Annotated in this window: 111 protein-coding genes and 2 tRNA genes (2 of these 113 running past the window's edge); 69 read left to right on the forward strand and 44 right to left on the reverse strand. The window is 59.4% G+C overall.

Annotated features, from left to right (window positions below):
* A protein-coding gene (locus tag MGMAQ_RS07490) for an Mrp/NBP35 family ATP-binding protein (protein ID WP_046021045.1) crosses the window boundary here: on the reverse strand, nt 1–308 show its start. Its footprint begins 793 nt before the window's first position; the window shows 308 of its 1,101 coding nt (coding positions 1–308); it begins with the start codon at nt 306–308; its stop codon lies beyond the left edge, outside the window.
* A gap of 143 nt (nt 309–451) precedes the next feature.
* Here MGMAQ_RS07490 and hflK point away from each other — a divergent pair, with 143 nt between their 5' ends.
* The 7 genes from hflK (at nt 452) to MGMAQ_RS07525 (ending at nt 7,631) form a co-directional block, all read left to right on the forward strand.
* Complete coding sequence (gene hflK, locus MGMAQ_RS07495) at nt 452–1,603, forward strand: FtsH protease activity modulator HflK (protein ID WP_046021046.1); 1,152 nt, start codon at nt 452–454, stop codon at nt 1,601–1,603.
* Nucleotides 1,604–1,605: 2 nt separating this feature from the next.
* Nucleotides 1,606–2,469 carry a protease modulator HflC gene (gene hflC / locus MGMAQ_RS07500; protein WP_046021047.1) on the forward strand — a complete coding sequence of 288 codons (864 nt, stop codon included), beginning with the start codon at nt 1,606–1,608 and terminating at the stop codon, nt 2,467–2,469.
* A gap of 4 nt (nt 2,470–2,473) precedes the next feature.
* Nucleotides 2,474–2,662: a DUF2065 domain-containing protein gene (locus MGMAQ_RS07505; RefSeq protein WP_046021048.1), complete on the forward strand. Its 189-nt coding sequence runs from the start codon at nt 2,474–2,476 to the stop codon at nt 2,660–2,662.
* A 111-nt stretch (nt 2,663–2,773) separates the two neighbouring features.
* Nucleotides 2,774–4,303, forward strand: a complete 1,530-nt coding sequence (locus MGMAQ_RS07510) for a DegQ family serine endoprotease (RefSeq protein ID WP_046021049.1) — start codon at nt 2,774–2,776, stop codon at nt 4,301–4,303.
* A 123-nt stretch (nt 4,304–4,426) separates the two neighbouring features.
* Nucleotides 4,427–5,797 carry a TrpB-like pyridoxal phosphate-dependent enzyme gene (locus tag MGMAQ_RS07515; RefSeq protein WP_046021050.1) on the forward strand — a complete coding sequence of 457 codons (1,371 nt, stop codon included), beginning with the start codon at nt 4,427–4,429 and terminating at the stop codon, nt 5,795–5,797.
* Between the two features lie 147 nt (nt 5,798–5,944).
* Nucleotides 5,945–7,216, forward strand: coding sequence for a DUF1015 domain-containing protein (locus tag MGMAQ_RS07520; protein ID WP_252508696.1), 1,272 nt, complete (start codon nt 5,945–5,947; stop codon nt 7,214–7,216).
* Nucleotides 7,217–7,223: 7 nt separating this feature from the next.
* Nucleotides 7,224–7,631, forward strand: coding sequence for a hypothetical protein (locus MGMAQ_RS07525; RefSeq protein ID WP_148560892.1), 408 nt, complete (start codon nt 7,224–7,226; stop codon nt 7,629–7,631).
* Between the two features lie 306 nt (nt 7,632–7,937).
* Here the strand turns inward: MGMAQ_RS07525 and MGMAQ_RS07530 are convergent, their stop codons facing one another.
* Nucleotides 7,938–8,612 (reverse strand): B3/4 domain-containing protein, encoded by a 675-nt coding sequence (locus MGMAQ_RS07530; protein WP_046021052.1) that lies wholly within the window; start codon nt 8,610–8,612, stop codon nt 7,938–7,940.
* A gap of 125 nt (nt 8,613–8,737) precedes the next feature.
* On the opposite strand from MGMAQ_RS07530, the gene miaA reads away from it, so the two are divergent.
* The 3 genes from miaA (at nt 8,738) to MGMAQ_RS07545 (ending at nt 10,844) form a co-directional block, all read left to right on the forward strand.
* Complete coding sequence (gene miaA, locus MGMAQ_RS07535) at nt 8,738–9,679, forward strand: tRNA (adenosine(37)-N6)-dimethylallyltransferase MiaA (RefSeq protein WP_046021053.1); 942 nt, start codon at nt 8,738–8,740, stop codon at nt 9,677–9,679.
* Nucleotides 9,680–9,740: 61 nt separating this feature from the next.
* On the forward strand, nt 9,741–10,484 hold the full coding sequence (locus MGMAQ_RS07540; protein ID WP_046021054.1) for a DUF4197 domain-containing protein: 744 nt from the start codon (nt 9,741–9,743) through the stop codon (nt 10,482–10,484).
* A 27-nt stretch (nt 10,485–10,511) separates the two neighbouring features.
* Nucleotides 10,512–10,844 (forward strand): YbjQ family protein, encoded by a 333-nt coding sequence (locus MGMAQ_RS07545; RefSeq protein WP_046021055.1) that lies wholly within the window; start codon nt 10,512–10,514, stop codon nt 10,842–10,844.
* A gap of 67 nt (nt 10,845–10,911) precedes the next feature.
* On the opposite strand, the gene MGMAQ_RS07550 is transcribed toward MGMAQ_RS07545, so the two are convergent.
* Both MGMAQ_RS07550 and MGMAQ_RS07555 read right to left on the reverse strand, forming a co-directional pair.
* Nucleotides 10,912–11,250: a P-II family nitrogen regulator gene (locus tag MGMAQ_RS07550; RefSeq protein WP_046021056.1), complete on the reverse strand. Its 339-nt coding sequence runs from the start codon at nt 11,248–11,250 to the stop codon at nt 10,912–10,914.
* A 32-nt stretch (nt 11,251–11,282) separates the two neighbouring features.
* A complete protein-coding gene (locus MGMAQ_RS07555; protein WP_173427167.1) occupies nt 11,283–12,614 on the reverse strand; it encodes an ammonium transporter in 1,332 nt (443 codons plus the stop codon).
* A 265-nt stretch (nt 12,615–12,879) separates the two neighbouring features.
* Between MGMAQ_RS07555 and MGMAQ_RS07560 the strand changes: the two genes are divergently transcribed.
* The 5 genes from MGMAQ_RS07560 to MGMAQ_RS07580 all read left to right on the forward strand — a co-directional run bounded on the left by MGMAQ_RS07560 (nt 12,880) and on the right by MGMAQ_RS07580 (nt 18,573).
* Complete coding sequence (locus MGMAQ_RS07560) at nt 12,880–14,187, forward strand: hypothetical protein (RefSeq protein ID WP_148560893.1); 1,308 nt, start codon at nt 12,880–12,882, stop codon at nt 14,185–14,187.
* A 13-nt stretch (nt 14,188–14,200) separates the two neighbouring features.
* Complete coding sequence (locus tag MGMAQ_RS07565) at nt 14,201–15,424, forward strand: hypothetical protein (RefSeq protein ID WP_046021058.1); 1,224 nt, start codon at nt 14,201–14,203, stop codon at nt 15,422–15,424.
* A 133-nt stretch (nt 15,425–15,557) separates the two neighbouring features.
* On the forward strand, nt 15,558–16,709 hold the full coding sequence (locus tag MGMAQ_RS07570) for a Re/Si-specific NAD(P)(+) transhydrogenase subunit alpha (protein ID WP_046021059.1): 1,152 nt from the start codon (nt 15,558–15,560) through the stop codon (nt 16,707–16,709).
* Nucleotide 16,710: 1 nt separating this feature from the next.
* A complete protein-coding gene (locus MGMAQ_RS07575) occupies nt 16,711–17,157 on the forward strand; it encodes an NAD(P) transhydrogenase subunit alpha (RefSeq protein WP_046021060.1) in 447 nt (148 codons plus the stop codon).
* 24 nt (nt 17,158–17,181) lie between these two features.
* The gene (locus MGMAQ_RS07580; protein ID WP_046021061.1) at nt 17,182–18,573 is read left to right on the forward strand and encodes an NAD(P)(+) transhydrogenase (Re/Si-specific) subunit beta; all 1,392 of its coding nucleotides are present in this window, start codon (nt 17,182–17,184) and stop codon (nt 18,571–18,573) included.
* 51 nt (nt 18,574–18,624) lie between these two features.
* Here MGMAQ_RS07580 and metC read toward each other — a convergent pair whose 3' ends face one another.
* The 6 genes from metC to MGMAQ_RS07610 all read right to left on the reverse strand — a co-directional run bounded on the left by metC (nt 18,625) and on the right by MGMAQ_RS07610 (nt 23,194).
* Nucleotides 18,625–19,800 carry a cystathionine beta-lyase gene (metC, locus tag MGMAQ_RS07585; RefSeq protein WP_046021062.1) on the reverse strand — a complete coding sequence of 392 codons (1,176 nt, stop codon included), beginning with the start codon at nt 19,798–19,800 and terminating at the stop codon, nt 18,625–18,627.
* Between the two features lie 258 nt (nt 19,801–20,058).
* Nucleotides 20,059–20,322: a hypothetical protein gene (locus MGMAQ_RS07590; RefSeq protein WP_046021063.1), complete on the reverse strand. Its 264-nt coding sequence runs from the start codon at nt 20,320–20,322 to the stop codon at nt 20,059–20,061.
* 31 nt (nt 20,323–20,353) lie between these two features.
* The gene (gene sseA, locus MGMAQ_RS07595; RefSeq protein ID WP_046021064.1) at nt 20,354–21,214 is read right to left on the reverse strand and encodes a 3-mercaptopyruvate sulfurtransferase; all 861 of its coding nucleotides are present in this window, start codon (nt 21,212–21,214) and stop codon (nt 20,354–20,356) included.
* Nucleotides 21,215–21,252: 38 nt separating this feature from the next.
* Nucleotides 21,253–22,236, reverse strand: coding sequence for a cysteine synthase A (locus MGMAQ_RS07600; RefSeq protein WP_046021065.1), 984 nt, complete (start codon nt 22,234–22,236; stop codon nt 21,253–21,255).
* 107 nt (nt 22,237–22,343) lie between these two features.
* Nucleotides 22,344–23,000: an NUDIX domain-containing protein gene (locus MGMAQ_RS07605; protein WP_046021066.1), complete on the reverse strand. Its 657-nt coding sequence runs from the start codon at nt 22,998–23,000 to the stop codon at nt 22,344–22,346.
* Nucleotides 22,997–23,194 carry a hypothetical protein gene (locus MGMAQ_RS07610; RefSeq protein ID WP_046021067.1) on the reverse strand — a complete coding sequence of 66 codons (198 nt, stop codon included), beginning with the start codon at nt 23,192–23,194 and terminating at the stop codon, nt 22,997–22,999. Before MGMAQ_RS07610 ends, MGMAQ_RS07605 begins: the two co-directional genes overlap by 4 nt.
* A gap of 164 nt (nt 23,195–23,358) precedes the next feature.
* On the opposite strand from MGMAQ_RS07610, the gene MGMAQ_RS07615 reads away from it, so the two are divergent.
* The 10 genes from MGMAQ_RS07615 to MGMAQ_RS07660 all read left to right on the forward strand — a co-directional run bounded on the left by MGMAQ_RS07615 (nt 23,359) and on the right by MGMAQ_RS07660 (nt 33,838).
* Nucleotides 23,359–24,606 carry a bifunctional alpha/beta hydrolase/OsmC family protein gene (locus MGMAQ_RS07615; protein WP_046021068.1) on the forward strand — a complete coding sequence of 416 codons (1,248 nt, stop codon included), beginning with the start codon at nt 23,359–23,361 and terminating at the stop codon, nt 24,604–24,606.
* 296 nt (nt 24,607–24,902) lie between these two features.
* Nucleotides 24,903–25,643, forward strand: a complete 741-nt coding sequence (locus tag MGMAQ_RS07620) for a sulfite exporter TauE/SafE family protein (protein WP_046023092.1) — start codon at nt 24,903–24,905, stop codon at nt 25,641–25,643.
* Between the two features lie 44 nt (nt 25,644–25,687).
* Complete coding sequence (gene otsB / locus MGMAQ_RS07625; protein ID WP_158498807.1) at nt 25,688–26,491, forward strand: trehalose-phosphatase; 804 nt, start codon at nt 25,688–25,690, stop codon at nt 26,489–26,491.
* Between the two features lie 45 nt (nt 26,492–26,536).
* The gene (gene otsA / locus MGMAQ_RS07630; protein WP_046021069.1) at nt 26,537–27,916 is read left to right on the forward strand and encodes an alpha,alpha-trehalose-phosphate synthase (UDP-forming); all 1,380 of its coding nucleotides are present in this window, start codon (nt 26,537–26,539) and stop codon (nt 27,914–27,916) included.
* Nucleotides 27,917–27,985: 69 nt separating this feature from the next.
* Complete coding sequence (serS, locus tag MGMAQ_RS07635) at nt 27,986–29,263, forward strand: serine--tRNA ligase (RefSeq protein ID WP_046021070.1); 1,278 nt, start codon at nt 27,986–27,988, stop codon at nt 29,261–29,263.
* Nucleotides 29,256–30,038, forward strand: a complete 783-nt coding sequence (surE, locus tag MGMAQ_RS07640; protein WP_046021071.1) for a 5'/3'-nucleotidase SurE — start codon at nt 29,256–29,258, stop codon at nt 30,036–30,038. The genes serS and surE overlap by 8 nt, the downstream gene beginning before the upstream one ends.
* Nucleotides 30,039–30,424: 386 nt before the next feature.
* Nucleotides 30,425–31,312: a phosphoribulokinase gene (locus MGMAQ_RS07645; RefSeq protein ID WP_046021072.1), complete on the forward strand. Its 888-nt coding sequence runs from the start codon at nt 30,425–30,427 to the stop codon at nt 31,310–31,312.
* 152 nt (nt 31,313–31,464) lie between these two features.
* Nucleotides 31,465–32,100, forward strand: coding sequence for a ParA family protein (locus MGMAQ_RS07650; RefSeq protein ID WP_046021073.1), 636 nt, complete (start codon nt 31,465–31,467; stop codon nt 32,098–32,100).
* Nucleotides 32,097–32,531, forward strand: coding sequence for a hydroxyphenylacetyl-CoA thioesterase PaaI (gene paaI / locus MGMAQ_RS07655; RefSeq protein WP_046021074.1), 435 nt, complete (start codon nt 32,097–32,099; stop codon nt 32,529–32,531). Before MGMAQ_RS07650 ends, paaI begins: the two co-directional genes overlap by 4 nt.
* Before the next feature lie 275 nt (nt 32,532–32,806).
* Complete coding sequence (locus tag MGMAQ_RS07660) at nt 32,807–33,838, forward strand: IS110 family transposase (RefSeq protein ID WP_046020119.1); 1,032 nt, start codon at nt 32,807–32,809, stop codon at nt 33,836–33,838.
* A 746-nt stretch (nt 33,839–34,584) separates the two neighbouring features.
* Here MGMAQ_RS07660 and MGMAQ_RS07665 read toward each other — a convergent pair.
* Both MGMAQ_RS07665 and MGMAQ_RS07670 read right to left on the reverse strand, forming a co-directional pair.
* Nucleotides 34,585–38,139, reverse strand: a complete 3,555-nt coding sequence (locus MGMAQ_RS07665; RefSeq protein ID WP_148560894.1) for an ABC transporter transmembrane domain-containing protein — start codon at nt 38,137–38,139, stop codon at nt 34,585–34,587.
* Nucleotides 38,140–38,529: 390 nt separating this feature from the next.
* Nucleotides 38,530–39,030 carry a hypothetical protein gene (locus MGMAQ_RS07670; protein ID WP_046021075.1) on the reverse strand — a complete coding sequence of 167 codons (501 nt, stop codon included), beginning with the start codon at nt 39,028–39,030 and terminating at the stop codon, nt 38,530–38,532.
* Between the two features lie 80 nt (nt 39,031–39,110).
* Between MGMAQ_RS07670 and MGMAQ_RS07675 the strand changes: the two genes are divergently transcribed.
* Nucleotides 39,111–40,952, forward strand: coding sequence for an ABC transporter ATP-binding protein/permease (locus MGMAQ_RS07675; protein WP_193788038.1), 1,842 nt, complete (start codon nt 39,111–39,113; stop codon nt 40,950–40,952).
* 169 nt (nt 40,953–41,121) lie between these two features.
* On the opposite strand, the gene MGMAQ_RS07680 is transcribed toward MGMAQ_RS07675, so the two are convergent.
* On the reverse strand, nt 41,122–41,892 hold the full coding sequence (locus MGMAQ_RS07680) for a hypothetical protein (RefSeq protein WP_158498808.1): 771 nt from the start codon (nt 41,890–41,892) through the stop codon (nt 41,122–41,124).
* A gap of 45 nt (nt 41,893–41,937) precedes the next feature.
* A complete protein-coding gene (locus tag MGMAQ_RS07685; RefSeq protein WP_198409175.1) occupies nt 41,938–42,711 on the reverse strand; it encodes an FKBP-type peptidyl-prolyl cis-trans isomerase in 774 nt (257 codons plus the stop codon).
* 203 nt (nt 42,712–42,914) lie between these two features.
* On the opposite strand from MGMAQ_RS07685, the gene MGMAQ_RS19480 reads away from it, so the two are divergent.
* Complete coding sequence (locus MGMAQ_RS19480; RefSeq protein WP_052716227.1) at nt 42,915–44,624, forward strand: ATP-binding protein; 1,710 nt, start codon at nt 42,915–42,917, stop codon at nt 44,622–44,624.
* Nucleotides 44,625–44,770: 146 nt separating this feature from the next.
* Entirely contained in the window at nt 44,771–45,025 is a 255-nt protein-coding gene (locus MGMAQ_RS07695) for a hypothetical protein (protein WP_046021077.1), read from the forward strand.
* 324 nt (nt 45,026–45,349) lie between these two features.
* On the opposite strand, the gene MGMAQ_RS07700 is transcribed toward MGMAQ_RS07695, so the two are convergent.
* The 3 genes from MGMAQ_RS07700 to MGMAQ_RS07710 form a co-directional block, all read right to left on the reverse strand.
* Nucleotides 45,350–46,381, reverse strand: coding sequence for an IS110 family transposase (locus tag MGMAQ_RS07700; RefSeq protein WP_046020119.1), 1,032 nt, complete (start codon nt 46,379–46,381; stop codon nt 45,350–45,352).
* A gap of 268 nt (nt 46,382–46,649) precedes the next feature.
* Nucleotides 46,650–47,165 (reverse strand): adenine phosphoribosyltransferase, encoded by a 516-nt coding sequence (locus MGMAQ_RS07705; protein WP_046021078.1) that lies wholly within the window; start codon nt 47,163–47,165, stop codon nt 46,650–46,652.
* Nucleotides 47,166–47,269: 104 nt separating this feature from the next.
* Complete coding sequence (locus tag MGMAQ_RS07710) at nt 47,270–50,986, reverse strand: FecR domain-containing protein (RefSeq protein ID WP_046021079.1); 3,717 nt, start codon at nt 50,984–50,986, stop codon at nt 47,270–47,272.
* A 361-nt stretch (nt 50,987–51,347) separates the two neighbouring features.
* On the opposite strand from MGMAQ_RS07710, the gene MGMAQ_RS07715 reads away from it, so the two are divergent.
* Nucleotides 51,348–52,514: a M20 aminoacylase family protein gene (locus MGMAQ_RS07715; RefSeq protein WP_046021080.1), complete on the forward strand. Its 1,167-nt coding sequence runs from the start codon at nt 51,348–51,350 to the stop codon at nt 52,512–52,514.
* On the opposite strand, the gene MGMAQ_RS07720 is transcribed toward MGMAQ_RS07715, so the two are convergent.
* The gene (locus MGMAQ_RS07720) at nt 52,507–52,872 is read right to left on the reverse strand and encodes a hypothetical protein (protein WP_046021081.1); all 366 of its coding nucleotides are present in this window, start codon (nt 52,870–52,872) and stop codon (nt 52,507–52,509) included. The two genes, MGMAQ_RS07715 and MGMAQ_RS07720, sit on opposite strands and share 8 nt — an antisense overlap.
* A gap of 288 nt (nt 52,873–53,160) precedes the next feature.
* Here MGMAQ_RS07720 and MGMAQ_RS07725 point away from each other — a divergent pair, with 288 nt between their 5' ends.
* The 7 genes from MGMAQ_RS07725 (at nt 53,161) to MGMAQ_RS07755 (ending at nt 58,635) form a co-directional block, all read left to right on the forward strand.
* Complete coding sequence (locus MGMAQ_RS07725; RefSeq protein WP_046021082.1) at nt 53,161–53,406, forward strand: YfhL family 4Fe-4S dicluster ferredoxin; 246 nt, start codon at nt 53,161–53,163, stop codon at nt 53,404–53,406.
* A gap of 199 nt (nt 53,407–53,605) precedes the next feature.
* A complete protein-coding gene (locus MGMAQ_RS07730; RefSeq protein ID WP_046021083.1) occupies nt 53,606–54,169 on the forward strand; it encodes a UbiX family flavin prenyltransferase in 564 nt (187 codons plus the stop codon).
* Nucleotides 54,170–54,219: 50 nt separating this feature from the next.
* A complete protein-coding gene (locus tag MGMAQ_RS07735) occupies nt 54,220–54,687 on the forward strand; it encodes a hypothetical protein (RefSeq protein ID WP_046021084.1) in 468 nt (155 codons plus the stop codon).
* Complete coding sequence (locus tag MGMAQ_RS07740) at nt 54,684–55,526, forward strand: alpha/beta hydrolase (RefSeq protein ID WP_046021085.1); 843 nt, start codon at nt 54,684–54,686, stop codon at nt 55,524–55,526. Before MGMAQ_RS07735 ends, MGMAQ_RS07740 begins: the two co-directional genes overlap by 4 nt.
* A 562-nt stretch (nt 55,527–56,088) precedes the next feature.
* Entirely contained in the window at nt 56,089–56,490 is a 402-nt protein-coding gene (locus MGMAQ_RS07745) for a hypothetical protein (protein ID WP_148560896.1), read from the forward strand.
* A 60-nt stretch (nt 56,491–56,550) separates the two neighbouring features.
* Nucleotides 56,551–57,447: an HAD-IIA family hydrolase gene (locus MGMAQ_RS07750; protein ID WP_046021087.1), complete on the forward strand. Its 897-nt coding sequence runs from the start codon at nt 56,551–56,553 to the stop codon at nt 57,445–57,447.
* 219 nt (nt 57,448–57,666) lie between these two features.
* Nucleotides 57,667–58,635 (forward strand): IS30 family transposase, encoded by a 969-nt coding sequence (locus MGMAQ_RS07755; protein WP_052715992.1) that lies wholly within the window; start codon nt 57,667–57,669, stop codon nt 58,633–58,635.
* A gap of 1,276 nt (nt 58,636–59,911) precedes the next feature.
* Here MGMAQ_RS07755 and hpt read toward each other — a convergent pair.
* Nucleotides 59,912–60,448: a hypoxanthine phosphoribosyltransferase gene (hpt, locus tag MGMAQ_RS07765; protein ID WP_046021089.1), complete on the reverse strand. Its 537-nt coding sequence runs from the start codon at nt 60,446–60,448 to the stop codon at nt 59,912–59,914.
* A 99-nt stretch (nt 60,449–60,547) separates the two neighbouring features.
* Here hpt and ilvD point away from each other — a divergent pair, with 99 nt between their 5' ends.
* Both ilvD and MGMAQ_RS07775 read left to right on the forward strand, forming a co-directional pair.
* Nucleotides 60,548–62,383, forward strand: a complete 1,836-nt coding sequence (ilvD, locus tag MGMAQ_RS07770; protein WP_046021090.1) for a dihydroxy-acid dehydratase — start codon at nt 60,548–60,550, stop codon at nt 62,381–62,383.
* Between the two features lie 38 nt (nt 62,384–62,421).
* A complete protein-coding gene (locus MGMAQ_RS07775; RefSeq protein WP_046021091.1) occupies nt 62,422–62,814 on the forward strand; it encodes a flagellar basal body rod C-terminal domain-containing protein in 393 nt (130 codons plus the stop codon).
* A 54-nt stretch (nt 62,815–62,868) separates the two neighbouring features.
* Here MGMAQ_RS07775 and MGMAQ_RS07780 read toward each other — a convergent pair whose 3' ends face one another.
* Genes MGMAQ_RS07780 through MGMAQ_RS07790 form a run of 3 tightly spaced genes read right to left on the reverse strand, consistent with a single transcriptional unit; the run spans nt 62,869 to nt 65,812 of the window.
* The gene (locus MGMAQ_RS07780; RefSeq protein ID WP_052716229.1) at nt 62,869–63,219 is read right to left on the reverse strand and encodes a YdbL family protein; all 351 of its coding nucleotides are present in this window, start codon (nt 63,217–63,219) and stop codon (nt 62,869–62,871) included.
* Complete coding sequence (locus MGMAQ_RS07785) at nt 63,216–63,419, reverse strand: YnbE family lipoprotein (RefSeq protein WP_252508697.1); 204 nt, start codon at nt 63,417–63,419, stop codon at nt 63,216–63,218. Before MGMAQ_RS07785 ends, MGMAQ_RS07780 begins: the two co-directional genes overlap by 4 nt.
* A gap of 2 nt (nt 63,420–63,421) precedes the next feature.
* On the reverse strand, nt 63,422–65,812 hold the full coding sequence (locus MGMAQ_RS07790; RefSeq protein WP_148560897.1) for a YdbH domain-containing protein: 2,391 nt from the start codon (nt 65,810–65,812) through the stop codon (nt 63,422–63,424).
* A gap of 83 nt (nt 65,813–65,895) precedes the next feature.
* On the opposite strand from MGMAQ_RS07790, the gene MGMAQ_RS07795 reads away from it, so the two are divergent.
* Nucleotides 65,896–66,564, forward strand: coding sequence for a Panacea domain-containing protein (locus MGMAQ_RS07795; protein WP_052716230.1), 669 nt, complete (start codon nt 65,896–65,898; stop codon nt 66,562–66,564).
* Nucleotides 66,565–66,566: 2 nt separating this feature from the next.
* On the opposite strand, the gene MGMAQ_RS07800 is transcribed toward MGMAQ_RS07795, so the two are convergent.
* From MGMAQ_RS07800 to MGMAQ_RS07820, 5 genes are all read right to left on the reverse strand, one after another.
* Nucleotides 66,567–68,006 (reverse strand): VWA domain-containing protein, encoded by a 1,440-nt coding sequence (locus tag MGMAQ_RS07800; RefSeq protein ID WP_046021093.1) that lies wholly within the window; start codon nt 68,004–68,006, stop codon nt 66,567–66,569.
* A gap of 12 nt (nt 68,007–68,018) precedes the next feature.
* On the reverse strand, nt 68,019–68,585 hold the full coding sequence (locus MGMAQ_RS07805) for a TadE/TadG family type IV pilus assembly protein (RefSeq protein ID WP_082085329.1): 567 nt from the start codon (nt 68,583–68,585) through the stop codon (nt 68,019–68,021).
* The gene (locus MGMAQ_RS21020; RefSeq protein ID WP_158498809.1) at nt 68,560–69,015 is read right to left on the reverse strand and encodes a TadE/TadG family type IV pilus assembly protein; all 456 of its coding nucleotides are present in this window, start codon (nt 69,013–69,015) and stop codon (nt 68,560–68,562) included. Before MGMAQ_RS21020 ends, MGMAQ_RS07805 begins: the two co-directional genes overlap by 26 nt.
* Nucleotides 69,008–70,384 (reverse strand): pilus assembly protein TadG-related protein, encoded by a 1,377-nt coding sequence (locus MGMAQ_RS07815; RefSeq protein ID WP_046021096.1) that lies wholly within the window; start codon nt 70,382–70,384, stop codon nt 69,008–69,010. The genes MGMAQ_RS21020 and MGMAQ_RS07815 overlap by 8 nt, the downstream gene beginning before the upstream one ends.
* Before the next feature lie 103 nt (nt 70,385–70,487).
* Nucleotides 70,488–71,210 carry a rhomboid family intramembrane serine protease gene (locus MGMAQ_RS07820; protein ID WP_046021097.1) on the reverse strand — a complete coding sequence of 241 codons (723 nt, stop codon included), beginning with the start codon at nt 71,208–71,210 and terminating at the stop codon, nt 70,488–70,490.
* Nucleotides 71,211–71,402: 192 nt separating this feature from the next.
* Between MGMAQ_RS07820 and MGMAQ_RS07825 the strand changes: the two genes are divergently transcribed.
* From MGMAQ_RS07825 to MGMAQ_RS07865, 9 genes are all read left to right on the forward strand, one after another.
* Nucleotides 71,403–71,585 (forward strand): Flp family type IVb pilin, encoded by a 183-nt coding sequence (locus MGMAQ_RS07825; RefSeq protein ID WP_046021098.1) that lies wholly within the window; start codon nt 71,403–71,405, stop codon nt 71,583–71,585.
* Nucleotides 71,586–71,778: 193 nt separating this feature from the next.
* Nucleotides 71,779–72,291 carry a prepilin peptidase gene (locus tag MGMAQ_RS07830; RefSeq protein ID WP_046021099.1) on the forward strand — a complete coding sequence of 171 codons (513 nt, stop codon included), beginning with the start codon at nt 71,779–71,781 and terminating at the stop codon, nt 72,289–72,291.
* On the forward strand, nt 72,288–73,148 hold the full coding sequence (cpaB, locus tag MGMAQ_RS07835; RefSeq protein WP_052716232.1) for a Flp pilus assembly protein CpaB: 861 nt from the start codon (nt 72,288–72,290) through the stop codon (nt 73,146–73,148). Before MGMAQ_RS07830 ends, cpaB begins: the two co-directional genes overlap by 4 nt.
* A gap of 15 nt (nt 73,149–73,163) precedes the next feature.
* Nucleotides 73,164–74,540 (forward strand): type II and III secretion system protein family protein, encoded by a 1,377-nt coding sequence (locus MGMAQ_RS07840; RefSeq protein ID WP_052716233.1) that lies wholly within the window; start codon nt 73,164–73,166, stop codon nt 74,538–74,540.
* A 10-nt stretch (nt 74,541–74,550) separates the two neighbouring features.
* A complete protein-coding gene (locus MGMAQ_RS07845; protein ID WP_046021100.1) occupies nt 74,551–75,300 on the forward strand; it encodes a CpaD family pilus assembly lipoprotein in 750 nt (249 codons plus the stop codon).
* Between the two features lie 11 nt (nt 75,301–75,311).
* The gene (locus tag MGMAQ_RS07850; RefSeq protein WP_046021101.1) at nt 75,312–76,544 is read left to right on the forward strand and encodes an AAA family ATPase; all 1,233 of its coding nucleotides are present in this window, start codon (nt 75,312–75,314) and stop codon (nt 76,542–76,544) included.
* The gene (locus MGMAQ_RS07855; RefSeq protein WP_046021102.1) at nt 76,544–78,142 is read left to right on the forward strand and encodes a CpaF family protein; all 1,599 of its coding nucleotides are present in this window, start codon (nt 76,544–76,546) and stop codon (nt 78,140–78,142) included. The genes MGMAQ_RS07850 and MGMAQ_RS07855 overlap by 1 nt, the downstream gene beginning before the upstream one ends.
* Nucleotides 78,139–79,113, forward strand: a complete 975-nt coding sequence (locus MGMAQ_RS07860) for a type II secretion system F family protein (RefSeq protein WP_046021103.1) — start codon at nt 78,139–78,141, stop codon at nt 79,111–79,113. The genes MGMAQ_RS07855 and MGMAQ_RS07860 overlap by 4 nt, the downstream gene beginning before the upstream one ends.
* A complete protein-coding gene (locus tag MGMAQ_RS07865) occupies nt 79,110–80,099 on the forward strand; it encodes a type II secretion system F family protein (RefSeq protein ID WP_046021104.1) in 990 nt (329 codons plus the stop codon). The genes MGMAQ_RS07860 and MGMAQ_RS07865 overlap by 4 nt, the downstream gene beginning before the upstream one ends.
* 97 nt (nt 80,100–80,196) lie before the next feature.
* On the opposite strand, the gene MGMAQ_RS07870 is transcribed toward MGMAQ_RS07865, so the two are convergent.
* The gene (locus MGMAQ_RS07870) at nt 80,197–80,979 is read right to left on the reverse strand and encodes a tetratricopeptide repeat protein (RefSeq protein ID WP_046021105.1); all 783 of its coding nucleotides are present in this window, start codon (nt 80,977–80,979) and stop codon (nt 80,197–80,199) included.
* 164 nt (nt 80,980–81,143) lie between these two features.
* On the opposite strand from MGMAQ_RS07870, the gene MGMAQ_RS07875 reads away from it, so the two are divergent.
* The 3 genes from MGMAQ_RS07875 to MGMAQ_RS07885 all read left to right on the forward strand — a co-directional run bounded on the left by MGMAQ_RS07875 (nt 81,144) and on the right by MGMAQ_RS07885 (nt 82,994).
* Nucleotides 81,144–81,599: a MarR family winged helix-turn-helix transcriptional regulator gene (locus MGMAQ_RS07875; protein ID WP_046021106.1), complete on the forward strand. Its 456-nt coding sequence runs from the start codon at nt 81,144–81,146 to the stop codon at nt 81,597–81,599.
* A gap of 2 nt (nt 81,600–81,601) precedes the next feature.
* Nucleotides 81,602–82,216 carry a trans-aconitate 2-methyltransferase gene (locus MGMAQ_RS07880; RefSeq protein ID WP_052716234.1) on the forward strand — a complete coding sequence of 205 codons (615 nt, stop codon included), beginning with the start codon at nt 81,602–81,604 and terminating at the stop codon, nt 82,214–82,216.
* Between the two features lie 112 nt (nt 82,217–82,328).
* Complete coding sequence (locus tag MGMAQ_RS07885) at nt 82,329–82,994, forward strand: hemolysin III family protein (RefSeq protein ID WP_046021108.1); 666 nt, start codon at nt 82,329–82,331, stop codon at nt 82,992–82,994.
* Between the two features lie 44 nt (nt 82,995–83,038).
* Here MGMAQ_RS07885 and MGMAQ_RS07890 read toward each other — a convergent pair whose 3' ends face one another.
* From MGMAQ_RS07890 to MGMAQ_RS19485, 3 genes are all read right to left on the reverse strand, one after another.
* Nucleotides 83,039–83,947 (reverse strand): ankyrin repeat domain-containing protein, encoded by a 909-nt coding sequence (locus tag MGMAQ_RS07890; RefSeq protein WP_046021109.1) that lies wholly within the window; start codon nt 83,945–83,947, stop codon nt 83,039–83,041.
* A complete protein-coding gene (gene rpiA / locus MGMAQ_RS07895) occupies nt 83,944–84,627 on the reverse strand; it encodes a ribose-5-phosphate isomerase RpiA (protein ID WP_046021110.1) in 684 nt (227 codons plus the stop codon). Before rpiA ends, MGMAQ_RS07890 begins: the two co-directional genes overlap by 4 nt.
* 97 nt (nt 84,628–84,724) lie before the next feature.
* On the reverse strand, nt 84,725–86,206 hold the full coding sequence (locus tag MGMAQ_RS19485; protein WP_052716235.1) for a YihY family inner membrane protein: 1,482 nt from the start codon (nt 86,204–86,206) through the stop codon (nt 84,725–84,727).
* Nucleotides 86,207–86,326: 120 nt separating this feature from the next.
* On the opposite strand from MGMAQ_RS19485, the gene MGMAQ_RS07905 reads away from it, so the two are divergent.
* Together MGMAQ_RS07905 and MGMAQ_RS07910 are read left to right on the forward strand one after the other, a co-directional pair.
* A complete protein-coding gene (locus MGMAQ_RS07905; RefSeq protein WP_046021111.1) occupies nt 86,327–87,121 on the forward strand; it encodes a thymidylate synthase in 795 nt (264 codons plus the stop codon).
* Between the two features lie 114 nt (nt 87,122–87,235).
* Nucleotides 87,236–87,796, forward strand: coding sequence for a glutathione peroxidase (locus MGMAQ_RS07910; protein ID WP_052716236.1), 561 nt, complete (start codon nt 87,236–87,238; stop codon nt 87,794–87,796).
* Between the two features lie 148 nt (nt 87,797–87,944).
* Here MGMAQ_RS07910 and MGMAQ_RS20095 read toward each other — a convergent pair whose 3' ends face one another.
* The 4 genes from MGMAQ_RS20095 to MGMAQ_RS07925 are packed head-to-tail and all read right to left on the reverse strand — an operon-like array spanning nt 87,945 to nt 90,149.
* A complete protein-coding gene (locus MGMAQ_RS20095) occupies nt 87,945–88,121 on the reverse strand; it encodes a DUF4169 family protein (protein WP_065814684.1) in 177 nt (58 codons plus the stop codon).
* A 3-nt stretch (nt 88,122–88,124) separates the two neighbouring features.
* On the reverse strand, nt 88,125–88,736 hold the full coding sequence (gene thrH / locus MGMAQ_RS07915; RefSeq protein WP_046021112.1) for a bifunctional phosphoserine phosphatase/homoserine phosphotransferase ThrH: 612 nt from the start codon (nt 88,734–88,736) through the stop codon (nt 88,125–88,127).
* A 49-nt stretch (nt 88,737–88,785) separates the two neighbouring features.
* On the reverse strand, nt 88,786–89,424 hold the full coding sequence (locus MGMAQ_RS07920; protein ID WP_046021113.1) for a uracil-DNA glycosylase: 639 nt from the start codon (nt 89,422–89,424) through the stop codon (nt 88,786–88,788).
* An 11-nt stretch (nt 89,425–89,435) separates the two neighbouring features.
* The gene (locus tag MGMAQ_RS07925) at nt 89,436–90,149 is read right to left on the reverse strand and encodes an NYN domain-containing protein (protein WP_252508698.1); all 714 of its coding nucleotides are present in this window, start codon (nt 90,147–90,149) and stop codon (nt 89,436–89,438) included.
* Nucleotides 90,150–90,270: 121 nt separating this feature from the next.
* Here MGMAQ_RS07925 and folK point away from each other — a divergent pair, with 121 nt between their 5' ends.
* The 8 genes from folK to era all read left to right on the forward strand — a co-directional run bounded on the left by folK (nt 90,271) and on the right by era (nt 97,146).
* Nucleotides 90,271–90,795, forward strand: coding sequence for a 2-amino-4-hydroxy-6-hydroxymethyldihydropteridine diphosphokinase (gene folK / locus MGMAQ_RS07930; protein WP_252508699.1), 525 nt, complete (start codon nt 90,271–90,273; stop codon nt 90,793–90,795).
* 156 nt (nt 90,796–90,951) lie between these two features.
* Nucleotides 90,952–91,341, forward strand: coding sequence for a DNA-directed RNA polymerase subunit omega (gene rpoZ, locus MGMAQ_RS07935; RefSeq protein WP_046021115.1), 390 nt, complete (start codon nt 90,952–90,954; stop codon nt 91,339–91,341).
* A 39-nt stretch (nt 91,342–91,380) separates the two neighbouring features.
* A complete protein-coding gene (locus MGMAQ_RS07940) occupies nt 91,381–93,549 on the forward strand; it encodes a bifunctional (p)ppGpp synthetase/guanosine-3',5'-bis(diphosphate) 3'-pyrophosphohydrolase (RefSeq protein WP_046021116.1) in 2,169 nt (722 codons plus the stop codon).
* 27 nt (nt 93,550–93,576) lie between these two features.
* Nucleotides 93,577–94,317, forward strand: a complete 741-nt coding sequence (locus tag MGMAQ_RS07945) for a pyridoxine 5'-phosphate synthase (protein WP_046021117.1) — start codon at nt 93,577–93,579, stop codon at nt 94,315–94,317.
* Nucleotides 94,314–94,721 carry a holo-ACP synthase gene (gene acpS / locus MGMAQ_RS07950; protein WP_046021118.1) on the forward strand — a complete coding sequence of 136 codons (408 nt, stop codon included), beginning with the start codon at nt 94,314–94,316 and terminating at the stop codon, nt 94,719–94,721. Before MGMAQ_RS07945 ends, acpS begins: the two co-directional genes overlap by 4 nt.
* Nucleotides 94,722–94,790: 69 nt before the next feature.
* Nucleotides 94,791–95,576, forward strand: a complete 786-nt coding sequence (gene lepB, locus MGMAQ_RS07955) for a signal peptidase I (protein ID WP_082085332.1) — start codon at nt 94,791–94,793, stop codon at nt 95,574–95,576.
* Nucleotides 95,573–96,253, forward strand: coding sequence for a ribonuclease III (gene rnc, locus MGMAQ_RS07960; protein WP_046021119.1), 681 nt, complete (start codon nt 95,573–95,575; stop codon nt 96,251–96,253). Before lepB ends, rnc begins: the two co-directional genes overlap by 4 nt.
* Complete coding sequence (gene era, locus MGMAQ_RS07965; protein ID WP_046021120.1) at nt 96,250–97,146, forward strand: GTPase Era; 897 nt, start codon at nt 96,250–96,252, stop codon at nt 97,144–97,146. Before rnc ends, era begins: the two co-directional genes overlap by 4 nt.
* Nucleotides 97,147–97,152: 6 nt before the next feature.
* Here the strand turns inward: era and MGMAQ_RS07970 are convergent, their stop codons facing one another.
* The 4 genes from MGMAQ_RS07970 to MGMAQ_RS07985 are packed head-to-tail and all read right to left on the reverse strand — an operon-like array spanning nt 97,153 to nt 101,228.
* Nucleotides 97,153–97,941, reverse strand: a complete 789-nt coding sequence (locus tag MGMAQ_RS07970; protein WP_371258393.1) for a peptidase — start codon at nt 97,939–97,941, stop codon at nt 97,153–97,155.
* Between the two features lie 34 nt (nt 97,942–97,975).
* On the reverse strand, nt 97,976–98,797 hold the full coding sequence (locus MGMAQ_RS07975; protein ID WP_046021122.1) for a transglutaminase family protein: 822 nt from the start codon (nt 98,795–98,797) through the stop codon (nt 97,976–97,978).
* Between the two features lie 12 nt (nt 98,798–98,809).
* Nucleotides 98,810–99,760, reverse strand: coding sequence for an alpha-E domain-containing protein (locus MGMAQ_RS07980; RefSeq protein WP_046021123.1), 951 nt, complete (start codon nt 99,758–99,760; stop codon nt 98,810–98,812).
* A complete protein-coding gene (locus tag MGMAQ_RS07985) occupies nt 99,753–101,228 on the reverse strand; it encodes a circularly permuted type 2 ATP-grasp protein (RefSeq protein ID WP_046021124.1) in 1,476 nt (491 codons plus the stop codon). Before MGMAQ_RS07985 ends, MGMAQ_RS07980 begins: the two co-directional genes overlap by 8 nt.
* Nucleotides 101,229–101,378: 150 nt before the next feature.
* On the opposite strand from MGMAQ_RS07985, the gene recO reads away from it, so the two are divergent.
* On the forward strand, nt 101,379–102,137 hold the full coding sequence (gene recO / locus MGMAQ_RS07990) for a DNA repair protein RecO (RefSeq protein WP_371258394.1): 759 nt from the start codon (nt 101,379–101,381) through the stop codon (nt 102,135–102,137).
* A gap of 55 nt (nt 102,138–102,192) precedes the next feature.
* On the opposite strand, the gene MGMAQ_RS07995 is transcribed toward recO, so the two are convergent.
* Nucleotides 102,193–103,164, reverse strand: coding sequence for a hypothetical protein (locus tag MGMAQ_RS07995; protein ID WP_148560898.1), 972 nt, complete (start codon nt 103,162–103,164; stop codon nt 102,193–102,195).
* A gap of 116 nt (nt 103,165–103,280) precedes the next feature.
* On the opposite strand from MGMAQ_RS07995, the gene MGMAQ_RS08000 reads away from it, so the two are divergent.
* The 5 genes from MGMAQ_RS08000 (at nt 103,281) to hisH (ending at nt 106,662) form a co-directional block, all read left to right on the forward strand.
* Nucleotides 103,281–103,577, forward strand: coding sequence for an ETC complex I subunit (locus tag MGMAQ_RS08000; protein WP_046021127.1), 297 nt, complete (start codon nt 103,281–103,283; stop codon nt 103,575–103,577).
* A 27-nt stretch (nt 103,578–103,604) separates the two neighbouring features.
* Nucleotides 103,605–103,681, forward strand: a tRNA-Arg gene (locus MGMAQ_RS08005).
* A 274-nt stretch (nt 103,682–103,955) separates the two neighbouring features.
* Nucleotides 103,956–105,248 (forward strand): N-acetyl sugar amidotransferase, encoded by a 1,293-nt coding sequence (locus tag MGMAQ_RS08010; protein WP_252508700.1) that lies wholly within the window; start codon nt 103,956–103,958, stop codon nt 105,246–105,248.
* Nucleotides 105,248–106,018, forward strand: a complete 771-nt coding sequence (gene hisF / locus MGMAQ_RS08015) for an imidazole glycerol phosphate synthase subunit HisF (protein ID WP_046021128.1) — start codon at nt 105,248–105,250, stop codon at nt 106,016–106,018. The genes MGMAQ_RS08010 and hisF overlap by 1 nt, the downstream gene beginning before the upstream one ends.
* Nucleotides 106,019–106,023: 5 nt before the next feature.
* A complete protein-coding gene (hisH, locus tag MGMAQ_RS08020; RefSeq protein WP_252508717.1) occupies nt 106,024–106,662 on the forward strand; it encodes an imidazole glycerol phosphate synthase subunit HisH in 639 nt (212 codons plus the stop codon).
* A 191-nt stretch (nt 106,663–106,853) separates the two neighbouring features.
* On the opposite strand, the gene MGMAQ_RS08025 is transcribed toward hisH, so the two are convergent.
* A tRNA-Lys gene (locus MGMAQ_RS08025) sits at nt 106,854–106,929 on the reverse strand.
* 166 nt (nt 106,930–107,095) lie between these two features.
* Here MGMAQ_RS08025 and MGMAQ_RS08030 point away from each other — a divergent pair.
* Complete coding sequence (locus MGMAQ_RS08030) at nt 107,096–107,530, forward strand: CBS domain-containing protein (RefSeq protein WP_046021130.1); 435 nt, start codon at nt 107,096–107,098, stop codon at nt 107,528–107,530.
* A 575-nt stretch (nt 107,531–108,105) separates the two neighbouring features.
* Here MGMAQ_RS08030 and coaD read toward each other — a convergent pair.
* Both coaD and gyrA read right to left on the reverse strand, forming a co-directional pair.
* Nucleotides 108,106–108,618 (reverse strand): pantetheine-phosphate adenylyltransferase, encoded by a 513-nt coding sequence (coaD, locus tag MGMAQ_RS08035; RefSeq protein ID WP_046021131.1) that lies wholly within the window; start codon nt 108,616–108,618, stop codon nt 108,106–108,108.
* Nucleotides 108,615–111,329, reverse strand: a complete 2,715-nt coding sequence (gene gyrA, locus MGMAQ_RS08040) for a DNA gyrase subunit A (RefSeq protein ID WP_052716573.1) — start codon at nt 111,327–111,329, stop codon at nt 108,615–108,617. The genes coaD and gyrA overlap by 4 nt, the downstream gene beginning before the upstream one ends.
* A gap of 233 nt (nt 111,330–111,562) precedes the next feature.
* Here gyrA and MGMAQ_RS08045 point away from each other — a divergent pair, with 233 nt between their 5' ends.
* Nucleotides 111,563–112,516 carry an adenylate/guanylate cyclase domain-containing protein gene (locus MGMAQ_RS08045; RefSeq protein ID WP_052716237.1) on the forward strand — a complete coding sequence of 318 codons (954 nt, stop codon included), beginning with the start codon at nt 111,563–111,565 and terminating at the stop codon, nt 112,514–112,516.
* 56 nt (nt 112,517–112,572) lie between these two features.
* On the opposite strand, the gene MGMAQ_RS08050 is transcribed toward MGMAQ_RS08045, so the two are convergent.
* Nucleotides 112,573–113,173, reverse strand: partial view of an ethylbenzene dehydrogenase-related protein gene (locus MGMAQ_RS08050; RefSeq protein ID WP_046021133.1) — the 3' portion only. Its footprint extends 443 nt past the window's final position; 601 of the gene's 1,044 nt are visible here — the last part of the coding sequence; the start codon falls outside the window, past its right edge — the gene reads right to left on this strand; it ends in the stop codon at nt 112,573–112,575.

The following is a 113,173-nucleotide window of genomic DNA, read 5'->3' on the forward strand; positions in this document are numbered from 1 at the left end:
ACTTCCGGCAGCATGGCGTTTTCCATTTCCACCTGACCGGCGGGGCCGCCTTCTTGCGGACGCTCGGCGGTGAGCACGGCGGTGACCGAGATCACGCCGGGCAGGCCATGCACGGTGGATTCCGCTTCCTTGCGCAAGGGTTCCATGTGCGGGCCGCGTTCCGGGTCCACTTGAATGGCAAAAGCCACGTGACCATCTTTAATTTGCATCCCTGTAATCATGCCCAGATCGACGACATTATTGCCGCGTTCCGGGTCGTTCACCCCCTGCAGGGCTTCGAGAATTTGTTGTTCTGTTACGCTTGTCATCCTTGATTCTCCAAACAAACCGACCGATATCCGGTAAAACGTCATAACGAGGCGCGTTGCGCCGTTCGATTGACTGTCATATAAGGCCCTCGTTCGATAGTTCAAAGGCCGGATACGAATTAAATAAGGAAAGGGTGATATCCATGGCATGGAATCCACAGGGAGGCGGCGGCGGTGGCCCATGGGGCGGCGGCGGCAACAACCAGGGCCCCTGGGGCGGCGGCGGTCGCGGTCCCACTGGTGGCGGTGGTCGTGGCCCGACCCCTCCCGACATCGAGGAAATGCTGCGCAAGAGCCAGGAACGCATGAAAGGCTTTATGCCCGGCGGCGGACTCGGTGGGGCGCGCGGATTCGGCCTGATCGTGATTGTTCTGGCCTTGGTCTGGGCGGTAACCGGTTTTTACCGAGTGCAGCCTGGCGAAGTGGGCGTGCAGATTTTATTCGGTGAGTACGTGTCACAGACTCCGGCCGGTCTGCATTGGTGGATGCCCGCGCCCATGGGCGAGGTGATCAAGCCGCAAGTGGAAAAGGTCAATACCATCCCGGTGGGCTATCGCGGCGGCGAGAGTGTCGGTGGCCGAACCCTGGGCAAGCAGGACGTGCCGCAGGAATCGCTGATGCTGACCGGCGACCAGAATATCATCGATTTGAAGTTCCAGGTGCAGTGGAAGATCAAGAATGCGGCGGACTTCCTGTTCAATATCCGCAATCCCGTAGCGACCATCAAGGCTGCGGCGGAAAGTTCCATGCGTGAAGTGGTGGGACAGACGACTTTGGAAAACACCCTGTCCAAGGACCGCCCCAAAGTGCAGGCCAATTCTCAGAAACTGCTCCAGCAGATTCTGGATGCCTATGGCTCGGGCGTGCTGATCACCGAAGTGAAGCTGCAGGAAACCGATCCTCCACAGGAAGTCATCGATGCCTTCAACGACGTGCAACGGGCCAAGCAGGATCAGGAGCGCCTTGTCAACGAAGCCAACACCTATCGCAACGACATCGTGCCCAGGGCCAAAGGTCAGGGTGAGCGGATGATCCAGCAGGCAACCGCCTACAAGGAGCAGATGGTCAACGAAGCCAAGGGTGAAGCCCAACGGTTTATCGACATCTACAACGCCTATGCCCAGAACAAATCCGTGACCCGCAAGCGGCTCTATCTGGAGCGCATGCAGAACGTCATGGGCAACGCCACCAAGATCATCATCGACGAAAAAGCCCAAGGCAAGCAGGGGGTGGTCCCCTATCTGCCGCTCAACCAGATGGGCCGGTTCGGGCCGCAGCGGCCGGGAGGGAATTGATCATGAAAACCCGTTTGATCGCATTTGCCATCGTCATCGCTGCAATCGCCGTGGTGGCCTCCAGCGCCTTGTTCACCGTCCACCAGACCCAACAGGCCCTGGTGCTGCAATTCGGTAATCCCATCGACGTGAAAAATGAGCCGGGCCTGCATTTCAAGCTGCCTTTCGTGCAGAATGTGGAATACTTTGAGCGCCGGATCCTGGACCTGGATCCGCCGCCACAGGAAGCACCGCTGGCGGACCAGAAGCGCGTCAATGTGGATTCTTTCGTGCGCTACAAAATCGTCGATCCGCTTGAGTTTCGCAAAAAGGCCGGGACCGATTCCAATTTCCGCGGCATTTTCGGGGCCCAGTTGAATTCCGCCGTGCGTGCCGAGGTGGGTCAGGTGTTCCTGGCCGATATGCTGTCCGAAAAGCGCCAAGAAGTCATGGAGCGGATTACCGCCACCCTCAAATCCAAGGCGCCGGAATTTGGTGTCGAGGTGGTGGATGTGCGCATTGGGCGCACCGACCTGCCGGAAGCCACGTCGGCCGCCGTGTATAACCGCATGCGCTCCGATCGTAAGGCTTATGCCGCGGAGATCCGCGCCGAGGGTGAACGGCAGAAGCTCAACATCGAGGCCGATGCGGATCGCCAGCGCACCATCATCATCGCCGAAGCCAAGCAGCAGTCCGAGATTCTGCGCGGTCAAGGCGATGCGGAACGCACCACCATTCTTAGCAACGCCTATGGTCGGGATCTGGAGTTCTTCGATCTCTACCGGACCCTGGGGGCCTACGAAGAGGGGCTGGGCGAAGGCACCACCATGGTCCTGAGCCCGGATTCCGAGTTCTTCCGGTACTTCCAGTCGAGCACGGGGCGATAAAAACATGGAGCTTCTCTTCGCGGCGCTGGGTTTGGCCATCGCCATCGAAGGGATGCTCTATGCCCTGTTTCCCGACGGCATGCGCAACATGATGGCGCAGATCATGGAGATGCCGTCGAGGACCCTGCGTGCCGCCGGGCTGGCAGCGGCGGTGGTTGGCGTGGTGATTGCCTGGATGGCCCGTCTGGGTTAACTGTTTCCTCACGATGCCGCGATTAATCTTCTTTCTGCCCAGCTTCGGCCACAATCCCTTTGCATATTTGATCGGGTAGAGAACCTGACCGATAAGACGGAGAACAACAAAATGAGCCAACGGAAGATTGCCCGGGTATTGACTTCGGCCCGGGACTCCCTCCCGGAGGACCGCATGGTCCGTTGGATGATTGCCGGATTGCTGGCCACGGCCATGCTGGTGGCCGCCGCCGCCGCTCAGGCCCGGGGCGCTCCCGACAGTTTTGCCGATTTGGCCGAGAAGCTTTTGCCGTCGGTGGTCAATATTTCCACGACCCAGGTGGTGCAAGGGCAGCCGGGCATCGAGATGCCGCAGTTTCCTCCGGGCTCTCCGTTCGAAGACTTCTTTAAGCATTTTTTTGACCAGCAGGGCGAAGGCAACGGCATGGGCCGCGAGCCGAGAAAGCGCCGCGCCACCTCGCTGGGTTCGGGTTTTTTCATCAATGAAGGCTATGTGGTCACCAATAATCATGTGATTGAGGGTGCCGACAAGATTTTCGTGATTTTGCAGGACGATACCCGCCTGGAAGCGGATCTGGTCGGCCGCGATCCCAAGACCGACGTGGCGGTGCTCAAGCTGGTCGACGAAAAGAAAGTCGATATCGCCCCCCTTGAATTGGGCGATTCCAACAAAGTTCGGGTCGGTGACTGGATCCTGGCCATCGGCAATCCCTTCGGGCTCGGCGGCACCGTGACCGCGGGCATCGTCTCCGCTCAGGGCCGCGACATCAACGCCGGTCCCTATGACGAATTCATCCAGACCGATGCCTCCATCAACAAGGGCAACTCCGGCGGTCCCATGTTCAACCTCAATGGCGAAGTGATCGGGATCAATACCGCTATCTATTCCCCATCGGGTGGCAGCGTGGGCATCGGCTTCGCCCAGCCCATGGCGGTGGTCAAGCCGGTGATCAACCAATTGATCAAATATGGCCGCACCAAGCGCGGCTGGCTCGGGGTGCGCATTCAGCATGTGACCGAGGAAATTGCCGAGAGCCTGGGTCTCAAGGAGACCAAGGGTGCTTTGGTGGCGGGCGTCATGGAAGATGGCCCGGCGGCCCCGGCTGGGATCAAGTCCGGTGACGTGATCATCACCTTCAATGGCCGGGAGGTGACCGAGATGCGCCGCCTGCCGCGCATTGTCGCCGAGACCGAGATCGACGCCGAGGTGCCGGTGCAGGTATGGCGCAATGGCGAGGTGGTTGATCTCAAAGTCGTTATCGGTGAACTGGAAGAATCAGAGGTGGCGGAAGCCACACCAGCCAAGTCGAAAGCGAACGGCACGTCCGGCGCGGTGGGTATCGACTCCCTCGGACTGACCGTTGCGAGGGCTTCGGACTCGGTGCGCAACCGCTTCAGCCTGGGCGAAGGCGAGATCAAGGGCGTGGTGGTCACCGATGTGGACCAAGAAGGCCCGGCGGCCGAGAAGGGCGTCCAGGAAGGCGATATCATCGTCGAGGTCAATCAGTACGAAATTGGGGCGCCCAAGGATGTGATCCAGCGGATCGAGGAAGCCCGCAAGGGCAAGCGCCGCTCGGTGCTGTTGTTCGTCGAACGGCAGGGCGACCTGCGTATCGTTGGGGTGCGGCTGCGCGAAGGCTGAGCCCCCTTGGCCAAGGTATTTTGAACGGCATCCTTCGGGGTGCCGTTTTTTATTTTGCCTGTATGGTGTGGCAGGTTTAGAACCATGGGAGCCTAGCAAACCGATACCAAAGGGGGAGGGAATATGAGCGACGAAACCGTCAAGTATCTGCTATCCGAGGATCGTATTCCGAAGGCTTGGTACAATGTGCAGGCCGATCTACCGGTCCCCATGGCGCCGGTGCTGCATCCGGGGACCGGGCAGCCGGTGGGTCCGGACGATCTGGCGCCGCTGTTTCCCATGGCCTGTATCGGTCAGGAAGTCTCCACAGAGCGGGATATCGAAATCCCCGAGCCGGTCCGGCAGGTCTATCGCCAATGGCGCCCGGCGCCCTTGTATCGGGCCCGTCGTTTGGAGGAGGCCCTCGATACTCCGGCACATATCTATTACAAATACGAAGGCGTTAGCCCGTCCGGCTCGCACAAGCCCAATACGGCGGTGGCCCAGGCGTTCTATAACGCCAACGAAGGGGTCAAGAAGCTGACCACCGAGACCGGCGCCGGACAATGGGGCTCGTCCCTAGCCTATGCGGGCAGCATTTTCGGGCTCGAAGTGGATGTCTATATGGTGAAGGTGTCCTATCACCAAAAGCCCTATCGGCGCGCGCTGATGGAAGCTTATGGCGCCCGTTGCGTCCCGAGCCCGTCGACGGAGACCGCGTCGGGGCGCGCGATCCTGGAACAGGATCCGGACTCCAATGGTTCCCTGGGTATTGCCATTTCAGAAGCCGTGGAACTGGCCGCCCAGCGGGACGATACCAAGTACTCCTTGGGGTCGGTCCTCAACCACGTGCTATTGCACCAGACGGTGATCGGCATTGAGGCCATCGAGCAGATGGAAATGGCCGGGGAGCAGCCGGACGTGGTCATCGGTTGTGCGGGGGGCGGCTCCAACTTCGGCGGCCTGGCCTTCCCGTTTGTCGGCAAGAAGATCCGCGAAGGCATGGACGTGCGCATCGTTGCCGTCGAACCGGCGGCCTGTCCGACCCTGACCCGGGGCACCTTCGCCTATGATTTCGGCGATACGGCCCATCTGACCCCGCTGGTCAAGATGCATACCCTGGGTTCGTCCTTCATGCCGCCGGGCTTCCATGCCGGGGGCCTGCGCTATCACGGCATGTCGCCGATCGTCAGCCACCTGCTGGACCAAGGCCTGATCGAGGCGGTCTCGCATCATCAGACCGGCTGTTTCGAGGCGGGAGCCACCTTTGCCCGGGCCGAGGGCATCATTCCGGCTCCTGAATCCACCCATGCGGTGAAGGAAGCGGTGGACGAAGCCCTGCGCTGCAAGGCCGAAGGGGTGCAGCGCAACATCCTGTTCAATCTGTCCGGCCATGGTCATTTCGACATGGCCGCTTATACGGAGTTCTTCGGCGGCAACCTGGAAGACCGGGACTACGACGCCAAGGCCTTGGAAACAGCACTGCAAGGCCTGCCGCCCGTGGCCGCCGAATAGACCACAAAGCATCAAGGGGCGGGGCCATGGACGGTGCCGCCCCTTTTTTTCGTCCGGTAAGGCAATTGTCTCTTGACCCTCCGGGGCAGGCGGGATTCCTTGCTAGCCATACACGACTCGACAATAACTATCTGTGGAATTGATCCTGTGCCCGAGCAGCCCGCCATGCCCAAACTTCCGTTGATGCGACCGTTCACCGGCCTGCGCCCGCGCCCCGAGAACGCGGTGGACGTGGCAGCACCCCCCTATGACGTGGTCAGCCTCAAGGAGGCCGCCCAACTGGCCAAGGGCAAGCCCTATAGCTTTTTGCATATTTCACGCCCGGAAATCGGCCTGCCCGAGGGCACGGATCCCTATGCCGCGGTCGTCTATGCCGCCGGGGCGGAGAACCTGAAAAAACTGGTGGAGCAGGGCATCTTGGTCCGCGACGAGACTCCGGCCTACTATGCCTATCGGCTGACCATGGGCGATCACCAGCAAACCGGCATCGTTGGCGCCGCTTCGGTGGCGGCCTATGACGTGAATCGCGTCCGCAAGCACGAGCTGACCCGCCCGGCCAAGGAAGACGATCGGGTGCGTCAAATCGACGCGGTCAATGCCCAGACCGGCCCGGTGCTTTTGGCTCATCGGCCCGATGATCAATTGACCGCCGTGCTGGACCAAGCCACGGCCGGTCCCGCCGCCTATGAGGTGACCGACGGCGCGGGGGTGGTGCATGCTCTGTGGGTGATTGATGAGGCGGCGATCACCGCGCGGATCACCGAGTTGTTCGAGGCCATGCCCGCCATCTATATCGCCGATGGCCACCATCGGTCCGCCGCCGCGTCCCGCGTGGCCGCCGCCCGCCGCCGCAAGCTGGATCAGCCGCACGGGGACGAACTGCACGAATCCTTCCTGGCCGTGTCCTTCCCCAGCGATCAGATGCATATCCTCGACTACAATCGCATTGTCCGGGATCTTAATGGCATGAGCGCGCAGGAATTCCTGGTTCGATTGGCCGATTCTTTCACCGTTACCGTCAGCGCCTCGCCCTTCAAGCCATCGAAGAAAGGCCAGTTCGGGATGTACCTCGAAGGGCAATGGTATGGCCTGACCCCGACGGCTCCGCTTCCTGATGATCCCAAGGCCGGGCTGGACGTGAGTGTATTGACCGACCGGCTGCTCGATCCAATTCTCGGCATCAAGGATTTGCGGCGCGACGCGCGGATTGATTTTGTCGGCGGCATTCGTGGCCTTGAGGGATTACAAGAGCGGGTTGACCACACGGACTGGGAAACCTGGGCTGTTGCCTTCGCGCTCTATCCCACCGCGATGGAAGAATTGATGGCGGTGGCCGAGGCGGACGAGGTCATGCCGCCCAAATCCACTTGGTTTGAACCGAAGCTGGCCGATGGGCTGGTTTCCAATCCGTTGGACTGACCCGGCCATGAAGCGAATGAACGGTGCGGAAGGCGGAACGGGGGCCATGGGCGTATTCAAGCCCCGGTCGCACAAGGACATCCTCAAATCCCGGCTTCAAGAGCTCGATGTGGATCCCAAGCGGCTTCCCAAGGGATTCATCGCTGACTTGGTGCCGCATCTTTACCGCCATTTCATCGCCGATCGTAAGGCGCAGACCCGAGCAGAAAAAAGGAAGGCGACGGCCTATCGCCTTCCCGTGCCTTTCAGTTTTCACATCACCCAGGCTGCGCTGGTGATTGCCTGGCTTTTGGCGCCGCGCAAGAGGATGGAGGAATGGGGCAAGGGGCGGTGGATTCAGAAACTGACCTATGCCGACCGCATGGCCCCGGTGCTGAAAAAGTATGGCTTGGAGACGTCGCAGCCCGACGCATGATGGATATGGGATTACGGCCTAAAGGCTTTCGCGTTTCATATGACCCATTGTGATGGCCACCGGAGGCCACCCTGCGCGCCACGCCTGCCCCTAAGAGGCGGATTCAAAAGTATTCCTTTGATCTCAAGGGCGTATATTTCCGCTCTGGCGGCGTCAAGACCTCCTAACGGGGCGCTGCCCCGTGTCGTCGGCCTTTCCTGGCCGGATCAAAAAATCTACTGCCTTGATATCTAAAGGATACTTTTAAATCCGCCTCTCAGGCAAAATGATTCGGTCACAATGGGTCATATGAAACGCGAAAGACTTTTAAGAAGCGCCGCCGGTGACCAGAGTCACCGCCACGCCATCGGTCCCGCAAAACAGTTCCAAGGCTCCCACCGCATGGCCCATGGCCTCGCGCAGGGTCGGCTGGTCACCAAACCCGATCAAGACCATCAATAGATCGCGGGTCTCCATTGAGATGCAGGTGCGTTCGGAATCCGAGGTCGGGCTGCCGAACGGCCCCTCCTGGTCGGCGAACACCGGTAGACCTTCCAGGTTGAGCGGGCCGCGCCCGATCCCAGCATAGGTCTCGCCTTCGCCTGCGCGACGGAAGGAAATGGGGGCTGCGACCTTGCTCAGGTCATAGGTGCCGATGGAAAAGCCGGTGCGGATGGAGATCAGGTTGGTCACGTCGACGACCGTATTGATCCGATAGAGATCCTTGCCCGATTTGATGCGGCGCAGCAAGGCTTCGGCGGAGGGGCGGTAGCGGGCCGGATCCTTGCCCAGCGCCTTATAGGCCCTGCGGGTGCCTTGAATGGCTGGCCATTCGGCGATGGGGGTCGCGGCAATCCGATTGTGGGCTTCGGCCATGTGGTCGAGAAGGGTCTTTTCCAAGTCCGGATGGGTCTCGGCGACCCTGACCTGACAACGCAGGCAGCCCAGGGAGACGGCAATCTGGCGTGCGGCAAAATCCTCTGCGATGCTCACCAAGCTCATGACCGGACCACTCCCACTCGATTGAGGCTGAAGCAACCTTGGGGCAAAATGGCATCGCGCGAAAGGCGGCGGGCGATCAGATGTGATAGGACATAAGCCATTGATGGTGGTGATATGACTCTGACATGACAAAATCAAGTGAAGTTATTCTCCTGGCCGGCCCCACGGCCAGCGGCAAGACCGCCCTGGCCCTGGACATCGCCGAGGCTCTTGGCGCCACGGTGATCAATGCGGACAGCATGCAGGTCTATGAGGACCTTCATGTGCTGACCGCGCGCCCGGATCCGGCGGAACTGGCGCGGGCGCCGCATCGATTGTATGGGGTGCTGCCAGGGGGCGAGGCCTGTTCGGTGGCCCGGTGGCTGGACCTGGCCTTGCCCGAGATCTGCCAGGCCTGGGCCGAGGATATGGTGCCGCTCTTGGTTGGCGGTACGGGGATGTATCTCCAGGCGCTGGTCAAAGGCCTGTCACCCATTCCCGAGGTGCCTGCCGCCGTTCGTGAGCAAGCCACGGTTTTGCTGGACCAGCTTGGGGGCGCGGTTTTTCGGGAGAAACTGCGTCGGCTGGACCCGGAAACCGCCGCGCGGTTACCCGATGGCGACCGCCAGCGGCTGATCCGCGCCTATGAAGTGGCCGTGGGAACCGGGCGATCCTTGAGCCAATGGCAAAGGGATGATCCCCCCGCCGGACCGCTGCCCGAGGCGCGCTTCACCCGGCTGTTGTTGCAGCCCCCCCGAGAGGCGCTCTACGAGCGTTGTGACCAACGTTTCGACCGGATGATGGGGCGCGGGGCGCTGGATGAGGTGCGGGCCTTGGCGGCACAAGATCTGAACCCGGCGCTGCCCGTGATGAAAGCGGTGGGCGTGCCGCCCTTACTCTCCTTGCTGCGTGGCGAAATCGACGAAGATCAAGCCCGCGAGGACTGCCAAAGAGCGACCCGCCAATACGCCAAGCGACAGACAACTTGGTTCCGTCACCAGTTTGATCCGCACCATGTGATTTCCAGCCTCTATATTCCGCAGGCCGCGAAGACCGTGGTTGCCTATCTTCAAAACAGGTTGGGGTGATTGCGCCGCTTCGGAGGCCATGCTACCCCTGAGTTTCAATTTGACGGTGGAGAGATGGCACATGCGACTTTCGGTTTTGGTGCTGGCGACGGCGTTGACGGGGGCGGCCACGGTGGCCGCGGCAGGGCCATTTGATGGGATCTTGCAAGGAGTCTTGGGAGGGAAATCCAAGACGACCAATAGCGCCGTAACCTCGGTGCTGGGCAACGAAGACCTGATCACGGGATTGAAGGAAGCCCTGCGGGTGGGCACCGATACGGTGGTGTCGCAGTTGGGCCAACCGGACGGGTTCAATGCCGATCCCAATGTGCATGTGCCGTTGCCTCAGACTCTGTCGGATATTAAAGGCCTGCTGAGCGGTCTGGGGCTGGCGGGGACGCTGGATGATCTTGAACTGCGCATGAACCGCGCCGCCGAGCAGGCGACACCGAAGGTCAAACAGTTATTCTGGGACGCCATCACCGCCATGAGCCTGGATGACGCCAGGGGCATCTACGAGGGGCCGGACGACGCGGCCACCCAGTATTTCCGTAAGACCATGACTCCGGATCTAAAGGCCGCCATGAAGCCGGTGGTGGATGACAGTCTGTCCCAGGTCGGCGCGGTGCAGGTCTATAATCAGGTCGTGACCCAGGTAAAGACCGTGCCCTTTGCGCCCAAAGTCAATCTGGACCTGACAGACCATGTACTCGAAGAAGCGGTCGGCGGCATGTTTATGTATCTGGCCCGCGAAGAGGCGGCGATCCGTAAGGATCCAGCCAAGCAGGTCACCGAAATTCTGCAACGGACATTTGGTCGTCAATAATCAAGCATCATCGTAGGAGGGGCATTCATGATCACCACCACCACCACAACCAGTGAAACCGTCGAAGGTCGCCAAGTCACCCAGATTATCGGCATCGTCGCCGGGCATGCCGTGATGGGCACCAACATCTTCAAGGACCTGTTCGCCGGGCTGCGCGATATCATCGGCGGCCGCTCCGGCTCCTATGAAAAGGAACTGCGCAAGGCCAAGGAACTGGCCTTGAAGGACCTGGAAGAAGAAGCCGAGTCCATGGGCGCCGACGCGGTCATCGCCGTGGACCTGGACTACGCCACCATTGGCGGCGACGAAAAGACCATGCTGATGGTCAGCGCCAATGGCACGGCGGTCAAGCTGGGCTGACCCGCTTTCCCCATGAACGAAAAAGGGCGCCCCATTGCCAGGGCGCCCTTTTTTTGCGTTGGATTCTTTAAAGCGCTTCGCGGTCGGTTTCACCGGTACGGATGCGCATGGCCTGTTCCATATCGATGACGAAAATCTTGCCGTCGCCGATTTTGTCCGTGTGGGCGCCCTTTTGAATGGCGTCCAAAGTGCTTTCCACGTACTCGTCGGGCACCGCGATCTCGAGTTTCAGTTTGGGCACGAACTGGATGTGGTATTCGGCCCCGCGATAGATCTCGGTTTGACCTTTCTGGCGGCCATAGCCCCGCACCTCGGTGACCGTGGCGCCGGTGATGCCAAGGTCGCGGAGGTTTTCTTGAACCTCGTCGATCTTGGTCGGCTTGATGATGGCAATTATCAGCTTCATGGGTTTTTCCCTTTTAAAAGGTGCTCTTGGGCTTAATTGAAATCGTAAGCCCGTTCACCGTATTCCGTCAAATCAACACCTTCGTTTTCTTCTTCAGGATCGACACGAAGACCGAAGACGCCGGCCAGAACCTTGAAGATCAGGAAGGTGATCAGACCGGACCAAATCACGGCAATAACGATCCCCGCGATCTGTGACGTCAGCTGACTGCCCACGGACACGCCGTCCCCGAGGCCCAGACCGCCCAGGCTCGGCAAGGCGAAAAAAGCCACCAAGATCGAACCGAGGATACCGCCAACACCATGCACGGCGAAGACGTCCAGAGAGTCGTCGATATGCCATTTCATTTTGACCGTGTTGACCGCCACGTAGCAGAGCGCGCCGCCACCCAGACCGCAGACCAGGCCGCCCAGCGGGCCAATGAATCCCGAGGCCGGGGTCACGGTGGCCAGACCCGCCACCATGCCGGTCACGATACCCACCAAGGTCGGCTTGCCATATTGCTTCCATTCAAGAGCCATCCAGGTCAGCGAAGCCACGGCGGCCGACAGGTGGGTGACTGCGATGGCCATGCCCGCGCCACCGTTGGCGGCCAAGGCGCTGCCGCCATTGAAGCCGAACCAGCCGACCCACAACATGGCTGCGCCCATCATGGTCAGGCCGGGCGAATGTGGGGGGTGCAAGTGATTGGGAAAGCCTTTGCGCGGGCCGATGACCACGGCCGCGACCAGCGCCGCCGCCCCAGCGGTGGCATGCACCACGATCCCGCCCGCGAAATCCTTGACCCCGACGCCAAACCATTGGCCGAACAGGCCGTCGTCGGTCATCAGACCACCGCCCCAGATCCAGTGGACCGCCGGGGCGTAGACCAACAGCATCCACAGACCGCTGAAGGCGATGGTGGTGGTGAATTTGGCGCGCTCCACGAAGGCACCCAGAATCAGCGCTGGGGTGATGATGGCAAAGGTCATCTGAAACATCATGAAGACCACTTCCGGGATCTCGCCTGAAGCGGAGTCCACGGTAACACCGGACAGGAACAGCTTGTTCATGCCGCCAATGATACCGCCACCCACTTCGCCAAAGGCCATCGAATAGCCGATCAGCACCCAGAGCACAGAAGAGATACAGGCGACCGCGAAGCAATGCATGAGCACGCTCAGGGTATTCCTGGCCCGCACCAGACCGGCATAGAACAGCGCCAATCCCGGCAAGGTCATGAACAAGACCAACGCCGTGGCGGTTATGATCCAGGCCGTATGGCCGGTGTCGATGCCATCGGCGGCTTGGGCCGCAGCAGGCAGCAGAATTCCTCCCAGTCCAGCGGGCAGTGCCCACCGGAGCGACTTCAAATACGCGCTCATGTAATCTCTCTCCCCCATGGCGGCTCGGAACCGAAAATCCCGGGCCGACCGTTCCATCCACTATGTGTTGCCCATTCGTATAGCAGTTTTTGCCAATGTGGAGGCTCCGGGTCAAGAGAGGAGACAGCGATTCCCCCAAACAATGATAAAGCTGCCTAATAATTAGGCATTCTGTGGCGAGTTGGGAACTGTTTTTGCTGTCTTGCGCGGTTTTCACCCTTCTTTACAATCAGTCTCGACCGCGTGTCACAGCTCACGGACTCCCATGGCCAATATCGTTAGCCGTCTCTGGAAACGCCTTCACAAAGGCGAGGATAGTTCTCCCGAGAACCCGGAGGAGAAAGAGCATTGGTCCGATCGCATGGACGGATTTTCTCAGACCGTCGATGACGTGCTGCAAAGCGACCCGGCGACTCTGGGTGATCCCGTGCATGTGATCAGCCTGACCGCCTTCAAGGAAGTGGTGGGAGATGCCTGGGATCATCTGGCGCCCAAGGTTCAGTTGATGAGCGAGAATACCTTGCTGAGTTATCTGGACCCTTCGGATATCTACCGGCAACCGGCGGAAGACCTGTTCCTGCTCGCTTTTCCCACCAAAAAACCGGATATGGCCCGTATGCGCGCCCGGGAGATCACCATTGATCTGGGCAACCGCTTGATGGGGTCGCACTTCAGTCTCGGTGGGGAAGAAGAGGGCGGCGCCCTGGTTCACGCGGCGGAGGTTCCCACCGAGGAGGCCTTTGGGGCCGATGGCGAGGTCAATTTGGAAGTGATCCAGGCTTCGGTGGCCGCCACCCGGGCGGCGGAGAAAACGCCACCGCCTGTTCCCGCCGCCGCCGCGGCCCTGATGGCGGAAATGGGCGTTTTCAATGAAGGCAGCAATGTGGTTCATGCCCGCTATCGACCCATCTGGGATTCTCCCAGTGAACGGATTGTCGGCTATCGGTGCGTGCCGTTTCGCGAGGTGGAAGGCCGCAAGGTTTCCGATGGGGCGTTCTATCCGGCCAACGCCGGGGTGGATTTCCTGGTCTCGCTGGATCGGGACTTGTTGGGCATGGTGGCCGAAACCTATGCCCAGGCGGTGGCACAGGGGGCGGACGTGGTGGTCCCCATTCATGCCATGACCGTGTTGACCGCCGGACGCGAGGTGATCGGCGAATCCCTGCGCGCCATTCCGGCCCATTGTTCGCGCCAACATCTGATCTTCGAGGCCATTGGAGCCCGCGACGAGACCCTGGCCCGTGATGTGATCGCCGCCTTGAAGCTCGAAGGTGGCGGCGTGGCCATCCGATTAAGCCTTGAGTCGCCCGACCCATTGGTGCTGCTGCGCGCCGGGGCCGACCGGGTCGGTGCCATGTGGACCGAAGGCGTGGTGCGCCGCAAGCTGCATCAGGTGGCCCAAGGCAGTCCGGCGCTTCACGCCTATTTATGGAACATGCCGGACCGAAAAGCCGTTGCCGCGTCGCTGAAATTTGGTATTCAACAGGTCGAAGGGCCGGGAGTGGCACCGGTGGTTCTAAAGGCGCCAGGCCGCACCGGGCCCATGTCCCGTTCCAAGATTATCTTATCGTGAAGGACCGACATTGATGGGGGGATTTCTCGATCGCTTGTTCCGGCGCCAGACCAATGATGGCCAGGCGGAAGAAAAAAACGACGACCCGACCCGGGCCCTCGAGGGACTGGTGCAGACCACCGATGATATTCTCCAACGGCAGGAAGAAGTCGCATCGGGCAAAATCTATGTGTTGAGCTTGGTCTCGGTGCGCGAGCATATGGGCGAGGATTGGGAGCGGTTCGCCCAGCGCGCTGCCCGCATCTGTGAAAGCTGTATCCAAAGCCACATGGAAGAAGGGGACGGTTTTTCTCAGGAAGACGAAGACCTTTTTGTTCTGGGCCTGCCGGGGCGGGATGACACCCACGCCCTGCTGCGGGCGCGGGAAATCGCCAATGATGTGGGATACAAGTTGCTCGGATCCCACTTTCGACCGGATCAAGAACCCCTGATCCTGGCCGCCGACGTGGACATGAAGGACGCCCTCGATGCCAAGGGGGAACTGAGATTCCAGGTGGTTCGCCAGGCCGTCGCCAAAGTCAGAAAGGCTTTCGTTCAGCCGCAACAGAAAAAACCCAAGCCACCGCCGGTTCCATTACATGTGGACTGCCGGTTCCTGCCCATGTGGGAGGCGAAAACGGAACGGATTGTTGGCTACCGGACTCGGGGGCGATTGGATCTGGACGGTCGTCCGTTGGAAGATGTGGAAATCCGCAAGATGACCCAAGAGCAGCGCGGCCGTCTGGATGCGGCGCTGATCCAGGCGGCCCTGATCCACCTGCCGGATGCGGCGAAAAAGGAATGCCGTCTGGTGGTACCGGTCTACGGTTCTTCATTGCATGGCAGTGGTTTGAAGGCAATCCGCGCCGCCTTGGCTTCGGTGACCATCGTGCATCGGGAGTTCCACTTGGCCATTGAGGTGATGGCCGAGCCCTCGGATATGGAAAGGATCTCCGAGATGCTGCCTGAACTGCGCAAACAGGCCGGACGGGTGATGGTGCGTCTGCCCGTGGGCGTGCCCGTACCCGCGATTGCCGACCCGGCAACCACGGACTTGGGCCACGAATGGCATGACCCCTTGCGTCTGGCACCCAAGGGGGGGGCGACCAGATATCTTTGGCAGGTTTCCGACAGCAAGGGATTGGCACAGGCTCTCAATGCCGGGTACGGTCTGATTTCCGGACCGGTGTTGAAAGCGCCGCCGCTGGATCACCTGGGACCGGTCGGGGCTCTGCCGAAGACACAATTGACCGGATGATCTAAAAAGAAAAGTGAATGAAAAAAATCAAAATTGTGCAGTGCACACTTGCCTAGGGGGCTGGAAACGGGCATAACCGATTCCAATTAGAAGACTCCCTCAATTCCGTTCGAGGAAGCGGAGAAAGCCTGACATGAAAATTGCAATTCCCAAGGAACGGGCCGCTGGCGAAAAGCGTGTGGCCGCCTCCCCGGAAACGGTCAAGAAATTGGTCGGTCTGGGTTTCGATGTTGCCGTTGAAAAAGGAGCCGGTCTCGGTGCCTCTTTCTCCGATGATAATTTCAAGGAGGCTGGGGCCTCCATCGCCGCGAAGGCCGAGACCTTGCTGAAGGGCGCCAACATGGTGCTCAAGATTCAGGCGCCCATCGTTGGCGGTAAGGATGATGAACTGGCGGCCTATGAAAAAGGAACCGTCCTCGTCGCCAAACTGGATGCCTTGACCGAGGCCGATACCATGAAAGCCTATGCGGATGCGGGACTGACCGCCTTCGCCATGGAGTTGATGCCGCGCATCAGCCGGGCTCAGAGCATGGATATCTTGTCCTCTCAGTCCAATCTGTCCGGCTACAAGGCGGTGCTGGATGGAGCACAGGAGTTTGGTCGCGCCTTTCCGATGATGATGACCTCGGCGGGCACCATTGCCCCGGCCAAGGTGTTTATCATGGGCGTCGGTGTTGCCGGTTTGCAGGCCATTGCCACCGCCAAGCGCCTCGGTGCCGTGGTCACCGCGACCGACGTGCGTCCGGCCACCAAGGAACAGGTGGAAAGCCTGGGCGGTAAGTTCCTGGTTGTCGACCCGGAGATGGAAAAGGATGCGCAGACCGAAGGCGGCTATGCCAAGGAAATGCCGCCGGAATACTACGCCAAGCAGAAAGAAGTGGTGGCCGAGCACCTCAAGAAACAGGACATGGTCATCACCACCGCCCTGATCCCGGGCCGTCCGGCGCCGGAGTTGGTCACCGAGGACATGGTCAAATCCATGAAGACCGGTTCGGTCATCGTTGATCTGGCGGTGGAAGCGGGCGGCAACTGCAAGCTGGCGCAACTGGGCAAGGTGGTCACCAAGCACGGGGTCAAAATCGTCGGCCATGATAACGTGCCGTCACGTTTGGCTGAAAACGCCAGTTCGTTGTTCGCCAAGAACCTGTTCAACTTCTTGAGCCCCCATGTGGACAAAGAGAGCAAGGCTCTCGCGTTCGATTGGGAAGACGAAACGGTCAAGGGTACCTTGATTTGCAAGGACGGGGCTGTTGTGCACCCGAGGCTGACCGGGGAGGGTAAGTAACATGGACGCCACCAAACTCGCCGAACAAGCCATGCAAATGGCTGAGCAGGCCAAGGAAATGGCTACGGAAGCACTCCGGTTGGCCAATGAAACCGCCGCCAGTGCTCTGACCACTGCCGATCCGGCCGTTACGGATGCGGTCACCGGAGCCGCCAGCCAAGGGATCCCGTTCCTGTACCTGTTCGCGGTTTTCGTGCTGGCTGTTTTTGTCGGCTACTATGTGGTCTGGAGTGTGACTCCAGCCTTGCATTCACCGCTGATGGGCGTCACCAACGCCATTTCATCGGTGATCATTGTCGGCGCGCTGCTGGCCGCCGGGCCGGACGGCTTCGGCTTTTCCAAGATCATGGGCTTTCTTGCGGTGATGCTGGCTTCCGTCAATATCTTCGGCGGATTCATTGTCACCCAGCGCATGCTTTCCATGTTCAAGAAAAAAGAACGGAAGTAGGAGAGGGACGGACCCATGAGTGGAATGGAAAATATCACGGGCTTCGCCTATCTGGCCTCGTCCGTCCTGTTCATCCTGGCGTTGCGCGGGTTGAGCTCGCCCGAAACGGCGCGCAAGGGGAACCTGTTTGGCATCATTGGCATGATTATCGCCGTGGTGACCACGTTGATCCAGCCGGGAATCATCAGCTATTGGATGATTATTGTCGGCATGCTGATCGGTGGCTCAGCCGGTACGGTCATCGCCCTGCGCATTCAGATGACGGCTCTGCCGCAACTGGTCGCTGCCTTCCACAGCCTGGTCGGTTTGGCCGCCGTGCTGGTGGCTGCCGCCGCGCTGTATAACCCGGAAGCCTATGGCATCGGTATTGCCGGTCAGATTCATGCCGGATCGTTGGTGGAGATGTCCTTGGGCACCGCCATTGGCGCCATCACCTTCTCGGGCTCGCTGATCGCCTTCGCCAAGCTGCAAGGCCTGATGAGCGGCAACCCGATCGTGTTCAAGGGTCAGCATGCGCTCAACGCCTTGCTGGCCGTGGTCATGGTGGTGTTGGTGATCTGGTTCTCTTCGGAGGAGGCCTACGAAGCCTTCTGGTTGCTGGCCCTGTTGGCCTTCATCCTCGGTTTCCTGATCATCGTGCCCATCGGCGGGGCTGACATGCCCGTCGTGGTCTCCATGCTCAACTCCTACTCCGGTTGGGCGGCCTGCGGTATCGGCTTTACCCTGTCCAACATGGCGCTGATCGTGACCGGCGCCCTGGTGGGCTCGTCCGGTGCCATCCTGTCCTACATCATGTGTAAGGGCATGAACCGCTCGATCTTCAACGTGCTGCTCGGTGGCTTCGGCGGGGATAGCGCGGGTGGTGGTGCCGCCGGCCGGGATCCCAGCAAGACCGCCAAGTCTGGTTCCGCGGACGACGCAGCCTTCATCATGGCCAATGCCTCCAAGGTCATCATCGTTCCCGGTTACGGCATGGCGGTGGCGCAGGCTCAGCACGCGGTGCGCGAAATGGCCGACCTGTTGAAGAAGGAAGGCGTGGAAGTGGCCTATGCCATCCATCCGGTGGCCGGGCGTATGCCGGGTCACATGAATGTGCTGCTGGCCGAGGCCAACATTCCTTACGACGAGGTGTTCGAGCTCGAAGAGATCAATCACGAGTTCTCCACCGCCGACGTGGCCTATGTCATCGGCGCCAACGACGTCACCAACCCGACCGCCAAGACTGATCCGCAAAGTCCCATCGCGGGCATGCCGATTCTCGACGTGGACAAGGCTGGGACGGTATTGTTCGTCAAGCGGTCCCTGTCCGCCGGTTATGCCGGGGTGGACAACCCGCTGTTCTATGATGACGGCACCATGATGCTGTTCGGCGACGCCAAGAAGATGACCGAGGAGATCGCCCAGGCACTGGGGTGATGTCAGGTTGAAGTATTCGGAAGAGGGCGGGGCTTCGGTTCCGCCCTTTTTCTATGTGCTGGCGGCATTTAGCGCCGCCAATCCCTTTTCCAGGTCTTCCCGCAAGTCCGCGACATCATCCAGCCCCACATGCAGCCGCACGCAGGGCCCCTTGTATGGCCAGTCACTGGCCGTGCGGATGGATGCCGGGTTGGCGGGAATGGCGAGGCTCTCGTAGCCACCCCAGGAATAGCCCAGGGCGAAATGCTCCAAGGCATCCAGGAAGGCATTGCGGGCGATGATGCTGACATGGTCTTGGAACACCACCCCGAACAGGCCGACGGAGCCGGTGAAATCCCGTTTCCACAATTCGTGATCGGGGAACGAGGGCAAGGCCGGGTGCAGGACCGCCGCGACCTCCGGACGGGTCTCCAGCCATTGGGCCAGGGCCAGGCCGCTTTCCTGGTGCCGGGCCAGGCGCGGCGACAGGCTGCGCAGGCCGCGCAGGCCCAGATAGCAGTCATCCGGTCCGGCACAGTTGCCGGTCATGACAATCTGCTCCTTGAGCCGGAAATAGAGCGCTTCATCGTTGACCGTCACCGTGCCCAGCATGGCATCAGAATGACCGACGATGAACTTGGTGGCGGCCTGGATGGAGATATCTACCCCCAGCTCGAAGGCCTGCATGTAGAATCCGGCGCTCCAGGTGTTGTCCAGCACCACCAGCGCGTCGCCCGCGTGGGCGGCCGCGGCGATGGCGGGCAGGTCTTGGATCTCAAAGCTGAGCGACCCGGGGCTTTCGGTGAAAATAAGCCGGGTTTCCGGGCGCATGAGTTCGGCGATTCCGGAGCCGATGCGCGGGTCGTAATAGGTGGTTTTGATACCCAGTCCCGCCAGCAGGCGATCGCAGAATTTACGGGTCGGGAAATAGACGCTGTCGGTGACCAGAATATGGTCGCCTTGTTTGACCAGCGCTAGCAAGGTGGCGGTGATGGCGGCCAGTCCCGAGGGCAGGGAGATGCAGCGGCTGCCGCCCTCCAGGTCCGCCACCGCTTCTTCGAAGGCGCGGGTGGTGGGGGTGCCGAAGCGCCCGTAGTGGATGGATTCCAGGAAGTGCCGCTGGCTTTCCTCCAGCGCCGCGACGCTGGGGAATGTCACCGTGGAGGCATGATAGACCGGCGGATTGACGATGCCGTGGTTGTCCTCCGGCTTGCGGCCGACGGTGGTCAGGCGGGTGTCTTTTTTCATCGCGGCTGTTTCCAGTTGGCGAGCCCGCCTCGCCCTCGTCCTTCGACAAGCTCAGGATGAGGGTTCCAGGTTGAGGCTCAATCGCTAAACCGTACACCCCTCATGCTGGGCTTGTCGAAGCATGTGTTTAGGTGAGGCCAGTTGGTTACTTGACCTTGGGCACCTCAGGATGAGGGTTCCAGGTTGAGGCTCAATCGCTAAACCGTACACCCCTCATGCTGAGCTTGTCGAAGCATGTGTTTAGGTGAGGTCGGTTGGTTACTTGACCCTGGGTACCTTGTGGCCTTCGGTGGAGATGGGGCGCTTGGCCCGGCGCTTGCGGTTCTTGGTGGCCAGCACTTCCTTGGCGGCCTGCATGCCCGCGGCTTCGATCTGTGCCGGAGAGGCCGCGCCGTCACCATCGTGGACCACATGCCACCATTGATCCACCGCGTCGCCCGCATGCTGGATGGCATCCACGCGCAGGATGCGTTCCAGGGCGGTCAGGCGGGCTTTGATCCGTTCGATTTCTTGGTCATCCATGTCTCGTTCTCCTCTCGTGCTCTTGATTATTTTAAATCTCGATGGGCAGATCGGGGCGATTACCCCATTCATTCCAAGATCCGTCGTACATGGCCACGTTGTCGTGACCGATCAGGTGCATGGCCAACAGGGGGACGGCGGCGGTCACGCCGGTGCCGCAGGTGGTGATGATCGGGGCGTCCATATCCACTCCCGCCTCGGCAAAAGCCGCGCGGATGCCGTCAGGGGACTTCATCACATAGTCCTGCTTGTAATTCTCCATGATGTTGGTGAAGGGCAGATTGACGCTGCCTGGGATATGGCCATGGCGCTTACACAGGTAGACTTCGTCCACCAATCCGTGGAATCGGTCATGGGAGCGGGCATCCACCAATTGTTCGACCTTGCTCTCGATATTGTCTTTCACCTGACGCCAGACCCGGACCTGTGAATCGTTGAAGTGGGCGCCGAAGGCGGTGGCATCGGGCTTGTTCCAGCCGTCTTCCATGGGGCGCTTTTCGCGGATCCACTTGAGCAGGCCGCCATTGAGCACCGCCGCATTGTCATGGCCGAAGATGCGGAACATCCACCAGACCCGGGCCGAGGCGCAGCAGCCGCCCAGGGCGTCATAGATGATGAACCGCTGATCGTTGCGCAGACCCAGGCGACCGCACAGAGCCTCGAATCGTTCCGCCGGTGGGACCATATGGGGCAGGGGTGAGCATTCGGCGCAGATGTTGTCGATGTCGAACCAGACGGCACCGGGGATATGGCGCATCTCGTGCTCGAACTCCGCATCCCGGTCCACCGCCGGGGCGAAGTGGGTGGCATCGATGACCCGGATCGACGGATCATCCAGATGATCCGCCAGCCAGTCGGTCTCGACCAGGGCATCGGGGTTGGCATAAGTCATTCTTGAACACACCTTTTATTATTCTGTCTCGACGGCGATCAGACCATCCAGGCCGGGACCGGCAGATCCTTGGAGCGCAGGAATTCGGGATTGAACAGCTTGCTTTGATAGCGCGTGCCGCTATCGCAAAGGACGGTGGCGATGGTATGTCCCGGTCCCAGGTCTTTGGCCAGCTTGATGGCGCCCATGACGTTGATGCCCGAGGAGCCGCCGACGCAGAGGCCTTCGAGCTTCATCAGATCAAAGATGACTTCCAGCGCTTCCGGGTCGCTGACTTGCTGGGCGTCGTCGATGGGGGCGTCTTCCAGGTTGGCGGTGACCCGGCCCTGACCGATTCCTTCGGTGATGGAGCCGCCTTCGGCTTTCAGCTCGCCGTTCTTGTAGTGGTGGAACAGGGCCGATCCCATGGGGTCGCTGAGCACGATGCGCACATCTTTGTTGCGGGCCTTCAAAGCATCGCCGACCCCGGCCAGGGTGCCGCCGGTGCCCACGGCACAGGTGAAGGCATCGATACGGCCATCGGTTTGCTCCCAGATCTCGGCACCGGTAGTGTCCCGATGGCCTTGGCGGTTGGCCACGTTGTCGAACTGGTTGGCCCAGACGCCGCCCAGTTCCTCGGCCAGTCGTTGCGACACATGCACGTAGTTGCCCGGGTCGCGATAGGGCACCGCCGGAACCAGCCGCAAATCCGCGCCGGACAGCAACAGCATGTCCTTTTTCTCTTGGGACTGGGTTTCCGGCATGACGATAACCGTGCGATAGCCCAGGGCGTTGCCCACCAGGGTCAGGCCGATCCCGGTATTGCCCGCCGTGCCTTCGACGATGGTGCCGCCGGGCTTGAGCGCGCCCCGGGTTTCGGCATCGCGCACGATGGCAAGCGCCGCGCGGTCCTTGACCGAGCCGCCGGGATTGAGAAATTCGGCCTTGGCGAGGATCTCGCAGCCGGTGATTTCGGAAGCCTTTTTAAGGCGGATGAGGGGGGTATTGCCGATGCTGCCGACGAAGCCGTCGCGAACGTCCATTGCCGAGCCGGTCCTTGTTGCGAATCCTAGGAAATTGAAGCCCTCTAGACTACGCGCCCGTCCCCCCGGGAATCAACCTTCGGGGCGGGAAACAAGGGATAATTTCATCAAAGCCAGTCGGCGCGCAGGGCCTCGCGGTTGTTGCGCAGCCATTCCAGGGCGATGATGGCCGTGGCATTGATCATCCGCCCGTTGTCGATCATGGCGATGGCCTCGGTGGCCGGGACCGCATAGGCGCGGATATCCTCATGTTCATGGGACAGGCCGTGGACACCGCCAGCGCCCGCTGCATCCACCCGCGCCGCATAGATGATCAAGCTTTCCGACGAGCCGCCCGGCGTTGCCAGATAGGTGCGGATCTTGCGGATTTCCCGGGCCTCGATACCGATTTCCTCGACGATCTCACGGGTGGCGACCTGCTCGGGCGTTTCGCCCGGCTCGACGATCCCGGCGACGATTTCGGCCAGCCAGGGGGAGGGATTATCCCCGAACCAATCCAACTGCTGAAAAGCCGTATAGGCACCGATGCGGAACTGGTCGATCAGCACCACCTGGTCGCGCACGGGGTCATAGGGCAGCACCGCCACCGCATGGCCGCGCTCGAAAACTTCCCGCTGAAAGGGTTCGGTCCAGCCGCCGTCGTAGCGTTTGTGGCGCAGCCAATGGCGGTCGAGGCGGAAATAGCCCTTGTGGGCGATTTCGGTGGCTTTCATCTCCACGTCGTCGGCGTGAAATGTCGGGCTGTCGTCTTGCTCGTCGCTCATCCCGGATCCCCCGCGCAACAGGCACCGCCGGAGCAATGCACCTCGGCGGCCAGCTTGGCTTCGTCACGACCGGCCAGCCCGATCACCGTCGGCACCGACTGTCCGGCGCCATAGACCGCCCAGCCGTCTTCCTCGCGCTGCACCAGCAGCCCGGAATCGCTGTAGCTCATGGAGTCCTTGTCGGTCCAGTCCATGGGGATGTTGTGCCCGTTAGGGGCGGGGGGATCAAGGGGGAAGGTGGGATGGTGCACCAGGGAAAGTGGAAGTCTTTCTCAATAGGCTGACCAACCGCCCTTTGACAAACACCACTCGCCCATCCACCTATGAGCAAGGATCGTCAGCAAAAGGAGCCGCCCCCATGACCGCCGCCCGCAGCGAAAAGATCACCTTTCCCGGCGCCTTTGGCGATGACCTGGCGGCCAGGCTGGATCTGCCTGAGGGAGCGCCCCGGGCCTATGCCCTGTTCGCCCATTGCTTTACCTGTTCAAAGGACGTGTTCGCGGCCTCGCGGGTGTCGCAGAGCCTGACCGCCCATGGGATCGCCGTGCTGCGGTTCGATTTCACCGGGCTGGGTTCCAGCGACGGCGAATTCGAGAACACCACTTTTTCCTCCAATGTGGCCGATCTGGTGGCCGCCGCCGACTATTTGCGGGCCGAGCATCAGGCGCCGAAACTGCTGATCGGGCATAGCCTGGGCGGCGCGGCGGTGCTGGCCGGAGCGGGGAAGGTCCCCGAGGCTCTGGCCGTGGCGACCATTGGCGCGCCCGCCGATCCGGCCCATGTGACCCATCACTTTACCTGCGAGATCGAGGAAATCGAGCGCACCGGCCAGGCCGAGGTGGATCTGGGCGGACGGCCTTTCACCATCCGCAAGGAATTCCTCGACGATATCGCCGAGGCCAATCTGAGAGATGCCGTGCATGGCCTGCACAAGGCCTTGCTGGTGTTTCACGCGCCCCGTGACGAGACGGTGGCGGTGGACAATGCGACCAAGATCTTTGTGGCCGCGATGCATCCCAAGAGTTTCGTCTCCCTGGACGATGCCGACCACCTGCTAACCCGGCGCGAGGACGCGGCCTATGTGGCCGACGTGATCGCCGCCTGGGCCTCGCGCTATATCGGCCTGCCGGGCTGTACCGGAGCGGAGAAGGCGCCGGAGCTGAAAGCGGCGGAGGAAGCCGTGGTGGTGGCCGAAAGCGGCGAGGGCAACTATGCCAACCTGGTCTCGGTGGGCGGCCAATTCGCCCTGCGCGCCGATGAACCGGTCAAGCATGGCGGTCGGGATACCGGGCCATCGCCCTACGACTATCTGTTGGCCGGGCTGGGGGCCTGCACCTCCATGACCCTGCGCATGTACGCCGACCTGAAGAAGATTCCGTTGGAAAGGGTGGCGGTGACCCTGCGCCATGAAAAAATCCATGCCGACGACTGTTCCCAGTGTGAGACCGAGAGCGGCAAAATCGACGTCATCGAACGGGAGATCGAGATCGAGGGCGATTTGACCGAGACCCAACGGCAACGGATGCTGCAAATTGCCGACAAATGCCCGGTGCACCGGACCCTGCATTCGGAGGTGGTGGTTTCATCCCGGTTGAAAGACTCTTGACCATCCCCCGATTTCGGGCGACAACCAAAACATGATGATCAGAACTGCCGGACTCTATTATCGACTCGTGTGATCCTGCCTCCAACCGGGGTGGGCCTTTTGTCGTTGTCCGTGTTTTTCAGAAATGATCAGACCATGTTTTCTTTGCTCTTCTTTTATTCCGTCTTTGTGGTGCGACTTATGTCGGGGTCGCGAGCCTGACTGCGTCCGTCTTCGTGCCGGGCGTCTCGGGGCCCCGGACAGGCAAATCCCACAAACCGTATGAAATAAAGGAGAGGGTGATGGAAATCCCCTTGATGATGGACACCACAAGTCTGGCCGCCGGATGGGCGGTGGTGATCCTGGGGGCTGCCTTGCAGGCCGCCACGGGTCTGGGCGGAGGGCTGGTCATGGTGCCGCTGCTGGCCTTGGTCGATCCCATGCTGGTGCCCGGGCCGTTGATTCTGTCGGCCCTGTCGCTGAACTCATTGATGGTCTATCGCGGACGCCATGAGGTGGCCTTCGGTTCCTTATGGCCGATCATCATCGGCATGGTGGTCGGGGCCGGGGCAGCTTGGCCGTTGCTGAGTTATATGGAGGGGCCGGAGACTCAATTGATCTTTGGATTGATGGTCCTGGCGGCGGTTGGAATCAGTGTTTGCGGATGGTCTCCAAGGGTGACCGGGCGTTCCATGGTCATCGCCGGAGTTGTCTCCGCCTTCATGGGTACTACGGCGGCCATCGGCGGGCCGATCCTGGCCTTGCTTTACCAACGGTGCAGCGGGCCGGAGATGCGCGCTACTTTGGCCGGACTGTTTTTTGTCGGAAGCCTGATTATCCTGGTCATCTTGGGAGAGCGGGGGCGTCTGGGACTGCCCGAGTTTGCTGCTGCGCTCCTGCTGATCCCGGGCTGGCTGGCGGGCTATTGGCTGGCCGGTCCCATCGCCAGGCGGTTGGATGCCGGCCATACCCGGGCGGTGGTTTTGATCATTGCCGGGGGCAGTTCTTTGTGGCTGGTGGCGCGCGGGGTCCGTGCAATCCTGGACGGGATGGGGTAAGGTCGGTCGTAGCGGATTCGTGAACAAACGGACGTATGGACGGCATGGCTGGACAAGCCGACGACGGCGAGGGGGACGCCGACCCGCTTTTTACCCTCTGGGGTTCTGATGGGAGCTCCCATCAGGCGTTGGCCTTTTTCCTCGATGTGGATGGCACATTGGTGGAGATTGCTCCGACACCTGATTCCGTCGTGGTTTCGCCGGATCTCCCGGACATTCTCGAGCGCCTGTCCGAAGCGGTGGACGGCGCCCTCGTGGTGGTGTCGGGACGATCCATTGCCCAGATCGATGATCTTCTCAAGCCGGCCAAATTGCCTGCCGCCGGTCTGCACGGGCTGGAGAGCCGCGAGACCGCCCTTGGCAAGATCATGACCCCACCGGTGCCCCCCCAAATGGACCAGGCGGTTCAGGCTATGAAGGCGTTCGTGGAGGCTCATCCGGGCACCTTGTTCGAGGACAAGACCCATTCCCTGGCCATCCACTATCGCCGGGCGCCCGAGACGGAAGCCGCGGCGCGGGATCTGGCCGAAGCGGTCATGGCGGAGCTGGGCGCGGGCTATCATATCCTGGCAGGCAAAATGGTATTTGAGGTCAAACCCGATGGTGCCGACAAGGGACAAGCGGTGACCCGTTTCATGGCCTTGCCCGCTTTTGCCGGACGCAGGCCCGTATTCATTGGTGACGATGTGACCGATGAAGACGGATTTGCCGCCGTCAATGCCCTGGGCGGGACCTCTATCCGCGTTGGCCCTGCGGATCGGCCCACCGAGGCCCAAACCCATGTTCCCTCGGTTTCGGATCTGCATCGGCTGCTCGCGGCCCAAGCGGATCGAGGCGGGGACTCGTGAGAAAACAATAAATATGGTAGCGTTCAACAGCAGGAAGGATAGATCGTGAGTCGTCTCGTCATCGTTTCCAATCGTGTCGCCGACCCGGGGGACAAAAAGGCCCAAGCCGGGGGGTTGGCCGTGGCCTTGCAGTCGGCCTTGCGGGAGCACGGAGGAATTTGGTTCGGATGGAGCGGCAAGATCACCCAGCAGTCCGCCCCCAACGTTAAAACCCAAGAGGTGGGCAACGTTACCTATGCCACGGTCGACTTGGACCGGCAGAGCTACCGCCAGTATTACTCGGGCTTCGCCAATCGTGTGCTTTGGCCGCTGTTTCATTACCGGCTCGACCTGACGGCGTTCGAGCGGGTGGACTTCAAGGGATATATCAAGGTCAACCGGATGTTCCTGGAGCAGTTGCAGCCGCATCTCCGCGATGACGATCTGGTGTGGATTCACGATTATCACCTGATCCCCCTTGGCGAGAATCTGCGCGAATCCGGACACAAGAATTCCCTGGGGTTCTTCCTTCACACACCCTTCCCGGCATTGGAGGTGATTCGCGGCTTGCCCACCCACCGGGAGATCGTCAAGGCTTTGTGTGCCTATGACGTGGTCGGTTTTCAGACGGAAAATGATCTGCGTGCGTTCCAGGATTACGTGGTGCACGAGTTGGACGGGGAAATTCTCGACGACAACATGGTCATCGCCCAAGGACGATTGTTCAAGGCCCAGGCCTTTCCCATCAGTCTCGATCCCGAGGAGTTTCAGGGCTATGGCCGCCGCGCCGTGCGCTCCGCCCACTATAAACGTCTCAAGACCAAGGAAGGCAGTTCCTGGTTGGTGGGCGTGGATCGTTTGGACTATTCAAAGGGCATTCCCGAGCGGCTGCGCTCCTATGAGCGGCTGTTGGAACGCTATCCCGGTTATCAGGGCAAGGTGAACTTCCTGCAGGTCACCCCGGCCTCGCGGTCGGAAGTGCCGGAATACAAACTGATCCGCAACGAGATCGAGACCTTGGCCGGAAACATCAACGGCCGCTATGCCCAGTTTGACTGGGTGCCGGTGAATTATATCTGCCGCAGCCTGGCGCGCACTCAGTTGGCCGCCTTTTATCGGGCCAGCGCCATCGGTCTGGTGACTCCCTTGCGCGACGGCATGAATTTGGTGGCCAAGGAGTATGTTGCCTGCCAAAACCCCAAGGATCCCGGGGTCTTGGTGTTGTCCAGCTTTGCCGGGGCCGCCCACGAAATGGATGCGGCTTTGATCGTCAATCCCATGGACCTGGACGCCGTGGCCGACGCCATTGCCAGAGGTTTGGAAATGCCGTTGGAAGAGCGTGTGGAACGCTGGGACGCCTTGATGGGCGTGCTGCAAGCCAATACTTTGGCCGATTGGCGCGATAAATTCATCGGGGCCATGCACGAGGTGCAGCCGCAAGGGTGACGAATCCCGGGCCTGTTGCTATAAGTTCGCCCCATAGATTCATTACCGGCCCGAGGGGGCACACCGATCATGTTCGATATCAAGTGGATCCGTGACAATCCGGAAGCCTTCGACGGCGGCTTGGCCAAACGCGGTGCGGCCCCCCAATCGGCGGCGATGCTGGCCTTGGACGAGACCCGGCGCGATGCCCTGGCGCGCGCCCAACAGGTGCAATCCGAGCGCAATGCCTTGTCGAAACAGATCGGCCAGATCAAGCGCGAGGGCGGCGATGCCTCCGAGGTGATGGCCAAGGTGGCGGAATCCAAGGAGGCCCAGGCCGCTCTGGAAGCCGATGCCAAGACCGCGGAAGAGGCCTTGGAAACGGCGCTCTCGACCATTCCCAACCTGCCCGCCGAAGATGTGCCCGAAGGGGCTGACGAAGCGGACAATTTGGAGGTTTCCACCTGGGGGACCCCACCCGATTTCGATTTCGAGGTCAAGGATCACGTGGCTCTGGGTGAAGGCCTGGGGATGATGGATTTCGAGACGGCGGCAAAGATCTCCGGCGCCCGCTTCGTCATTCTCAGCGGCCAATTGGCACGTATGGAACGGGCCCTGATTTCCTTCATGCTCGACCAGCATACGCAAGGGTTTGGTTTCACCGAGGTAAACCCGCCAGCATTGGTGCGTGACGAGGCCCTTTATGGGACCGGGCAACTGCCGAAATTTTCCGAGGACCTATTCAAGACGACCGACGGTCGTTGGCTGATCCCCACTGCCGAAGTGCCCCTGACTAATATCGTTGCCGGACATATCCTTGAGGAAAGCTACTTACCGCGCCGCTACACGGCTATGACCTGGTGCTTCCGCTCCGAAGCGGGGGCGGCGGGCAAGGATACCCGGGGGATGATCCGTCAGCATCAATTCTCCAAGGTGGAGATGGTCTGTATCACCCATCCTGAGCAGTCCGACGAGGAACTGGAACGCATGACCCGTTGCGCCGAGACGGTGCTCGAGCGGCTGGATCTGGCCTATCGCCGGGTGGTGCTTTGTACTGGCGACATGGGATTCTCGGCTCGCAAGACCCACGATATCGAGGTCTGGCTGCCAGCCCAAAATACCTATCGGGAGATTTCCTCGGTCTCCAACTGCGGGGATTTTCAGGCCCGGCGCATGAAGGCGCGATTCCGTCCCGAGGGCGAGAAGAAGACCCGGTTCGTCCATACCCTCAATGGCTCGGGCCTGGCGGTGGGCCGGACTCTGGTGGCTATCTTGGAGAATTACCAACGGGCCGATGGGTCCATTGAGATTCCCGAGGCCTTGCGCCCCTATATGGGTGGCCAGGATGTGATTTCGGTCGATGTTTGACGCTCCCCTTGATCTCAAGGCCGCCCGGGTGTTGGTTACCAACGACGATGGCATCGACGCCCCGGGCATGCAGGTCTTGGAATGGGTGGCGGCGACCGTCGCCCGGGAGGTCTGGGTGGTGGCGCCGGAACAGGAACAGAGCGGCGCCGGGCATTCCTTGACCCTGCGGCGACCATTGCGCATTCGAGAGGTCTCTACCCGCCGCTATGCGGTGGATGGGACGCCCACAGACTGCGTCATGCTGGCGGTCAAGCATCTGATGAAGAGCCAGCGTCCGGATCTGGTGCTGTCGGGGGTTAACCGGGGCGCCAACATGGGCGAAGACGTAACCTATTCCGGCACCATCGCGGCGGCCATGGAAGGCACCTTGTTGGGCATTCCCTCCATCGCGCTGAGCCTGCACACCGAAGATCGGGGCCTGCCCCAGTGGGAAACAGTCAAGACGCTGGCGCCCGGCGTGATCCAGCAAGTGATGCAATTGCATTGGCCCCGGAACTGTCTGCTGAACATTAATTTTCCCGACCGCACGGCGGCAGAAGCTCTGGACACCGAAATTACCACCGAGGGACGGCGCAAAATCGGCGATGCCATCCAACAGGGCACGGATCCCCGGGGCGAGAAGTATTTTTGGATCGGTGCCCAGCGAGACGAAGACCGATTCGCCCAAGGAACGGACCTGGAAGCGATCTATCGGGGCGCGGTGTCGGTTACACCGCTCAGTCTGGACCTGACGGACAGGGTGATGCTGGATCGCCTTAAAGGCTATTTCTCCTGATATTAGAAAGAACTAATTAAATCGTTGCCTACCCGGTCCTACCCGATGGGAAATTAACCGGATCGGCAATGTGGAATTAGCATTGCTCTATGGGAAAACCTTGGGCACACTTCGGCTTCGTGATCGGAGATCGGGCCTTTTCAGCCCTTTCGGGTGGGGGGTCTCCCACCCGCAATAGAGGGCACCCCAACCCGCGGGGGTGTTTTGCCCAATGGGTATATGAGGCAATGTCCCGGTCACTTGGCGACTAGGCACGACGGTTCAAAGGATCGGCCGCCGCCACAAGGGTAGAGGAATCAGGTCTGGCAGGGGCGTGGGTACGGTGAACCAAGAGCACCGACCCGGATCCGACCAGGGGAAACGTTTAAAGATAAAGGAGGACGCCAATGTCCACCAAGCACCCGATTATTGCCGTGACCGGGTCTTCCGGCGCCGGTACCAGCACCGTCAAGGAAGCCTTCGAGCATATTTTCCACCGCCTCAGCATCACGCCCGCCGTGATCGAGGGCGACAGCTATCACCGCTATGATCGCATGGCGATGAAGGAGGCCATGAAAAAGGCCGAGGCAGAAGGCAATACCAATTTCTCGCACTTTGGCGCCGAGGCCAATCTGTTCGAGGAACTGGCCAATACGTTCGAGACCTACGGCAAAACCGGTGGTGGCAAACGGCGTTTGTATCTGCACAACGACGAAGAAGCCATTCCGTACGAAGGCCTGGGGGCCGGTCAGTTCACTCCATGGGAAGACATCCCGCAGGGCACGGACCTGATGTTTTACGAAGGTCTGCACGGCTGCGTGAAGAATGACAATGTGAACATGGTCGATCACGCCGACTTGAAAATCGGCGTGGTGCCGGTGATCAATCTGGAATGGATTCAGAAGATCCACCGCGATACCAAGGCACGGGGCTATTCCGAAGAAGTGGTGATGGACACCATCATGCGCCGCATGCACGACTATGTGCACTATATTGTGCCGCAATTTGCCCAGACGGACATTAACTTCCAGCGCGTGCCGATCGTCGATACCTCCGACCCGATCATCGCCCGCGACATCCCGACGCCTGACGAAAGCCTTGTGGTGATCCGCTTCAAGGATCCGTCCAAATTCCGCGTCGATTTCCCGTTCCTGCTGCAGATGATCCATGACTCGTTCATGTCCCGGCGCAATTCCATCGTTGTCCCTGGCGGCAAGATGGGCCTGGCCATGGAATTGATCATTGAGCCGATTTTGCGCCGCATGGTGCAGGATCGCCGGTCTTTGATGAGCTAAAGACACGCCCCTTTCGGGGTCCCTTTTTGGGGGGGAGGATGGGCCGCTGTGAGCTTTCGAGCTCCGGTGGCCCTCCGTTTTTTTTGTCTACCTGACAAGCGCATCACTCCACCGCTATACTCTGGGCCCAAGGGTTATGGGAGGGAGTCGTCATGTTCGTTGTCGCGGTCGCCAATACCAAGGGAGGCGTGGGGAAATCCACACTGGCCACCCATATCGCGGCCCATTTTGCCCGCTGCGGACGCAAGACGGCGCTGGCGGACCTGGATCGGCAGAAAAGCTCTCTGGCTTGGCTGAAGCGCCGACCGGACAACCTGCCCACGATCATCGGCATCAATATGAGCAAGGGTGAAGCCAAGATCCCCAAAGGGATTGATCGTTTGGTGGTGGATGCCGGGGCGGCCATGCGTGGCCAGACGGTCAAGGATTTGGTCCAACAAGCCGACTTGGTGGTTATTCCGACCTTGGCTTCGGCCTTCGACGAAGATGGAATTATCCGCTTTCTCAAGCATCTGGACAAGGTCAAGGCCGTGCGCAAAAACAAGCGGACGGTGGCTTTCGTGGCCAATCGGGTGCGCTTGCGGTCGCGGTCTGTGGAGCATCTGGAAGGGTTTTTGAAGGCCCAGGAGTTCCCTGTCGCGGCGCGATTGCGCGATACACAGCTTTATGTCAATGCCGCTGCCCAAGGGGTGAGTATTTTCGAGATGCCCGGAGCGCGGGTGCAGAGCTATGTGGCAGAGTGGACGCCCCTGATCAAAATGATGGCCGAAGGGGCTAGTCGGAAATGAGCGGGCCCCCCACCGACCCCCAAGCGATTGCGGAACAGGTGGGACGGACGATCACCGACGGGGACCGCATGGCGGCGCACCTGGGGATTGAGTTGGAGGAAATCCGCCCCGGATTCGCTCGTTGCCGTATGGAATTACGCGAAGACATGGCCAATGCCGCCCTTGTGGGGCATGGCGGGGTGACCTTTACCCTGGCCGATGTGGCCTTTGCCCATGCCTGCAATTCCCATGGACGGACGGCTCTGGCCACCGGCGTCTCCATCTCTTTCGTCGGTCCGGCCACCATTGGCGATACCCTATATGCCGAGGCGACAGAGGTATCCCTGCGCGGGCGCAACGGGATCTGCGATGTGAGGGTCTTGAATCAGGAGGGGGTCATGGTGGCCCTGTTCCGGGGACAATCCTTGCAATTGGATCGTCCGCTCCCTTGAAGCCTTTCGCAGGCTGCTGAAAAAGTGCTGTCCGACGGCCCGCCTCGCCCTTCGTCCCTCGACAAGCTCGGGATGAGGAAGCTCAGGGTGAGGCTATTCAAAGGCCCTCATGCTGAGCTTGTCGAAGCATGTGTCGCCATACGCTCGAAATCGGGCTTTTTCAGATGGCGGTAATCGAGCAGTCAGGGATTGCCTAGACAGTCAGCTGGTCTCCACACTCGGTCTTGATCAAGTATCCGGGTCAATTCCTGGACATGGAACAGAGGAGACCAGCTATGGAGTATTTTGTTGGAATGGACGTATCGATGGCAAGCATTTCGATCTGTGAGATTGATGCAAAGGGAACCGTCATTCGCGAAGGCAAGGTGTCAAGCACACCCGAGGCGGTCGCCACTTGGCTCGAGGAAAGCGGGCGTGGCTTTGCGCGAATTGGGTTGGAAGCTGGCCCTCTGGCGCCTTGGCTGTACGCAGGACTGTCCAGTCGGGGCCTCCCTGTGATTTGTATCGAGACCCGGCAAATGAAGGCCTTTGCCAGCGCCAGCCCAGTCAAGACGGACCGTCGCGACGCCCGCTTGATCAGCCAGGCGATGCGGACCGGTTTGTACCGCGCGACCCACGTCAAGACCGCGCGCAGTCAGGAGCTCCGGATGGTGCTGACCCATCGGGAGACCCTGGTTCATCAGGTCCGTCAGTTGTCCAATACGGTACGAGGAACATTGAAAGCTTTCGGCCTCAAGGTCGGTATGGCGCGCGGACGCCTTTTCGCGGCGCGGGTTCGGGAATTGACGGCTGATAACCCGCACCTCAGCGCAGCCGCCGAGCCGCTCTTGCTTGCGCGCCAAGCCTTGCTCGAACAACTCGACAAGCTCGACCGGCAGGTTCATGCCGCTGCGCGCGATGATAGCGTTTGCCGGCGCCTGATGACCGTTCCCGGCGTCGGCCCGGTTACCGCCCTCGCTTTCAGGACAGGACTCGACGTGCCGGAACGGTTTCAAAAGTCGGTCATGGTCGGCGCCCACTTCGGGCTTGTCCCACGCAGATACGCCTCGGGAGAGCAGGACCGAAGCGGCCCCATCAGCAAGTGCGGAGATGCCATGGTTCGTTGGCTTTTGTTCGAGGCCGCCAATGCACTTCTCACTCGAACCCGCCGTTGGTCCTGGCTCAAACACTGGGGGCTCGCGGTCGCCAAAAGGCGCGGGATGAAACGCGCCAAGGTCGCCGTTGCCCGGCGTCTCGCCGTAATCATGCATCGCATGTGGATCGACGGCACGGACTTCCAGTACCGCAAGGAGGAGACCGCCATCTAAACACAACGAAAACCGAGATCGCCTGAAGGGCGGCCAGGACGCGTGGCGACGCGCGGGGCTCGGATGACAGCGCGCAGGCTGCAGTGGCGTAAGACCACGCTTTTCAGATTGCTGCACCCGATCCCCCTTGATCCCCATCATGCGGCGACGACGTCGACCGCGGACAGAAGCAAAGGGCGCCACATACCCCAGGTTCAAACCGACGGCTTGGAAATCAGCTTGACTCAAATGACTCGATTACAGAAGCAGCCTGTTAGATTACGTCGGCTTTGATCGGGTTCGATCAAACCGTCACGCGCGAGGGCCCTGAATCTGAAGGTGGCCTCATGGTCTTGACGACCGATTGACGGCCTTCGGGTTGATGAGATTACCGCCTGATACGTTAACAATTCGAAATAAAAACCCCCGTTCGCTACAGGGGCAGTCGAGCGAACAGGGGATATCCAGGTTTTATTTGCGCCGGGCAGCAACGTTCCGCCTGTGTGCGGGGTGGGGACGTGCGGAGCGGAAAGTCAGTTTTTTATAGCCCGTGTCAGTTTTATTAAATGTATGGGTTTTTAGAGGAAAGTCCTAAAATTTTTATTTTATTGAGATTTGTCAACAAATTCGCCGGAATTTACCAGCAATTTACCAGCAATTTACCAGCAAATTATCAGCAAATTTAGATAAAATTTTATCTAGTTTTGGTGATGGCGACCGGGCGGCGGTGACTGGATGTTTCCGGAAATCCTGATGAAATAACAGGCTTACTTGGAAGAATCGTCGTCTTTGCCGTCATGGATCGGCTGTGACTCGAGACGGATGCTGTCCATGGGTGTCAGGGCCACCGGATGGCTATGGAGCGGTGTTTCCAAAACACCGGTGATCCGTTCCTTGAGGATCTCAAGCCCTTCTTCGTCATAGGTGCCATAGGCGAGCACGCCCAATGCCCGGTCACTGATTTTGGCCAGCGTATCCGCATCCCGCAGCAACGGCTTGACCCGCTCGGCTATGAGATTGATGGCGGCTTGATTCTGTTCATCGCTGTCACCACCAAAGACTTCCGGTCCTTCCCAATGAAGGGTGAGCACGCTGGATTTGGGCGACTTGCGCATTTGTTGCGCTTCCAAGCGCTGTTTGCGGTCTTCGAACAGGAGGGCATTGGGGAGGCCGAGATCCTGATACACCGAGGGATACTTGTCAGAGTCCGCGCTGGCTTTTTGGCTTTGCGCCCGCAAGGTGGAAACCAGGCGGCTTGCAACGACCTTTGACAGTTCCGCAGCCATGGCGGAATTCTGCAACACCAACTTGGTAAAGGTATCCTTGGATATGCTGAGGGCGGTGACCTTGGTGGTTGCCTTGACGTTGGCGGTCCGGGGGATCTCGCACAGAAGCGCCAGCTCACCGATCATTTCGCCACTGCCCAGTTCGGCTACCTTCATCTCGCCGTCGGGGGCGTTGACGGTGATATCGACGGCGCCTTCGAGAGTCACATAGGCATTGGTGCCGAAATCCCCTTGCCGAATCAGCAGTTCCCCTGGTTCATAGGTCAGCTGTTCACTGGTAAAGGCAATGAGCTTCAAGGTGGACCGGTCCATGGCCGCGAAGAACGGCAGGCGAGCCAGGACCTCGGCCTGTCCGGCAAGACCCTTGCCGGATTCCTGTGTCTCGCTGGGGGGGCTTGGGGGGCGTTGGTCCTCGTTGGCGGCCAACTCTCTTACGGTCCCTCGATCGACGACAAAAGTTTGGGCAAAGGGCCTTCGACGATCGTCTCCTTGATCCTCGCCCGCATCATCAATCCAAAGCAGGCCGGTATCTTCGTAAGTGGCGCGGAGATTGCGGGCGATATTGGCCTGAGTCGTTGGGTCCAGACCTCCCAGGGCCTTGTTGGCGATCAACAGGCGCGGGCGCTTGATCAGGCTGCGTGCCAGGGCGGCCTTGTGCCGCTGGGCGACGTTCAACCGCTTGCCGCCGATCCCCACATCGAATTGCAGGCCCATTTCCAGAATTTGAGAACGCAGTTCGAGCTTATCGATCACTTCGGTGAGCAATTGTCCGGCTCGGATTGCCGCCTCGGCTTTGTCGACCATGACCTTACCGAACAGGATGTTGTCTTGAATGGAGCTGGCGGCGTTATAGCGGTCCCCGTCAAAAAACTCGATCTTGTCTTGCAGATCTTCCGGCATGTGGCGGGCAAACTGGACCCGGGCGTCAAGCACCTTTTCACGGAAGGAGTCGTCCAGTTCGAACAGGTTATGACGCGCGATGACCACCTGGAACGTCAGATCGACCAGCCGAGTGACGTCTGCTTCGACCAGGGATTCCACGCCCTGGCCGGCGACGCGATTGATGATCCGTTGATACTCCGGGATATCTTCATGATTGAAAAAGGCAAAGCGTTCAAAAAACTCATGACCCGGCGGCAAATCCGCAAACAATTCGATCATCACACCGGCAATGGACCGGCCTCGGGTAATGAACTCGGCTAAAAGATCAGTTTTTTCCAAGGTGTACAGGAGATAGCTGTTGCGGCTGAGGTTTTCCACCGAGAAAGTGTCATCCACCGGGGTGCCCCAAAGAATGTTTTCGGCCACCGTCGCGCTGGTCACATAACTACTGGGATCGAAGATCTCGACAATATCGATCAGTTTGCGTTCCACCAGCAATTCCCGGACCCGGGCCCTGGCGTGGACGATCTGCTCGGCAATTTTTGGATGCTGTTCAATGTCGATGTGCATGCGCAGGCCGATATCGAAAACATCGGCTTCCAATTCGGTAATCCACAAGGCTTCACGGACTCTGTCCATGATGTCGTCGTCGTTGGGACGGGAAACGCCCATGTCCAGCCAATCATCATGGATTATATAGGGTGAGTTTCCAGCGGCTTCGGATTCCACAAGCCATTCGTCGCGCTCTTCCACCTGATCGCTCTCTTTCACCGGGCGCTGTTTCAGGCCATAGAGCAGATTGTCCATGATCGTGCCGCTACGCAGGCTGGACTCCTGGTCCACATAAGTAATTTCTCGGGTGAGGTGAGCGCGAGGCAATTGATCGAGTTTTTTGCCCGATACCGATACCTGGCCGCTGGTCGGGGTAATCTGGCTGGCCAGCAGCTTTGCCAGGTCGGATCGCCCGTTACCCGGATCGCCTTTCAGCGTCACGTGGGCTTCCGTATCGAAAGCCAGGGTCGCGCCGTTGACCAAGCGGTCCCCGCCGTCGTCCTCCAACACCAGGTTGGCACCCTGCATCCGGCCAGTGAGCGGCTGGTAGGCTTCCCTGTTGTCCAGGTCGATCAGAGTTTCGTTGAGCATACCCGGCGGGGCGAACTGCTCGACCAACTGCTCATACTTGATCCGCGAGTCTTCCTTGCGCTGATAGTAGGTCAGAAGCTCCTTCCAAGGGGACGACAAATCCTTGTAGGCGGCGAGCACGGCCACCAGCGCGCCAAAGGAAAGATCGCCCTTGATGACGAGGTAGCCGCCGATGGAAAAGAAGAAAAATGGCGTGACCTGAGCCAGGAAGTTATTGAGAAACTTGATGAAAAACTTCTTTTTGTACAAGCGGTAACGGATGTCGAAAATCTGTCCGAGCCGGTCGCTGAAATCAGCCAGTTCATAGTGATAGGTGGCATGGGCATGGACGTCTTGAATGCCGGCCACGGTCTCGCTGAGTCGTTCGGAAAGTTTGCGAACGGTCTTGACCCGTTCTTTGCCCAGCAGGTTCACTTTCCGCTGGAGCTTCGGGATGATATAGCCCTGTACCGGGTAAAGGGCGATGGCGGCGAGGCCCATGAACGGGTCCTGGATCATAATGAAGGCCAGGATGGTGATCAGGGTACCGCCCTGGAAAGCGGGCAGGGACAGGGCTTCGCCGAAAAAGCCGCCCAACGGCTCGGTTTCCGTTGTCACCATGGCGACGATTTCGCCCTGGGACAGATTGCGAAAATGGTGTTGAGGGAAGCGCAAAGTGCGTTCGATCAACTGGAACCGCATGCGCCGCAACATGCGCTCGGCCAGAATTCCGCGATAGACATTGATGAAGTATTTGAAGCCGCCGTTGATAAACACCAAGGTAAGGAAGGTGCCGCATAGCAGCAATAGAAAGGGGATTTGCTCCCATTCCATCCAGGCATAGACCTGCGGGAATTCGTCGCCGCCAATGGCTTCGTTGATGATCGTTTTGGGCAGGTCGAGGGAGAAGTAGAGGAATGGGAATGCCACGGCAATGATCAGCAGCAGAATGATCTGCTCCCGCTTGCTGTACCGGAGTATGTACCGGAACAAACTGGATTCCATGCCATTATCCCCATGTGCCAAGGCCACTCCAGACCTTAGAGTCGAATTCAAAAGTATTCCTTTGATCTCAAAGGCGTATGTTTCCGCTCTGGCGGCGTCAAGACCTCCTAACGGGGCGCCGCCCCGTGTCGTCGGCCTTTCCTGGCCAGATCAAAAATCTACTGCCTTGATATCTAGGGGATACTTTTGAATCCGCCTCTTAGCCTCTTTCCCTAAACCGGGGATTATAGGTACATGAAGAGGGATCGCAATTTTTTTCCCTTACCTCAAATGTATAAACCAGCGGTCGTAAGGGGATAGGGGCAGGAAGCAGGCCAGATCACGCCGGGTTTGATCGGAGACGATAACGTCAGAATAACGTGAATTATCTCAATTGGATAGCGCCTGTCCAGCGGGTCCGATTGGACCCGACAGGCGCTATTGATCAGGGAAGGAATAGCCGGGCCATTGGGCCGACCCGGGGGCGTCAAGGGGCGGTGCCTCGCCGCCAAATCTCAATTGGCAGCGGTTGGATGCCTTGACCACGATTTCAAGACTTCGATGGGCTCCGGCCCGTTGATTAGCGGTGATGACGGAGGCTCTTGTGCCCCGATTGCCCGCATCGTCGGTGATGTCAATGATCGCATCGGGCTTAAGAACACCGCGCAGAAGCGACTTGTAGGTCGTGGTGATCCGATAGTGCTTGTCCCGCTCGACAATTTCCGGCTTGTGATCGGCAACGGGCCAGACGGTATTCAATTCCTGCATCATGCAAATTGCCACCTGTTTCGGTGGGGCCGCGTAGCTGTGTTCAAGGGTCAGGCTTTCCTGCCCATAGATGGTAATGGGAATGGGCAGGTTGATCGGTCCACAGGCAACAGCGGTCAGGCTCGTGGCAACAAGAGTTCCAACGGCAAGGGTCGGTCTCCGAATATGCATGGCCCAAGGCTCCCGGGTGCTGTCAATCGGCTGCGGAAAGACTATATTGGCATCAGCCCTTTAACAAAACGTCTATCATTGTGAAAAGCCGCGCCTCCATCCATGCGCCCCAATCCGCCGGTCAAGATCTGCGGACCCTGCGTACCACTTTGCCATATCTCTGGCCCAAGGATTCCTTTGGGCTGAAGGCAAGGGTGGTGATTGCCCTGTTGCTGTTGGCCGCGGGCAAAGGGACCAATGTGGTGGTGCCGCTATTTTATAAAGATGCAGTAGATGCCTTGTCATTGGAAGGGGAGGCCCTGTTGGCCATTCCCCTGACCTTGTTGCTGGCCTATGGCGCCACTCGGCTGCTGGCCTTGGTCTTTGTCGAGTTGCAGCATGCGGTGTTCGTGCGCGTGACCCAGCGGGCCATCCGCGTGGTGGCGCTGAAAACCTTCCGGCATTTACACCAATTGTCTTTGGCATTTCATTTGGATCGGCAGACCGGCGGCTTGTCCCGGGCCATCGAACGGGGCACCAAGGGTATCGAATTCCTGATGCGCTTCATGTTGTTTTCCGTCGGTCCGACATTGCTGGAGATTGCCCTGGTGGTGGCGGTGCTCTGGACCCTCTACAACGCCTGGTTTGCGCTGGCCACTTTGGTGACGGTGGGGGGATTCGTTGTCTGGACCCTGGTGGTTACCGAATGGCGGATCAAGTTCCGCCGCCGCATGAACGAGACCGATCAGGAAGCCACCACAAAGGCAATCGATTCCCTGATCAATTATGAAACTGTCAAATATTTCAATAATGAAGAGCATGAAGCACAACGCTTTGATCGCAGCCTGATGGCTTACGAAGAGGCCGCGGTGCAAAGCCGTTCTTCGTTGTCGTTGCTCAATATCGGGCAGGGGGCCTTTGTGTCCGCCGGCGTGACGGTGATCATGGTAATGGCGGCCTCGGGAGTTGTGGATGGCAGCATGACCGTCGGCGACTTCGTTTTGGTCAACACCTACCTGATTCAGCTTTTCCTGCCGCTGAACTTTCTTGGCTTCGTCTATCGCGAGATCAAGCGTTCGTTGGCCGATCTCGAAGCCATGTTCGGGTTGTTGGAGTCACAGCCGGATATTTCCGACACACCCGATGCTTCGCCTTTGCCGGTGGGTCGTGGAAGTGTCGCCTTCGAATCCGTGGGTTTCTCCTATGATGGACGCCGCCAGGTGCTGGAAGACGTCAGCTTCACCATTCCCGCCGGGGGGACCGTGGCGGTAGTGGGGCAGAGTGGGGCGGGAAAATCGACTCTATCTCGGTTGCTGTTTCGGTTTTACGACGTGACCGAAGGACGCATCACCATTGACGGACAGGATCTGCGGAAGGCCACTCAGGCCTCCGTGCGCGCCGCCATTGGCGTTGTGCCGCAAGACACCGTGCTGTTCAATGATACTGTCTATTACAACATCGCCTATGGTCGCCCGGAAGCCAGCCAAGAAGACGTTGAGAAGGCCGCTCGCATGGCGCATATCCATGATTTTGTCGCGGGCCTGCCCGATGGGTATGAAACCCGGGTCGGCGAACGGGGCTTGAAGCTGTCTGGGGGCGAGAAACAGCGGGTGGCCATTGCCCGTGCCTTGCTCAAGGATCCGGCGATCTTGTTGTTCGACGAAGCGACCTCATCGCTGGACACTCAGACCGAAAAGACCATTCAGGCCAACCTGGAAGAGGTGGCCCGGGACCGCACCACCTTGATCATTGCCCACCGGCTGTCGACGGTCATCCACGCCGACGAGATCATCGTGCTCAAGGCCGGACGAATCATAGAACGCGGCACCCATGGCGATTTGTTGCGGGCAAAAGGCGCCTATTTCCGCATGTGGAGGCGTCAACAAGAAGTCATGCAAGCGCAACAGGTGCTCAATACGGTCGAAGAGGATGCCGCCTTGTAAGAGTCGTCTGATTCAAAAGTATTCCTTTGAGCTCAAGGGCGAATATTTCCGCTCTGGCGGCGTCAAGACCTCCTAACAGGGCGCCGCCCCGTGTCGTCGGCCTTTCCTGGCCAGATCAAAATCTACTGCCTTGATATCTAAAGGATACTTTTAAATCCGCCTCTAAGATTCAGGATGGGCAGTTGCGGTTGCGCAATTCCCGCAACAAGGTCTTGGCGTGCTTGGGGTCGATCTTGAAGATCCGGTAGATCTCCAAGGATTCCCGCATGATCACGCATTTCTGCGCCAGAAAAGCCTTTTTGTCGGATTGATCGACCTTTGCCTTGATGCGTGCCAGGCGGGCTTGGTGGTCGGTCTCGTCGTCGTTCCCGCCCTTCAGGCGCCGGGTGAGATAACGGATCTCTTCGTGGTCTGCTGCATGGTGGCTGTTGCCGACGATGCTGGCTGCAATCAGATAAGGCGCGCTGAATCGCATGTCCTTATAGATTGCCAAATATCCGGGAGTTTCATCGTTCTCGTGGGTAAAAACCCCGACGATATTGGCCAAATGCCCGACTTTTCCCCGTTCGGGAGAGGGGGGTAGGTAGACGATATGCTTGATCAGGTGCGCGCGATCAACCATCGCCGGCGGCAACCGTTCGAGCATGTCGATGCCCTTTTTGACCGTGCGGAAAAAGGACTTGTTCTTGGCTTTTTTGAACCAGGAGCCGACCAGAATGAAGTCTTTGTACTCCTCCACCGGTGCCCCTTTGGGCAAGCGTCCCGCATGGAGTTGTTGGGCCAGGCTGTTATCGGAATGGATACTGCCCCCCGTTTTGGCGGCCGGGGAAGAGGAGGGAGCCTTTTCTTGCCCCATCGCATCGCCGCCTGCTCCGGTTAGGCCAAGAGCCATAACCAAAAGAAAAGCGATCCGCACAAGAGGTCTCTGGGTGCCCATCATGGGAAAACTATGAGTCAATCCGAGGGAGGCGTCAATCCACGAGCCTCAGCCTTTGCAGAGCCAGCAATCCTCGGGCATGGTCGCCTTGGTCACCGGCAGGCCTTCTTTGATCCAGCGGGTGATGCCGTCGGTGACATTGTTGATCTTTTCGTAGCCCATCCGCTCGCTGAGGAACTTGGAAATTGCCTGGGTCCGGCTGCCGGTGCGGCAGATCAGGATGATGTCATCCTTTGGGCCCGCCAACGCACTGAATTTATCCATGAAATTCGGATTGACCTTGCCCTTGCTGTTGAAGAACGTCAGCAAGGTGCTGCCCGCGACAACGCCGGTTTTCTTCCATTCCTCGGGACGACGGATATCAACTATCTTTGTTCCCTTGGTCAGTAGGCCCATCAGCGCCGCATTGTCCAGGTTGGTATACTTGGGCAGTTTGACATCCAGCAGTTCAACTTCGAACTTCAAGGTCGCGTTGCCGGGGATGACCCCGCCCGCGCCGCGCTTGCCATAACCCAGATAGGGCGGGATGATCAGCTCCCGCTTGCCACCCACTTTCATGCCGCGCACGCCCAGCTCCCAGCCGGGAATGACATTGCCCTCACCGATGGTGAAGGTAAAAGGTTTGTCGCGATCGAGGCTGGAATCGAACTTGGTCCCATCAAGCAGCCAGCCGGTGTAATGCACGGTCACATCACTGCCCCGCTCGGCGGTCGTGCCGCTGCCCAGGGTGATATCTACGGTTTTCAGCGCTTCCGCCCCGTTGGCCGGGTGGATCAGAAACAATACGGCAAGGACAAAAGACAGGCGGTAGACAATGGACACGGATCAATTCCTTGATGTAACGGCTACGATGGACCCCGATTTAAACTATCTAGGCCAAGAATGGCATCCCTAATCGGTGACTGGATCATATTGGCCTTGGTCCGGCGCAATGTGTCGTGGTGGCGTGATGACGGACTGTGCTATAAAAATGACCGTGCTCCGATGCACCGCCCTGATTGAAGAGGAACGCTGAGTCCCGTCCCATGGAGAAAATTCGCGATCTCGTCGCCGAGCACAGAGAATGGGTGGCCGATAAGGTCATGGCCCACGCGCGTGATTTGGATTTCGCGGATCTACTGGCGAGCCTGCGCGTTGGCAATGAGGATTGGTCCTGTCGAATTGCCGATCCCATGTTGGATGTTCTGTCGAGCGATGAGCCGCTTGTCGTCTTATCAGCCAAGGATGACCTCCATTTAAACCGGCCCGCGGCGTTTGGCATGGCGCAGGCGCGCGCACACCGACTGCGTGGCGGTGAGTTGCGTCCATTTCTCGGCCTCGTTAAAATCTGCCGAAGAAGCTACCTGGAAATGATCGAGGAAAAAGCAGCGCTTGAGCCCTTGGACGAGGGAGCCGCCGTCAACTTCTTCAACTTGTTTTTCGACAATCTTGAATTGGGCATCGTCGGTGAATGGACGATGCCGGATGCGGAAGACGTGTCGGAAGAGATGCGGACCGAGAGCCAGCGTCTGCTGCATGAGAAAAACTATTTTACGACTATCTTCGAAAGCCTTTCCCTGCCGGTGCTATTGATCGGTGATACGGGTGGCATCGCCAATATGAACCGGTCGGCTCACGAGCTTTTCGTCGGGCCCGCCGTGCCGGGGGCCGTCTACTATGGCGAAGGGGATATGCCCTATCTGTCCGAGGATCTGTTGCAGTTCATTCGAGAAATGGAGGAGGAGGGGGCCTACGAACGGGTATTGCGGACCCGGAACGGGATCCGCCAGTTCGAGATTTCTGTGCTGTTTCTACTGGATGTGACCGGACGTTTTAAAAGCTCAATGCTGGTATTCGTCGATATCACGGAACGCATGGAAGCCACCGAAGACCTGATACGCAACAAGGATCGTCTGGCCGATCTGGTGGCCATGCGCACCGCTGAAACCTCGTCGGCCAATGCCAAGCTGCATGAAGCCATCGCCGAGAGAAAGGCGGTGGAGGAAAGTCTGCAAAAGACCATTGATCAATTGACGAAATCCAATACCGAGTTGGAGCGATTTGCCAATTTTGCTTCTCATGATCTAAAGGAATCAGCGCGTTTGGTTGCCAGTTACTCGGAGTTGCTGGGGCGGCGATTGGGCCAGGACCTTGATGATCAGGCTCGGGAATTCCTTGATTTCCTCACTGAAAGCGGCAAGCGGATGAGCCAGCAGGTGGAAGACCTGCTCGCCTACTCTCGGACTCAGGCCCGTGTTCATCCGTTCGGTGAAGCGGATGCAACACGCATTGTCGATGCAGCCCTGGCCAATATGGAAACCTATATTCGAGAAACCGATGCGACGGTTGAGATCGGGGAGATGCCACATGTATGGTGTGATGAGTTCCAGATCCAGGAGGTGCTGCAACACTTGATCGGCAATGCCATCAAGTTCCGCGCGCCCGAGCGTCGCCCCGAGGTCAAGATTAGCTGTGAAACTACGAAGGAAGAGGCGACCTTCCGAATACAGGACAACGGGATCGGAATTGATCCGCAGTATTTCGAGCAGATTTTTGTTATCTTCAAGCGGCTACATACCAAGGACACGTATCCCGGAAGCGGTATTGGGTTGGCCATGTGTAAAAGGATTATTGAGCGCCATGGTGGGCAAATCTGGATGGAATCCGTGCCGGGTGAAGGCTCGGTATTTCAGTTCAAGTTGCCTATAACTGGATATGGCGTGGGTCGATTGGCAGGTCCGATCGGTCGGCGCTAGATCACGTTGCGTTTAATCGGATACGATCCAACGCGAGAAATGGGATCGGTATTATTGGGGGCGCGCAGGATGAACGGGTTCGATGGCGCCCGGCCCGCGCAAAACGTCAACCGAGCAAGCCCGGCATAGGGGGAGTAGGACTAAAAATGGACGATCAGGTTTTCTTTGACGGAATTGAAGATGTCTACTTTGTTGGCGGTATGATCCGCATCGATTTTTTCTGCTATTCGCCCTCGGAACGCGATAGTGATGGACGCCCCGCCCCGGCCTTCAAGCAACAACTGGTCTTATCCCCAAAGGCATTTGCGCAAAGCTTTGCCATGCAGGAGCGAATGATGCGCACCTTAGCCGAACGGGGCGTTGTTACGCCTTTGGAAAGCAACGAAAAAAGCGGTAAATAGGGTCATAGCCAACCGATCCATCTCACCGACAACGGGCGCTTCTTGTCAGGAAAGCGCCCGTCGTTCATTAACAGGCTGCTTCTGTAATCGAGTCATTTGAGTCAAGCTGATTTCCAAGCCGTCGGTTTGAACCTGGGTTATGTGGCGCCCTTTGCTTCTGTCCGCGGTCGACGTCGTCGCCGCATGATGGGGATCAAGGGGGATCGGGTGCAGCAATCTGAAAAGCGTGGTCTTACGCCACTGCAGCCTGCGCGCTGTCATCCGAGCCCCGCGCGTCGCCACGCGTCCTGGCCGCCCTTCAGGCGATCTCGGTTTTCGTTGTGTTTAGATGGCGGTCTCCTCCTTGCGGTACTGGAAGTCCGTGCCGTCGATCCACATGCGATGCATGATTACGGCGAGACGCCGGGCAACGGCTACCTTGGCGCGTTTCATCCCGCGCCTTTTGGCGACCGCGAGCCCCCAGTGTTTGAGCCAGGACCAACGGCGGGTTCGAGTGAGAAGTGCATTGGCGGCCTCGAACAAAAGCCAACGAACCATGGCATCTCCGCACTTGCTGATGGGGCCGCTTCGGTCCTGCTCTCCCGAGGCGTATCTGCGTGGGACAAGCCCGAAGTGGGCGCCGACCATGACCGACTTTTGAAACCGTTCCGGCACGTCGAGTCCTGTCCTGAAAGCGAGGGCGGTAACTGGGCCGACGCCGGGAACGGTCATCAGGCGCCGGCAAACGCTATCATCGCGCGCAGCGGCATGAACCTGCCGGTCGAGCTTGTCGAGTTGTTCGAGCAAGGCTTGGCGCGCAAGCAAGAGCGGCTCGGCGGCTGCGCTGAGGTGCGGGTTATCAGCCGTCAATTCCCGAACCCGCGCCGCGAAAAGGCGTCCGCGCGCCATACCGACCTTGAGGCCGAAAGCTTTCAATGTTCCTCGTACCGTATTGGACAACTGACGGACCTGATGAACCAGGGTCTCCCGATGGGTCAGCACCATCCGGAGCTCCTGACTGCGCGCGGTCTTGACGTGGGTCGCGCGGTACAAACCGGTCCGCATCGCCTGGCTGATCAAGCGGGCGTCGCGACGGTCCGTCTTGACTGGGCTGGCGCTGGCAAAGGCCTTCATTTGCCGGGTCTCGATACAAATCACAGGGAGGCCCCGACTGGACAGTCCTGCGTACAGCCAAGGCGCCAGAGGGCCAGCTTCCAACCCAATTCGCGCAAAGCCACGCCCGCTTTCCTCGAGCCAAGTGGCGACCGCCTCGGGTGTGCTTGACACCTTGCCTTCGCGAATGACGGTTCCCTTTGCATCAATCTCACAGATCGAAATGCTTGCCATCGATACGTCCATTCCAACAAAATACTCCATAGCTGGTCTCCTCTGTTCCATGTCCAGGAATTGACCCGGATACTTGATCAAGACCGAGTGTGGAGACCAGCTGACTGTCTAGGCAATCCCTGACTGCTCGATTACCGCCATCTGAAAAAGTGTTGTCCTACCGCCCGCCTTAGCTCAGGGAGAGGCTAACACGTTGAAAATATATAAGCCCTCATGCTGAGCTTGTTGAAGCATGTGTCGCCACGCGCTCGAAATCGGTTTTAATCAGCAGCCTGTTCGTGTTGAACAGGTCGGGCAGTCAGTCGTCGTAGGACATCAAAGCTTCGAAGGGAATGTTGAGCTTGTCGCGGCCTTTCAAGCCGTTCAGCTCGATCATGCAGGCGGCTCCGACAGGCTTGCCGCCGACCCGATTGATCAGTTCCACCGAGGCCTCCATGGTCCCGCCCGTGGCCATCAGATCATCGACAATCACCACCCGCTGATTTGGGGCGATGAGATCATCCACGACCTCGATGGTGTCGGACCCATATTCCAGGTCATAGGAATAAGAGGTGGTGGATCCGGGCAGCTTGCCTTTTTTGCGCAGCATCACGAATCCGCAACCGAGCTTCAGAGCCAGCGGGGCAGCGGTCAAAAAACCGCGGGATTCGATGCCCGCCAAGATATCAGGCTGCCAGAACGAGACGATCTTGGCCATGCGCCCCATGGCGACCTGCCAGGCATCGGGGTGCGCAAGGAGCGTGGAGATATCGTAAAATAAAATACCCGGCTTGGGGAAGTCGGGCACGCCTCGGATATATTCCTTCAAGTCCATGAGTCGTCAAATCTCCTGTGAAACAATAGGCGGAAGCGCCAAAACAAGTTGGCGAAACTGTAAGCAATATTGACGGAGAAAGAAACCCCGTGGCGGGTGGGGTGTCAGCTGACCAGGAAGTCCGAAGCCTGAAGTTCAACCGCGCTGCCATCCCCGGAGTTGATGGTCGCGAGCTGAGAATAGGAGCTGCTGTCATCGCCATTGGATTGGGCAACCCAGAGTTCCCCGACGGAATCGCTGGCATTGGTGTGGAAGAATACGAAGACGCTTTGGTCCTCGTCAAAGCCCGGGCGCGCCTCTTCGGATACGCCCAATTCTTCCCAGTGACCAACCACCATGGACGAGAAAGCCTGGTCGAAGTTGATCGCTTCCTCGGCAAAATAGAAGTTGCCCAGGAATGATTCACCCAAGTCCGAATACAGATCAAGCAGGTGACCTTCTTCCACTTGCAGGCCCAGGGATTCAATGGATTGATCAAGGCCCATGATCAGGCTGATGGCATCATCGCCATCACTGTCGCCGAATCCCGTCAGTCGGTCGACCCCATCCGAACCAATGGATTCAAGCAAATAACCATAAACGTCATTGCCTTCGCCACCATTGAGGCGATCGTTGCCCGCGCCACCGATTATGGTGTCATCACCGGCACTGCCCGTCACCACATCGTTACCCAAGCCGCCTTCGATGGAATCGATGTTTTCCAACGTGGTTTCGCTGAAATCCAGGCGGTTCGCGCCGTCATTGCCCCGGATCACATTGGTGCCGCTGCCGCCATCAATGACTTCCACACCCGAAAGGGAGCTCAAGCCAATGACGTCGTCGCCGTCGCCGCCAAGAATAGTGTCATTGCCATCTCCGCCGGCAATGCTGTCAAAGCTGCCATCGGCGCCCGATACCAGGAATTGGTCGTCGCCATCACCACCCAGCAAACGGTCGGTGCCCGCACCGCCAACGATCACGTCGCCATCGGCGCTGCCGGTCAGAACATCATTGCCCGCGCCACCTTCGATAGAGGCAATGTTCACCAACGTGGTTTCACTGAAATCCAGGCGGTTGGCACCGTCATTGCCTCGGATCACATTGATCCCGCTGCCGCCATCGATGACTTCCACTCCCGAAACAGAGCTCAAGCCAATGACGTCGTCGCCGTCGCCGCCAAGAATGGTGTCGTGACCATTTCCACCGGCAATGCTGTCAAAAGTGCCATCGTCGCCTGATATTAGGAATTGATCGTCGCCACCAAAACCATTCAACCGGTCCGTGCCCACGCCACCAACAATCACGTCGTCACCGGCGCTGCCGGTAATGACATCGTTGCCCACGCCACCATCAATGGAATCAATATTCAACAAGGTGGTCCGGCTGAAATCGAGGGGGCTGACGCCATCATTGCCTCGGATCACATTGTTTCCGCCGCCGCCGTCAATGACTTCCACGCCCGACAGGGCCACCAAGCCGATATCATCATCGCCATCGCTGCCAGAAATGGTATCGAATCCGGATCCGCCGTACACACGATCAAAGCCCGTATCGGTGCCGCTGATAATGAACAGGTCGTTCCCGGCGGCCCCTTCCATGCGGTCTTGCCCCGACCCGCCGATTATCAGATCATTGCCGGCGCCGCCGACGAGAACGTCGCCGCCATCGCCGCCAGTTAGAGTCTGGGGCTGGGAGGCGGCATGTTCTTCGATATCACTGGCCAGGTCGTCTCCACGTCCTTCAAATTCCGAGAAGTCGTCGGAATCTGCGATCTGCGAGGCCAATTCGCCCTGTAAATACCGATTGGTGTCGGCAAGTTGCTGCAGGAAGTCGTCCCCGGAAAGGTCGTCCACGATACCGTTCGCAGCCGCCAGCAAGGAGGCAAGGTCGCCCCCTTCGGAATCATCAATTCCGGCGATTTCCAGCAAAGAACTCATGCTTGCCGGATCCGTCAGCGGAGACCCGCTTTGATCATCACTTTGCGGCAACGAAGCCAACAATTCGGCGAGGGCGTCAAAGGCGCCATCGAGGGTCAGTTCCGTGGGGGAGGCGGCCTGTAGTTGAATCGCCGTGTTGACCAGCATGGCCGCGGAGGCGAGCAAGGTGGTGTCCCCGCTGGCCACGCCATCGAACGGATCGACATCAAGCAGGTCGCGGCCATCAAGATTGAGGGCATCGGCGATGAAGGATTCGGCCGTGTCCGCATCCACGGGAGGGTCTGTCAGATCAATATAGCTTTGGATCAGCGTGGATAGCGGCGTAATGATGGTTGAGCCCTGGGGGGCGGTCATGGTGCCGACAAACGCCTGTTGGGTTTCCGTGTTGAAGCCGCCGCTGGCGGTCAGAACGCCGGTTTGATCGGTAATAAGAGTAAAACCGCCCAACTCATCGGTAATGGTCGAGTCTTCGATTCCCTCGTCCCATTCCGTATCCCGGTCCAAGTCAACGAATACCCGGGCGCCGTCAAGGTATCCGTCGATGACCCAGCCAGCGAGAGTCACGGGGCCGGTTGGTTCGGTATTGCCCGTTCCGCTGTCGTCGGAATCGGTGCGTTCATCATCATTGCCGCCAGTATCGGAATCGCCGGTCGCCGTTCCGCCCGAATTGCCTGTTTCAATCGGGGCTGGGTTGGACACATTGGTGGTCGGATTGCCATCGGGATCCGAGGGGTCGGTATTGACCCCCAGGAGGGAGTCACCAAATGGGTCGGTGGAGGTCGTTCCTCCACCGGAGAGCACAGGGGGAATACCACCGGCGGCCGTATCGAAGTCTTCCAGGTTGGCATCGTCCCCATTGCCGTCGTCGAGAGCGAGGAGATCCTCGAAATTGTCGTCGGAATCGTTCTCCCCGAAAAGCCATTCCTCGTCCGAGAGGAAGTCCACCCGGTACCCGAGCAGGGCCTCGATATCATCCAGAGCTTCCCGCAAGGCAGCGGCCAGAATTTCTGCTTCCGCTTCCAGATTCTCCGCTTCCCGTGCAGCGGCATCGGCAAGTAGTTGAGCTTCTTCGGAGGCATCCTGTTGCGCCTGCTCACGTGCCGCATCGGCCTCCTCGCGGGCTTGCTGGGCGGCTTCCCGCGCGGTGCGCAGTTCCTCGACCTTGTCGAGCACCTGCTCTTCGAGTGTGCGAGGCAGGTTTTCCGAAACTTCCACGACCAGGGCCTGGATCTGCTCCATGGTCAGCTGAATGCCCTCCGGTGCCCCCTCGGAAGGGGTCCATTGCCAACCGGCACCGCTGGTATTGACCGTGCCGATGGTTTCTCCATCCGGAGTCATCAGAACGATTTCACCCACCGTATCGCCCTTGAGGGTGGTTTCCGGCAGATTGACCACCTGGATGCTTTCGCCATCGGTCTCCAGATAGACTTTGGTGCCGCGGATGCCGATAGTGGCGACCGGGGTCTTAACCATCATGGCGTCCTGGCCCAGTTTGGCGATTTGCCCGGAAACGAAGGTGGCGGCACCGGTGAGCAGGGAGAAGCTCGCGCTGCCTTCCTCTGCGCCCGGGTCATAAACCATTTCGTCCAGAACCATCTTGCCACTGGCGCCCAACGAGAAGACGGAGCTATCGGCCAGGGTCACGCCCACGGCGGCATCGTCGCCCGTTTGCAATATGTCGCCTTGGAAAACGGGATCGCCTTCGCTGAGGGTGAGACGGGTTCCATCGGCGCGGACCACGATGACGTCGCCTTGCAGTTCATCAATGCGACCAATGGGTTGGCCATCCGCGAGGGGCGCGGTCTGGGCAATCTGCGTGTCTGGGGAGGAAGCCGAATCCATGGCAACGGCCGGGCTCTCGGGGCCCTCGTTCTGTGGTGCTTTGATCTGCTCCACCCGTTCCATCGTTCCTTTTTACTCCTTTGTGGGCTATGAGGCCCGCGAAAACATTGCTCAGAATTCTCTCAAGGCCCTTGGACAAGCACAGGCGCCAAACAAACCAAGGGCGCAACCCTTCATCACCACTATGCCTATAACGCGCCTCTTTTGCTGTGACTGGGGTCACAGCCATCAATCAGCTTTCTCTCAGAACACTAATAATCCATGCCGTAAGCGTAAATTTCTCCATTGAACTCATACAGTAAACAGGATTCCGAAGGTAATTTCGAGAGGAAAATAAAATGCTTTTTCCGCCTTGTTTCCGGGGGTGGTGCTTTGCCAGGGGCAACGGAGCGGTCTACCATGGGGGGGCAAGCGGGAGAGAGGCATGGGATGCATCAAGGAAATATCAGCGATTGAAGCGGACATGGTGGCCTGGCGGCAAGATATTCATGCCCATCCGGAAACAGCCTATGAAGAGTTCCGGACCGCGGACAAAGTCGCGGATCTCCTGCAATCTTGGAATATTGTGGTGGACCGGGGATTGGCGGAAACCGGGGTGGTGGGCACGCTCGTAACCGGCGACGGCCCCTCCATCGGCCTGCGCGCCGACCTGGATGCGCTGCATGTGCATGAAGCCACCGGGCTCGACTATCAATCGGTCAATGCCGGAAAAATGCATGCCTGCGGCCACGACGGCCATGTGGCGATGTTGCTGGGAGCGGCGCGGTATCTTTCAGAAACGAAGCGCTTCAAGGGGACCGTGCGGTTCATTTTTCAACCCGCCGAGGAAAACGAAGGTGGCGGCGGTCGTATGGTCGAAGAGGGCCTGTTCGAGCGCTTTCCCATGGATTCCATCTATGGGATGCACAATTGGCCCGGGGCCGAGGCAAACACTTTCGGTGTGCGCACTGGTCCGGTGATGGCTTCGTTCGATGTATTCGAAGCCGTGGTGGTGGGCAAGGGGGCCCACGGAGCCATGCCGCATCTGAGCATCGATCCGGTGAGCATTGGCGCCCGGATCGTCTGTGCCTGGCAAAGTATTGTATCGCGTACCGTGGATCCCCAGGACGCAGCGGTGGTCAGCGTGACCCAGTTCCATGCCGGAGATACCTGGAACGTTATTCCTGAGCGTGCCATGTTGCGGGGGACCGTGCGGTCCTTTCGACCGCAGGTGCGGGATCACCTGGAACAGGCCCTGCACCGCATGGCCGACGGAATTTGTTCCGGAGCCGGGGCCTCGTTGGAGTGGTGTTACGACCGGCGCTATCCGGCCACGGTCAACCATGGGCCGCAGACTGACATCGCCGCCGCCGCCGCCGCTCGGGTCGTTGGCGCTGAAAAGGTGGTGTTGGATATGCCGCCGAGCATGGGCAGCGAGGATTTCGCCTTCATGCTGGCCGAGCGTCCGGGGTGCTATATTCGTTTGGGCAATGGTCCCGGCCGAGACGGCTGCATGCTGCACAATCCGGGCTATGACTTCAATGATGATATTTTGGTAACGGGCGCCAGCTATTGGGCGACCCTAGTTGAAATGGAATTGCCGCTCAGTTGACTCGCATGGGAGAGTCTTCGGACGTGGCAAGATAGGTCAATTCGCCCTGCTCAATTTCCAGGCCCCAGATTTCCGGGTGGCGCACAGCCAGCCATAGGACGCATTGGCTGACAATCTGCTCGTTATCTTCCTTTAGGGCGTTTTGAATGGTGGGGCCGACGATCCCCAGGCGCGCATCGGCCCCTGGCGGAATCTCCAAGGCATCGAAGGCGCGGGCACAGGTTTCGTCCAGCATCGCCTCAACTCTTGTCAGCTTGGTTTGCCGAAAGTCGGTCAATATCTCAGGGGTGTAGATTACCGGGATCTCTTCGCCCTCGCGAAAGATCTCAAAGGTTATCTGATCGAATCTAAATTCCATCTTATTCTCCCGTCCGTCACTATAAACTGGGAAGGCTCGATTAGATAGCAACCGGTGAATCGGGCTCTTGCATCTGAGATCCCGCTGTGGATATACTGTAACAACTTGTCTGGTGGGCCGGACGGCGGTCGTTTGTGTGACCAGTGTTCTTGACACCGGTCCAGGGCCGCTATAGGGGTGAGGAAAATCCTCGGACCCTGGGAGGACGGCGGACGAATCGCGCGGTTCGCTGGTCTCGGGAAAAGTCGAAAACGCGATATGGGACCTACCGATAGGAGTCTGTAGAACATGGCCCTGCTCATCAACGAAGACTGCACCAACTGTGACGCCTGTGTTCCCGTGTGCCCCAACGAGGCAATTACCGAAGGCGACGTGATTTATGAAATCGATCCGGCCCGCTGTACCGAATGTGTCGGCGCCGAGGACGAGCCCCAGTGCGAACTGGTGTGTCCGGCGGATTGTATTTTCCCCGACCCGGCCAACGAAGAGACCCAGGAACAGTTGCAGGCCAAGTACGAAGCCCTGCGCGTCTGAGCGCCCAAATTTCGTCGCTTTTGATCGAACGTGATCCAGCACGGAAAACGTTATTGGTATCAATAGGGTCACGCAGGATTGCCGGGTTCATTTGAACGCGACCTGCGCGCGACCGACAACGGCGGGCCTGGCCCGCCGTTTCGACTCTTGCGGGATGCCTGGCAGAAGCCCATGCTTCGGGCATAGGAGGAACGTTGCCATGAGTTTGCCCATTATTTTGGGGATATCCGGGGCTTCCGGCGCGGTCTATGGCCTGGAACTGCTGCGTACGCTGGCCGCGACCGAGGTCCCGGTGCATCTCATTGTCAGCCAGGCAGCGCTGCGGACCATTGAGATTGAAACCGATGTGCGTCCCGACGATGTCACCGCCCTGGCCGATCATGTGCATGACGCGTCCAACATGGCGGCTCCGGTGGCCAGCGGTTCTTTCCGCACCCGGGGCATGATTGTCGCTCCTTGTTCCATCAAGACCCTGTCAGGGATCGCCCATTCCTATACGGATACTTTGTTGGTGAGGGCCGCCGATGTGTGTCTGAAGGAAAAACGGCGGCTGGTGCTGATGGTCCGCGAAACCCCATTGCATCAAGGGCACCTGGAGATGATGGCCCGCGTGGCAGGGTTGGGAGCCACCATCCTGCCGCCCATTCCGGCTTTCTACCATCGACCGCAGACCATTGACGATATTGTCCGTCAAAGCGTTGGCAAGGCGCTGGATCAGTTCGAGATCGACCATGATCTATTCGAACGTTGGATCGGTGCTTGATGGCCACAGACATATTGCCTGTCTCAAAAAGAGCCATTAAACAAGGCGTCATGAAAAGCAACGAACTTCTTTGGCTCTTGGGAGCCGTCGTCTTTTGGGTTGCCGCTGGCGTGGCGCTATTGGCGCTGACCAGTTGCACGCCGCCGCCGCCCTATGTCTATAAAAAGGCGGAATTTGACCGGGACAATCCAACCTTTAACAAGCCATTGGATGTGCGCGATGGGGTGGTCGTTTGCTACAACGAAGATTCCACGACGCCCGCCGAGATCCGGGGACTGGCTCAACAAGCCTGTGCGACAGAGGGCGGCAAAGCGGTTTTCGTCACTCATGTGTATGACAAATGTCCGGCGATGCTGATCGCCGGGGCGCATTTTTCCTGCGGCCTCTCCGTGGAGCCCGAGCCGATCGTTCAATCTCCCGCCAGGCCACAAGGGACAAACCCGCGCATCGATGCCCAGGGTGCTCCCGCGACGCCGAGTGCCATCTATGAGATGCACTACCAAGCCCCGGCGCGATGAGCACGGGGGGAGGCGCGGTCTCTTTTCTTGGACTGGCGGTCTCCGCCTATCTGGTGATGGTCGGTGCCCTGTACTTCGCCCAGCGCTCGCTGATGTATCACCCTGCTGCCCTGAGCGTGGCTCCGGTGGATCTCGGTCTGCCTCAATTTGGGCCTGAATCCTTCACCACCGAAGATGGGCTCCGGCTTCTGTCGTGGTATGCCAAGGCGGAGGCGGGGAGACCGACCCTGGTTTACTTCCACGGCAATGCCGGCAGTATTGCCGGGCGGGCGGAAAAGGTGCGCCCCCTTTTGGATGCCGGATACGGTGTGTTGCTGGTGGGGTATCGGGGGTATGGCGGCAATCCCGGCGATCCCAGCGAGGCCGGGCTCTATGCCGATGGCCGCGCGGCGTTGACCTTCTTAAATCAACAAGGCGTATCCGACCTGGTGTTGTACGGGGAGTCCCTCGGGACCGGCGTGGCGACAAAAATGGCGGTTGAGAAAGCTGAAGCAGGCCAACCCGTTGCCGCGGTGATCCTGGAAGCGCCCTATACGTCCATGGGGGATGCCGCCCAGGACCGCTATTTCTACGTCCCGGCCAAGTGGCTTGTCCGGGATCGCTATGACAATTTGCAGCGGGTACCACGAATTGGCAGCCCTTTGCTCATTGTCCACGGGTCGCTTGATCGGACGGTGGGCGTGACGCACGGCCAGGCCGTTCACCAAGCCGCGCTACATCCGAAGACCTGGAAGGAATTTCCCGGCGCGGCCCACAATGATCTTTATGATCATGGGGCGGCGGAAGTGGTATTGAGTTTCCTGGGTGATCTGAAACGGGGCGAAGGTCGAGGACAGTAGGTGCGATACAGCGCTACTAAGTGAGTCCACTTTCGATCAACAAAGTCTTTCGCGTTTAATATGACCCATTGTGACCGAATCATTTTGCCTTAGGGGCAGGAGTGGCGCGCAGAGCGTAGCGGGGCTACGGGCAAGGGCCGCGACGCTCCCCTTAGCGCGTGTCGGGTCCAATCGGACCCGTTAGACACGCGCTACCTTATTGGAATCGATCACGTTTTTCATGTTTGATCGAATTCGATCAAACACGACGTGATCTAGGCAAAAGGATCGGCCCGCAGGGTGGCCTCCGGTGGCCGCCCGCGGCGTCAAGCTCCCTCACCGATGCGCCGCATCGCTTTCGGGACCTATCCTGGCGGTTCGACTCACCGGAGACCATCACAATGGGTCATATTAAACGCGAAAGACTTTTAGTTGGAACGATCTTCCCAAAACCCATTGAATCAGGTATAATCATTCTGTGGAAGTCTATTCTCGCGCCGGAGTCCATGGCGGGCTTGTTTGGTGTGAGTGGAAATAATGTAGTAGGTTCAACACGATGGCCCATGTGCCGCGACTTCAGAGCATGCAGCCGAACGCCGTGAACGGCGGGCGACCTGGTGCGAGTCCGGCTCATATCAGCAGCTCGCCGCAAGGGGCCGTTGAACGGATCAGTGGCCGTCCCGCCGTCGGATCGGGCACGGAGAATCTGCAATTCCAGGAATACACCAAGCAGGAACAGGCCCAACAGCGCCGCAAGCGCCTGCCGGAGCCGCAGGGGGCTTTCGTCTCCCGCACGCCGGAGACCTTCTCGGCCCTGATTGATGCGCAAGAAGACCATTCCACTGGCCAACATAGTGCCCAACGCACCGAGACCGCGCCATTCGGTTCCTACCTGCGTCGCGGTGTTGGCAGCTATGACACCACCCAGCAGGTGGTGACCGGTACGTTGACCGATCGGGGCAATACCCTCAGCCTGGTCTACTGACCCTTATTCTTCACTCTCCATGCTCTTCCAATTTGGCCACCTGCTCGTCTATAACGGGGCATGATCGCCATTGAATTTCCCACCGCCTGGCAAACCTATCTGGCTGCCCGCGCTTGGTATCCTGATTTCCCCGACCCCGTGACTCCCGAGCCCGTCTCCGGGGTGTTGGAGGCGGTGGAGCGGAGCAGCGCCCAGGTGGTATTGCTGGATGCCTATGGGGTGCTGCATCAAGGCGGCCCCGGTTTTCCTTGGGCCCGCGCGGCGTTTCACCAGTTGAGATGCCGGAATCTGGAACTCTTGTTGCTGACCAATGATGCCTCGGGGGACAAGCAGGCCATCGCCGAACGCAACGGATCGCGGGGCTTTCTTGTGTCTCCCTCGGAGATTGTTGCCGGGGTGGACCTATTGCCGGACCTGTTGAAGGAACGTCCCCTTCATTGGGGTGTGGCGGGAAGTTGGGGAAATCCCTTCGCGCATCTGATGACTCAGCCGACCCAATTGGGAGAATCGCCAAACCTCTGGGATAGGGTCGAAGGCATTTTGCTGCTTGATACGGATACTTGGACCGCCGGGTTGCAGCGCAATCTGGCGCAAACCATGCGGGTCAATCCACGCCCCCTGGTCGTTTGCAATCCCGATGTGGCTTGCCCCTATGAAGGAGGGGCCGTCTCCGGTGAACCGGGCTATTTCCTGTACCAGGCCTGTCCGGACGCGGACATCACCTTTCTTGGCAAACCCTTTCCCGGGGTATACGACCGGGCGGCGGCGCTGTTTCCACATATCCCCAGAAGCAGATTTCTGGCCGTCGGTGACAGCCCCCATACGGATGTGCTGGGAGCCCGGGCGGCGGGGATGAAGGCTTTGATGGTGCAAACCGGTTTCACCGCCGGGCAGGATCCCGTGGCCCTATTCGAGCAAAGCGGCATCTGGCCGGACTACATCGCCCCGCGTCTTTGAACGGGGCAGGGGATAAAAGATGGACTGCTATCGTAATTGAGGGCGTGGGAGACGACCTTAATTAGTGGAGTGTCACCGTAACCCTTAATTAGTGGAGTGTCACCGTAACCCACTCGCAGTGATCGTGGAATTGCCAATTTTAGAGTAATTTAGGGATATTCCGCCACTCCCCCCTAGATTCAGACCCCAAGTGCACCACCCAGGTATGCTGGGAACGCTATGGGACAGAAATATGCACACGTCAGCTTGGACGAACGATGCGAGATTTACCGTCTGCATGCAGACGGTAAATCTCAACGGGCCATTGGGCGGCTGATGGGCCGCTCGGCCTCGACCATTGGCCGGGAATTGAAGCGCAACGCGCTGCCCCGGGCCGGATACAAGCCGGCCATGGCCGAGCGCATGGCCTGGGCGCGCAAACGCCGCCTGCCGAAAATCGAGCGCTTGAGCCCTCTGAAAACCCACATCCTGGATGCACTTGCTATGGAACAGAGCCCGGAGCAGATCGCCGGAAGGCTCAAGCTCGAAGGATCAGAGCATACCATCAGCGCCGAGACAATCTATGCCTGGATCTACGGGCCCCACGGGCGGCGGCGGAAGCTCCACCGCCTGTTGCCGCAGGCCAAATCCCGTCGCGGACGACGGGCCCGAAAAGGGCGGCGCGATCCGCCGATCCCCGACCGGATGCCGATCCATATGCGTCCGACCAAGGCCCATCTGCGCGCCGAGCCGGGCCATTGGGAGGCCGACTTGGTGCACTTCCGCAAGCAACGGGCCTGTTTGCTCACCTGTATCGAGCGGCGGTCTCGGCTGCTGCTCACCGCGACCCTTCCAGACAAAACCGCCCGCACCACCGCCGAGGCGCTGGCCAGGCTGCTCAACCGTGCGCCCAAACGGGCCCGGAAAACCGTCACCCTGGACAACGGCGGCGAGTTCTACGACCACAAGAGCCTGCCTGTGCGCGCCTTCTTTTGCGATCCCCATTCCCCCTGGCAGCGCGGCTCCATCGAGAACGCCAACGGCGTCCTGCGCCGCAGCCTGCCCAGGCACATTCGCCTCAATAAATTCTCCGATCAAGACATCGAGGACATCACATGGACCTACAACACAACGCCCCGAAAATGCCTCGGTTTCCTCACGCCAATCGAGGCATTCGCCAAATCAATCGGTGTTGCACTTGAAATTTGAATCCAGCCCCCCCCCCACCGCCAAGAACAATACCTTCCTTATCATGCGTTCCCATGCCTCACTCCCAGTCATTTCCTGATATCAAGAATGTCACTAACAAACATATATCCGGCATTACTATTAATATATTCGTCATATTTCTTGCGATCCATGGAGAATAAAAAACCCATATTTGACACAAACATCGTTAACAATATGACATAAATAAAATTAACGAACATGGTTTCATTAATATATATAATAGTAATTACTCCCTTTGGCTCTGCAATAACATCAAAAATAAATTTCATAACATTTGAATAATGTATATATGATATAACAATTAAGATAATAAACAGAGTACGTGACGATTTTATCACCATTTCCTTCATATCTAAAATATCAAAAACCTCCTCTTTTAAAACTCTATTACCATCAAATATGAATCTACACACAGAGATCTTTAAATAAATATTAACATAATAATTACAAATTCTTTCTTTATGTAAAAAATACAATAAACTTAATAAAACCAAAATAGTTATATTTGATAATATAATAAACACCAACACTGAATTATGATCTATAAATACATCACGTAAAATTGGAAACAACCTTATTGTAGGCGATTCAATAGAAAATGCTGTCAAATACACAATGTAAGTTCCCATCACATGAAGAAACAAATATAATAGAATAATAGTAGTTATTACTATAGTATAATTTGTCCATTTACCTTTGTTCATTGCGACCTCACTTACATTTCCACCCAACGCTTGACAGCGACAGCCCCACACCCTGAATATGATCTTACTTAATCGTGTGTTTTGACAAGAAAAAAATCTCATAAGTATCATTCATCGCACTATCAAGGTACTAGCATGATTGCTGTTATCACTATAGTTCTCGCGGAGGGGCTTTTAACCTAATCTTCATGCGACTTTAGAGGTGATATATGAGTAATTCTCACCCCTTTAGCGATGGGAAGGCGGTGGTTCCTCATTGGACGCTCCCGCTATTGGATAGTTTCGACAACCTCCAGTATGGCTCATCACGAAGCCGATAGGGGGCGCCCATGCCATTACCGTAATCGCACCGTAATCCGTCACCGCAATCCGAAATGATGGAAATATGGGATGAGGTGAAAGAAATTTACAATGAAGAAACTCTCAAACTGATTATGGCATCAACTGGTTTTGGTGAACTGCTCGGATCAAAGGGGTCAGAGTAAAACGATCTAGGCATTTGCCGCCTCCGATTACGCTGACAGTGCATTTTTTAGATTCGTCAGCCCACTTCACCCCGGATCCAGCACGGCGATATAGGGCAGTTCCCGATATCGTTCCGCGTGATCGGCGCCATAGCCGACGATGAACTTGTCTGGAATCTCGAAGCCGACGAAATCCCCCGAGATTTCCACGACCCGGCGCTCCGGCTTGTCCAGCAAGACACAGCTAAAGACAGTCTTGGCCCCGGCCTCGGTGGCCAGATGATCGACGGCGAAGGTCAGTGAGCGTCCCGAGTCGAGGATTTCGTCGATGACCAGCACGGTCTTGCCCTGCATCTTTTCGATCAGGGGGCAACGCAACGTAACGCATTTGCCGCTCTCTGTGCCGGTGCCGTAGCTGCCAATGCTGAGGAAGTCCATGCGCACGCTCAGGCCCTGGGTGTGCAGGGCGCGCACCAGATCGGCGGCAAAAACAAACGCGCCCTTCATCAATACCACCGCCAGCACGTCTTCGTCCTTGGGCCAACGGTCGGCGATCTCGCCAGCCATTTCGTCAATGCGGCGGGCAATCTCCCCGGCGCCGATGAGAATCTCCATATCATCCATGAAAAGGAGGGTCGGACTTCCCACCTCTTAGGTCAAGGCTTTCCCTGTCGCCTTTGGGTCGTTACAACAGGGACACGCATTTCAGACGAGGATTGGACCATGCCCGACTATCGCTCCCGTACCTCCACCCATGGCCGCAACATGGCCGGTGCCCGCTCCTTGTGGCGCGCCACCGGCATGCAGGACGACGACTTCGGCAAGCCGATCATCGCCGTGGCCAATTCTTTCACCCAGTTCGTGCCCGGGCATGTGCACCTGAAGGACCTGGGGCAGTTGGTGGCCAGGGAAATCGAACAGGCGGGCGGCGTGGCCAAGGAGTTCAATACCATCGCCGTGGATGACGGCATCGCCATGGGCCATGGCGGCATGCTCTATTCCCTGCCCAGCCGCGAGCTGATCGCCGACGCGGTGGAATATATGGTCAATGCCCATTGCGCCGATGCCCTGGTCTGCATCTCCAACTGCGACAAGATCACCCCGGGCATGCTGATGGCCGCCATGCGGCTCAACATTCCGACCATCTTCGTGTCCGGCGGGCCCATGGAGGCGGGCAAATACGTGGCCGAGGACGGCACGGAACAGGCGGTGGACCTGATCGACGCCATGATGCATGCGGTGAAGCCCGACACCACCGACGAAGAGGCCGAGGGCTACGAGCGTTCCGCCTGTCCCACCTGCGGCTCCTGTTCCGGCATGTTTACCGCCAATTCCATGAACTGCCTGGCCGAGGCCATCGGTCTGGCGCTGCCCGGCAACGGCTCCATGTTGGCCACCCATGCTTATCGTGAAAATCTGTTCAAGGAGGCCGGAGAGCGAATCGTCGGCCTGGCCAAACGCTATTACGAGCAAAATGACGAGAGTGTCCTGCCGCGCAACGTGGCCGGGTTCGATTCCTTCGAAAATGCCATGTGCGTGGACATCGCCATGGGCGGCTCGACGAATACGGTGCTGCATCTGCTGGCCGTCGCCCAGGAAGGCGAGATCGACTTCACCATGAAGGACATGGACCGGCTGTCCCGCAAGGTCCCGCATCTGTGCAAGGTCTCGCCCTCGACTCCGGACTTCCATATGGAGGATGTGCATCGAGCCGGCGGCATCATCGGTATCATGGGCGAATTGGATCGCGGTGGCCTGATCCATCGCGACGTACCCACGGTCCATGCCCCGACCATCGGCGAGGCTATTGATGCCTGGGACGTGGTCCGCAGTCCCAGCAACTCGGTCAAGACTTTCTATTGCGCCGCGCCGGGGGGCGTGCCGAGCCAGACCGCCTTCAGCCAGGACCGTCATTTCGATGACCTGGATCTGGACCGGTCGGCAGGCTGTATCCGCGACATGGACAATGCCTACACCAAGGAAGGCGGGTTGGCGGTACTCTACGGCAATCTGGCCGAGGACGGTTGTGTGGTGAAAACGGCGGGCGTCGATGAAAGCATCTTCAAGTTTTCCGGCCCGGCGGTGATCTGCGAGAGCCAGGAAGAGGCTGTCTCCAAAATTCTCGGTGGCGACGTGAACGCCGGGGACGTGGTCATCGTCCGCTACGAAGGACCCAAGGGCGGCCCGGGCATGCAGGAAATGCTCTATCCGACCACCTATATCAAGTCCATGGGACTGGGCAAGGACTGCGCCCTGATCACCGACGGCCGCTTTTCCGGCGGCACCGCCGGTCTGTCAATCGGCCATGTGTCACCGGAAGCGGCGGAAGGCGGCACCATCGGTCTGGTGGAGGCCGGTGATATCATCGAGATCGATATTCCGGCCCGCTCGATTACCCTTGCGGTGGACGAGCAGACCCTCGCTGCGCGCCGCGCTGCCTTGGGCAAGTTCCGACCGAAAAACCGTGACCGGCAGGTCTCGCCAGCCCTGCGCGCTTATGCCGCCCTGACCACTTCGGCGGCCAGGGGAGCGGTGCGCGACGTGAGTCAGGTGGAGTAGGGGCTGAAATCGACGCTGAAATGCGGTAGAATGATTCCATGACCATGTGGATCGAGAACACCTTTATCGCTTCAATGAACGGAATCGCCGCCGCTTCCAAAGGCGTGGAGGAGGTGGCTCATTCCATTGCCAACGCGACCACGTCGGGGTTCCGTCGCCCGCAGGAATTCGAAACACAGAAGGACCAGCAGCAGCCGGACCGACGCCCGACCGGGACCAGTTCCGGCGGTATCGTCGGCGTCTTCGCCGCCGAATTGCCGATCCAGGCCGTGGTGGATGCCGGGGAAGATTTCACCCAACAGTCCGAGGGCGTGGACCTGGGCCAGCAATTCAGCCGACTCATTCAGGCCCGCACGGCCTATAGCGCCAGTGTCGATGTGCTGCAAACCAGCGATGAAATGAGTCGCCAGCTTCTTTCCCTGAGTGCCTGATCCGCGCTTCCGGTCACCCGGAGCGATTTGAAGGCTGAGTGACGGTAGGTTGCCCTACCGCCGCACCCAGTTCCCGCCACCGTCCATATAGTACTGGCCCGCGGAGAGCTGGCCGATTAGCTTCTGACCCATGATGGCCTGCACAGCGTCGAGAGTGGTGCCGTTCTTTGCCGCAACGCTTTGATAGTGGGCTCGGCGGGCGCTATTGACCGATTTCATCAACGAGACAATGCCTGCCGGGGCGGAGGTCACCAGACCCACATAGCCGTCCGGGCGCTCGCCTAGCTGACCGGCGGCCTTGGCGTCGCCCAGGGCGCCGGCCTGGGCGGGCAAGGCGGTGGCGAAGAGAATCATCATGGCGGCAAAGAAGGCCGCGAGGCGGCGCAAGGGGAAGGTTTTCATCATTCGAACAACTCCGGATTTTCGGTTAGCAGCTGGTCCACGTCCTTTTCGACTTTGATCCGGACCTCGTGCTCGATCTTGACGTTGAGGTTGATGGTTATGGGCTCGCGGGGTGTTTCCACCTTGACCGTTGGCGAGCAGGCCGTGGCCAGGATCGACCCGACAAGGGCCGCGAGTAAGGGGAGGATTCGACGGATGGTCACAATCAGGGCTCCTCGCTGGTCTTCGGGGCGGCATGCTTGCCGATGGATCTGCCGATGGTCTCGGGCAGTTGATAGGTGGTCAATCCACGCCTCAAAATCGCTTCCAGGGCGCCACTGACGTTGATGTTGAACTGGAATGGGTGACCATCCATGAGGTTTGGGTTCGCCCCTTCAAGACTTAAATTTGCCGTCCAGGCACCGTCGTCGCTCCGGTTCAGGCCCAGGCCGAGGGTCTTGTAGCGGAAATCCTTCAGCGCTTCGAGCATCAGGCTAGCGCCTTCGCCGCCCCCTTGCAATGCGGCCGGCGGCACGGCCGGTCGATAGCGCAGCCGGCCGGGATATTGATTGCCCAGGAAGCCATGGAAAACATGCAGCCCGTCGCCATCAAAGCGGAACGGCAGATCGCCGCCGAGGCTGCCGTCCATGGTTACATCAGGGATCTCGAAGAGCCCAATGAGAGTCGGGGCCTCCACATCGATGACTGATACTTCTCCATTCATCGCAAATGGTTCAGGGACTATCGTAAGGCTATGGATGAGGGTATAGCCATCGGCAACACCGGCCACCAATTGGTCTACGACGAGGGAGCCGTCAGAGGTGGCTTGGAACAGCAGGGCCATGTCCCGGAGCGGCGTGCCATCGATGTTGGCGCGCGCGGCGGTGATGCTCTGATCCGGTGGGGTGGTCAGGGGGGCCAGGCCGGTGAGCGTGATTTCGCCCTGGATACCTTCGATATGGGCCGGGTCCATGGTGAGTGACAGATCCCGAGCGGTGAGGGTGAGGTGCGGGGCCAGACCGTCTGGAGACCAGGCAATCGTTCCGCCCGCCTTGACCTGTCCGGAAACGTCCTGCACCAGGTTGCCATGGGCCGGAGAAAGAGCCGCCGGTTGCAGGCCGTCCGGGGCGAACGTCAAAGGGTCGAGAGTGATACGGGCCTCTCCCCGGTTGTCCTTACGGGTTCCGTCGATGGAGATGCGCAGATCCGAATCCATGCCCATCAGATCGAAGGAGAAAGCCTTCGGGTCCGCACGGCCCACCACGTTCAAGGGCGTGAACGGCGCGGGTTCCGCGGTGGAGTCCAGAACTGCCGTGAACGGGTACAGCGTCGGGGGCTCAGATGAATTCCATGCAACAAGGGCGTTCAGGGTCCGCACTTCGACCTGGTCGGTGGGTGAAACCAGGTGGCCATCGGTGATGTCAATCCAGATGGAGCCGGGGGCGTTATTCTCCCAGAAGGTGCCGCTGACGATGATCTCGGGCAAGGAAAGGCCGAGCGAACGCTCTCCCATGACAAAGGTCTGGCGGGGCAGGGAGAGCTGTAAATCACCCTTGGCACGGAGGTCTTCCCAATCGATCACCAGTTTCGACGCCTCGCCGGGCAACAGGCGAAGGCGCAGAGGGAGGGGCGGAGAAAAGCCACTGTCGGGAGGCAGGGGGAGGCCTGCAAGGGACAATTCCACGGGGGCGCCCGGTTCGATGCGAATCTTGTCACGCAGCAAATCGACATTGAGAGTACCTTGAAGGTCCAGGTCATCACCGATCTCGGCGACCTTCAGGTTCTCCAGCTTGAACGCCAGGATCGCCTTGGCCCGGGGAGCATGGGACTTGAGTGGGAGGGGAGCGTGGATTTCCGCCTGGATGGGGCCGTTGGCGGTTTCGGCGTCGATTTTGACCGCGAGTTCGTCCGAATCCGTGGTGGCTTGAAGGGTGATCTTTCCCACTTCCAGATGAGGAACCGGCGGCTGGGTGAGGGTCACGCGCGCCGATAGATCGCCCGGGCCATCAACCAAAGACAGGGGACCGTTCAGCCAGGCCTCGAACGGGATTGAAGCCATTTCAGCGGGCCTGGCCTGTCCCTCCGCCGATAGGGTGATGTCATAGTGGTCGTCCGGTTGTCGGATCGCCATGGCTTCGAAGTGGCTGCCGAGGTGACCTTCCTCCAGATCGGCGGTGAGGTGGCCATTGAAAACCTCCAACCGCTCAAGGCGCCACGCCAGGGGCGGAGAATCTGAATCGGCAGAGTCTTCAAACGGCGGCAGCCCGGCCAGGGTCACGGCACCATCCTTGCGAAGGACGGTCACTCGGAGCCCGTCCAGACGCAGGGTCCCCAGGCGTTTTTCCGTCAGTCCGCGCCAATCCACCTCCAGCCGGGCCTTTTCCAGACTGAGGTCTGGGGCAAGGTGCAGGCCGGTGATGATCACGCCGTTCCAGTCTAGCTGAAGGTCTTTGTATCGGGCCTGAGTGAAGCCTAAGTCCTTGAGTGTGCCGGTGATCCGCTCGCGCAGGAAGGACTCGCCCTGGGTCAGAATCCAGGCCGCCGCCACCACGAGGAAGAGCAAGGCGAAATAGCCCAATGCGGTCCGCCGCCAGCCGCCGTCCATTGATTGGGACACCCTGCGCTCCCATGTGATGTTCCGTTAACCTTCTGAAGGCTATAATCCGCCGTCGGGAAAGGCAATCATCCGAGGACATACCCATGACCGAATCCAAGATCAGTCTGTCGCCACCGATCGCGGAAACCGCGTTCGAAGTGGCTTTCTGGTTTCTCGACGCGGCGTTGGACTCCAAGGAATACCTGCAACCGCAGAAGCTTCACCGTCTGATGTTCCTGGCGCAAGCCTATTATGCCGTGGCCTATGCCGGGCGGCAATTGATGCCGGGACAGTTTGTCGCCGACGAAATGGGACCCATCGAACCCAATATTTATGCCGCTTTTAGCGCCGGGCGCCCGACCGTGGACGTGATCGGGCGATTCGAGGAACCGGTGGAAGTGTTTCTCGACAGCATCTGGCGCCGTTTCGGGCATTATTCCCCAGAGCGCCTCAACGAGATTTGCCGCGATACCAAGGGCTACCTACAGGCCCGCGAGAAAGGGGCCCGGGGCATTATCTCGCTCGCCGCCATGCGCGAGGATTTCGGCACTTCGGTCACCAAGCCCTCGGTGCAGAAGGTCATGCGCTCGCGCGTGATGCGGGATCAGACCGGCAAGCCGGTGGCGGTCAATGCCTGGCTGCCGGGGGCCTTGCCGGAAGCGAAACCCGACGTTTCCCCACCGCCCATGGAAGAACAGCCGCAACGCCCGAAAAAGATCACCAAGGCGGTTTGGCCCACTTTGGCGGAAAGCCAAAAGCCGCGCCGTTCCTAAGCTCACTTGGACAGTCGCAGTTCCGATAGATCGTTGGCCACTTCGTGGAACACGGCGGTCAAAGCATCGGCGTCGGGAGCATAGTAGTAGTAGGGAGAGATGGGGCCGCTGGCCACTTGCTGCAGCAGTGTCTGCAAATCTGAGTCCTGATAAGCAAACTGCACCACATAGATGATCACGCCACTGGCCTTGATGTTGTTGGCCAATTCCAGCAGACGCTCATTCATCTCGGTGCGTGCGCCCGCACCGGTTCCAAAGGCGGCCTTGTAGCCGTCGCCATAGCCGCCCACGTTGGCGCCGTCGGTCAGCAGCACGATGGCCCGCTGCAGATTGTAGTCCGGATCAGCCTCTGCCTGGGTGAAAGGGGTGTCTGGGGTGAGCACGCGCCATCCCCAACCAAGGCCAGCCGGAATATTGGTCACGCCGGTGGGGTTTTGCAGGGCATTGACGGCGGCCTGGATGGTGGCTTTGTCCTGTTGCAAAGGGGTGATCCCATGGCTCAGGCAGCGGGTGCATTCGGAACTGCCCGGTGACATGGCGCAGACTCCCCCCGAAACCGGTTCGCCCTCGGGGCCGATGGGCTGCCAGGCTTCCCACTCGCCATTCATGAGCGGGACCGGCGGGTCGAACACATCGGCGTCATTGTCGTCGATGCCATCGTGGAGATAGCGATTGAAGACGCAGCCTTTCCAATTGGGCGGCGGCGCTTCGAGCAAGGGGACGGGGCTGTTGTTGGCCTTGAAAATCTGCGATTGGGAGACTCCGGTCTCCGGATTTGTGAAGCTGGCCACCGCTTCGGTGGTCGTTGCACCGGAATTGTACAATTGGCCATCCAGCATCACGTTGACTTTGCCGTTCCAGGGCACTAGGCCGATGTTCAGAAGGTCCTTGGTGGAGCTGTTGCCAAAGAGGATGTCGATCAGATCGTTAGCGGCATTGCGGGCGGCGGTGATGCGTTTGACGCCGTTGGTTTTCGAGCCCATGGAGCCCGACATGTCGATGGCCATGACCACGTCCAAAGCCTGCATCTGCCGGGTTACCTCGGAAAAACCTTCCACGTTCAGGGTCTCAAAGCCCAGCAACCGCATGAACGATGTGGGAACCGAGGCGGCGGCGCTCAGGGTCAGTTTCTGGGCCTCTGGATCGATGGCAATGACCGGGCCGGTGACCGTGGCGTCCATATAGCCATTGGGGAAATTGGCCTCGAAGAACATATTGATCTCGGCGTCGCGGGTGACCTTGAAGAAGCTGCGTCCGCCAGCCAGGGCAGCGGCATCCAAGGCCGAGGACAATCGCGATTTGACCAAAAAGGCCCGCGAGGAATCCGTGGCCATGCCGATGACGCCGATCAAGGGGATGATTGCGAAGGCCAGGAACGTGGCTGCGCTGGCCCTGCGGTCGGGCAGAAGCTCACGGAGGCATTTTACCAAGCGGTGAATCATTGCCAGGACTCCTTATGCGGGTCCCTGTCCATTGGCCACCAGACTGGTGGTGAAGGGGGGATAGGTGTAGGTGGCCGGGATGCCGGGGACCCCGTCGAGGATGATGAAGTCCCGCGACAGACCTTCGATGCGCAATGTCACCAAGGGAATTAGGCCACCGGGTTCGTCGGCGTGCCCGAGACCCACGTCGCTATAGGTGATCTTTAGATGGTCCGATTGCACATAAGGCTGGATCCGGCGGACTTCCGACAGGATGGCATTGAACCGGTTCGCGTCGGCGGTCCCGGCGCTACAGGAAACGGCCCCGCCGCTCGACTCGCAGGTTACCGAGGCACCCGTCGCCAATCCGCTCAGATCGGTCACGGAGTCGCCGACTGTCGCCAAGCGAGCTCCCAGACGCAGGCCTTCGTTAACCCGGTGGTAGTCGAACACGAGCAGCGAAAATTCGAGAATGCCGAATGAAAATGCGATGATCACCGGCAGCAGGAAGCCAAAGGCGATCAGCGACTCGCCGCGCTCGCATCGGCCCAGGCGGCGTCCGGTGCCTCTGAGTTTAGTGGCCCACATGGACTTGCTCATGGCTGGCCTCCAGATGACCAAAATTCAGGCCGTGCTTGCTCATCAGCAGCGGCATGATGGGAACGTAAGGCACCCGTGCCACGACACGGATCACCGGGAGCGACACGTCCGTGGACACGGCGTAGCTGCCGTAGGTGAAGTCGAGACTGGCGGTGGGGGAATCCCAACCGGGCATCAGATCCGGCGCGGCGGCCACCACGGTTCCCTTGCGCGCCAGGTTTCGGGCCGTGTCCAGGTTGGCCGAGGTTGGCGGGTAGTCGGTACGGGCGACGAACAGGGCGGCGGCGCGTACGCCTTTTTCAAGGGTCTGTGCCTGTACGAAGGCCCGCCCCAACTCGACGAATCCGGTCAGCATCAGGATCATCATCGGCATGACCAGGGCGAACTCGACCGCCGAAACGCCGTCGTCCCTGCGGACTATGTTATTCAACAAGCGTAACATTGGCATGGAAGTCCGGGCTGGTGGAAGGTGTGATGGGGCGGATGATCTCGCCCATGATGGCGCCCGCCGGGGCGTTGGGAACGGGCTCGGTAATGAACATTTCCACATAGTTACCATTGGTGGGATAGGTGTGGCTGCCCTTGACCCCCTCGGCCAGGCATTCCAGGACCGCCACCTTGGCGATGCGGCGCGCCGGGCCGTTGGAAGCCACGGTTTGTGACGGTTCGCCGTCATAGGTCGGGTCGTCCGGATGGGCCGCGTCGAAAGGGATATCGGCGGTGGCCGGAGCGACCAGCGTGTAACTGCCGGGCAGGGTGGCCGGGTCATCCACCGGATGGATGGTTTGCCGCCCGTCGCGGGCAAAGGTCTCACCCAGTTCATACAGATAGACCTGATAGCGGGTGGCATCGTCCAGCGCCATGGGCAGGCTACCGCCGTGTTTGGCGGTCCAATAGCCCTCACGGTCCCAATTTCCGGATCCCATCTGTCCGGCCACCGGATCGGCTACTTCGGGGTCACGTGGGTAGGCAATGACGTTGGGTGCCGGATAGGGCAGGCCGCCGGGCAGGTCGAAGCGGGCGTTGATGCCGTCCTGGATCTTGTTGGTCTTGACCCCCGGGGCGGTGCCCACGTCCAAGGTGTAGCAGTCCTCGGGTTCCACCGCCGCCAGGGCTTCCATAAGGCTGGAGGCGCCGATGCTGCCATCGGGCAGCGCCAGTAGGCCATAATTTCCCGGCGCCCAGGAGCCGGATTTGGGCGGCGGTTTCAGGGCCAGCTGCCGCCCCACGGCGCCGGGCAGGGCCAAGTCGTCGGCGGCATTGAATTCCTTGGGGTCGCAGATCATCAGCGGCGGTGCCTCGCAGATGTAGGGGCGCGGCATGGCCACGGAACGGGCATCCACGGTTTCCGTTTTCGGGGGCGCGGAGCCGGAGTCGCTGAATTTGTCTAGAATACCGGTGAACATATAGGCGATGGTGCGGTCCGCCATGATGACTTCGATGTACTTGCTGTCGCTGTCATCCACCGCGAGGGTTGGCGGATCGGCCCGGTCGCTGTAGAAAGTGACCGTTGCGACCTCGAGCAGGGAATTGTCGGAAGCCAGGGAGGAATGGGCCTGGGTGGCGCCCCGGGCCACCGCCTCCGCCCGTGCCTGGGCGCCAGGGCGCCCATCCAGCTGCGCCGCGCCGGCCAAGGCGCCCGCGTCGGCACGGTTTTGCATCTGGTTACGAAGCAGGGTATGGCGCCCATAGTCCAGGGACAGGGCCCCCGTGGCAACGATCGTCAAGCCGAAGAAGGCGGCATAGACTGCGGTGCCACCATGTTCATTTTTCAGGAATGTATTGAGTATGTTTTTCATTTTTTCATCCCATCTATCTATTGTTAATTTTCGGGATGAATGCTTGATTATTCAAATTATTTATTTTGTATTATATTGATGGAATAATTAGATAAAATTGTTTCTATTTCCCACTGTCTGGAATCAGCTTGTGGCGCCTTGGCGGGTGGGGCGGCTCGGCGGGGGGCCGTTTGCCCCGGAAAACAAAGATCAGAATCATCCCGGCGACAAAGCCGCCCACGTGGGCCCAAAAGGCCACGCCGCCTTCTCCCGTCTCTCCGGTGGCCTGGACGAACTGGAAAAGAAACCAAAGCCCCAGAACAATCAATGCCGGGATGCGGGTGGTCCAGAAGAAGATCACCAAGGGGATCAGCACCAAAACATTGGCGCGGGGAAAAAGCACGATATAGGCCCCCAGCACCCCGGAGACCGCTCCGCTGGCGCCGATCATCGGTAAAATGGAATCGGGGGTGGACAGGCCCTGGGCGCCAGCAGCAAGGACTCCACAGACAAGATAGAACAACAGGTACTTGCCGTGGCCCAGGGTGTCCTCGATGTTATTGCCGAACACCCACAGGTACAGCATGTTGCTGATCAGATGCCACCAGCCCCCATGCATGAACTGATAGGTCAGTGCGGTGGTCGGCCAAGGCGGCAGCCCCGACGCGAAAACAGATTGGCCGTCGAAAAAGGCCCGGGGAAGGAAGCCGTACTGCAAGGCTGCATGAAGACTTTCCCGGTCACTCAATCCCCATTGCCAGAGGAATATGCCCACACAGGCGACGATCAGCCCCACCGTGACAACCGGCTTGCGGGTGGTCGGGGTGTCATCGTGCAGGGGGATCATGGCGGGGCGTCCCGGTGAAATTGGATGAATATATGTGGGTTGATAAAGGAAACAATTTCAATCAATTTTTATTCAATAAATAATAAATATTGCAAACAAAGTAATTGTAAATAAAAAAATTGCGAAACATATATTCGATATGTATCCTTTAGACAGTAACCAAGTGGTTACGGCCCAATCTAGGAGGTAGATATGAAAACCCTTAAGCAATTCTTCAATGATGACTCCGGCGCCACCGCTATTGAATATGGCTTGATCGCCGCTCTCGTTTCCGTCGCCGCCATCGGCGCCCTGACCGCCATGGGCGGGTCCTTGACCCAGATGTTCACCGCGGTTTCCACCGAGCTGCAGACGGCGGTGGGCGGCGGAGGCTGATCCCTTCCCGTCTTACCTCCTCCGGGAGGCGTTCCGATCCGTGATCCCGAACCCGATCCCCCGATCCCTCGGAACGTCTCCCGGCAGGAGACCCTTCTTTCCCCAAGAGTTATTCACCAGGAGCCGCCCTCTCTCTCGTTAGACCCATTTTCCGGCAGCCCCCCCTCAGACCCCGAGGACCCGAGACCCCGACATGCCGATTTCATTGACCCCCGACCATATTTTGATCGTTTTGTTCTTGAGCCTCGTTCTCGTGGCTGCCGGGCAGGACGTGAGCCGTTACCGGATCCCCAACTGGATTTCGGTCGCCATTATTGGCCTTTATCCCTTTCACGCCTGGTTGTCCGCCGCGCCGGTCCCTTGGGGCTGGTCCTTGATGGTGGCCGGGATCGTCTTCGTGGCCGGTTTTGCCCTGTTTGCTTTTAAGGTGCTGGGTGGCGGCGACGTTAAACTCTTGGTCGCCACCAGTCTCTGGGCCGGTCCGGCCTATATCTTTGATTTGCTGATCTTTACCGCTTTGGCCGGCGGCGTCATGGCCATCGTGCTGGTGTCGCGGGCCAAACTGGTATTGGCCTGGGCGTTTGACCATGCCGGTTGGACCGGCCTGCGCGACAAGATGATGAGCGATGTGTTGCCGTATGGCCTGGCCATTGCGGTTGGTTCCGGCGTCGTTGCTTTACAGCTCTTTCAGGGAGGCCTGTCATGACCCTGCGCACCGTCATCTTGCTGGTGGTCGCCATTGGCATCGCTGCCTTCACCGCCCTGTTTGCCCGCGGTTGGGCCAATAGTCAGAAAATGGCGCCCGGTGGCGAACCGATCGTCGAAAAACAGATGACCGAGGCCGTCCGCGTGCTGGTGGCCAAAAACGCCATCCCCGCCGGGACCTTCGTCAAGCCCGAGCATATGTCCTGGCAGACCTGGCCGGAAGAGGGCCTGAGTGAAGCCTATACGGTGGAAGGCCGCAGCGATATGACACGCTTCGAAGGCGCCGTTGCCCGTACCGCCGTTTCCCAAGGCCAACCGATCATGGATGCCCAAGTGGTGCATCCGGGTGAACGGGGTTTTCTGGCCGCCGTGTTGACCCCCGGTCAGCGGGCCATCTCGGTACCGGTCAACGCGACGTCGGGTATCTCCGGCTTTGTGTTTCCGGGTGACCGGGTGGATTTGGTGCTGACGGTCAAATTCCAAAGCAAGAACAAGGACGGCGAAATGCAGCGTCGCCACGCCACCCGCACGCTGATGGACAATGTCCGCGTGCTGGCCATCGACCAAAAAGTGGAACAGGCCGATGGCACGGTTTCGGTGGCCAAGACCGCCACGGTCGAAGTAACCGCCGAACAGGCCGAACGGATCGCCTTGGCTTTGGAGATGGGCCAAATCTCCTTGAGCCTGCGCAGCTTGGCCCATCAGAACGCCGACGGCACTGACTTTGTCGACGCATCGCGATCGGAAAGCAAACGCTACACCCTGGACGCCCAGTTGTTCGGCGTCATGGGCGGCGGCGGTGGCGGGCGCGAAGTGCATGTGTTGCGCGGCACCAAAGCCGAAACGGCATCATTTTAGGACGGGGAGGGGACCATGACCACGATCTTCAAGATTTGTCTGACTATCCTGCTCCTGGCGACATTCGGGCTCGAAGCCGATGGCGCGCAGCTGGTTTCCGTCACCGACCGTAAAGTAGAACTGGAACTCAACAAGGGCCGTCTGGTTCGCCTCAGCCGCGCCGCCGCCACCGTTTTTGTCGCCGATCCGGAAATTGCCGATATTCAGGTCAAGTCGCCGCGCTTGATCTATGTCATGGCCCGCAAGCCTGGCCAGACCACCTTGTTCGCGGTGGATTCCGCCGAGCGCGTTTTGGCCAACTTGGAACTTCGGGTGAACCATAATCTGGGCGGCCTGCGCGATGCCATCGCCCGCCTGCATCCCGACGTCAATGTCAGCGTGAGCAGCGTCAACGACAGCATTGTCCTTGGCGGGATCGTCGGTTCGGCTGCCACCGCCGAGGACCTGCGCCGCCTGGCCGTCGGATTTGCCGGGGACGCGGAGAAAGTCATCAACCGGCTCGGCGTCGATGCGCCCAATCAGGTCAATTTGCGGGTCCGGGTTGCCGAGGTATCACGTGATATCGACAAGCAACTGGGTATCAACTGGAGCATGTTGGGCAGCATCGGCGGCATGGCGCTGGGCCTGACCACCGCCAATCCGTTTAACGTCAACGTCACTCAGCATACCCTCACCGGGTCGGGCAGCATGGGGCCGTTCAGCATGAGTGCCGTGCTCGATGCCCTGGAAGAAGAAGGCCTGGTAACCGTATTGGCCGAGCCCAACCTGACCGCCATGTCCGGCGAGACCGCCAGTTTCCTGGCCGGCGGCGAGTTCCCCATCATGGTGCCCCAGGGCGATGACCGCATTGTCATCGAGTTCAAGCAGTTCGGTGTCTCTCTGGCCTTTACCCCCACCCTGGTCGGCGGCAATCGCATCAGCATGCATGTGCGCCCGGAGGTCAGCCAGTTGTCCTCCACCGGCGCGGTGACCGTGCCCATCTCCGGCGGCACCCTGACCGTTCCGGCGCTGACCACCCGGCGGGCCGAAACCACCGTCGAACTGGGCAGTGGCCAGAGCTTCGCCGTCGCCGGTCTGCTGAAGAACAACGTCACCCACGACATTTCCAAGTTTCCCGGCCTTGGCGACGTGCCGGTGTTGGGGCGGCTGTTCCAGTCCGACCGCTTCCAACGCGAGGAAAGCGAACTGGTGATTATCGTCACCCCCTACGTGGTCAAGCCGGTCTCGCAGCGCAAACTGGCGGTGCCCACCGATGGCTTCCATGCCCCCAGCGACATGGAACGGATGATCGTCGGCGGGACCTACAAACGCAACCCGGATGCCGGAGCCCCGGTCACCGTCACCACCGGCGGCCAGTCATTGATCGGCCCCGTCGGCTTCCAGTTGGATTGAGGAGGGACTCATGAGCATCAAACGGACCCTGACCGCGAGTGTTTCCGCCCTTGCCCTGTTGGTTCTGGGTGGTTGCCAAACACTGGAAAGCCTGGCGTTGAGCGGTGCCATGTTCGGCGGCAAGTATCTCCATGACCAATATAAGGATGGCGATTGGGATAACGTGCAACCGGAAAAGGCCCTCTCGGTGACTCCCATCGACATGGCCCATAGGGTGAAGTTCGACTCCCGTGACGCCACCTTGCTCGGCGAGGAATTAGCGGCGTTGGATGATTTCCTCGCTCGCATCCGCCTGGAGACCACCGACGAAGTCAGCATCCCCCTGACTTCCGCCCATGACTTGTCCCGGCGCCGGGCCGAGGCGGTGGCGGCCTACCTGGGGTCGCGCCGGATTGATGCGCGGATCATTGAAAGCCGGGTGAATGGGGATGAATTCGACATGGTGCGCATTGATGTGCGGCGCCACCTGGTGACTTTGCCGCCCTGCCCGGACTGGACCGGTGCCCCGGGTAACAATCTGGATAATCAAGTCATGACCAATCATGGCTGCGCCAGCGCCACCAATCTGGGCCTGATGGTCGCCGATCCGCGTGATCTGGTGGCTGGCCGACAAATGGGCCCCGCCGATGGCGAGTACCTGGCCAGCGGCATCGACCGTTACCGCCGTGGCGAGACCAAGCCGTTGGATGGCAGCGCTTCGAGCGGTGACTCCGGTGGCTCGGACTTGATGGATGCCCTCGGCGGCGGCAGCGGCGAATAAGGAGAACCCCCATGACCCTTCCAGCCCCGACACTGGATATGAATAGCGACCGGGCCCCCTGGGCCGCCTTCGTGGGTGATGATATGACCCGCCAGGCCCTGTTGAGCGTGGCCCGTGAGCATGGCTGGTCCGAGGACTCGGTTTTGCTGGGCGATGCCGCCGAGGCGCTACGCCATCTGGCCGGCCAAGCCACTCCCAAGCTGCTAGTTCTCGATCTTGCCGGATCGGCGGACCCGCTGGATGAGCTGTTGGGCCTGGCCGATCATTGCGATCCGGGAACCCGGGTCATCGCCCTGGGCACGGTCAACGACGTGAATCTCTACCGCCAGCTGATGGACGTGGGTGTGGAGGATTATCTGCTCAAGCCGGTCAATGGCGACGCCCTGCGCGATGCTGTCGAGCATGCCTTGATCGAACCGGAACCCGATGTCTCTGAGCCGGAAGATGACGACAAGGCCCGTCTGATCACCGTCATCGGCGCCCGGGGCGGGGTGGGGGCGACCACCGTTGCCGTCAATACCGCCTGGATCCTGGCTCATGAGAAAGACAAGCGGGTGGCGCTGGTGGACCTGGACCTCTATTTCGGCACCACTGCCCTGGCGTTGGATTTAGAGCCCGGCCGCGGATTCCGCGAGGCCTTGGAGAACCCGGCGCGTATCGACAGCCTATTCATCGAGCGGGCCATGGTGCGCGAGAGCGACAATCTGTTCGTGCTCGATACCGAAGAGACCATGGGACAGGCCATTCACCCCGATCCCACCGCCATTGATCAACTCCTGGAAAAGATGCGGGACTCCTTTGATATGGTGGTGGTCGATCTGCCCCGGGAATCCCTAAGCAATACCTCTGCCTTGACCGAGTCCGGAGAGGTGATTCTGGTCGCCGACCTGACCATTGCCGGGATCCGCGACACCCTGCGTATTCATGAATACTTGGTGCAATCGGCGCCCCAGGCCCGCCTGACCGTGGTCGCCAACCGGGTCGGCCTGATGGGCCGTGGCGAAATGACCCGCGGCGAATTCGAAAAAGGCGCCGAGGTGCCGGTGGACATCTCCATTCCCTTCGATATCGCCGGTGTGCTGGAAGCCGCCAACCAGGGCAAGGCGGTGCCGGAAGTGGCCAATCGCGGCAAGCCGGTCACGGCCTTGCGCGATCTGTCGACTCGCATTCTGCATGATGAAACGGTCGACGGCGACTCGCGACCGGCCTGGAAACGCCTGCTGGGCCTGAAAGGAGGCCTGTGATGTTTGGACGCCGTGGCCAGACAGACAAGGTGGTGCCCCTGCGGCCCGAACCCGATGCGCCCGTTCTCCAGATGCCTCCCGCCAGTGCCGATGCCCGCGATACCCGCATCGAGCAGGCGATCGAGAAGGTTCTACCCCGGTTGCGCCAACGACTCGACTTGGAAGACGTCGGAGACATGCCGCGTGGCAAGCTGGCCAACATGGTTACCATCGTGCTGGAGGGAGAAACCAGCGAAGACCCGCTGGAACAGGACGAAATTCGCGATGCGGTGACGGTGCTGATCAACCTTGTGCTGGCCGAGACCGCCAAGAAGAATCCGGCTCCCGTGGAGGCGGGTCCCGATCCGGTGGGCGACGTAAAGGAAAAGGTCCAGCTTTTGCTGCTGGAAAAGATGGACGTGGGCAAGGCCGCTGAGTTGCCGCGCGACGAATTGGCCGCACAGGTTGGCGAAATCGTCGGGGAAATCCTGGGTGAACAAAAGATCCAGCTCAATACCATGGAGACCCGCGATCTCGTAACTTTGTTGCTCAATGACATGCTGGGCCTGGGTCCGTTGGAACCGCTGCTGGCGGATGAAGCCATTACCGACATCATGGTTAACGGCCCCAAACAGGTCTATGTGGAGCGCGGCGGCAAATTGGTGCTCTCGGAGGTGACTTTCCGCGATGACGCCCATGTGATGAACGTGGCTTCGCGCATCGTTTCCCTGATCGGGCGGCGGGTGGATGAATCCTCGCCCATTTGCGATGCTCGTCTGGCCGACGGGTCGCGGGTCAATATCATTATTCCGCCGCTGGCCATCGATGGGCCGAGCATCTCCATCCGGAAGTTTGCCAAGCAGAAGATCACCCTGGAAGTGATGGAAAAGAACAATAATCTGTCGCCGTCCATGGGTACGGTGCTGCGTATTGCCTCACGCTCGCGGTTGAATATCCTGATATCCGGCGGTACCGGGTCGGGAAAGACCACGCTGCTCAACGCCCTGTCGCGCCTGATTGACCATGGCGAGCGGGTGGTGACCATCGAAGATGCCGCCGAACTGCAATTGCAGCAGCCCCATGTGGTGCGCCTGGAAACCCGTCCGCCGAATCTGGAAGGAAGTGGCGAGATCAATCAGCGGGATCTGGTGAAAAACTGCCTGCGCATGCGGCCCGATCGTATCATCCTGGGCGAAATCCGCGCCGGGGAAGCCTTGGACATGCTCCAGGCCATGAATACCGGCCATGATGGCTCCCTGGGCACCATCCACGCCAACAACCCCCGCGAGGCGCTGACCCGGCTTGAAAACATGGTTGCCATGACCGGCGTCAAGCTGCCCCATGAGGCCGTGCGCTCGCAGATCGCCAGTGCCGTGCATCTGGTTGTGCAGGTCTCGCGTATGCGTGACGGGGTGCGACGCATCACCCAGATCACCGAGGTGGTGGGCATGGAAGGCGAGGTCATCACGACCCAGGACCTGTTCACATTCGTCTACGAGGGCGAGGACGGTGACGGCAAGTTGTTTGGCACCTATCAGTCCAGCGGGCTGCGTCCGCATTTTCTGCAAAAAGCCAAATACTTCGGCCTCGACCGGGCCTTGATGGAGGCCATGGGATGACGATTGGTACCTTGATCATCTTTGTCGGTGTTTTGGCTATGATGCTGATTTTGGTATTTGCCTTTCAGGGCACCGGCCGGGATCGGCAACGCCGATTGGAAGCTGTCACCCAGCGGGCCCATGGCGCACGTAGCAGCGTGGCGGTCCAGGCCACGGTCAAGCGTCAGGAAACCAAAGGCACGATCCCGGGTCTTGATGAACTGATCAAGCGGATTCTGCCGCGCCAATCGGCCTTGCGTGACCGTCTGGATCGTACCGGCAAATCCATCTCCGTGGGCGGCTATGTGGCGGTGAGCCTGATCCTGGTGGTCGTGGTGTTTGCCGTTGCCCGGTTGGTTTTCGGTTTTTCCACCGGCATGGCGTTGCCGATGGCCGTGGCGATGGGTGTGGGTATTCCCCATTGGATCGTCGGCAAAATGGCGGCCAAGCGTTTGTCCAAGTTCAATAGCCTGTTTCCCGATGCCATTGATCTGATCGTTCGCGGCCTCAAGTCCGGCCTGCCGGTCACGGAGTCCATTGGCGCCGTGGGCCGCGAGATGGCCGATCCGGTGGGCTGCGAATTCATCGCCGTGTTCGATGCCATGAAGTTTGGCAAGACCTTGGAAGAGTCCCTGTGGGAGGCAGCCGGACGGCTGGATACACCGGAGTTCAAGTTCTTCGTCATCAGCTTGTCGGTGCAAAAGGAAACCGGCGGCAATCTGGCCGAAACCCTGGCCAATCTCTCCGATATCCTGCGCAAGCGTCGCCAAATGCGCTTGAAGATCAAGGCTATGTCGTCGGAGGCCAAGGCCAGCGCCATGATTCTCGGCTCCCTGCCATTCATCATGTTCGGCATCATCTCGGCCATGAACTGGGAATACGAGCGTGCCCTGTTCACCGACCCGCGCGGCATCATGATGCTCGGCGTTGGTCTGGGTATGATGGGCTCCGGCATTGCCGTGATGGCTAAAATGGTGAGGTTCGAGATATGAACGAATTAAACGCCTTATTGCCGATCCCGGCGGAAGATCTGATCACCTTATTGGCCGCGACCGCCGCTTTTATCGCTGTGATCGCCGTTTGGAACAGTCTGCGCATCGCTTCGCCGCTGAACGCCCGGGTCAAGGCTCTGAAGACCCAGCGCGAGGCTTTGAAGGCGGGGGTGATGATGCGGCGCGGCCGCAAGGAACGCCAGAGCCGCCGTGAAAACGCCGTCGGCTTGATGCGGGGTGTGGTGGAGAAACTGAAGCTGCTTGGCACCCAGGAAGCCAACAAGGCGGCCCGCAAACTGGCCGCCGCCGGATGGCGATCCAAGGACTCTTTGGTCATCTATATGTTCTTTAAGCTGGCCTTGCCCTTTGGTGCCGGGGCGATGGCGGCGTTCTTCCTTTATGGTCTGGGACTGTGGGACATGCCGTCCCTGGCCAAATTGTTCGTGGCCTTGTTGGTGACGGTCATCGGTGCCTATGCCCCCGAGGTCTATGTGCGCAATGCCTCCGACCGCCGCCGCAAGGCGCTGCGCAAAGGGCTGCCCGATGGCTTGGATCTGCTGGTGATATGTACCGAGGCGGGCCTAAGCCTGGACGCGGCCCTGACCCGGGTGTCCCGGGAGCTGACCCAGGCGGCGCCGGAACTGTCCGATGAATTGAGTCTGACCGCCTTGGAACTGGGGTTCCTGCCCGAACGGCGCTTGGCTCTGGAGAACCTGGAACAGCGCACCGACTCCGAACAGATCCGTGCCGTGGTCAATACCCTGCTGCAAACCGAAAAGTACGGCACGCCTTTGTCCCAGAGCCTGCGCGTTTTGGCGTCGGAGTTCCGCGACGAACGCATGCTCAAGGCGGAGGAAAAGGCCGCCAAGTTGCCCGCCACCCTGACCGTGCCGTTGATCGTGTTCATCCTGCCGACCCTGTTCATCGTGCTGCTGGGTCCGGCGATCATGAACACCATCGATGGCCTGAGCAGCCTGGGCGGGTAGTGGAAAGGCAAGAGATTTCCGAGATCGGGGCGCGCGCTGTCGGGGCTGCGTGAACCGAAAACGCCGGGAGGTGAGGGGTCGCCTCCCGGCGTTTGAATTATTGGCCGATAGAATCCCCGATCCCCAACACCGCCGCTGCCCGGTCTTTCGGAGGAAGATCCTGCAACCGCTTGTAATAGGACAGGTTCTGCCGCACCTGGGCCGGGGCCAGGACTTTCGAGGCCACCTCGGCGGCCTTGTTGAAATCTCCTGCCAAGCCATGGATCAGGGCCAGATTGAGCTGTACTTTCGCGCCCGCGCCGGGGGCTTCGGCCGCCGGGCCCAAAGTGCGCAAGGCTTCCTCGAACTCGCCGCCCAGGGCCATGGACAGGGCCAGATTGTTGCGCAAGGAGGCATTGCCCGGCGCCTTTTCCATGCCGTCCACGTAGGCGGTCTGGGCTTCCTCGTGCTCGCCCAACAGGTCATAAGCAACGCCCATGCCGTTATGCGGTCGTGGATCGCTGGGAAGCAATTTGGCGGCGGCCAGGAAATGGGGTAGGGCCTCGATGGGCTTTCTTTGGGTGATCAGCGCCTTGCCCAGTCCCATCAAGGCCACCGGGTTGTCCGGCGCCAGTTTGACCGCGCGGCCAAAAGCGGCGGCGGCGCGGTCGCCATCGCCGGCGGCCAGCGTGGTGTTGCCCAGTTCCAGCAGCGCTGCCTTGTCATTGGGCGCCATGCGGTGAGCCCGCTCGTACATATTGGCGGCGCTGCCCAAATCGCCGCCGTCGCGCGTGGTTTTGGCGACCCGCATGATTTGTGCCAGCTTCGCCTGTTGATCATCCTGTTTGCGCTCCTCGGCCGTCGGGACGGGGCCGCCGCAGGCCGCGGGGAGCATCATCATGGGCAGAATAGGCAAAAGAAATCTTATTTTCATGGGATTAGGCGCATATTGGCTGGGACAGCTTGTGATTTGACTCTAATCCTCTTATACATGAAATCAACCAGCGGGGCACGACGGTTCGCGCCTGTTCAATTTCCCGTCGGCGACCACTCGAGGAGGCAAGCTTGAAAGAACAATACCTGGATCTAACCAAGCTGATAGAACGCCTGCACCGACGCTTTCTCGACGTATTGCGGGCCGAGCTCAATCGCTTGGGAATCAAAGAAATCAATGGTGTTCAGGCGCTGCTGCTGGCAAATATCGGCGAGGAAGATATCGTCATCCGCGATCTGGTCGAGCGGGGCTATTACCAAGGCTCCAACGTTTCCTATAACATCAAAAAGTTGGTGGATTTCGGCTATCTGGAGCAAGAACGGGTGGAGCATGACCGCCGATCCGTTCGGGTGCGGCTGACCCAGAAGTCCAAGGACCTGGTGGTTCAGCTCCGCCAGATGGAAGAGCGCAACGCCGCTGCTTTGGCCGAGGAAGGCCTGGACGCCGACGAAGTCAAGGCCGCCTTCAAGACCCTGCGCCGTCTGGAGCGCACCTGGGCCGACTATATCCAGTACGGCGAATTCTGATTGTGCCTGGGGACGCTCGTCACTGGGACGACGTCTACGGCCAAAAAGCCAGCTATGAAGTCACCTGGTTCCAATCCCGCCACATCCTATCTCTGGCGCTCATCGAACAAAGCGGTATTGGTCTTCCCGACGGCCTGATCGACGTGGGCGGCGGCCCCTCGACCCTGGTGGATGATCTGATCGAGCAGGACTATGAAAACCTGACCGTTCTGGATCTGTCGGCCAAGGCCCTGGAGTCGGCTCAGTCGCGGTTGGGAGCGATGGCAAAGGCGGTGACCTGGGTGCAAGGCGATATCACCCAATGGACACCAGATCAGGTCTATGCCTTGTGGCACGACCGGGCGGCCTTCCACTTTCTCACCGATCCGGCGCGGCAAGAAGCCTATATTGCCACTCTCAAGGCGGCGCTCCCGCAAGGCGGTTGGGTGGTTATGGCTACTTTTGCCTTGGACGGGCCGGAGAAATGCAGCGGTCTGCCCGTGCAGCGTTACAGCCCCGAAAGCCTGACGGATCGTCTGGGGCAGGGGTTTGAACTGGTCGAAAGCCGGTTCGAGGACCATCGCACACCCAATGGCGGCAACCAGCATTTTTCCTATGCATTGATTCGTTTCCAATAAAGTCGCGCGTATCGGGTCGGATTGGACCCGATACGCCATACCGGCCCTCTTGATGTGTCTCCCGATCAGCCCCACCTACTCAATGAGGGGGCTGCTTTGGATTGGGTCACCCATGTATGTGGAATCTTTCCCCCGTTCCGAGGAACGTTTGAACGCTGCCAGTCATTGCTTTGGCGCGGTGCTAGCCGTGATCGGACTGGTCTTTCTGATACTGGACGCAAACGACGGGGGGCGGGACGGCAGCCTGCCCGCCGCCATCGTGTACGGGACCGCGATGGTGTTTTTGTTCCTGTTTTCTGCGTTGCATCACGCGCTTATCAATCCTGGAATCAAGCAGATCCTGCTCGCCCTTGATCACTGCGGGATTTATTTGCTCATTGCCGGGACTTACACGCCGTTCAGCCTGTTGATGCCTGCCGGGCAGGCATGGGAACTGCTGGCCATTATCTGGGGTCTGGCTTTCATTGGCATGGCGGTTCAAGGGGTGGCGTTCCTCACCGGGCGTAGCGAGCCCTATGAGCGCTTCGCCTTCCTGTTCTATCTGGCCATGGGTTGGATTCCCGTATTGTGGGCCAGTGGGGATCTATTCGGAGCGTTGCAGGCGGGGGGCATCGCCCTGTTGGTGGCGGGCGGACTCGCTTTTAGTGTCGGGGTTGTTTTCTATCTATGGAAAAGCCTGCCTTATGGCCATGCGGTATGGCACCTGTTCGTCGTCGCCGGCGCGGCCTGTCACTATTTTTCCATTTTTTACTATGTGATTGGGGTGGAGGTGGGATGAGCACCGTAATCCCGGCACTTCACCACCGCGATCTCCCCGACCGCCTATCCACACGCCGACAGATCCCAGGCGGTCAGGCACTCGATCAACCGTTCCCGGTTCAACCACGAACAGGTTGAATCCACGGTTACGGCACCGTTGCAGGGTGGCGTGCCGGGTGGGGAGCGGTAGGTTCGCGGGCTGTCGCAGATGGTCGGGTGCTGCCGACACAGGTCCGGCGTGATCGGGCACTCGGACGCCTGGTTGGGGCAGGGGTTGACCCATGCAACCGGCGAGAGGATGGCGCCCATGTGGCGCTTGCCTTGTTGTTCGGCCAGATCCCAAGGGGTGGCGCCTTGATGATTTCGGACTTCGAGGTCCGCGCCCTGGTCAATCAGGTATTTGGCCGCTTCTTCTTGGCCATGGTGGGCCGCCTTGTGCAGGGGGGTTTCCCCCAAGTGATCCCGCGGGTCGGGCGTCACTCCTTGTTGCACAATCGGCTTCATAGGATGGGTGTGACCATATTGGGCGGCCAGATGCAGGGGGGTGGCGCCTTTTTCATTTTGGGCCTCCACGGGGGCTCCATGGTCGATGAGAATCGCCGGGACCTGTGGCTGGCTGCCGATCATGGCCCAATGCAGCGGGGTCCAACCGCGATGGTCGCGGGCCTTCACCTCGGCCCCGGCGGCCAAAAGAAGCGCGGCGATCTTCGGATAGTGCAGCCAGGCGGCCCAGTGCAGCGCCGTTCGTCCATCGGGATCTGTGGCATTCACTTCCACGCCCTGGGCCAGGAGCGACTTGACCGTGGCAAGCTGCGCCGGGCTGGCCGCGTACATCTGGCGATCGGGGCTGTCGATGGCGGCGATCAGGGGCGGGCGATCCGCGCTCCGAGCCATCGACCCCGGCAGGGCCACTAAAAAGGAAACCAGCAATGCCGCCACCAGCAGCATTGCCGGGCCATGGTCCTGGATCATCCCTTGGGCAGGACCTCCACCTTGTCCCCCGTGGCCACCACCAGCGTGTGGCAGAGATCGATGAACAGGCCGTTGTCAACCACGCCGGTGATGCTATTGAGCTGGTCATGCATGGCCGCCGGAGCGATGATGGAGTCCATCTGGCAATCGAGGATGTAGTTGCCGTTGTCGGTGACGTAAGGCTCGCCGTCCACCAGGCGCATGGCATAGGGGATGCCCAGTTCCTGCACCCGGCGCTCGGCCTGTTGGTGACCGAACTTGACGATCTCCACCGGCAGCGGGAACTGGCCCAGGGTCTCAACCCGCTTGGAGCCATCGACCATGATCACCACATGATCGGCGGCCGAGGCGACGATCTTCTCGCGCAGCAACGCGCCGCCACCACCCTTGATCATCTGGAAGTCGCCGTCGATTTCATCGGCGCCGTCGATGGCCATGTCCAGCTTGTCCACCGAGGCGAAGTCGGTCAGTTCGATGCCCAGTTCATGGCACAAGGCAGCCGTGCGCTCCGAGGTGGGTAGGCCTTTGATCTTCAGGCCTTTTTTGACCCGATTGCCGAGGCTGTGCAGAAAGAAATTGACCGTCGATCCGGTGCCCAGCCCGACCAGCATGCCGTCTTGCACCAGGTCCGCCGCCGCCTGTCCGGCCAGCTTTTTCTCGTTGTTTTGTTGGTCGCTCATGTTCGAATCCCCCGCTCGATATTTTCTGAATTGGCGGAAGTTTAAATCAATATTCGAGCCTTTGCGATCCCCGAGATGTCGTGAAAGGAAGGGGCTGTTAACGCCTATCTTCGGGAAGATCAGGTCGCAAGGTCGGATCGACCCGTAACCCATCGGCGGGGTCGTTCTCGGCCAGAGGTTCGAGAATTTCCGGCTCCACATCGATCGGCTCTTCTTCCGTCGGCGCGGGGCGCAGATCCGATGTTTTTAACGCCGGACCCATCAGGTCGATGGCCGGGTTGGAATGCTGTGGTTCATCCTCGGCGGGCAGATCGTCACCGTGAAAGATCTCGCGCAGGGGCGTGGAAAGGAAGGCAGCCTGGGTCTTCTCGGAACGCTCCAAGCGGTGCATCATCCGTCCGGCCCAGGCTGGGGTCTGCTCGGTGATGGCGGGCAGGGGGCCCAAGGGCAGATCCAGGATCTTGTGCAGATCGGCAAGGGTGGTGCTTTCCGCGTTGCGGGCCAGAACCCAGCGGTTGTTCTCGGTGCGGGTGATGTAGTCCTCGTCGGCCAGAAGGTCGAGCATGCGGTCCACTTCCATGTCCCCGGCTCCGGCGGCGTCGATCAATGTGCGCCTCTGTATATCGCCTCCCTCGCCGTGGCTTTTTTCGTCCATCAGCTTGAGCAGGTTGGCGGCCAGCCACAAACGCCGACCATGTTCCGAGAATCCCTGATTGAGTAAATGATGCCGTCCGCGCCGTTCGGCGAGGGTCGCTGTTACCGTGGCCCCGAACAGGATGACCGCCCAGGACAGGTACATCCAGATCAAGAAGATGGGGATCGACGAGATGGCGCCATAGACCGCCTTGTAGGACGGAAAGGAAATCACATAGAGCGCGAAAGCCCAGCGCAAAAAGGCAAACAACAGACTGGCCACGACCGCCCCGGTGAGCGCGTGTTTCCAGTTCACCGGCCGGTTGGGCATGGCCATGTAAAACAGCATGAAGGCCAGCATGGTGATCAGGGTCGGTCCGGCGATGGCCAGCTTGCCCAGAGGACCGGCCAAGGCTTCGGCACCATCGAACTTGAGCAACGTGGTCACATAGCCCGACAGGGTAAAGGATGATCCCAGCAGCACCGGGCCCAGGGTCAGCAGCGCCCAATAGATCAAAACACGCACCAGGATCGGGCGCGGGCGGGAAACTCGGAAGATGCCATTCATGGCGCCTTCGATGGTCGAGAGCAAAAGCAGGGCGGTGACCGCGAAGCCGACCACGCCCACGGCCCCCATCTTGCCCGCATTGGACAGGAAATTGTTGAAATAGACTTCGATCTGGTCGCGATCCTGCATCACCAGGTTATCGAGCAGAAAGGCGAGAATCTGTTCCCGGACCCCTTCGAACCCGGGGAAGGCAGCCAACATGGCAAAGGCGATGGTCAGCAGCGGGATGAGCGACAGCAAGGAGGTGTAGCTCAACGACGCGGCCTGGCGCAGCCCCTGGTCATTTTTGTAGCGCGCCAACACCTGGCCCGGTAGGCCCAGTGGCGCGGCGGATTTCAATTTTGCCTTCGGTGCCTTGGCTTTTGTATCCTGGCTCACGTTGGATCACTCCCCTGATATCCCCGACGGCCATCATATAGGCTCTTGGCCGCCGGGGGGAAAGGGGGAAGAGGTAAACCGATTGCCTCAATGCGGAATCGGTCTTTAGAATGCCCTCCCATGAAACAGTATCTGGACCTTCTCAGACACGTCCGCGAAACCGGCGTCCATCGGGGCGACCGCACGGGCACCGGCACCCAGGGGGTGTTCGGCTACCAAATGCGCTTCGATCTGAGCGAAGGCTTTCCCTGTACCACCACCAAAAAGCTGCACTTGAAGTCGATCATTCACGAGTTGCTCTGGTTCCTGGCCGGTGACACCAACATCCGATATCTCAAGGACAACGGGGTCAGAATCTGGGACGACTGGGCCGACGAGAACGGCGAGCTGGGCCCGGTTTACGGTCATCAGTGGCGCTCCTGGCCCACGCCCGACGGCGGCACGGTGGATCAGATCGCCAGCGTGGTGCGGCAAATCCGCGACAACCCGGAATCCCGGCGGATCATCGTCAGCGCCTGGAACGTGGCCGACGTGGACCGCATGGCCCTGCCGCCCTGCCACTGCCTGTTCCAGTTCTATGTGTCCGAGGGCAAACTCTCCTGCCAGCTCTACCAGCGCTCGGCGGATATCTTCCTCGGCGTACCCTTCAACATCGCCTCATACGCCCTGTTGACCATGATGATGGCCCAGGTCACCGGCCTGAAGCCGGGGGAGTTCGTCCATACCTTCGGCGATGCCCATCTCTACAGCAACCACCTGGAGCAGGCTGACCTGCAATTGACCCGCGCCCCCCGGCCTTTACCGACCATGACCCTCAATCCCGCGGTGACGGATATCTTCGGCTTTCGGTATGAGGACTTTGAACTGAGCGGCTATGACCCGCATGGGCATATCAAGGCGCCGATTGCGGTTTGAGACGACCTACATATCGAGCCTCACAAAAAGGTGATTCCCTCCTGGTGAATGGTTATGTAATAAAATAACCAGTTCATCACGCGGGCCGCATGCCCGAGCAAAGGAGTGTATTCCATGACCCGTTTGGTTCCCTATATCACCATGGCTCTGCTGATGCTTGGCGGGCTGCTGTTTGGTCTGATGGCCAACCCGGCCCTGGCGGCCAATGCCCATGGCTTTACCTTCGTCTCCATCGATGGCGATCCGCTGCCGCTGGCCAAGTACAAGGGCAAGGCGTTGCTGGTGGTCAATACCGCCACTGAATGCGGCAATACCCATCAACTGGGCGATCTGCAAAAGCTTTGGGAAACATATAAGGACAAAGGTCTGGTGCTGGTCGGTGTGCCGAGCGACGATTTCGGCCAGGAACCGCGTGATAACAAGGCCATCAAGGATTTCTGTGAAACCAATTTTTCAGTGGATTTCCCCATGACCGAACTGACGGCCATCAAGGGCGCCAAGGCTCATCCGTTCTACAAACACGCGGTGGCGCAGTTGGGTGACAAGTCCGAGCCCAGTTGGAACTTCCACAAGTTCCTGGTCGGCCCGGATGGCAAGATGGTGGACTATTTCGGCACCGGGGCCCAGCCCCTGGGCGGTAAACTGGAGCAGGCGGTACAGGCGGTGCTGCCCTAAAGTCCGATTTCGAGCCTGTGGCGACACATGCTTCGACAAGCTCAGCATGAGGGCCTTTGGACTTTCAACATGTTAGCCTCACCCTGAGCTTGTCGAAGGGCGAGGCGGGCCGTAGGACATTACTTTTTCAGCAGTCTGAGCGGGAGCCTCAGGTCTCCCGCTTTTTGCCGTCCAGATCTTTTTCTGCCTTGGAAGCCGCCACGCGGTCTTTCAATTTTTCAACCTTGCCGCGCCCGAACTTCGCCCGGTTTGCCGCCGCTTTTTTTTCCTTGGCGGCGCGGGCCTTTTGCTTGCGCGCCTGACGCAGATTGACCAACTCGGCCATGCCCTAGCTCATGCCCGCGAAGGCCTCGTCGATGGTGGCCCGCAGGTCGTCATAGGTATTTTTGGCCGGATATTGCGGGAACTCGGCCACCACGTTGTCCGGGGCGTGGAACAGGATGCCCTGGTGGGCTTCGCCGAGCATGGTGGTGTCGTTGTAGGAATCCCCGGCGGCGACGGTGAGGAAGTTCAGCGCCTTGAAGGCCTTCACCGCCTCGCGCTTATGATCCTTCATGCGCAGTTTGTAGTCGGCCACGCGCCCGTCATCGGCCACTTCGAGGCTGTGGCAGAACAGGGTCGGCCAGCCCAACTGACGCATCAAGGGCTTGGCGAACTCCTGAAAGGTATCGGAGAGGATGACCACCTGATAGGTCTCGCGTAGGGAATCGATGAACGCCCGGGCGCCCTCCAGCGGCCCCATGGCGCCGATGACCTCTTCGATGTCCGGCAGCTTCAGGCCATGGGCATCAAGGATCTCCAATCGGCCGCGCATCAGCACATCGTAGTCGGGTTCGTCGCGGGTTGTGCGCTTGAGTTCCTCAATGCCGGTGCGTTCGGCGAAATTGATCCAGACTTCGGGGACAAGCACCCCTTCCAGATCGAGGCAGACGATACGCATGATGGGGTTCCTCCCGCTGACCAATGGTTCCGGTCGGGGTATAGCCCGATCAGGACAGCAACGGCAAGAGGTCCTGAAACACCTGATGGAACATGGCCTCGGTCAGCCGTCCCGTATTGGTGTTGTAGCGCGAGCAATGATAGCTGTCGGCCAGGATGAGACCGCTCGAAAGGCGATACTGGGAGCCATGCTTGAACGGCCAGGCGGATTTCTTCTCGCCCAGAGCGCTCAGTACCGCCCCATGGGACAGGCCGCCGAGACAGAGCACCACGCGCAGGTTTGGCATGGCGGCCATTTCGTCGATCAGGAATGGGCGGCAGGCGGTCACTTCGGGCCCCGTCGGCTTGTTTTCCGGCGGCACGCAGCGCACCGCGTTGGTGATGCGGCAGTTGACCATCTCCAGGCCATCGTCGGGATCGGCGCCGAACGTTCCCTTGGCCAGCCCGTGGGCAATGAGTGTGGGATAGAGCAGGTCTCCGGCCCAATCGCCGGTAAAGGGACGTCCGGTGCGGTTGGCCCCACGCAGCCCCGGCGCCAGTCCGGCTACCAATAGAGTCGCATCCAGGCCGCCGAAGGCTGGAACCGGCGCGTTGAACCAATCGGGATGAGCGTCCCGCTGTTCGCCCAGAAAAGCGCCCAGACGAGGGCAGCGCGGGCAGTCCCGCGCCGGGTCTTGGTAGGATACCATGGAAAACCGGTTCAGGCCGTGCGGCGGTAGGCGTCCGGGTCTTTCTGCCCGACCGAGTCTTCATCGCTCTCCAACAGGCTGTCGTAGCCCCGGTCCAGGTCGTGGCCCGGTCCGTGGATGGCGGCCTGACCGCTTTCCCCGTTTTGAGTGGGGTGCGGACGTTCTTCGCGATTTTGATGATGCGCATGGCCACCCTGGGAGGAACGGGCAATCACCGGCTCAAGATCGGTCAACTCAATGAACGTATCGGCCTGGCGGCGCAGTTCGTCGGCGACCATGGGGGGCTGGGAGCGGACGGTGCTGACCACGGTTACCCGCACGCCTTTACGCTGCACCGCCTCCACCAGACGGCGGAAATCGCCATCCCCGGAGAACAAAACGATATGGTCCAAGCGATCAGCCATTTCCATAACGTCGATGGCCAATTCGATGTCCATGTTGCCCTTGATCTTGCGGCGACCGGCGGAATCGGTGAACTCCTTGGTCGGTTTGGTAACCATGGTATAGCCGTTGTAATCCAGCCAATCGACCAACGGCCGAATGGGGGAATACTCCTGGTCTTCCAGCAGGGCGGTGTAGTAGAAGGCCCGGATCAGGTGACCCTTGGAAGCGAAATGCTCCAACAGGCGCTTATAGTCGATATCGAAGCCAAGAGCCCGGGCGGCGGCATAGAGATTGGATCCATCGATGAATAGAGCAACACGTTCTTGCGGATAAAAAGCCATTGGATTTTTCCTTAATGTATAAAAACATGAAACAAGCGTCGGTCATCCGATTCATATACCTTCGGATGATGGCTACCTGCCTATTAGGTAAGTATTTCATTGTCGCAACGCAACCCTTGTTTTGGCGATTTTCTCCGGGATCGACGGCATGATTTTGATCGGTATTGGAGCCAATCTGCCTGCCCAAGGATTCGCCACGCCGCGGGACACCTGCGAGGCGGCCCTCGTGCGGCTGGCGGAAGGAGGGGCGGTCCGTGTGCTGCGCTGCTCCACCTGGCGGCGCACGGCCCCTGTCCCAAAATCGGATCAACCTTGGTACGTAAATGGTGTGGCGATCTTGGAAACCTCATTGAATCCGATGGCCCTTTTGGACCATTTGCTCGCCACGGAGCGCTCGTTCGGGCGGGTGCGCACGGTGCCCAATGCGGCACGAGTCCTGGACCTGGATCTCCTGGCCTATGATGATCACCGGCTCGATGGACCCGCGCCGTTGATCCTGCCCCATCCGCGCATGGTCGAACGGGCCTTTGTCATGCTGCCCCTGGCCGAGGTGGCGCCGGCGTGGCGCCATCCGCTGTCTGGCGAGGTGGCATCGGAGATTGCCGCGAGGTTCTCCGGGGCGCCAGGCATTGAACTTCTGGCGTGAGACCGGAGAAATCCTTATATTCAATGGACGGAAGAGGCACGCGGGGCCTTGCGTTGCGGCGGTGGCGCCGTATATAGTGCCCGGCCCGCGAAAGCGCCCCCTTTATCAGACGTTCTTTGATGGGACGTCCAGACGTTCTAGGAGCCCGAACGAACCATGGCACGCGTAACTGTCGAAGACTGTATTGTCCAGGTCCCCAACCGTTTTGAGCTGGTCATGATGGCCGCCCAGCGGGCGCGCAACGTTTCGGCTGGCGCCAGCCTGACCGTTGATCGTGATAACGATAAGAACCCGGTGGTGGCGCTGCGTGAGATCGCCGAAGAGACGGTCGATCTTGGCGCCTTGGAGGCCAGCCTGGTTCAGGGCCTGCAACGCCATGTGGAGAACGACGAACCGGCCGAGGAAGAAATGGATCAGCTGGCCGTGACCCAGGAACTGGCCGACGAGACCACGCCGACCGCGTCGGAGGAAATCGCCGAAGACGTCTTGTCGGTGCAAGACGAGACCCCCGTGGAGGAGCCGACCGAGGGTGACGCTCAGGACTAATCAAGCCGCTACGCTCCCCCGCATGGTCGGGATAAAACGATGATCCGGCAATTTGAACTGGTCGAGCGGGTCAAAGCCTACGACCAGAATGCCGACGAAGACGCGCTCAACCGCGCCTACGTGTTCGCCATGAAGGCCCACGGCTCGCAGAAGCGGGCCTCTGGCGATCCTTATTTCTCCCATCCCCTGGAAGTGGCGGGAATCCTCACCGGCTACAAGCTGGACGCGGATTCCATTATCACCGCGCTGCTCCACGACACCATCGAAGATACTGAGGCCTCCCAAGAGGAGATTGTCGATCATTTTGGCGAGAGCATCGGCCGTTTGGTGGATGGCGTCACCAAGCTGACCCGTATCGAACTGCCCCAGGGTACCGATCAGGCCAATACTCAGGCGGAAAACTTCCGCAAGCTGGTTTTGGCCATGTCCGACGATATCCGTGTGCTGTTGGTTAAGTTGGCTGACCGGCTGCATAACATGCGCACCCTTGGCTATGTCAAGAAACCGGAAAAGCGTCGCCGGATCGCCCTGGAAACCATGGAGATCTATGCTCCGCTGGCCGAGCGCCTGGGTATGCAGGAACTGAAGAACGAACTGGAAGACTTGTCCTTTGCCGAGCTCAATCCCGAGGCCCGGGAATCCATCCTGGCAAGACTGCAGTTTCTGCGTGAGCATGACGAAGATCTGGTGCCCCGCATTCTGGCCGAACTGGAAAAGGTCTGTGCCGACGACGGGTTGAAGGTAACCGTGTCGGGGCGCGAAAAATCGCCTTATTCCATTTGGCGCAAAATGCAGCGCAAGAGTGTCGGCTTCGAACAGCTCTCGGACATCATGGCCTTTCGGGTGTTGGTGGATGACATGGGCGAGTGCTATCAGGCCCTGGGGACCATCCATAGCAAGTATCCGGTGGTGCCGGGCCGGTTCAAGGATTACATCAGCACGCCCAAGGCCAATGGTTACAAGTCCCTGCACACGGCGGTCATCGGCCCTTTGAAGCACCGTATCGAAGTACAGATCCGCACCCGTGACATGCATGATGTGGCCGAGAACGGCGTTGCCGCTCATTGGAACTACAAACAGGAAACCGGCAATACCGAGGGCCGCCGTTATCGATGGCTGCGCGAGCTGCTGGATATCCTTGAGCATGCTGCCGGGCCGGAGGAATTTCTCGAACATACCAAACTGGAAATGTTCGATGACCAGGTATTCTGCTTCACACCGAAGGGCGACATCATCAACCTGCCCCACGGCGGGACGCCGGTGGACTTTGCCTATGCGGTGCATTCGGAGGTGGGGGATACCTGCGTTGGCGCCAAAGTCAACGGGCGCATGGTGCCCCTGCGCACCGAACTGCATAACGGCGATCAGGTGGAGATCGTTACCTCGCGGGCACAGACCCCGTCGCCGGAATGGGAGCGCTTTGTCGTATCGGGCAAGGCCCGGGCCCGCATCCGTCGACTGACCCGGGTTCAGCAGCGGGATCAATATGCGAGCCTTGGTCATTCCATGCTTAAAAAGGCCTTCCGCGAGGAAAGCTATGATCTGTCGGAAAAGGGCCTGGAACAGGTCTTGAAGAAGTTCAAGGTGCAAAGCGTCGAAGATCTTGCCGCCGAAGTGGGGGCGGGGAACATTGTTGCTCGGGATGTGGTCCATGCCGTCTATCCCGGGACCCGCGAGGATTTCAAGCGCCGCTTGAAAATGGCCCTGCCGCTGGCCCGGGTGCGCCAACGGCTGACCCGTGGCGACAAGGAAAAGACCGCGGGGGTGCCCATCAACGGGTTGATTCCCGGTATGGCCGTGCATTACGCGGGCTGCTGCCATCCGCTGCCCGGGGATCGCATTGTCGGTATCATTACCACCGGCAAGGGTGTCACCATTCATACCATCGACTGTGAAAATCTGGCCTCCTATTCCGAGGAACCGGAACGCTGGCTTGATGTTTCCTGGGATCAGGAAGGCGCCACCGTCGATCATGTGGGGCGGATTCAGGTCACCTTGTCCAACGAAGTGGGCAGCCTGGGCAACATGACCACCCTGATTGCCAAGAACCAGGGCAACATCTCGAATCTGAAGATCACAAAAAGATCTATGGATTTCTTCGATATGCTGGTGGATATAGAGGTGCACGACGTCAAGCATCTGACCAACATCATCGCGGCCCTGCGTGCTGCGCCCTCCATCAATTCAGTGGATCGGGCCCGGGGGTAGGAACGCGAACCTCGGCGGAGAACCCAAATGAGCCGACCTCTGCGTCTCGGCGTGAATATCGATCATGTGGCCACTATTCGGAATGCCCGTGGCGGGCGTCACCCGGACCCGGTCCGGGCGGCGGAGCTGGCGGCTCAAGCCGGAGCCGACGGAGTCACTGCCCATTTGCGCGAAGATCGTCGGCATATTTCTGACGTGGATATCACCCGTCTGGTTTGCGATGTGGATCTGCCGCTGAATCTGGAAATGGCCGCTACCGACGAGATGGTTGGCATTGCGCTGCGTCACAAGCCCCATGCCGCCTGTATCGTGCCGGAAAAGCGCGAAGAACGGACCACCGAAGGTGGCCTCGACGCCGTGGGCGGTCACAACCATCTCGCCCCAATCATCACACAATTATCCGAGGCCCATATCCGGGTCTCGCTCTTCATTGAGCCGGACCGGGCGCAATTGGAAGCCGCCCACCGGCTGGGTGCCCCGGTGGTGGAACTACATGTGGGCGCCTATTGCGATGCGGAGGATCTGGACGAGCGAGCGGTGCTGTTGTCGCGCATTGTCGAAGCCGCCGCCATCGCCGAGGACCTGGGCCTGGAATGCCATGCCGGGCACGGGTTGACTTATGAGACCGTGGAGCCCGTGGCGGCCATCCAGAGCATCGTCGAATTGAATATTGGCCATTTCCTGGTCGGAGAGGCGATTTTCATCGGCTTCGAGGAAAGCCTGCGCGAAATGCGCCGCCGCATGGACATCGGGCGCGCTCGCGGATGATTTTGGGTATCGGCACGGATCTGGCGGATATTCGCCGCATCGAAGGCAGCCTCGAACGCTTTGGCGACCGATTTACCGACCGGATCTTCACCGAGCGGGAACGGGAAAAGAGCCTGCGCAGAGCCAACCCCGCCGCCGAGTTGGCCAAGGCCTTCGCCGCCAAGGAAGCTTGCGCCAAGGCCTTGGGGACAGGATTCCGACGGGGGGTATTCTGGCGCGATCTGGCAACCGGCAATCTGCCGTCCGGTCAACCGACCTTGACCCTGACAGGGGGGGCGGCGGTGCGTTTGGCGGAAATGGTGCCCAAAGGCATGGTGCCGCGCATTGATTTGTCACTCAGTGACGAATATCCCATGGCCCAGGCAATGGTGGTGATTTCCGCTGTTCCTGGTGGCACGGCTTGACAGGAATCCCCATGCCTGTATTGATCACCGCGCCGGAGCGACCGGTGGACCGAAAGAGAGCAGACAAGCATGGTTGACGATCTTCCCGAACTTTCCTCTGAAGAAGCGCCAGGCACTTCCCCCGCGGACGCGGGCGGCTGGGGCGAGACCGTGCGCACCATCGCCTATGCCCTTGGCATCGCCGTGCTGATCCGGACTTTTGCCTATGAACCTTTCAGCATTCCATCCGGTTCCATGATTCCCACCTTGCTGGTGGGGGATCATTTGTTCGTCTCCAAGCTGTCTTACGGCTATAGCCGCTATTCCTTGCCCTTTGGCGTGCCCCTGATTCCCGGGCGTATTCTGTCTGACGATCCCGTACGCGGCGACGTGGCGGTGTTTCGCAAGCCCACCGATACCAACCAGGATTACATCAAGCGCATTGTCGGATTACCCGGCGACCGCCTGCAGGTGGTGCGCGGCATTCTGCATATCAACGGTGAACCGGTGAAGCGCAAGCGCATCGAGGATTTCATCGACCGAAGCAACGACGGCAGCGTCAAACGCATTCCGCAGTATCTCGAAACCCTGCCCAACGGGGTCGAGCATCGGATCCTGGAAGCATGGGGCGATCATGGCCCGGCGGACAACACGCCGGTGTTCAAGGTGCCCGATGGCCACTATTTCGGCATGGGCGACAATCGCGACAATTCCACCGACAGCCGCTTCCCGGACGTGGGCTTCATTCCGGCGCAGAATTTGGTGGGGCGGGCCGATGTCATGTTCTTTTCCAAGACGTCTGATATGGACTGGTGGGAACTATGGAAGTTGCCCGCCAATCTGCGCTACGACCGCTTTTTCATGGGGATCGATTGAGCGCCGAGTGGCCACGAGGGGATCTGGAAAAGGCCATTGGCCATCGTTTTTCAGATTCCGCTCTTCTGGAGAGGGCCTTGACCCACTCCAGCCTGATTTCCGGTATTGGCTCCAACGAACGGCTTGAGTTCCTGGGAGACCGGGTCTTGGGGTTGGGAGTCGCCGAACTCCTATATCAACGCTTTCCCGACGAGGAAGAGGGGCCTTTGGCCCGCCGCTTCGCTGCGGTGGTCAGCCAGCCCGCCTTGGCCGACGTGGCACGGTTGCTCAACCTGGGTCGCCATCTCAATTTGGCGCGTTCCGAAGAGGATGGCGGCGGGCGGGACAATCCAGCCCTCTTGTCCGATGCCTGTGAGGCCTTGATCGCGGCACTCTATCTCGACGGTGGCATGGAGGTGGCTTTGACCTTCGTACGACGTCTCTGGGCGCCGTTGATCGATGCCGACCTCAGCCCGCCCAAGGATGCCAAGACGGCCTTACAGGAATGGGCACAGGGGCGGGGCAAGTCTTTGCCTCAGTACCGTGAGGTGGGGCGGGACGGCCCATCACATGCGCCGGTTTTCACCATGGAAGCCTGTGTCGAGGGCCTGGGACAGGCCAGGGCCAATGGCACATCGAAGCGGGCGGCGGAACAGGCCGCGGCCGTGCTGCTGCTGAATCAAACGGAGGATTTATGACCGATACCCGATGCGGCTTCGTGGCAATTCTCGGCGCGCCCAACGTGGGCAAGTCGACTTTGCTCAATCAATTGGTCGGGGCCAAGGTCTCTATTGTCTCGCCCAAGGTGCAGACCACCCGCACGCGGGTGCTGGGCATCCGCCTGGAAGGTTCGTCCCAACTGGTGTTCATCGACACGCCGGGGATCTTCGAGCCCAAGCGGCGGCTGGACCGGGCCATGGTGGCGGCGGCCTGGGGCGGGGCGGCGGATGCGGACTCCGCCATGCTGTTGGTGGACTCGGCACGGGGCATCGACAAGGACACACGGGGCATCATCGAGCGTCTGGCGGAATCGAAACGACAGGTTCTGCTGGTCCTCAACAAGGTCGATCTGGTGAAGAAGCAGGACTTGCTGACCTTAGCCGCGGAACTGCACGAAACCGAGCTGTTCAGCGATACTTTTATGGTCTCGGCTCAGACCGGCGACGGGGTGACGGATCTGGCCGCATTCCTCGGCGCCCGGGTGCCCGAAGGTCCTTGGATGTTCCCCGAGGATCAGATTTCCGACATGCCCATGCGGCTGCTGGCCGCCGAGGTAACGAGAGAGAAACTGTACCTGAATCTGCATCAGGAATTACCCTACCATGCCGCGGTGGAAACGGAATCCTGGACCGAAAAGCCCGATGGCAGTGCCGAGGTGCGACAGGTAATCTATGTGCAACGGGACGGCCAAAAGGGCATTGTTCTTGGTAAGGGTGGTAAAAAAATCAAAGCTATAGGGGCTGCTTCTCGCTTAGAGCTTGAAGCGATGCTGGAGCAGAAGATTCATCTGTTTCTGTTCGTCAAGGTGCGCGAGAAATGGGGCGACGACCGGGAGAGATTCAGCGAGTGGGGCCTGGACTACGACGCCTGATCGGCGTTAAGCCCAATCCGGCGAGGGCATGGTCTGATAGCCGGCCCGCAGGGTCTCCGACCACTGGGTTGAGAGCTCCTGAAAATAGGGGTCGTTGTCGTCGATACGTTTTTTCAGGCCGATCTCCAAGGCACCCTTGCGATAGACCACCAAGTCCAGCGGGAATCCCACCGACAGGTTGGACCGCACGGTGGAATCCATGGAAAGCAAGGCCAGCTTGACCCCATCCTTGACCGTGGTTTCGCCGAAAGCCAGCGCCCGGTCGAGAATGGGTTTGCCGTATTTATGCTCGCCGATTTGCAGGAACGGGGTGTCTTGGGTGGCGGCGATGAAGTTCCCCGCCGCATAAACCTGCGCCAGCCGCATGGTCCGCCCGGCCAATTGCCCGCCGATCAGAAAGGTGGCGGCAAAGGGCATGTCCTGGGCACGCAGGGCCTCGGCATCTTCGTCATAGACCTGACGCACGGCGCGACCGACCAGCCTGGCGGCCTGGAACATGGAAGGCACCGTATACATGGTTTCCCGCTCGCCCTTGGGGTCACCGGCGGGAGGCAGGCCTTCCTCGACCAGATTGACCACGGCCTGGGTGATGGCCAGATTTCCGGCGGTCATCAACACGATGACCCGGTCGCCCTTCTTTTCCCAAATATAGGTCTTTGAATAGGTGGAGATATTATCCACCCCGGCGTTGGTACGGGTATCGGCCAGCATCACCAATCCCTCGTCCAGGTACAGCCCGACGCAATAGGTCATTTTCAGTCTCTCGTCTTGTCCCGTGGTTCGCGCGCGTTGCACCGCGTCGTCCCCCTGTTTCCCCCAACCGGCGCGGCTATTGGTTCGAACCGCCCGATTGAGCCACCCGAACCGTAACGGCCAGGGCTTCTTCGCCACCGCCCCGTCGGACACCGCGCACCGGGGCCGCTTCCCGGTAATCCAGGCCGACCCCGACTCGGACATAATGATCGGTGGCACAGACCCGGTTGGCAACGTCAAAAGCAATCCAGCCGATATTCGGCACCAAGGCTTCGGCCCAGGCATGGGAGGCCTCGGTTTCCTCGCCGGAATCAGTGTGCAGGAGATAGCCCGAGACATAGCGCGCGGGGATTTCCAAGGAACGTGCGGCGGCAATAAACACATGCGCATGGTCTTGGCAGACCCCGGCGCCGTTGGCCAGGGCCTCGACGGCACTGGTCGAGGATTCCGTTTCGCCGGTCTGATAGTCGATGGCGTCGCGGATCGCGCCCATCAGACGGTGCAGGCAGTCCAAGGTATTCTCCGAAGCGCTCTCGGCGACCTTGGCCAGAGCGCGGATTGCCCCGTCCGATTTGGTCTGTTCGGTTGTGCGCAGATAAAACAGAGGCGGGAAAGGTTCCATGGTGCCGCGGACGACTCCGTGGGTATCGGTGGTATCCACCTGGCCCCGCACATGGATGCGCACTTCGTCATGGGGACGGTCGATGACCAGGGTATGGGTGACGTTGCCGAAGCTGTCGGCAAAGGCCTGCAACTGCCCGGCCCCCTGGGCTTCCACCGACCATTTGCGCAGAATCTGGCCGTCAAAGGGCTGGGGTGTCAGGCGCAGGCTCTGGATGGAATAGCTGACCGGGCTGTCGTAGGAATAGACGGTCTCGTGGTCGATGGTGATATGCATGGCCGCCGCTCCCTATAGGTAGAAATGATAGTTGTCGGCGATTTCCATGCCGAGGGCGTTGTTGCGGGCCAGGAAGTCGGTCAGGTACTCATGCAGGCCGTTTTGAAAAACATCTTCGATCCGGGAGTAGGTCAGTTGGGAATGCAGCTTACCGGCCAACCGGTGGCAGTCGTAATGCCGGCCCGCTTCTCCGTCAATGGCCTCCAGATAGCGCACCACCTGAGACAGGGAGTAGACCAGCGAACGCGGCATTTCCTGGCGCAAAATCAGCAGTTCGGCCACTTTCCAAGGAGTGATGGAATCCCGGTAGACCCAATGAAAGGAACCCAGGGCCGAAACAGACCGTAAGATCGTTGACCATTGGTAATAGTCCGCCGAGCCGCCCACCGGGTCTCCGGCGGGTAGGAGAACATGGTATTTCACATCGAGGATTCGCGCTGTGTTGTCGGCCCGCTCCAAAAATGCCCCCAGGCTGATAAAGGAGAACGCCTGATCACGTAGCATGGTGCCGAGCATGGCCCCGCGAAACAGGGTCGAGCGAGTTTTGACCCAATCCAGGAACGGCAGCAGGTCGTCGCGCCGCAGATTTTTGCGCCAACGTCCGTCGAATTCAAGCCAGGCATCGTTGAGGCTTTCCCAAATCTCGCTGGTGAGCGCGGTGCGCACGGCGCGGGCATTGGTGCGCGCGGTCTTCAGACAGGCATGGATGGAGGAGGGATTGTCTTCGTCGAGGATGATATAGGCGATCACCGATTCCAAGGTGGCCTCGCCGTGTTTTTCAATCAGCCCTTTTTCGCAGGCTGCCGTAACCGCTGAAGAGCGCCATTCATTGCGGGTGCCGCCGCTTTCCCAGTTGGGCATCTGGCTCATGCGGTAGCCCACTTCGAGAATGCGGGCGAGGTTCTCGGCCCGCTCCATATAGCGACCCATCCAATAAAGGTTGGCTGCGGTGCGACTAAGCATCGGTGGCCTCCGACGCGAAAGGGGACCGATGATCCTGCAAGATCCAGGTATCCTTGGTGCCACCGCCCTGGGAGGAATTGACCACCAGGGATCCTGAACGCATGGCCACGCGGGTCAGTCCGCCGGGCACCAATCGCACCCTGTCGGCCCCCACCAAAACGAAGGGCCGCAAATCCACATGGCGCGGCGCATAGCCGTCGGCGACGAAGGTCGGGCAGGTGGACAGGGCCAAGGTAGGCTGAGCGATGAACTCCGCCGGGTCGGCCTTGATCCGCTCGGCATAGGCGCTGCGCTCCTCGGGTGTCGCCTTGGGACCCACCAGCATGCCGTAGCCGCCGGATCCCGCCACTTCCTTGACCACCAGTTCGTTCAGGTTGTCCATGACGTATTTGTAGTCGTCGTCCCGGGCGCACCAGTAGGTGGGCACGTTCTTCAGCAGCGGTTCCTCGCTCAGATAAAACCGGATCATGTCGGGGACATACATATAGATCGCCTTGTCATCGGCGATGCCGCCGCCCACGGCGTTGGCCAACGTCACGCCCCCGGCCCGATAGGCGTTCATCAATCCGGGCAACCCCAAGGCACTGTCGGGGCGGAAGGCCAGCGGATCGAGAAAGGCATCGTCAATGCGGCGATAGATGACATCGACCCGCCGGGTGCCGTGGGTGGTGCGCATATAGACCCGGTTGTCCTTGACGAATAGGTCTTGGCCTTCGACCAGATCCACGCCCATTTTGTCGGCCAGGAAGCTGTGTTCGTAATAGGCTGAGTTGTAGAGCCCGGGGGACATCACCACGACCGTGGGTTCACCGTCGCAGGCCATGGGGGCGACGGAGCGCAGGCTTTCGTGCAGGTCGTCCGGGTAGCGTTCCACCGGCGCCACCAGATGGCGGCTGAACAGGTCCGGGAACAGCCGCATCATCACTTCGCGATTTTGCAACATGTAGGAGACACCCGACGGGGTGCGGGTGTTGTCTTCGAGGACGTAGAATTCCTCTGGGCCGGTGCGCACCAGGTCGATCCCGGCGATATGGGTGTAGATGCCACCCGGGACCGCCACACCGCGCATTTCCGGCAAGTAGGCCTTGTTATGCAGCACCAAGCGTTCCGGGATCTTGCCGGCCTTGATGATCTCCCGGTCGTTGTAGACGTCGTGCAGGAACATATTGAGCGCCTTGACCCGCTGTTCCAGCCCGCGCGACAGGAATTCCCATTCGTTGGCCAGCAGGATCCGAGGCACGATGTCGAAAGGAATCAGCCGTTCCGGGTCGCCGCCTTCGCCATAAACCGCAAAGGTAATGCCGATGCGGCGGAACAGGGCCTCGGCTTCACTCTGGCGGACTTTCAGCATGTCCCGGGGGGCGGCGATCATCCAATCGGCCAACGGCTGCATGCCGGGGCGGGGACTGCCGTCAGGCAGAATCATCTCGTCGAAAAAGTCGATGGGCGGTGGCTCGATGGTGGTCATGGGGGCCTATGAATCCCTGTCATTCGAGAGAACCCTTCGCAAATGCGGTGCCAGTTTTCAAAGGGCGGAAAAAAGCCTTCTCAGGAATCAATCGGCGCAATGCTGCATAAATATTAGCCTGAGTACTGGAATGTGATTAAAAAGTGCGCATTGGCGAGAGGCGCTGTTCCTGCGCCGGGGTTCCGCTACAATACCGCCATGGAATGGACCGACGACGGAATCGTCATCTCATTGAAGCGTCACGGGGAGTCCTCGGCCATTGTCGGGGTGCTGACCAAGGAGCATGGCCGCTGCGCAGGATTGTTGCGGGGAGCGACCGGAAAGCGTCTGCGCGGGGTGGTGCAGCCGGGCAACCGGGTGCGGGTGCGCTGGCGGGCCAGGCTGGCCGAGCACCTGGGAACTTGGAGCCTGGAACCCACCGGCAATGCGGTGACGGCCTTTTTGTTGTCGGACCCGGTGCGGCTGGTTGCCTTGGGCAGTGCCTGCGCGCTGATCGAGGCCTGCCTTCCGGAACGGGAACCCCATCCATCGATCCAACGGGCCTTGGACCTGTGGTTGGACCTTTTGGTGAGCGATGGGCCTTGGGCCGGGGCCTACGTGAAATGGGAACAAGGGCTGTTGGCGGAATTGGGGTTCGGTTTGGATCTGACCTCCTGCGCCGCCACGGGCGCCGTTGATGACTTAATCCATGTGTCGCCCAAATCGGGCCGGGCGGTGTCGGCGGAGGCAGGGGTCCCCTACAAGGACCGCCTGCTGCCATTGCCTAAGTTCTTATTGCAAGAGGGCGCCGCGGGGGATCCCAAACAGGTCCGGGATGGCTTGACGTTGACCGGCTATTTTCTCGATCGCCACCTTTTCCATGGCGAAGGGTTGCCCGCTGCCCGACGGCGGTTCTTTAGCCTTTTTTAGATCGGTATTGATAGGGTCGCGTGGGTTTGCCGGGTTCAAACGGATCCAAAAAGCATTAGCAATTGGGTTGGGCGGCGAAGCGCTGGAATAGGCTGGGTAGGGCGTCGATCCACTGTTGTATCATCACCGGATCCAGATCCCCGTCGATCAGATCCTGTTTGTCGTTGATGGGAGTGGCATAGGTTTCTTCATAGGATTCGCGGCTCAGATCATCGGCGCCGGTGAAGCGAATCAGGGCAGCATGGGCCGATGGATTGCGGGAAAACAGGTCTTCCGAGGCAAGGGTGGTGACGCGATCCTTGCCCGCGAAAGATTCCGCCAGGCCATTGAAGAGTGTCTGAAAGAAGAGTGACCAGGCGACCTGCTGGTGCTTCGGGTCGCCAACCATGGCGCATTGGACATAGGGCAGCATGTCCATGGTTAGTATGGAGCGGGGCCCCAATTGGCCGTCGTATTGGGATTTCTTCGACAGCCATGACCGGGCAACCTTGGCCGGATCCCGTTGCAAATGGAGGAAGCGAACCTCCTCGAACAGCAGCATCCAGGTGGGCCACCAAGTGCTCCAGGCATGGGCGACCATGGTCAAGGGCCGGTCCAAGGTCAGGGCGACGCGAAAGTCCGGGGCTAGAAAATGCATCAGGGTCTGGATATCCAGGGCGATGGAATCAGCATCGATGCGGCCCGTGACCAAGCGATAAAACATCTCGTGTTTTTGTTCGTGATGCCACAGGGTCCAGGCGGGCCGACTCATATAGGCGCCATTGCGATGAAGGGCATAGAGCTGATGGGACGTTTCCAGATAGGTCTGCAAGGCCAGCGTGCCGCATCGTCCGGTGGACAGGACCACGCGAGGGGCCTGTCCCTTGGCCTTGAGGTGATCGAATAGGGATGCCTGTTTTTCGAACGGGGAGAGAATGCGTTTCAGATCGAGAGTTCGGCCCAGCGACAGGTATTGAGCGGCATGGGCAGCCAGAGTCCGGGGGGCGGGAATGGGGATACGCCCGCCTAAAAAAGGTGTGGTCAACATGGCGCCATAATAGGGAGGGGCGGAAGAATGGCAAATGGTCTGGCCCTGGTATCCCACGCCGGAGCATGGTATATGGCGCAGATAACACCAACCGGATTGAGACCAGGAACAGCGCCATGACAGATGTCGTGATTTACCAGCCCGCCAAGAATGCCATGCAGTCCGGTCGGGCGAACTCTCGTCAATGGGTGTTGGAGCATGAGGCCGAGGTACCCCGTTCCGCAGATCGAATGGTCGGATGGATCGGCTCCAACGATACCCAAACGCAGGTCAAACTCAAGTTTGACAGCCAGGATGCGGCCATTGCCTATGCCGAGCGTAATGGGCTTGGCTACCGTTGCATCACGCCGCAGCCGCGCAAGGTGATTGTCAAGAATTATGCGGACAAGTTCGCCTATAACCGGGTTCGTTGACCCTCCCGTATTCACGGCAATCAAAGTGGCCCCGTAGCTCAGCTGGATAGAGCAGCGGACTTCTAATCCGCAGGTCAGAGGTTCGAATCCTCTCGGGGTCGCCATTACTTTACCCATTGTAACAATTGAGTTTAGAGGCGGATTGCTGTGTTCAATTCAGGCGGTGCCGCGGGTTTTAATTCTGAAGCCGGTTGATCGGCATGAGCCGGGCTCGCTTGGGTGAAAAGTACGGACGAAAGTCCGCCATGATCAAGCATTGTTCACGCTTGATCTTTGCGTAACGGCATATTTTCTTTCTCAATGTATGCTGATACCCTGCACTTCCGTTGACGATCTCCAGCATAGGATTCCCTAGAATTGATCCCAATACCTTCCCGCGTGGATCTATCGGCTTTCGCGATGGACAGCGGAGATCTGGAAATCAAGTACGGCCTGCCCGGCAATATAAACTTTTGTAATTCATGCGTGATTTCCAATCAGAAGCCGACGTCGGAAATCGAATTTGAGCATACACGTAAAAAACGAAAGTCTACGGTCGCCTTTGATGACCAGATGGTCTGCGATGCTTGCCATACGGTGGCGAAAAAGGAGAAAACTGACTGGGAATCGAGAGAGCGGGAGCTTGTTGATCTTTGTAATCGCTATCGTAGAACAGATGGGCGATATGACTGCCTTGTACCTGGTTCGGGAGGCAAGGACAGTTTCTATGCGGCACATCTGCTTAAATACAAATACGGCATGCACCCATTGACGGTTACCTGGGCGCCGCACCTCTATACCGATTGGGGTTTTCAGAACTTTCAGGCCTGGATTCACGCTGGATTTGATAATTTCAAGATGACCCCTGACGGGCGGACTCATCGATTGCTGACCCGCCTGGCATTGGAGAACTTGTTCCATCCCTTTCAGCCTTTCGTTATCGGGCAGAAGGTCTTGGCACCCAAAATGTCAGTGTTGATGGATATCCCACTGGTTTTCTTTGGTGAAAATGAGGCGGAATACGGAAATCCAAGATCCGACAATAGCTTCAGCCAACGGGATCTGTCCTACTTTACTTCTGATCGTCAATCCGAGGTCGTTCTCGGGGGGGTGCCCGTCCGGCAGCTTATCGAGGACTACGGTATTCAAGCTTGTGAACTTGAACCCTACAAGCCGAGTGACCCGGAAGCGATCCGCAAGACAAAAACGGAAGTTCATTATCTGGGCTACTATGTGAAGTGGCACCCTCAATCAGCCTATTACTACGCTGTGGAACATGGTGATTTCGTTCCCAGCCCGGAGAGGACACCGGGGACCTATTCGAAATACAATTCGATCGACGACCGTATCGATGACTTCCACTACTATACGACATACATCAAATTCGGCATCGGTCGTGCCACGTACGACGCCGCCCAGGAGTGCCGGTCCGGGGACATTTCGCGCGACGAGGCTATGGCACTGGTTCGCAAATACGATGGTGAGTTTCCCGAGCGCTTCGCCGATGAGATCTTTCGCTATCTCTCCATCCCTGAGAAACAGTTTCCGCGTGCCCACAAGATGTTTGAGCAGCCGGTCATCGATCGCCAATATTTCGACCTTCTTGCCGACAGTTTCAGATCCCCGCATATCTGGGCCCATGCGGACGGCCAATGGAAACTGCGTAAAACCGTCTATGGGCATCTGGCCTGATGTCGCTGGCGCTGCGTCTCATTGCCCGCCTCGATGTGAAAGGCCCCAATCTGATCAAGCCCGTTCAGTTGGAGGGGGTGCGCAAAGTCGGCGACCCAAAGGCTTTTGCCGGTCGCTACTATGAGCAAGGGATCGATGAAATCCTCTACATGGACGCCGTGGCGAGCCTCTATGACCGGGAGACGCTGGTGGAGATCGTTCGGCATACGGCAGAGCGTGTCTTCGTCCCGATCACGGTGGGTGGCGGCTTGCGGACGATCGATGATGTTCGGGAAATTCTGCGCGCTGGCGCAGACAAGGTTGCGATCAATTCCGAAGCGACCCGCCGCCCGCAGTTCATTACCGAAGTCGCGCAGACATTTGGGTCTCAATGCATGGTCCTGCAAATCGATGCCAAAGCCGATGGGAAAGGCAAATGGGAGGCCTACAGGGACGGGGGCCGCGAACATACCGGGCTTGATGCCGTGGCCTGGGCGATACGGGGCTGCGAGTTAGGCGCCGGTGAAATTCTCGCAACGGGAATTGACCATGAAGGGATGCGTCGCGGCTTTGATATTGACCTCACCCGACAGGTTTCCGAGGCGGTACCAGTGCCCGTTATCGCTTCCGGCGGAATGGGGGCCTTAGCGCATCTCGTCGAGGTCGCGGAAAAAGCCAAACCGAATGCCGTCGCCATGGCCCATGTTCTTCACTACGGGGAGATGTCTTTGGGCGACGTTCGCTCTGGTGCTCTGGATGCCGGATTGCCTGTTAGGAGAGCTTTTAGTTGACCGAGGTGACCATCGCTGACTACGGCGCGAGCAATATACTAAGCATAATGAGGGCTTTTCAGCACCTTGACGTGGATGTGTCCTGTGCGGATCAGCCCGCGGACATTCTCGCGGCAAAGCGCCTCGTGGTTCCCGGCGTCGGCGCCTTTGGTGATTCCATGAGAGCCCTTCATCGTCAGGGGATGGCCGCCGCCATTGTCGAGTTCGCCCAGTCAGGAAGACCGCTCCTCGGCATCTGCCTTGGCATGCAGTTGTTGTTCGACTCATCCAGTGAGTTCGAAGAAATGCCGGGATTGGGCCTGATTGCCGGCCGGGTTGACCCGATCCACGCCACGGGAATCAATGGTTTGCCCCATAAAATACCCCATGTGGGTTGGAATAGATTGCGCGGCGCGCCATGGAGCGGGTCCATCCTGAGGGACCTTCCTCCGAAGCCTTATGTTTACTTTGTGCATTCCTTCGCTGCCCGTCCGGCAAAGGCGTCCGAAATATTGGCCACCACCGCCTATGATGGCCGGGAAATCGTTGCTGCGGTGCAAAGCGACAATCTTATCGGCACCCAGTTTCATCCCGAGAAAAGCGGGGAGCAAGGGCTAACGATTCTCGCTAATTTCATGACGGAATGTGGTGGCTTGAAAAGATAAGATCAGCCAAGCGCGGTTCATGTTTAATAGAACCCTGCACAAAGGCGCACCCCTTTGATTGCGTTTGGATCTACCGAAACTCCGGCGGATCCTCCTTCTGCTTAATACATAATTGGGCTGTCCCATGCTTGCCCGCATAAAAAAACGGCTTAGAAATCAGCAACAGTTGATCTCTAAGCCGTTGATTTAAATGGTGAGCGCGACAGGATTCGAACCTGTGGCCGTCTGATTAAAAGTCAGATGCTCTACCAACTGAGCTACGCGCCCCCAATATGAGGAGGCGGAAACCTAGCGAAGCGCGGCTCGGATAGCAATATGAATCCGTACGATTTCTATGCAACAAAACGCTGCTGGTAATTCCGGTATGAATTGCCATATCATGCATGGCTTTTATGAACATCTGAGAATGGCAGTCACGGGAAGGGGAGACAGTATGAACGTCGGCGATATTCTGAGCAGCAAAACCAAAGCTGTGATCACGGTGCGGGAAGAAGATACTTTGGAAACCGTCGCCACGCTTTTGGCTTCCAACCGCATCGGTGCGGTTCCCGTGCGCGATGACTCCGGCGATCTGGTCGGCATTATTTCCGAGCGCGATATTGTCCGCGCCCTGTCCCAGGACGGCGCCCACGCCCATTCTGCTCGGGTCAGCGGCTATATGAGCACGAACCTGGTGACTTGTAAGCCCGGAGATTCCTGTAAGGCCATCATGGAAAGCATGACCGGTCGCCGCATTCGCCATTTGCCGGTTCTCGCCGACGGGAATCTGGTTGGTGTGGTCAGCCAGGGTGACGTGGTCAAGGTGCGTTTGGAACAATCCGAACTGGAAAAGGCCGTGTTGCAGGATATCGCCATCGCCCGTCCGTAATCGGACAGAGACCTTTGGATCAAGCGGCGGGTTTACCGCCGCTTTTTCTATGCCCGGCTTCGACCCAACGCGAGAAACAAAATTGGGCGAACCGCGAGGGCACCCGGCCTACTTTGCCCGACGGGCGTCGCCAAGCCTGGGAAACTAAAGGCTCTAATAGGCTGCTGAAAAAGTTCGGTTTCGAGCCTGTGGCGACACATGCTTCGACAAGCTCAGCATGAGGGCCTTTGAATTTCAACATGTTAGAGTCGGATTCAAAAGTATTCCTTTGATCTCGAGGGCGTATATTTCCGCTCTTGCGGCGTCAAGACCTCCTAACGGGGCGCCGCCCCGTGTCGTCGGCCTTTCCTGGCCAGATCAAAAATCTACTGCCTTGATATCTAAAGGATACTTTTAAATCCGCCTCTTAGCCTCACCCTGAGCTTCCTCATCCTGAGCTTGTCGAGGGACGAAGGGCGAGGCGGGCCGTAGGACAACACTTTTCAGCAACCTGTTAATCAGTTTTCCTGCGAGCGGACTCATACGCCGACGCAAAATGACGGGCGCGGAATGGATCGTTGTGTTGGGTTTACGGATTAAGCCTTGGGGGTGAAGCCGAATCGTTGGTTCAAGGATTCGGTGACCCGGGGCGAGACGAAGTGGGAAATATCCCCGCCCAAGCGTCCGATTTCCTTGACGAATCGCGACGAAATGAACTGATTGCTTTCTGAAGCCATCAAGAACAAGGTCTCCACCTCGGGATTGAGCCGGGCATTCATCCCGGCCATCTGGAACTCATACTCGAAATCCGAAACCGCGCGCAGACCCCGGATAATCACCTTGGCCTCGCATTGAACGGCAAAGTCCATCAACAGGGTATCGAAGGGGCGCACCTCCACCTGGGCGCCGATGCAATCCCGGCAGTCTTCCAGGTCTTGCTCAAGCAGCGCCACCCGTTCTTCCAGCGTAAAAAGCGGTCCCTTGCCAGCATTCACGGCCACGGCAATGATCAGCCTGTCCAGAGCCCGCCCGGCGCGGGTGATGATATCCATGTGGCCGTTGGTCACAGGATCGAACGTACCGGGATACAGACCGACGAGACCGCTCATGCAGGGCCGCCTTCCTCATTGCTTGGTTCGATGGGATCGCCATCGAATTCCGTGTCATCTTCGTCCAGGTCGTCCCCTTCGTCCCGGAGGCGGGAGACTGAAACAATATGTTCGTCCTGGGCGACCCGGAACAGGGTGACGCCGCGGGTGGTGCGACCGGTAAAGCTGATGTCGCGCACCGGAACCCGGATCAACTGGCCGCCATCGGTCACCATTACCAGTTGGTCATCGCTCAGGACCGGGAAGGACGCGGCTACGGTGGTTTCCGGCCGGTCCCGACGGCTCAGGTCGATGGCGCCGATTCCCTGGCCACCACGCCCAGCCGTGCGGTACTCATAGGCGGAAGAGCGCTTGCCGAAGCCGTCAACGGTGATGGTCAGCACGAATTCCTCTTCCGAGCTCAGACGTTCGATGGTCGTTTCGTCCAGGCGGGTGGCATTTTCTTCGTCGCGGGCCTTGTCCTCGGGCCGGTCGGCGTAATCCGAGGAGGCCAAACGCCGTCGCGCCGAAACCGCCGAGAGATAGGTATCCCGGGTTTCCATGTCCATGTCCCTGTGGACCAGCGCCGACATGCCGATAACTTTGTCTCCTGGGACCAACCGGATGCCGCGAACGCCGGTGGAATCGCGCCCGGCAAAGACCCGCACGTCGGTGACGGGGAATCGGATGCATTTACCCTTGGCGGTGGTCAACAATACATCGTCTTGTTCGGTACAGGTGCGTACCCGGACGAGATGGTCGCCGATGCCCAGCTTCATGGCGATCTTGCCGTTGGCCATGACGTTGGTGAAGTCCGATAGCCGGTTACGGCGCACGTTGCCTGACTGGGTGGCGAACATGACGAACAGATCGCTCCAGGTTTCCTCGTCCTCGGGCAGGGTCATGGTGGTGGTGATGGTCTCGCCGGCATTCAGGGGCAGTAGGTTGACCAAGGCCTTGCCGCGCGACTGAGGGGTGCCCTGGGGCAGCTTATAGACCTTCATCTTGTAGACCATGCCCTCGGATGAGAAGAACAGCACCGGGGTATGGGTGTTGGCCACGTAGACTTGGCTGACGAAATCCTCTTCGCGGGTACTCATGCCCGACCGGCCTTTGCCGCCGCGCTTTTGCGCCCGGTAGGTCGACAGGGGCACGCGCTTGATGTAGCCGGTGTTGCTGACCGTCACCACCATGTCCTCGCGTTGGATCAGGTCTTCGATATCCTGGTCCAGTTCGCCTTCTTCCAAGGTGGTTCGGCGGGGCGTGTTGAACTGTTCCTTCATGGCCACCAGTTCGTCTCGCAGCAGCTCATAGAGCTTCTCGCGAGAAGCGAGGATGGTCAGGTATTCCTTGATCTGATCGCCGATCTTTTGCAGATCGTCGCCGATCTTGTCGCGCTCCAAACCGGTCAACCGATGCAGGCGCAGATCCAAAATGGCCTTGGCCTGGGTTTCCGACAGCTTGTAGGTGCCATCCACCACCCGGTGGCCGGGTTCGTCGATCAGCTCGATCAGCGGCGCCACGTCCAGGGCGGGCCAGGCACGATCCATCAATTGCTGCCGCGCCGTGCCGGGGTCCGGCGCCTTGCGGATCAGGGCGATGATTTCGTCGATATTAGCCACGGCGACGGCTAGACCGGCCAAGACGTGGGCTTTTTCCCGGGCCTTGTTGAGTTCGTAAATGGTCCGCCGCCGAATGACTTCCTCGCGGAAGGCGATGAAGGCGTCCAGCACCTGGCGAACGTTCAACAGTTCAGGCTTGCCACCGTTGAGCGCCAGCATGTTGACGCCGAAGCTGGTTTGCAGGGGCGAGAATTTATAGAGCTGATTGAGCACCACGTCGGCTTGATGATCGCGCTTGATCTCCACCACCACCCGCACGCCGTCGCGGTCGGATTCATCGCGCAGGTCGGCGATGCCTTCGATCTTTTTGTCGCGCACGCATTCGGCGATGATCTCGATCATCCGTGCCTTGTTCACCTGATAAGGCACTTCGCTGATGATGATGGCTTCGCGGTCCTTGCGGATTTCCTCGATGCGGGTGCGGCCACGCATGATCACCGAGCCGCGCCCCGTATGGAACGCCGAGCGGATGCCGCCTTGACCGAGAATCAGGCCTCCGGTGGGGAAATCCGGGCCGTGCATATGGTCGCGAATGATATCATCGATGGTGATGTCGGGATCGTCGATAACGGCGCAACAGGCATCAATGACTTCGCCCAGGTTATGGGGCGGGATATTGGTTGCCATGCCGACGGCGATGCCGCCCGCGCCATTGACCAGCAAATTGGGATATTGGGCGGGCAGGACCGAGGGTTCGCCGGTGGTTTCGTCATAGTTGGGGACGAAATCCACCGTGTCCTTATCGATGTCTTCCAACAGCGCGTGGGCCGCCTTGGCCATGCGGGCTTCGGTGTAACGCATGGCCGCGGCGCGGTCGCCATCCATGGACCCGAAATTGCCTTGTCCGTCGATCAACGGCAGGCGCAAGGAGAAATCCTGCGCCATGCGGACCATGGCGTCATAGATCGCCTGATCCCCATGCGGGTGGTATTTACCCATGACATCGCCGACGATGCGCGCTGACTTGCGGAACGGTTTATTGTACTCGTAGCCGTTCTCTTTCATGGCGTAGAGAATGCGCCGGTGTACCGGTTTCAGACCGTCACGCACGTCGGGTAGGGCACGGGATACGATCACGCTCATGGCGTAATCGAGATAGGAACGCCGCATCTCCTCTTCGATGGTCACCGGGGCGATGTCGAAGGGTTCGGCAGGGGGTGTTTGATCAGTCAACGAATGTCGCTTAAGTTATTGAAGAAAAAGGTATCTATGGGGTATCTTTCAACCCCTTGTGTTCCATTCCGGACAATAGCAGGTTTCCCGTCGTGGAACAACAGCATGTCGGTTTCATGACCATGGGTTTTCGGGGGCAATTTGCGCCCATCGGGTTGAGAGGAGCGGGAATGGATTTATACATAGACGGTCAGGCGATTCCCTTGCTGGAATCGGAGGGCGATACCCTGCTGCGACTTTCCCTGGCGGCAGGCATTCCGCATCAGCATGCCTGTGGCGGAGAAGCCCGTTGTTCCACTTGCCGGGTGCGGGTCTTGGAAGGCGCGGACCTCCTCGCACCACCCACGGCCGCCGAACGAAAACTGGCCAAGTCCCTTGCCTTTCCGCCGGAGATTCGATTGGCCTGTCAGTGTCGCCCACGGGTGAAAGGGAAGGGGCGCGTCTCTGTCCAGCGCCTGATCCGCGACACCCTGGATGCGGAAAACCTGTTGGCCATCGACGAGGCCGGGGTGCGAGAGATGAACCTGGTGATCCTGTTTTCCGACCTGCGTGGCTTTACCTCTTTTGCCGAGCCGTTGCTACCCTATGACACGGTGCATATCCTCAACCGCTATTTCCGGGTTATGGGCGATGCGGTATTGAACCATCACGGGGTGATCGACAAATACATGGGGGACGGCCTCATGGCTCTGTTCGGAGTCGAGGGAGAAGCTTGTGAACAGGCCGCCGAAAACGGTTTGCGGGCTGGTCTGGCCATGCTGGAAGCCTTGGAGTCCTTCAACGGCTACCTAGTCGACAACGGCTATCGGGGCGAGCCCCTGGCCATGGGGGTGGGCATTCATGCGGGCACGGTGGTCTATGGGGATATGGGCCATCCGGGTCAGGTGAGCCGCACCGCCATCGGTGACCCGGTCAACGTGGCCAGCCGCCTGGAAAGCGCCACCAAAGAGGCCGGACACCCCATATTGGTGTCGGAAGACTTCAAACGACTATTGAACGGGCGGCTGCACAGCGCAGGCGAACTGGAGGTGGCGCTGAAGGGCAAATCCGAGCCGACCCTGGCTTCCAAAGCGATCGGGTTGGCTGGTTCTCCCAGATGCCAACCCGATCAAGTTAGTTCCTAAGCTTTCGGGGCCGTTTGCGGGGACCCCATTTCGGTCCCCGCGTTCAGCTTCCGCTATTATTTGAACTTGAGCATCAGGGGCTTTTCTTCGAAAGCGTGACGGACCTGGGCATTGTCAAACGCGGCAACGCCGAAGCCATAGGTCTTGGATAGATCGTCGAACTGGACGTCGTGCTTGCTGCCCGTCACCATCTTGCGGGCGACTTCAACGGTCCATACGCCATCTTTCCAGTTGAGACCCAGCATGATGTCACCACGATCTCCGACTGGCTTTTGGATCTTGATGGAGGCGACTTCGTCTCCGGTCATAAACTTGCTGTCGTCGAATGGCACGGCGTTTTCGGCTTTCAGCCAGTAAGTGCCACCCTTATTGGCGGGCTTCCCGGATTTATCCATGAATTCAGGCATGCCGTTCTTCAAGCCGATGTTTTTGTAGCCACCGCTTGTTTTGGGGTCGCTGTGCCGACCGGCACCCTTGGCTGTTTTCGGGTCATAGCGCATATGGTCGAGATACTGGTCGTCCACATAGCCCAATGGTCCGCTGCGCACTGATTTCACATGCCAGATGTCACCCATTTCCGATTCATCTTCGGTGTACTTGTTGCCATAAGGCTTGCCCGGTTCACCGGAGTGGCAGTTCATCTGACAGCCCCGTTTT

The organism is Magnetospira sp. QH-2 (assembly GCF_000968135.1).
Taxonomy (GTDB): Bacteria; Pseudomonadota; Alphaproteobacteria; order Rhodospirillales; family Magnetospiraceae; genus Magnetospira.

Coding starts and splice junctions, on each gene's coding strand:
- MGMAQ_RS19480 (WP_052716227.1), top strand. CDS start 42,915: ATGGAGAAAATTCGCGATCTCGTCGCCGAGCACAGAGAATGGGTGGCC.
- MGMAQ_RS07870 (WP_046021105.1), bottom strand. CDS start 80,979: ATGATGATGCTCCCCGCGGCCTGCGGCGGCCCCGTCCCGACGGCCGAG.
- MGMAQ_RS07845 (WP_046021100.1), top strand. CDS start 74,551: ATGAGCATCAAACGGACCCTGACCGCGAGTGTTTCCGCCCTTGCCCTG.
- acpS (WP_046021118.1), top strand. CDS start 94,314: ATGATTTTGGGTATCGGCACGGATCTGGCGGATATTCGCCGCATCGAA.
- MGMAQ_RS07775 (WP_046021091.1), top strand. CDS start 62,422: ATGACCATGTGGATCGAGAACACCTTTATCGCTTCAATGAACGGAATC.
- MGMAQ_RS07590 (WP_046021063.1), bottom strand. CDS start 20,322: ATGGATGACCAAGAAATCGAACGGATCAAAGCCCGCCTGACCGCCCTG.
- MGMAQ_RS07825 (WP_046021098.1), top strand. CDS start 71,403: ATGAAAACCCTTAAGCAATTCTTCAATGATGACTCCGGCGCCACCGCT.
- MGMAQ_RS07840 (WP_052716233.1), top strand. CDS start 73,164: ATGACCACGATCTTCAAGATTTGTCTGACTATCCTGCTCCTGGCGACA.
- rpiA (WP_046021110.1), bottom strand. CDS start 84,627: ATGAGCGACCAACAAAACAACGAGAAAAAGCTGGCCGGACAGGCGGCG.
- MGMAQ_RS07755 (WP_052715992.1), top strand. CDS start 57,667: ATGGGACAGAAATATGCACACGTCAGCTTGGACGAACGATGCGAGATT.
- MGMAQ_RS07725 (WP_046021082.1), top strand. CDS start 53,161: ATGGCCCTGCTCATCAACGAAGACTGCACCAACTGTGACGCCTGTGTT.
- MGMAQ_RS07600 (WP_046021065.1), bottom strand. CDS start 22,236: ATGGACGTTCGCGACGGCTTCGTCGGCAGCATCGGCAATACCCCCCTC.
- MGMAQ_RS07830 (WP_046021099.1), top strand. CDS start 71,779: ATGCCGATTTCATTGACCCCCGACCATATTTTGATCGTTTTGTTCTTG.
- MGMAQ_RS07920 (WP_046021113.1), bottom strand. CDS start 89,424: ATGGTATCCTACCAAGACCCGGCGCGGGACTGCCCGCGCTGCCCTCGT.
- era (WP_046021120.1), top strand. CDS start 96,250: ATGACCGATACCCGATGCGGCTTCGTGGCAATTCTCGGCGCGCCCAAC.
- MGMAQ_RS08030 (WP_046021130.1), top strand. CDS start 107,096: ATGAACGTCGGCGATATTCTGAGCAGCAAAACCAAAGCTGTGATCACG.
- MGMAQ_RS07735 (WP_046021084.1), top strand. CDS start 54,220: ATGAAAAGCAACGAACTTCTTTGGCTCTTGGGAGCCGTCGTCTTTTGG.
- MGMAQ_RS07545 (WP_046021055.1), top strand. CDS start 10,512: ATGATCACCACCACCACCACAACCAGTGAAACCGTCGAAGGTCGCCAA.
- MGMAQ_RS07570 (WP_046021059.1), top strand. CDS start 15,558: ATGAAAATTGCAATTCCCAAGGAACGGGCCGCTGGCGAAAAGCGTGTG.
- MGMAQ_RS07605 (WP_046021066.1), bottom strand. CDS start 23,000: ATGAGCGACGAGCAAGACGACAGCCCGACATTTCACGCCGACGACGTG.
- MGMAQ_RS07670 (WP_046021075.1), bottom strand. CDS start 39,030: ATGCATATTCGGAGACCGACCCTTGCCGTTGGAACTCTTGTTGCCACG.
- surE (WP_046021071.1), top strand. CDS start 29,256: ATGTTTGACGCTCCCCTTGATCTCAAGGCCGCCCGGGTGTTGGTTACC.
- MGMAQ_RS07885 (WP_046021108.1), top strand. CDS start 82,329: ATGTATGTGGAATCTTTCCCCCGTTCCGAGGAACGTTTGAACGCTGCC.
- MGMAQ_RS08045 (WP_052716237.1), top strand. CDS start 111,563: ATGGATTTATACATAGACGGTCAGGCGATTCCCTTGCTGGAATCGGAG.
- MGMAQ_RS07750 (WP_046021087.1), top strand. CDS start 56,551: ATGATCGCCATTGAATTTCCCACCGCCTGGCAAACCTATCTGGCTGCC.
- MGMAQ_RS07660 (WP_046020119.1), top strand. CDS start 32,807: ATGGAGTATTTTGTTGGAATGGACGTATCGATGGCAAGCATTTCGATC.
- MGMAQ_RS07780 (WP_052716229.1), bottom strand. CDS start 63,219: ATGATGAAAACCTTCCCCTTGCGCCGCCTCGCGGCCTTCTTTGCCGCC.
- thrH (WP_046021112.1), bottom strand. CDS start 88,736: ATGCGTATCGTCTGCCTCGATCTGGAAGGGGTGCTTGTCCCCGAAGTC.
- rpoZ (WP_046021115.1), top strand. CDS start 90,952: ATGGCACGCGTAACTGTCGAAGACTGTATTGTCCAGGTCCCCAACCGT.
- coaD (WP_046021131.1), bottom strand. CDS start 108,618: ATGAGCGGTCTCGTCGGTCTGTATCCCGGTACGTTCGATCCTGTGACC.
- cpaB (WP_052716232.1), top strand. CDS start 72,288: ATGACCCTGCGCACCGTCATCTTGCTGGTGGTCGCCATTGGCATCGCT.
- MGMAQ_RS08000 (WP_046021127.1), top strand. CDS start 103,281: ATGACAGATGTCGTGATTTACCAGCCCGCCAAGAATGCCATGCAGTCC.
- MGMAQ_RS07910 (WP_052716236.1), top strand. CDS start 87,236: ATGACCCGTTTGGTTCCCTATATCACCATGGCTCTGCTGATGCTTGGC.
- MGMAQ_RS07540 (WP_046021054.1), top strand. CDS start 9,741: ATGCGACTTTCGGTTTTGGTGCTGGCGACGGCGTTGACGGGGGCGGCC.
- MGMAQ_RS07980 (WP_046021123.1), bottom strand. CDS start 99,760: ATGCTTAGTCGCACCGCAGCCAACCTTTATTGGATGGGTCGCTATATG.
- paaI (WP_046021074.1), top strand. CDS start 32,097: ATGAGCGGGCCCCCCACCGACCCCCAAGCGATTGCGGAACAGGTGGGA.
- hpt (WP_046021089.1), bottom strand. CDS start 60,448: ATGGATGATATGGAGATTCTCATCGGCGCCGGGGAGATTGCCCGCCGC.
- MGMAQ_RS07620 (WP_046023092.1), top strand. CDS start 24,903: ATGATGGACACCACAAGTCTGGCCGCCGGATGGGCGGTGGTGATCCTG.
- MGMAQ_RS07645 (WP_046021072.1), top strand. CDS start 30,425: ATGTCCACCAAGCACCCGATTATTGCCGTGACCGGGTCTTCCGGCGCC.
- gyrA (WP_052716573.1), bottom strand. CDS start 111,329: ATGCGGCGTTCCTATCTCGATTACGCCATGAGCGTGATCGTATCCCGT.
- otsB (WP_158498807.1), top strand. CDS start 25,688: ATGGCTGGACAAGCCGACGACGGCGAGGGGGACGCCGACCCGCTTTTT.
- MGMAQ_RS07995 (WP_148560898.1), bottom strand. CDS start 103,164: ATGTTGACCACACCTTTTTTAGGCGGGCGTATCCCCATTCCCGCCCCC.
- MGMAQ_RS07945 (WP_046021117.1), top strand. CDS start 93,577: ATGAGCCGACCTCTGCGTCTCGGCGTGAATATCGATCATGTGGCCACT.
- MGMAQ_RS07850 (WP_046021101.1), top strand. CDS start 75,312: ATGACCCTTCCAGCCCCGACACTGGATATGAATAGCGACCGGGCCCCC.
- MGMAQ_RS07700 (WP_046020119.1), bottom strand. CDS start 46,381: ATGGAGTATTTTGTTGGAATGGACGTATCGATGGCAAGCATTTCGATC.
- MGMAQ_RS07805 (WP_082085329.1), bottom strand. CDS start 68,585: ATGAGCAAGTCCATGTGGGCCACTAAACTCAGAGGCACCGGACGCCGC.
- MGMAQ_RS07615 (WP_046021068.1), top strand. CDS start 23,359: ATGACCGCCGCCCGCAGCGAAAAGATCACCTTTCCCGGCGCCTTTGGC.
- MGMAQ_RS07610 (WP_046021067.1), bottom strand. CDS start 23,194: ATGGACTGGACCGACAAGGACTCCATGAGCTACAGCGATTCCGGGCTG.
- ilvD (WP_046021090.1), top strand. CDS start 60,548: ATGCCCGACTATCGCTCCCGTACCTCCACCCATGGCCGCAACATGGCC.
- MGMAQ_RS07745 (WP_148560896.1), top strand. CDS start 56,089: ATGCAGCCGAACGCCGTGAACGGCGGGCGACCTGGTGCGAGTCCGGCT.
- MGMAQ_RS20095 (WP_065814684.1), bottom strand. CDS start 88,121: ATGGCCGAGTTGGTCAATCTGCGTCAGGCGCGCAAGCAAAAGGCCCGC.
- MGMAQ_RS07710 (WP_046021079.1), bottom strand. CDS start 50,986: ATGGAACGGGTGGAGCAGATCAAAGCACCACAGAACGAGGGCCCCGAG.
- MGMAQ_RS07505 (WP_046021048.1), top strand. CDS start 2,474: ATGGAGCTTCTCTTCGCGGCGCTGGGTTTGGCCATCGCCATCGAAGGG.
- hisF (WP_046021128.1), top strand. CDS start 105,248: ATGTCGCTGGCGCTGCGTCTCATTGCCCGCCTCGATGTGAAAGGCCCC.
- MGMAQ_RS07705 (WP_046021078.1), bottom strand. CDS start 47,165: ATGGACTTGAAGGAATATATCCGAGGCGTGCCCGACTTCCCCAAGCCG.
- MGMAQ_RS07695 (WP_046021077.1), top strand. CDS start 44,771: ATGGACGATCAGGTTTTCTTTGACGGAATTGAAGATGTCTACTTTGTT.
- MGMAQ_RS07890 (WP_046021109.1), bottom strand. CDS start 83,947: ATGATCCAGGACCATGGCCCGGCAATGCTGCTGGTGGCGGCATTGCTG.
- MGMAQ_RS07580 (WP_046021061.1), top strand. CDS start 17,182: ATGGAAAATATCACGGGCTTCGCCTATCTGGCCTCGTCCGTCCTGTTC.
- hflK (WP_046021046.1), top strand. CDS start 452: ATGGCATGGAATCCACAGGGAGGCGGCGGCGGTGGCCCATGGGGCGGC.
- metC (WP_046021062.1), bottom strand. CDS start 19,800: ATGAAAAAAGACACCCGCCTGACCACCGTCGGCCGCAAGCCGGAGGAC.
- MGMAQ_RS07555 (WP_173427167.1), bottom strand. CDS start 12,614: ATGAGCGCGTATTTGAAGTCGCTCCGGTGGGCACTGCCCGCTGGACTG.
- MGMAQ_RS07815 (WP_046021096.1), bottom strand. CDS start 70,384: ATGAAAAACATACTCAATACATTCCTGAAAAATGAACATGGTGGCACC.
- MGMAQ_RS07510 (WP_046021049.1), top strand. CDS start 2,774: ATGAGCCAACGGAAGATTGCCCGGGTATTGACTTCGGCCCGGGACTCC.
- MGMAQ_RS07800 (WP_046021093.1), bottom strand. CDS start 68,006: ATGATTCACCGCTTGGTAAAATGCCTCCGTGAGCTTCTGCCCGACCGC.
- MGMAQ_RS07560 (WP_148560893.1), top strand. CDS start 12,880: ATGGCCAATATCGTTAGCCGTCTCTGGAAACGCCTTCACAAAGGCGAG.
- MGMAQ_RS07855 (WP_046021102.1), top strand. CDS start 76,544: ATGTTTGGACGCCGTGGCCAGACAGACAAGGTGGTGCCCCTGCGGCCC.
- MGMAQ_RS07650 (WP_046021073.1), top strand. CDS start 31,465: ATGTTCGTTGTCGCGGTCGCCAATACCAAGGGAGGCGTGGGGAAATCC.
- sseA (WP_046021064.1), bottom strand. CDS start 21,214: ATGACTTATGCCAACCCCGATGCCCTGGTCGAGACCGACTGGCTGGCG.
- MGMAQ_RS07975 (WP_046021122.1), bottom strand. CDS start 98,797: ATGCATATCACCATCGACCACGAGACCGTCTATTCCTACGACAGCCCG.
- serS (WP_046021070.1), top strand. CDS start 27,986: ATGTTCGATATCAAGTGGATCCGTGACAATCCGGAAGCCTTCGACGGC.
- MGMAQ_RS07925 (WP_252508698.1), bottom strand. CDS start 90,149: ATGGCTTTTTATCCGCAAGAACGTGTTGCTCTATTCATCGATGGATCC.
- MGMAQ_RS07680 (WP_158498808.1), bottom strand. CDS start 41,892: ATGATGGGCACCCAGAGACCTCTTGTGCGGATCGCTTTTCTTTTGGTT.
- MGMAQ_RS07795 (WP_052716230.1), top strand. CDS start 65,896: ATGACCGAATCCAAGATCAGTCTGTCGCCACCGATCGCGGAAACCGCG.
- MGMAQ_RS07575 (WP_046021060.1), top strand. CDS start 16,711: ATGGACGCCACCAAACTCGCCGAACAAGCCATGCAAATGGCTGAGCAG.
- MGMAQ_RS07525 (WP_148560892.1), top strand. CDS start 7,224: ATGAAGCGAATGAACGGTGCGGAAGGCGGAACGGGGGCCATGGGCGTA.
- lepB (WP_082085332.1), top strand. CDS start 94,791: ATGGTTGACGATCTTCCCGAACTTTCCTCTGAAGAAGCGCCAGGCACT.
- MGMAQ_RS07550 (WP_046021056.1), bottom strand. CDS start 11,250: ATGAAGCTGATAATTGCCATCATCAAGCCGACCAAGATCGACGAGGTT.
- MGMAQ_RS07905 (WP_046021111.1), top strand. CDS start 86,327: ATGAAACAGTATCTGGACCTTCTCAGACACGTCCGCGAAACCGGCGTC.
- MGMAQ_RS07985 (WP_046021124.1), bottom strand. CDS start 101,228: ATGACCACCATCGAGCCACCGCCCATCGACTTTTTCGACGAGATGATT.
- MGMAQ_RS07820 (WP_046021097.1), bottom strand. CDS start 71,210: ATGATCCCCCTGCACGATGACACCCCGACCACCCGCAAGCCGGTTGTC.
- MGMAQ_RS07860 (WP_046021103.1), top strand. CDS start 78,139: ATGACGATTGGTACCTTGATCATCTTTGTCGGTGTTTTGGCTATGATG.
- MGMAQ_RS07530 (WP_046021052.1), bottom strand. CDS start 8,612: ATGAGCTTGGTGAGCATCGCAGAGGATTTTGCCGCACGCCAGATTGCC.
- MGMAQ_RS07515 (WP_046021050.1), top strand. CDS start 4,427: ATGAGCGACGAAACCGTCAAGTATCTGCTATCCGAGGATCGTATTCCG.
- MGMAQ_RS07730 (WP_046021083.1), top strand. CDS start 53,606: ATGAGTTTGCCCATTATTTTGGGGATATCCGGGGCTTCCGGCGCGGTC.
- miaA (WP_046021053.1), top strand. CDS start 8,738: ATGACAAAATCAAGTGAAGTTATTCTCCTGGCCGGCCCCACGGCCAGC.
- MGMAQ_RS07740 (WP_046021085.1), top strand. CDS start 54,684: ATGAGCACGGGGGGAGGCGCGGTCTCTTTTCTTGGACTGGCGGTCTCC.
- MGMAQ_RS07865 (WP_046021104.1), top strand. CDS start 79,110: ATGAACGAATTAAACGCCTTATTGCCGATCCCGGCGGAAGATCTGATC.
- MGMAQ_RS07720 (WP_046021081.1), bottom strand. CDS start 52,872: ATGGAATTTAGATTCGATCAGATAACCTTTGAGATCTTTCGCGAGGGC.
- MGMAQ_RS07565 (WP_046021058.1), top strand. CDS start 14,201: ATGGGGGGATTTCTCGATCGCTTGTTCCGGCGCCAGACCAATGATGGC.
- hflC (WP_046021047.1), top strand. CDS start 1,606: ATGAAAACCCGTTTGATCGCATTTGCCATCGTCATCGCTGCAATCGCC.
- MGMAQ_RS07715 (WP_046021080.1), top strand. CDS start 51,348: ATGGGATGCATCAAGGAAATATCAGCGATTGAAGCGGACATGGTGGCC.
- MGMAQ_RS07940 (WP_046021116.1), top strand. CDS start 91,381: ATGATCCGGCAATTTGAACTGGTCGAGCGGGTCAAAGCCTACGACCAG.